The 115,343-nt window shown below is 59.0% G+C and carries 100 protein-coding genes and 1 pseudogene (2 of these 101 cut by a window edge); 57 read left to right on the top strand and 44 right to left on the bottom strand.

Going from position 1 to position 115,343, the window contains the following annotated elements; genetic code table 11:
* A protein-coding gene (locus AO388_RS15550) for an ABC transporter ATP-binding protein (protein WP_058416695.1) crosses the window boundary here: on the top strand, nucleotides 1-586 show its 3' end. Its footprint begins 1,247 nt before the window's first position; only the last 586 of its 1,833 coding nucleotides appear in the window; the start codon falls outside the window, past its left edge; it ends in the stop codon at nucleotides 584-586.
* Nucleotides 587-941: 355 nt separating this feature from the next.
* On the opposite strand, the gene AO388_RS15545 is transcribed toward AO388_RS15550, so the two are convergent.
* The 6 genes from AO388_RS15545 to fadD2 all read right to left on the bottom strand — a co-directional run bounded on the left by AO388_RS15545 (nucleotide 942) and on the right by fadD2 (nucleotide 16,636).
* Complete coding sequence (locus tag AO388_RS15545; protein ID WP_058416694.1) at nucleotides 942-2,069, bottom strand: GNAT family N-acetyltransferase; 1,128 nt, start codon at nucleotides 2,067-2,069, stop codon at nucleotides 942-944.
* Between the two features lie 39 nt (nucleotides 2,070-2,108).
* Nucleotides 2,109-7,004 (bottom strand): NEL-type E3 ubiquitin ligase domain-containing protein, encoded by a 4,896-nt coding sequence (locus tag AO388_RS15540; RefSeq protein WP_058416693.1) that lies wholly within the window; start codon nucleotides 7,002-7,004, stop codon nucleotides 2,109-2,111.
* A gap of 120 nt (nucleotides 7,005-7,124) precedes the next feature.
* Entirely contained in the window at nucleotides 7,125-8,246 is a 1,122-nt protein-coding gene (locus AO388_RS15535) for a beta-ketoacyl-ACP synthase III (RefSeq protein WP_003363473.1), read from the bottom strand.
* A gap of 240 nt (nucleotides 8,247-8,486) precedes the next feature.
* Nucleotides 8,487-12,398, bottom strand: coding sequence for an ATP-dependent RNA helicase HrpA (gene hrpA, locus AO388_RS15530; protein ID WP_058416692.1), 3,912 nt, complete (start codon nucleotides 12,396-12,398; stop codon nucleotides 8,487-8,489).
* A gap of 504 nt (nucleotides 12,399-12,902) precedes the next feature.
* Nucleotides 12,903-14,594: a long-chain-fatty-acid--CoA ligase FadD1 gene (gene fadD1, locus AO388_RS15525; RefSeq protein ID WP_003431149.1), complete on the bottom strand. Its 1,692-nt coding sequence runs from the start codon at nucleotides 14,592-14,594 to the stop codon at nucleotides 12,903-12,905.
* Nucleotides 14,595-14,947: 353 nt separating this feature from the next.
* Nucleotides 14,948-16,636 (bottom strand): long-chain-fatty-acid--CoA ligase FadD2, encoded by a 1,689-nt coding sequence (gene fadD2 / locus AO388_RS15520; RefSeq protein WP_058416691.1) that lies wholly within the window; start codon nucleotides 16,634-16,636, stop codon nucleotides 14,948-14,950.
* A gap of 368 nt (nucleotides 16,637-17,004) precedes the next feature.
* Here fadD2 and AO388_RS15515 point away from each other — a divergent pair, with 368 nt between their 5' ends.
* Nucleotides 17,005-17,475 carry a MaoC family dehydratase gene (locus AO388_RS15515; RefSeq protein ID WP_003363482.1) on the top strand — a complete coding sequence of 157 codons (471 nt, stop codon included), beginning with the start codon at nucleotides 17,005-17,007 and terminating at the stop codon, nucleotides 17,473-17,475.
* Between the two features lie 169 nt (nucleotides 17,476-17,644).
* Entirely contained in the window at nucleotides 17,645-19,219 is a 1,575-nt protein-coding gene (locus AO388_RS15510) for a pectate lyase family protein (RefSeq protein WP_058416690.1), read from the top strand.
* Nucleotides 19,220-19,437: 218 nt separating this feature from the next.
* On the opposite strand, the gene AO388_RS29375 is transcribed toward AO388_RS15510, so the two are convergent.
* Both AO388_RS29375 and AO388_RS15500 read right to left on the bottom strand, forming a co-directional pair.
* Nucleotides 19,438-19,593: a hypothetical protein gene (locus AO388_RS29375; protein WP_002554798.1), complete on the bottom strand. Its 156-nt coding sequence runs from the start codon at nucleotides 19,591-19,593 to the stop codon at nucleotides 19,438-19,440.
* A 100-nt stretch (nucleotides 19,594-19,693) separates the two neighbouring features.
* Nucleotides 19,694-20,035: a hypothetical protein gene (locus AO388_RS15500; RefSeq protein WP_003363486.1), complete on the bottom strand. Its 342-nt coding sequence runs from the start codon at nucleotides 20,033-20,035 to the stop codon at nucleotides 19,694-19,696.
* A 233-nt stretch (nucleotides 20,036-20,268) separates the two neighbouring features.
* On the opposite strand from AO388_RS15500, the gene rapA reads away from it, so the two are divergent.
* Both rapA and AO388_RS15490 read left to right on the top strand, forming a co-directional pair.
* Complete coding sequence (gene rapA, locus AO388_RS15495) at nucleotides 20,269-23,115, top strand: RNA polymerase-associated protein RapA (protein WP_003363488.1); 2,847 nt, start codon at nucleotides 20,269-20,271, stop codon at nucleotides 23,113-23,115.
* A 361-nt stretch (nucleotides 23,116-23,476) separates the two neighbouring features.
* A complete protein-coding gene (locus tag AO388_RS15490) occupies nucleotides 23,477-25,768 on the top strand; it encodes a putative bifunctional diguanylate cyclase/phosphodiesterase (protein WP_058416689.1) in 2,292 nt (763 codons plus the stop codon).
* 150 nt (nucleotides 25,769-25,918) lie between these two features.
* Here AO388_RS15490 and AO388_RS15485 read toward each other — a convergent pair whose 3' ends face one another.
* Entirely contained in the window at nucleotides 25,919-26,224 is a 306-nt protein-coding gene (locus tag AO388_RS15485) for a DUF2288 domain-containing protein (protein ID WP_003393364.1), read from the bottom strand.
* On the opposite strand from AO388_RS15485, the pseudogene AO388_RS29635 reads away from it, so the two are divergent.
* The 8 genes and pseudogenes from AO388_RS29635 to AO388_RS15450 all read left to right on the top strand — a co-directional run.
* Nucleotides 26,223-26,474: pseudogene (locus AO388_RS29635) on the top strand (hypothetical protein); the annotation flags it as partial. The gene AO388_RS15485 and the pseudogene AO388_RS29635 sit on opposite strands and share 2 nt — an antisense overlap.
* 75 nt (nucleotides 26,475-26,549) lie before the next feature.
* Nucleotides 26,550-27,674 carry a branched-chain amino acid ABC transporter substrate-binding protein gene (locus tag AO388_RS15480; RefSeq protein WP_003431160.1) on the top strand — a complete coding sequence of 375 codons (1,125 nt, stop codon included), beginning with the start codon at nucleotides 26,550-26,552 and terminating at the stop codon, nucleotides 27,672-27,674.
* 227 nt (nucleotides 27,675-27,901) lie between these two features.
* Nucleotides 27,902-28,825, top strand: coding sequence for a high-affinity branched-chain amino acid ABC transporter permease LivH (gene livH / locus AO388_RS15475; RefSeq protein WP_058416688.1), 924 nt, complete (start codon nucleotides 27,902-27,904; stop codon nucleotides 28,823-28,825).
* Nucleotides 28,822-30,087, top strand: a complete 1,266-nt coding sequence (locus tag AO388_RS15470) for a high-affinity branched-chain amino acid ABC transporter permease LivM (RefSeq protein WP_003363501.1) — start codon at nucleotides 28,822-28,824, stop codon at nucleotides 30,085-30,087. The genes livH and AO388_RS15470 overlap by 4 nt, the downstream gene beginning before the upstream one ends.
* Nucleotides 30,084-30,851, top strand: coding sequence for a high-affinity branched-chain amino acid ABC transporter ATP-binding protein LivG (gene livG, locus AO388_RS15465; protein WP_003314434.1), 768 nt, complete (start codon nucleotides 30,084-30,086; stop codon nucleotides 30,849-30,851). The genes AO388_RS15470 and livG overlap by 4 nt, the downstream gene beginning before the upstream one ends.
* Nucleotides 30,852-31,553 carry an ABC transporter ATP-binding protein gene (locus AO388_RS15460; protein WP_002554807.1) on the top strand — a complete coding sequence of 234 codons (702 nt, stop codon included), beginning with the start codon at nucleotides 30,852-30,854 and terminating at the stop codon, nucleotides 31,551-31,553.
* A 255-nt stretch (nucleotides 31,554-31,808) separates the two neighbouring features.
* Nucleotides 31,809-32,489 (top strand): COG3650 family protein, encoded by a 681-nt coding sequence (locus AO388_RS15455; RefSeq protein ID WP_003363504.1) that lies wholly within the window; start codon nucleotides 31,809-31,811, stop codon nucleotides 32,487-32,489.
* Between the two features lie 97 nt (nucleotides 32,490-32,586).
* Nucleotides 32,587-34,200, top strand: a complete 1,614-nt coding sequence (locus AO388_RS15450; RefSeq protein WP_003431164.1) for an NAD(P)/FAD-dependent oxidoreductase — start codon at nucleotides 32,587-32,589, stop codon at nucleotides 34,198-34,200.
* A 128-nt stretch (nucleotides 34,201-34,328) separates the two neighbouring features.
* Here the strand turns inward: AO388_RS15450 and AO388_RS15445 are convergent, their stop codons facing one another.
* From AO388_RS15445 to dinG, 5 genes are all read right to left on the bottom strand, one after another.
* The gene (locus AO388_RS15445; protein ID WP_003363510.1) at nucleotides 34,329-34,793 is read right to left on the bottom strand and encodes a glycine zipper 2TM domain-containing protein; all 465 of its coding nucleotides are present in this window, start codon (nucleotides 34,791-34,793) and stop codon (nucleotides 34,329-34,331) included.
* 147 nt (nucleotides 34,794-34,940) lie between these two features.
* Nucleotides 34,941-35,588 carry a pyridoxamine 5'-phosphate oxidase gene (gene pdxH / locus AO388_RS15440; RefSeq protein WP_003363512.1) on the bottom strand — a complete coding sequence of 216 codons (648 nt, stop codon included), beginning with the start codon at nucleotides 35,586-35,588 and terminating at the stop codon, nucleotides 34,941-34,943.
* A gap of 74 nt (nucleotides 35,589-35,662) precedes the next feature.
* Nucleotides 35,663-36,811, bottom strand: a complete 1,149-nt coding sequence (locus AO388_RS15435) for an OmpA family protein (protein ID WP_058416687.1) — start codon at nucleotides 36,809-36,811, stop codon at nucleotides 35,663-35,665.
* Nucleotides 36,812-36,964: 153 nt separating this feature from the next.
* Nucleotides 36,965-38,113: a serine hydrolase domain-containing protein gene (locus AO388_RS15430; RefSeq protein ID WP_054082129.1), complete on the bottom strand. Its 1,149-nt coding sequence runs from the start codon at nucleotides 38,111-38,113 to the stop codon at nucleotides 36,965-36,967.
* Between the two features lie 109 nt (nucleotides 38,114-38,222).
* Entirely contained in the window at nucleotides 38,223-40,367 is a 2,145-nt protein-coding gene (gene dinG / locus AO388_RS15425) for an ATP-dependent DNA helicase DinG (RefSeq protein WP_003402334.1), read from the bottom strand.
* A 107-nt stretch (nucleotides 40,368-40,474) separates the two neighbouring features.
* Here dinG and AO388_RS15420 point away from each other — a divergent pair, with 107 nt between their 5' ends.
* The 3 genes from AO388_RS15420 to AO388_RS15410 all read left to right on the top strand — a co-directional run bounded on the left by AO388_RS15420 (nucleotide 40,475) and on the right by AO388_RS15410 (nucleotide 43,137).
* A complete protein-coding gene (locus tag AO388_RS15420; protein ID WP_003363517.1) occupies nucleotides 40,475-40,939 on the top strand; it encodes a CopD family protein in 465 nt (154 codons plus the stop codon).
* Between the two features lie 228 nt (nucleotides 40,940-41,167).
* Nucleotides 41,168-42,079 (top strand): nucleoside-specific channel-forming protein Tsx, encoded by a 912-nt coding sequence (locus AO388_RS15415; protein ID WP_003363519.1) that lies wholly within the window; start codon nucleotides 41,168-41,170, stop codon nucleotides 42,077-42,079.
* A gap of 26 nt (nucleotides 42,080-42,105) precedes the next feature.
* A complete protein-coding gene (locus tag AO388_RS15410; protein ID WP_003431176.1) occupies nucleotides 42,106-43,137 on the top strand; it encodes a purine-nucleoside phosphorylase in 1,032 nt (343 codons plus the stop codon).
* 69 nt (nucleotides 43,138-43,206) lie between these two features.
* On the opposite strand, the gene AO388_RS15405 is transcribed toward AO388_RS15410, so the two are convergent.
* The 8 genes from AO388_RS15405 to AO388_RS15370 form a co-directional block, all read right to left on the bottom strand.
* Nucleotides 43,207-43,965 carry a hypothetical protein gene (locus AO388_RS15405; RefSeq protein WP_003363522.1) on the bottom strand — a complete coding sequence of 253 codons (759 nt, stop codon included), beginning with the start codon at nucleotides 43,963-43,965 and terminating at the stop codon, nucleotides 43,207-43,209.
* The gene (locus AO388_RS15400; RefSeq protein ID WP_058416686.1) at nucleotides 43,958-44,233 is read right to left on the bottom strand and encodes a DUF1145 domain-containing protein; all 276 of its coding nucleotides are present in this window, start codon (nucleotides 44,231-44,233) and stop codon (nucleotides 43,958-43,960) included. Before AO388_RS15400 ends, AO388_RS15405 begins: the two co-directional genes overlap by 8 nt.
* 244 nt (nucleotides 44,234-44,477) lie before the next feature.
* A complete protein-coding gene (locus tag AO388_RS15395; protein WP_003431179.1) occupies nucleotides 44,478-45,425 on the bottom strand; it encodes a DMT family transporter in 948 nt (315 codons plus the stop codon).
* 15 nt (nucleotides 45,426-45,440) lie between these two features.
* Complete coding sequence (locus tag AO388_RS15390; RefSeq protein ID WP_054082125.1) at nucleotides 45,441-46,538, bottom strand: arginine deiminase family protein; 1,098 nt, start codon at nucleotides 46,536-46,538, stop codon at nucleotides 45,441-45,443.
* Between the two features lie 15 nt (nucleotides 46,539-46,553).
* Entirely contained in the window at nucleotides 46,554-47,717 is a 1,164-nt protein-coding gene (locus AO388_RS15385; protein ID WP_003431184.1) for an ATP-grasp domain-containing protein, read from the bottom strand.
* Complete coding sequence (locus tag AO388_RS15380; protein WP_003363536.1) at nucleotides 47,714-48,925, bottom strand: ATP-grasp domain-containing protein; 1,212 nt, start codon at nucleotides 48,923-48,925, stop codon at nucleotides 47,714-47,716. The genes AO388_RS15385 and AO388_RS15380 overlap by 4 nt, the downstream gene beginning before the upstream one ends.
* A gap of 14 nt (nucleotides 48,926-48,939) precedes the next feature.
* A complete protein-coding gene (locus AO388_RS15375; RefSeq protein ID WP_063613807.1) occupies nucleotides 48,940-49,827 on the bottom strand; it encodes a 2Fe-2S iron-sulfur cluster-binding protein in 888 nt (295 codons plus the stop codon).
* Nucleotides 49,828-49,851: 24 nt separating this feature from the next.
* Nucleotides 49,852-50,529: an iron-containing redox enzyme family protein gene (locus AO388_RS15370; protein WP_003363540.1), complete on the bottom strand. Its 678-nt coding sequence runs from the start codon at nucleotides 50,527-50,529 to the stop codon at nucleotides 49,852-49,854.
* A 46-nt stretch (nucleotides 50,530-50,575) separates the two neighbouring features.
* Between AO388_RS15370 and AO388_RS15365 the strand changes: the two genes are divergently transcribed.
* From AO388_RS15365 to AO388_RS15355, 3 genes are all read left to right on the top strand, one after another.
* Nucleotides 50,576-50,842 (top strand): hypothetical protein, encoded by a 267-nt coding sequence (locus tag AO388_RS15365; RefSeq protein ID WP_058416684.1) that lies wholly within the window; start codon nucleotides 50,576-50,578, stop codon nucleotides 50,840-50,842.
* 328 nt (nucleotides 50,843-51,170) lie between these two features.
* Entirely contained in the window at nucleotides 51,171-51,668 is a 498-nt protein-coding gene (locus AO388_RS15360; RefSeq protein ID WP_003363541.1) for a DUF6231 family protein, read from the top strand.
* A 3-nt stretch (nucleotides 51,669-51,671) separates the two neighbouring features.
* Nucleotides 51,672-52,145, top strand: a complete 474-nt coding sequence (locus tag AO388_RS15355) for a YchJ family protein (RefSeq protein ID WP_003431189.1) — start codon at nucleotides 51,672-51,674, stop codon at nucleotides 52,143-52,145.
* 589 nt (nucleotides 52,146-52,734) lie between these two features.
* On the opposite strand, the gene AO388_RS15350 is transcribed toward AO388_RS15355, so the two are convergent.
* Both AO388_RS15350 and AO388_RS15345 read right to left on the bottom strand, forming a co-directional pair.
* On the bottom strand, nucleotides 52,735-55,170 hold the full coding sequence (locus tag AO388_RS15350; RefSeq protein ID WP_058416683.1) for a TonB-dependent receptor: 2,436 nt from the start codon (nucleotides 55,168-55,170) through the stop codon (nucleotides 52,735-52,737).
* Between the two features lie 111 nt (nucleotides 55,171-55,281).
* Entirely contained in the window at nucleotides 55,282-55,833 is a 552-nt protein-coding gene (locus tag AO388_RS15345; RefSeq protein WP_054082123.1) for a hypothetical protein, read from the bottom strand.
* Between the two features lie 117 nt (nucleotides 55,834-55,950).
* Here AO388_RS15345 and AO388_RS15340 point away from each other — a divergent pair, with 117 nt between their 5' ends.
* Nucleotides 55,951-56,442: an LEA type 2 family protein gene (locus AO388_RS15340; RefSeq protein WP_058397250.1), complete on the top strand. Its 492-nt coding sequence runs from the start codon at nucleotides 55,951-55,953 to the stop codon at nucleotides 56,440-56,442.
* Between the two features lie 9 nt (nucleotides 56,443-56,451).
* On the opposite strand, the gene AO388_RS15335 is transcribed toward AO388_RS15340, so the two are convergent.
* The 3 genes from AO388_RS15335 to AO388_RS15325 form a co-directional block, all read right to left on the bottom strand.
* Nucleotides 56,452-56,781, bottom strand: a complete 330-nt coding sequence (locus AO388_RS15335; RefSeq protein WP_003314406.1) for a hypothetical protein — start codon at nucleotides 56,779-56,781, stop codon at nucleotides 56,452-56,454.
* Between the two features lie 189 nt (nucleotides 56,782-56,970).
* Nucleotides 56,971-57,219 carry a DUF1654 domain-containing protein gene (locus AO388_RS15330; protein WP_003363552.1) on the bottom strand — a complete coding sequence of 83 codons (249 nt, stop codon included), beginning with the start codon at nucleotides 57,217-57,219 and terminating at the stop codon, nucleotides 56,971-56,973.
* Between the two features lie 128 nt (nucleotides 57,220-57,347).
* The gene (locus AO388_RS15325; RefSeq protein WP_003431195.1) at nucleotides 57,348-58,004 is read right to left on the bottom strand and encodes a LexA family protein; all 657 of its coding nucleotides are present in this window, start codon (nucleotides 58,002-58,004) and stop codon (nucleotides 57,348-57,350) included.
* Nucleotides 58,005-58,162: 158 nt separating this feature from the next.
* Here AO388_RS15325 and AO388_RS27565 point away from each other — a divergent pair, with 158 nt between their 5' ends.
* From AO388_RS27565 to pdeM, 11 genes are all read left to right on the top strand, one after another.
* On the top strand, nucleotides 58,163-58,363 hold the full coding sequence (locus AO388_RS27565) for an SEC-C metal-binding domain-containing protein (protein WP_003431196.1): 201 nt from the start codon (nucleotides 58,163-58,165) through the stop codon (nucleotides 58,361-58,363).
* A 245-nt stretch (nucleotides 58,364-58,608) separates the two neighbouring features.
* Entirely contained in the window at nucleotides 58,609-61,083 is a 2,475-nt protein-coding gene (locus AO388_RS15315; protein ID WP_058416682.1) for a penicillin acylase family protein, read from the top strand.
* Nucleotides 61,084-61,499: 416 nt separating this feature from the next.
* Nucleotides 61,500-62,546 (top strand): ligase-associated DNA damage response exonuclease, encoded by a 1,047-nt coding sequence (locus AO388_RS15310; protein ID WP_010436866.1) that lies wholly within the window; start codon nucleotides 61,500-61,502, stop codon nucleotides 62,544-62,546.
* A complete protein-coding gene (locus AO388_RS15305; protein WP_003363563.1) occupies nucleotides 62,543-64,246 on the top strand; it encodes an ATP-dependent DNA ligase in 1,704 nt (567 codons plus the stop codon). Before AO388_RS15310 ends, AO388_RS15305 begins: the two co-directional genes overlap by 4 nt.
* 343 nt (nucleotides 64,247-64,589) lie before the next feature.
* Nucleotides 64,590-65,372 (top strand): transporter substrate-binding domain-containing protein, encoded by a 783-nt coding sequence (locus tag AO388_RS15300; protein WP_003363566.1) that lies wholly within the window; start codon nucleotides 64,590-64,592, stop codon nucleotides 65,370-65,372.
* A gap of 77 nt (nucleotides 65,373-65,449) precedes the next feature.
* Nucleotides 65,450-66,178 (top strand): ABC transporter permease, encoded by a 729-nt coding sequence (locus AO388_RS15295; RefSeq protein WP_003363567.1) that lies wholly within the window; start codon nucleotides 65,450-65,452, stop codon nucleotides 66,176-66,178.
* Complete coding sequence (locus tag AO388_RS15290) at nucleotides 66,175-66,885, top strand: ABC transporter permease (protein ID WP_058416681.1); 711 nt, start codon at nucleotides 66,175-66,177, stop codon at nucleotides 66,883-66,885. Before AO388_RS15295 ends, AO388_RS15290 begins: the two co-directional genes overlap by 4 nt.
* A 12-nt stretch (nucleotides 66,886-66,897) precedes the next feature.
* Nucleotides 66,898-68,016, top strand: coding sequence for a succinylglutamate desuccinylase/aspartoacylase family protein (locus tag AO388_RS15285; protein ID WP_058416680.1), 1,119 nt, complete (start codon nucleotides 66,898-66,900; stop codon nucleotides 68,014-68,016).
* A gap of 9 nt (nucleotides 68,017-68,025) precedes the next feature.
* A complete protein-coding gene (locus AO388_RS15280) occupies nucleotides 68,026-68,790 on the top strand; it encodes an ABC transporter ATP-binding protein (protein WP_003431202.1) in 765 nt (254 codons plus the stop codon).
* A 242-nt stretch (nucleotides 68,791-69,032) separates the two neighbouring features.
* Entirely contained in the window at nucleotides 69,033-71,525 is a 2,493-nt protein-coding gene (locus tag AO388_RS15275; protein ID WP_058416679.1) for a ligase-associated DNA damage response DEXH box helicase, read from the top strand.
* Nucleotides 71,522-72,178, top strand: a complete 657-nt coding sequence (gene pdeM / locus AO388_RS15270) for a ligase-associated DNA damage response endonuclease PdeM (RefSeq protein ID WP_044310583.1) — start codon at nucleotides 71,522-71,524, stop codon at nucleotides 72,176-72,178. The genes AO388_RS15275 and pdeM overlap by 4 nt, the downstream gene beginning before the upstream one ends.
* A gap of 65 nt (nucleotides 72,179-72,243) precedes the next feature.
* Here pdeM and AO388_RS15265 read toward each other — a convergent pair whose 3' ends face one another.
* Together AO388_RS15265 and dcd are read right to left on the bottom strand one after the other, a co-directional pair.
* The gene (locus AO388_RS15265) at nucleotides 72,244-72,462 is read right to left on the bottom strand and encodes a hypothetical protein (protein WP_003363577.1); all 219 of its coding nucleotides are present in this window, start codon (nucleotides 72,460-72,462) and stop codon (nucleotides 72,244-72,246) included.
* Between the two features lie 113 nt (nucleotides 72,463-72,575).
* On the bottom strand, nucleotides 72,576-73,142 hold the full coding sequence (gene dcd, locus AO388_RS15260) for a dCTP deaminase (protein ID WP_002554836.1): 567 nt from the start codon (nucleotides 73,140-73,142) through the stop codon (nucleotides 72,576-72,578).
* 319 nt (nucleotides 73,143-73,461) lie between these two features.
* Between dcd and AO388_RS15255 the strand changes: the two genes are divergently transcribed.
* The gene (locus AO388_RS15255) at nucleotides 73,462-73,671 is read left to right on the top strand and encodes a cold-shock protein (protein ID WP_002554837.1); all 210 of its coding nucleotides are present in this window, start codon (nucleotides 73,462-73,464) and stop codon (nucleotides 73,669-73,671) included.
* A 148-nt stretch (nucleotides 73,672-73,819) separates the two neighbouring features.
* Here the strand turns inward: AO388_RS15255 and apbC are convergent, their stop codons facing one another.
* The gene (gene apbC / locus AO388_RS15250; RefSeq protein ID WP_003431222.1) at nucleotides 73,820-74,914 is read right to left on the bottom strand and encodes an iron-sulfur cluster carrier protein ApbC; all 1,095 of its coding nucleotides are present in this window, start codon (nucleotides 74,912-74,914) and stop codon (nucleotides 73,820-73,822) included.
* 184 nt (nucleotides 74,915-75,098) lie between these two features.
* Between apbC and metG the strand changes: the two genes are divergently transcribed.
* The 4 genes from metG to AO388_RS15230 all read left to right on the top strand — a co-directional run bounded on the left by metG (nucleotide 75,099) and on the right by AO388_RS15230 (nucleotide 79,078).
* Nucleotides 75,099-77,147, top strand: coding sequence for a methionine--tRNA ligase (metG, locus tag AO388_RS15245; protein WP_058397256.1), 2,049 nt, complete (start codon nucleotides 75,099-75,101; stop codon nucleotides 77,145-77,147).
* A gap of 131 nt (nucleotides 77,148-77,278) precedes the next feature.
* Nucleotides 77,279-78,154, top strand: coding sequence for an electron transport complex subunit RsxB (gene rsxB / locus AO388_RS15240; protein WP_003431233.1), 876 nt, complete (start codon nucleotides 77,279-77,281; stop codon nucleotides 78,152-78,154).
* On the top strand, nucleotides 78,151-78,789 hold the full coding sequence (nth, locus tag AO388_RS15235; RefSeq protein ID WP_003363585.1) for an endonuclease III: 639 nt from the start codon (nucleotides 78,151-78,153) through the stop codon (nucleotides 78,787-78,789). Before rsxB ends, nth begins: the two co-directional genes overlap by 4 nt.
* A gap of 106 nt (nucleotides 78,790-78,895) precedes the next feature.
* Nucleotides 78,896-79,078, top strand: coding sequence for a PA3496 family putative envelope integrity protein (locus tag AO388_RS15230; RefSeq protein ID WP_003363588.1), 183 nt, complete (start codon nucleotides 78,896-78,898; stop codon nucleotides 79,076-79,078).
* A gap of 155 nt (nucleotides 79,079-79,233) precedes the next feature.
* On the opposite strand, the gene AO388_RS15225 is transcribed toward AO388_RS15230, so the two are convergent.
* Complete coding sequence (locus AO388_RS15225) at nucleotides 79,234-79,860, bottom strand: response regulator transcription factor (protein ID WP_002554843.1); 627 nt, start codon at nucleotides 79,858-79,860, stop codon at nucleotides 79,234-79,236.
* 1,277 nt (nucleotides 79,861-81,137) lie between these two features.
* On the opposite strand from AO388_RS15225, the gene AO388_RS15220 reads away from it, so the two are divergent.
* Nucleotides 81,138-81,665, top strand: a complete 528-nt coding sequence (locus AO388_RS15220; protein WP_058397258.1) for a hypothetical protein — start codon at nucleotides 81,138-81,140, stop codon at nucleotides 81,663-81,665.
* Between the two features lie 355 nt (nucleotides 81,666-82,020).
* Here the strand turns inward: AO388_RS15220 and AO388_RS15215 are convergent, their stop codons facing one another.
* The gene (locus AO388_RS15215; protein WP_003363593.1) at nucleotides 82,021-83,238 is read right to left on the bottom strand and encodes an argininosuccinate synthase; all 1,218 of its coding nucleotides are present in this window, start codon (nucleotides 83,236-83,238) and stop codon (nucleotides 82,021-82,023) included.
* 120 nt (nucleotides 83,239-83,358) lie between these two features.
* On the bottom strand, nucleotides 83,359-84,261 hold the full coding sequence (locus tag AO388_RS15210) for a flagellar protein MotY (RefSeq protein WP_003363596.1): 903 nt from the start codon (nucleotides 84,259-84,261) through the stop codon (nucleotides 83,359-83,361).
* Between the two features lie 149 nt (nucleotides 84,262-84,410).
* Between AO388_RS15210 and pyrC the strand changes: the two genes are divergently transcribed.
* From pyrC to bfr, 4 genes are all read left to right on the top strand, one after another.
* Entirely contained in the window at nucleotides 84,411-85,454 is a 1,044-nt protein-coding gene (pyrC, locus tag AO388_RS15205) for a dihydroorotase (protein ID WP_054082117.1), read from the top strand.
* On the top strand, nucleotides 85,451-86,128 hold the full coding sequence (gene rnt, locus AO388_RS15200) for a ribonuclease T (protein WP_003363600.1): 678 nt from the start codon (nucleotides 85,451-85,453) through the stop codon (nucleotides 86,126-86,128). Before pyrC ends, rnt begins: the two co-directional genes overlap by 4 nt.
* A gap of 208 nt (nucleotides 86,129-86,336) precedes the next feature.
* Nucleotides 86,337-86,555, top strand: a complete 219-nt coding sequence (locus AO388_RS15195; protein WP_003350768.1) for a bacterioferritin-associated ferredoxin — start codon at nucleotides 86,337-86,339, stop codon at nucleotides 86,553-86,555.
* Between the two features lie 200 nt (nucleotides 86,556-86,755).
* Nucleotides 86,756-87,226 carry a bacterioferritin gene (gene bfr, locus AO388_RS15190; RefSeq protein WP_002554851.1) on the top strand — a complete coding sequence of 157 codons (471 nt, stop codon included), beginning with the start codon at nucleotides 86,756-86,758 and terminating at the stop codon, nucleotides 87,224-87,226.
* Between the two features lie 126 nt (nucleotides 87,227-87,352).
* On the opposite strand, the gene grxD is transcribed toward bfr, so the two are convergent.
* The 3 genes from grxD to AO388_RS15175 all read right to left on the bottom strand — a co-directional run bounded on the left by grxD (nucleotide 87,353) and on the right by AO388_RS15175 (nucleotide 90,302).
* Nucleotides 87,353-87,679: a Grx4 family monothiol glutaredoxin gene (gene grxD, locus AO388_RS15185; RefSeq protein WP_002554852.1), complete on the bottom strand. Its 327-nt coding sequence runs from the start codon at nucleotides 87,677-87,679 to the stop codon at nucleotides 87,353-87,355.
* Nucleotides 87,680-87,767: 88 nt separating this feature from the next.
* Nucleotides 87,768-89,876, bottom strand: coding sequence for a molybdopterin oxidoreductase family protein (locus AO388_RS15180; RefSeq protein WP_058416678.1), 2,109 nt, complete (start codon nucleotides 89,874-89,876; stop codon nucleotides 87,768-87,770).
* Nucleotides 89,877-90,008: 132 nt separating this feature from the next.
* Nucleotides 90,009-90,302, bottom strand: a complete 294-nt coding sequence (locus AO388_RS15175) for a hypothetical protein (protein WP_032609138.1) — start codon at nucleotides 90,300-90,302, stop codon at nucleotides 90,009-90,011.
* A 453-nt stretch (nucleotides 90,303-90,755) separates the two neighbouring features.
* Between AO388_RS15175 and argF the strand changes: the two genes are divergently transcribed.
* Nucleotides 90,756-91,676 carry an ornithine carbamoyltransferase gene (argF, locus tag AO388_RS15170; RefSeq protein ID WP_058416677.1) on the top strand — a complete coding sequence of 307 codons (921 nt, stop codon included), beginning with the start codon at nucleotides 90,756-90,758 and terminating at the stop codon, nucleotides 91,674-91,676.
* A complete protein-coding gene (locus tag AO388_RS15165) occupies nucleotides 91,673-92,746 on the top strand; it encodes an ABC transporter ATP-binding protein (RefSeq protein WP_003431242.1) in 1,074 nt (357 codons plus the stop codon). The genes argF and AO388_RS15165 overlap by 4 nt, the downstream gene beginning before the upstream one ends.
* A gap of 8 nt (nucleotides 92,747-92,754) precedes the next feature.
* On the opposite strand, the gene ybaK is transcribed toward AO388_RS15165, so the two are convergent.
* Nucleotides 92,755-93,225, bottom strand: coding sequence for a Cys-tRNA(Pro) deacylase (gene ybaK, locus AO388_RS15160; protein WP_003363610.1), 471 nt, complete (start codon nucleotides 93,223-93,225; stop codon nucleotides 92,755-92,757).
* 352 nt (nucleotides 93,226-93,577) lie between these two features.
* Between ybaK and AO388_RS15155 the strand changes: the two genes are divergently transcribed.
* The 10 genes from AO388_RS15155 to AO388_RS15110 all read left to right on the top strand — a co-directional run bounded on the left by AO388_RS15155 (nucleotide 93,578) and on the right by AO388_RS15110 (nucleotide 105,754).
* Nucleotides 93,578-94,435: an MIP/aquaporin family protein gene (locus AO388_RS15155; protein WP_003363613.1), complete on the top strand. Its 858-nt coding sequence runs from the start codon at nucleotides 93,578-93,580 to the stop codon at nucleotides 94,433-94,435.
* A 61-nt stretch (nucleotides 94,436-94,496) separates the two neighbouring features.
* Nucleotides 94,497-96,002 (top strand): glycerol kinase GlpK, encoded by a 1,506-nt coding sequence (gene glpK, locus AO388_RS15150; RefSeq protein ID WP_003363615.1) that lies wholly within the window; start codon nucleotides 94,497-94,499, stop codon nucleotides 96,000-96,002.
* Between the two features lie 99 nt (nucleotides 96,003-96,101).
* Entirely contained in the window at nucleotides 96,102-96,857 is a 756-nt protein-coding gene (locus tag AO388_RS15145) for a DeoR/GlpR family transcriptional regulator (RefSeq protein WP_003363617.1), read from the top strand.
* 520 nt (nucleotides 96,858-97,377) lie between these two features.
* Nucleotides 97,378-98,916 carry a glycerol-3-phosphate dehydrogenase gene (gene glpD / locus AO388_RS15140; RefSeq protein WP_058416676.1) on the top strand — a complete coding sequence of 513 codons (1,539 nt, stop codon included), beginning with the start codon at nucleotides 97,378-97,380 and terminating at the stop codon, nucleotides 98,914-98,916.
* Nucleotides 98,917-99,261: 345 nt separating this feature from the next.
* The gene (locus AO388_RS15135; protein WP_003363622.1) at nucleotides 99,262-100,176 is read left to right on the top strand and encodes a glutamate/aspartate ABC transporter substrate-binding protein; all 915 of its coding nucleotides are present in this window, start codon (nucleotides 99,262-99,264) and stop codon (nucleotides 100,174-100,176) included.
* A gap of 128 nt (nucleotides 100,177-100,304) precedes the next feature.
* Nucleotides 100,305-101,051 carry an amino acid ABC transporter permease gene (locus tag AO388_RS15130; protein WP_003363624.1) on the top strand — a complete coding sequence of 249 codons (747 nt, stop codon included), beginning with the start codon at nucleotides 100,305-100,307 and terminating at the stop codon, nucleotides 101,049-101,051.
* On the top strand, nucleotides 101,048-101,716 hold the full coding sequence (locus AO388_RS15125) for an amino acid ABC transporter permease (protein WP_170947361.1): 669 nt from the start codon (nucleotides 101,048-101,050) through the stop codon (nucleotides 101,714-101,716). The genes AO388_RS15130 and AO388_RS15125 overlap by 4 nt, the downstream gene beginning before the upstream one ends.
* Complete coding sequence (locus AO388_RS15120; protein ID WP_003363626.1) at nucleotides 101,713-102,447, top strand: amino acid ABC transporter ATP-binding protein; 735 nt, start codon at nucleotides 101,713-101,715, stop codon at nucleotides 102,445-102,447. The genes AO388_RS15125 and AO388_RS15120 overlap by 4 nt, the downstream gene beginning before the upstream one ends.
* Before the next feature lie 60 nt (nucleotides 102,448-102,507).
* Complete coding sequence (locus AO388_RS15115) at nucleotides 102,508-104,415, top strand: sensor histidine kinase (protein ID WP_003431254.1); 1,908 nt, start codon at nucleotides 102,508-102,510, stop codon at nucleotides 104,413-104,415.
* Between the two features lie 10 nt (nucleotides 104,416-104,425).
* Nucleotides 104,426-105,754 (top strand): sigma-54-dependent transcriptional regulator, encoded by a 1,329-nt coding sequence (locus AO388_RS15110; protein WP_003363630.1) that lies wholly within the window; start codon nucleotides 104,426-104,428, stop codon nucleotides 105,752-105,754.
* Between the two features lie 180 nt (nucleotides 105,755-105,934).
* On the opposite strand, the gene AO388_RS15105 is transcribed toward AO388_RS15110, so the two are convergent.
* The 3 genes from AO388_RS15105 to AO388_RS15095 all read right to left on the bottom strand — a co-directional run bounded on the left by AO388_RS15105 (nucleotide 105,935) and on the right by AO388_RS15095 (nucleotide 108,500).
* Entirely contained in the window at nucleotides 105,935-106,582 is a 648-nt protein-coding gene (locus tag AO388_RS15105; protein ID WP_003431257.1) for a DsbA family oxidoreductase, read from the bottom strand.
* Nucleotides 106,583-106,649: 67 nt separating this feature from the next.
* Nucleotides 106,650-107,642: an alpha/beta fold hydrolase gene (locus AO388_RS15100; RefSeq protein WP_054082112.1), complete on the bottom strand. Its 993-nt coding sequence runs from the start codon at nucleotides 107,640-107,642 to the stop codon at nucleotides 106,650-106,652.
* Between the two features lie 123 nt (nucleotides 107,643-107,765).
* Nucleotides 107,766-108,500, bottom strand: a complete 735-nt coding sequence (locus AO388_RS15095; RefSeq protein WP_003363637.1) for a 5-methyltetrahydropteroyltriglutamate--homocysteine methyltransferase — start codon at nucleotides 108,498-108,500, stop codon at nucleotides 107,766-107,768.
* Between the two features lie 106 nt (nucleotides 108,501-108,606).
* Here AO388_RS15095 and metR point away from each other — a divergent pair, with 106 nt between their 5' ends.
* On the top strand, nucleotides 108,607-109,524 hold the full coding sequence (metR, locus tag AO388_RS15090) for a transcriptional regulator MetR (RefSeq protein ID WP_002554872.1): 918 nt from the start codon (nucleotides 108,607-108,609) through the stop codon (nucleotides 109,522-109,524).
* Nucleotides 109,525-109,594: 70 nt separating this feature from the next.
* Here metR and AO388_RS15085 read toward each other — a convergent pair whose 3' ends face one another.
* The 3 genes from AO388_RS15085 to AO388_RS15075 all read right to left on the bottom strand — a co-directional run bounded on the left by AO388_RS15085 (nucleotide 109,595) and on the right by AO388_RS15075 (nucleotide 111,526).
* Entirely contained in the window at nucleotides 109,595-110,005 is a 411-nt protein-coding gene (locus tag AO388_RS15085) for an NUDIX hydrolase (protein ID WP_058416675.1), read from the bottom strand.
* A complete protein-coding gene (gene ddlA, locus AO388_RS15080) occupies nucleotides 110,002-111,093 on the bottom strand; it encodes a D-alanine--D-alanine ligase (protein WP_058416674.1) in 1,092 nt (363 codons plus the stop codon). Before ddlA ends, AO388_RS15085 begins: the two co-directional genes overlap by 4 nt.
* Nucleotides 111,094-111,244: 151 nt before the next feature.
* Nucleotides 111,245-111,526, bottom strand: a complete 282-nt coding sequence (locus AO388_RS15075; protein WP_003363645.1) for a type B 50S ribosomal protein L31 — start codon at nucleotides 111,524-111,526, stop codon at nucleotides 111,245-111,247.
* Between the two features lie 294 nt (nucleotides 111,527-111,820).
* On the opposite strand from AO388_RS15075, the gene AO388_RS15070 reads away from it, so the two are divergent.
* Nucleotides 111,821-112,951 carry an OpgC domain-containing protein gene (locus AO388_RS15070; protein WP_058416673.1) on the top strand — a complete coding sequence of 377 codons (1,131 nt, stop codon included), beginning with the start codon at nucleotides 111,821-111,823 and terminating at the stop codon, nucleotides 112,949-112,951.
* Between the two features lie 331 nt (nucleotides 112,952-113,282).
* On the opposite strand, the gene AO388_RS15065 is transcribed toward AO388_RS15070, so the two are convergent.
* Complete coding sequence (locus AO388_RS15065; protein ID WP_054082184.1) at nucleotides 113,283-114,032, bottom strand: hypothetical protein; 750 nt, start codon at nucleotides 114,030-114,032, stop codon at nucleotides 113,283-113,285.
* A gap of 403 nt (nucleotides 114,033-114,435) precedes the next feature.
* Here AO388_RS15065 and AO388_RS27545 point away from each other — a divergent pair, with 403 nt between their 5' ends.
* Together AO388_RS27545 and AO388_RS15055 are read left to right on the top strand one after the other, a co-directional pair.
* A complete protein-coding gene (locus AO388_RS27545; RefSeq protein WP_072366757.1) occupies nucleotides 114,436-115,149 on the top strand; it encodes a hypothetical protein in 714 nt (237 codons plus the stop codon).
* A 172-nt stretch (nucleotides 115,150-115,321) separates the two neighbouring features.
* Nucleotides 115,322-115,343, top strand: partial view of a biosynthetic peptidoglycan transglycosylase gene (locus AO388_RS15055; RefSeq protein ID WP_042930189.1) — the 5' portion only. The gene runs 3,098 nt beyond the window's last position; the window shows 22 of its 3,120 coding nt (coding positions 1-22); it begins with the start codon at nucleotides 115,322-115,324; its stop codon lies off the right edge, out of view.

The raw sequence follows: 115,343 nt of genomic DNA, 5'->3' as shown, positions 1-115,343 counted from the left end.
CGGGAGGATCCTTATCGACGGCCAGGATATTTCCGAAATCACCCAGGAAAGCCTGCGGGCGCAGATCGGCATGATTACCCAGGACACCTCGCTGCTGCACCGCTCGATTCGCGAGAACCTGCTGTATGGCAACCCGCACGCAACCGACGAACAGCTCTGGGAGTCGATCCGCAAGGCTCGTGCTGACGAGTTTATCCCGCTGCTGTCGGACTCCGAAGGTCGTACCGGCTTCGATGCTCATGTCGGTGAACGCGGCGTCAAGCTGTCCGGCGGTCAACGCCAGCGTATCGCGATCACTCGCGTGCTGCTCAAGGACGCACCGATCCTGATCATGGACGAAGCCACTTCGGCACTCGACTCGGAAGTCGAAGCAGCGATTCAGGAAAGCCTGGAGACGTTGATGCAGGGCAAAACGGTGATCGCCATCGCGCACCGCCTGTCGACGATTGCACGCATGGATCGCCTGGTGGTTCTGGAGAAAGGCCAGATCGCCGAAACCGGCACGCACAGCGAACTGCTGGCGCATGGCGGGCTGTATGCGCGGTTGTGGCAGCATCAAACGGGTGGGTTTGTAGGCGTGGATTGATAGGGGGAGTTTGCTGGCCTCTTCGCGAGCAAGCTCGCTCCCACAGGATCTTCAGAGGCCACAACATCTTCAGCGGCAGCGACGCAGCACTTGTGGGATCCACCTGTCGATCATGTGTACGCCGCACTTGTGGGAGCGAGCTTGCTCGCGAAGAGGCCAGTGCAGTCGCTGAATGTCTGCTGTGTAGCGACTCCACCTGTCGGTCATATGTACGCCGCACTTGTGGGAGCGAGCTTGCTCGCGAAGAGGCCGGTGCAGTCGCTGAACGTCTGCTGTGGTCATGTGTACGCCGCACCTGTGGGAGCGAGCTTGCTCGCGAAGGGGCCAGTGCAGTCGCTGAATGTCTTCTGGCCGGTTACTCCACCTGCCGATACGGCAGCGCGCTGCGCGCTTCCTCGGCATAGGCCAGTACGCCGACTCGCTCCTGCTCCAGAAACTCGCTGACCGCGTCTTTCAGGCCTGGGTGCATCAGGTAGTGCCACGAACGGGTGATCTGCGGTTCGAAGCCGCGGATCAATTTGTGTTCGCCCTGCGCGCCGGCGTCGAAGCGTTGCAGGTCGTGCGCGATGGCGTAGTCCATACCCTGATAGAAACAGGTTTCGAAATGCAGCCGGTCAAACTCGGCCAGACAGCCCCAGTAGCGCCCATAGAAACTGTCGTCGCCGATCAGGCTGAAGGCCATCGCCACCGGCCGTGAGCCCTGCAGCGCGATGACCACACGGATCGATTCAGGCATGCGCTCAGCCAGCAGGCTGAAGAACTCACGCGTCAGGTAAGGCGCCTGCCCGCGCACCTCGTAGGTATTGGAGTAGCACGCATAGACGAAGTCCCACAGCACTTCACTCATCTGCGCGCCTTCGAGCCATTCAAACTCGATGCCCTGCCCGGCCACCTGCTCACGTTCCTTGCGCATCTGTTTGCGCTTGCGCGAACTCAATGCATCAAGGAAGTCCTGAAAGTCCCGGTAGCCGCGGTTATGCCAGTGAAACTGGCAGCCAAAGCGCTCCAGCCAGCCCGGTTGCGTTTCAAGCAAGGCATCGGCCGCCGGATCGGTGAAGTTCACGTGGGCGCTCGACAACCCTTCACTCTGCAGATAGGCAGGCAGCTCGCTGAGCAACTCGATACCGCCCTGAGGCGTCGCCGACAAAATCCGCGAACCGCCGACCGGGCTGAAAGGCACGGCGATCAGCAGCTTGGGGTAATAGGCGATGCCGGCGCGACGGCAGGCGTCTGCCCAGGCGTGATCGAACACGTACTCGCCATACGAATGCCACTTTCGGTAAGCCGGCAACGCCGCCACCAACTGATCGTTTTCGTAGCGCAGCACGTGCTCGGCACGCCAGCCCGATCGTGGCCCGAGGCTGCCGCTGTCCTCCAGCGAGCTGAGAAACGCATGCCGCAGGAATGGCTGATTGCCAGGCACCAGCGCATCCCACTGGGCAGGCGCGACGGTGCCGAGGCTGTCGATTACGTGAACAGGCATGCAGGTTCCCCGATAGGCAGACAGGGTGAAGAATATCCCTTATTGAGCCGTCATGTTCACCGCCTGGGCAATCTGCCTGGAAAGAGTGATCGCGAATTCGTTGATCGCCTGCTCACGCTGACGAGAGATCAGGCCAATCTGCTCGAGGTACTGCTGATCGGATCGCTGATCAGGCGGCAACTCATCCAGGGCCACCAGGCGCTGATTGAAAGGCTGCTTGACCGGCTCGAACTCCGGGGCGTAACGAATTTCCAGATAACTCATCCAGAATTCCCGGGCAATCATCGACTGGAAAAACTCAGGGGTGGCTTCGCGATCGATGATTTCGTTGTAAGCGGCCTGCAAATCCGCTTCGCTCACCTTGGCAATAGCGCGGAACCACATGTTTCGCGGCTGGCCCGGCAGCTCAAGCCGCGCCTGCAGACCGACGCGGTAGGCCAGGCGTACTTCGGCCTCATCGACCGTTTCGCCGCTCGCCTGACGAAACGCTATATCGCGCAGGGCAATTTTCTCCACCTGGTCCAGACGGTCCAGACTGCGGGTCATCCTGAACAGCTTGCGTGGCTGCGCGGCCGCCGTCGTGGATGACATGATCGAGAATATCTGGACGCGCACTTCCATATCGCCAAACACCATTGCCAGTCCATCACCACACGTCTGCGGGTGCGCGGCAACATCGAAGAGCTGGGCACGCAGCTCGGCGTTGACCGACGCCGATTCGATCATCGACCAGACTCGCGCAATCAGCTCATCGCAGTTACTTGAGAAGTCGGCCGATTGCGTCAGATCGCTCAGCATCTGAAAAAAATCCGTGGATCCGGCACAGGCGCGCAGGTCTTGCCACAGCCTTATGCGGGTATTTACCTGCTCACGATTCAGACCTGCAAGCCACGGCGCACTGCCAGGTCCGGCCTCGACCGGATTGCGACTCTGGCTGACACCCCACCGCGGGCGCAGCCTGCCCTCCCGAAACAGCCTGATGCGTTCCAGCGTGGGTGAATTCAACGGATTGCCGCTCAGATGCAGGTGCAGGCGCGAGGAACTGAGGGAGCGCTCGATGTTATCGAGTTCATCGATGGATATTTCCGAGATGCGATTGTCACGCACATCAATCCGAATCAGCTCGGACCGCACCCAGTTCCATGCCGGCAATGTTCGAATGCCCGTGCCACGCAAAAACAGTAGGCGCAATGAGTTCAATGCGTGGATGGGGACGTCCTCGCCGAGCGAGCAAAAGTTGAGGTCCAGAATCTCCAACCGGTTCAGGTTCTGCAACGCCGCGTTGGCGGACTCTGTCCAGATCAGCGGGTTATGGCTGATGGACAGCTCTGCAAGCTGAGGCATTTGCCCTATCGAGGTCGGCAAGGATCGCAGATCATTGAAGTCCAGGCTCAGCGAACGCAGTCTGTTGAAGTTTTTCAATAATGCATTCGCTTGTGGATCGGTAAGCTGCATGGCGCGGGCTTTCAGCACCGCCACATGGTCGAAGTTAGCCGTGATATCCGGGAGTTCTCCGATACGCAAGTTATCCAGATCGAGCGCATACCCTAAAAAGTCACCCTGAAAGTTTCGGCACTGAAAGCTCAAGCGTTTCCAGCAGTCGCGAATGCGCGTCGCGGCGACCTCCCTCGGTCTGCGCAACGAAGAAAAGGGCGTTTCCGCGACCCAGTTGTCCAGGGTAACTTGAAGCGTTCGCAATTCATCGGCGAGGCTGCTCAGTCTTTGCCGGACGAAAGTCGACAACTCCCTCGCCGGTCCGGTGTGTTCGGCGCGCAGCGTGCTCAGGAAGTCGGACACTTCTGCATCGGAAAAATCCGGGTACAGACTTCTTACCGCAAGCTCCGGCGAGTGCCTGGACGCGCCAATGCCCAAGCGACGAAAGAAACCCCGCAAGCGTCCACTAAGGGGGTAGCCAATACGGCCATGAGGCAAGCGTTGCGGCCACTTGATACCCGGTTTGATCGGCTGCAATTGCAAAATGGCAGCCATGCGCTCACGCCGTTCGACTGCCGTATTGCGCAACAGACTGCGCAGTTGCTGCTCATCCGCGCCAGCAGGCAGCTGAATGTCGAGGCGTATCTGTTCGGGAAGCGCCAGCAACAACGCCCTGAAAAATTGCTGATCGACTTCACCGAGCGGCTCACCTGAAGGATCGAAGCACTGAACGCCCGCTTCGGTGCTGACCAGCAGCCGGTGCACTGAGGCCTGATCGCTGTCGAGACTGGCGATTTCGTCGCCCTCCAGCGAATCTTTCAGCAGATCGATGGAAACATCATCTCGCCAGCCTGGCACGTACTGCAGCATGCCCATCCCCGCCGCCTGGGTGTCCAGATTGTCGGTTACTGCCCGATAGAAGCCTTCGTTGGCGCGGTTTATCCGCAGTTGCTGCTGATACTCGCGGGCATGCTCGGCAAGTGTCAGAGGAATGCGTTCTTCCGTGGTCATCCGCGCTTTGTCCGCGTCGCTGGCCATGCCGATGAGTTCGAGCGCCACGCTGCTCGGCAAGTTGCCAAAGTCGCGCTGTATCAGTTGAACATGCGGGTCGTCGCTGCGACCTTTGAGCGCCTGCACGTCATCCAGCAGACGCCCCACGTGCGTCTGGGCGCAATCGGCCAGATAGCGTTTGAAGCCGCGCAGTTGAACGGCCTTGTCGGCACTGTCGCTCCCGGTCAAACGAGTGACTTCATCGGCGGGCAGACCTTCCAGCAACTGGCCGAGCACTTGACTGAGGTGCCCGGTCGGCCCTGTGACATGGGACGACAGCGTCATCTGCGATCCCACGTTCCAGGATTCCAGCAGCGCCCCTTGGGCGTCGATGAGCAACAGGCCGCGGGGCTCATGCCAGCGCGGTGACGACACCAGCAGTTTCAGCCACGGCTCAAGATGAGAAACATGGACCTCAGACACATCGGCGGCCTGAAGAGCGCCGATGCAGACGTGCAGTTGCCGTTCTGTTTCAACGCGCTGAATGGCGTCCTTCAGCAAGGCCGGAGGCTGGAGGTTCTCGACATGTATCTGGCGCAGCAACGCCTCGTGGGTGCCGGTAATGCGCAGGACTTTCTGAATGTCCTCTTCCGGGAGTGCATGACAGGGCGGGTTGAGGCGTCTGAAAGCCGTTACCTCGTCCCAACCCATAGGGTTTTCCCATTCATGGCGCCAGGCACCGGCCCCATTGTGCTTGAGCCTCGGCGCGTAAGAACGCTCATTCAGCGGATGCCTGATGCGCCAGTTGGCGCCGGAGGCATCGGACTCGACGCGATACAGCTTGCCGTCCAGTGGCAGCCAGGTCCTGCCATCGTGTTCATAAAGTCCAAGGGCGTTGCTGCTCAGGTTGTCGGGCAACGAAACCGTATGCGCATAGGCGTCAATGCTCGACTTGCCGAGACGTACGGCCCCGTCGACACGTCGCTGCACCAGGCTTTCGATGAACATCGAGGGTTGCAACCCGTTCACCGCGCCCACCACGCCGCCTACCAGCAACATCTGTGCAACGTTTTCGCCGATGTTGTAGACATGTTGCATGGCGTCTTCGACTTCATCGTGCTGCCAGTCCTCGTAAGCCACGAACGCTTCGCTGGCGAGCTGATAGAGGGCGACCACTGACATGATTTCACCCAGCACCGGCACAAAGAACCCGGCCACGTTGAGCAGGTTCATGCCATTGTTTTCAAGGCTTTCGATCAGTGAATCATGAGCCTGCTGGTCCACCTGCGCGGAAGGCACCGCGATAGCCTTTGAGTCGTCATAGGTTTTGGCCAGCAAATGGTCGTACAGCAGTTCGAATGGCGGTTTCGAAAACGGCTGTGCCTGCACGACCAGGTCGGCGTCGGGGTCCAGCTTGTGGTCCCCGGCGGGATACAGCCGTGCGTCCAGTTTGGTAAAAAATGCCGGAGCCTGGACAAGGCTGACGAAACGGCTGAAGTAGCGTCGATAGTGTTCGCTGCCCAACGCCGTCACCAGCCAGGCGTTGAAGGCCCGCAATGACTCGAACTGCTTGATCGGATGCGAGGGCTCGGAAGGCAGGTAGACCAGACAAGGACTGTCATCGGGCCTGGCGCCGTCCTGCTGTATCAGCAAGGCACCCTGTAACAGCGAGCCTGAAAACGTGTAGGTGTCGAGCAGGTGCAGTTGGCAATAGCGCACGCCCTTGCCATCCCAGCGGGGCTGGTCAACGGACTTCACCATATCCAGCAGGGTCTGGTACGCCGCTTCAGTGATATCGCCTTTCATCACGGCAATATGCGCAAGCACCTCGACGGCGGCACGCTCGCTGTCCATGAACGCGCTGGCAACCGCTTGCGCAGCCTGGCCTGGCGGCTTGAACACGCTGTCCAAGTGAGTCTGATACTGACGGCCCAGATCCAGCTCATGGCAAAAATCAGCGAACTGCTCAAGATCGATCGCCTGACGGTCCCGGTATTCCACCTTGTAGCGGCGCTGGGCGCTGTCGATCAGCCAGTAGCGCAGGCCACCTGTCCGCAGGATTGCCGAGTAGGGATTGAAGCGGCTTCTGTTGCTCGGAGCAAAGTTCTGCAGGGCCGCCTGGAGCAAGGTCTGCTCGAGCGGGGCGGGGTTCCAGGCGCTGTCGTAGCGCCAGGTCATCAGTTGAAAGGCTTCAACGTCCAGGTCGAGCTGGAAACGTTCGACAAACGCTTTCGACAGCAAGGGCGCTGCAAATTGCTGTGGCGATAACAGGCGGTCGCGCACCGGCTCCAGCGCCTGCGCGTAACGCCGTGCACTTTGCTGGCTGGCGTGCAGTGCCTGGCGCAGTGCCGTGGACGCACCCACATACCAGTCTGGCAAGTTGAGCCTGATGAATTCGGTGTTGGCGTGCTCCGCTTCGAACGGCGCCGCGTCCTGCGCTCGAGGCGTTACAGAGGCGTGCGCAATGGACGCTTCTATGGTTTCAAAGGGGTTGTAACGGAGGGTGAACATGGTCGATACCGCTAATGGCTTTGTGAATAGCCAATACGATAAAGACCCAAGGGCCTGCACATGACATAACGGGATATGACAGGTAGCGCCCGCCTCCGGAGCGCTACCCGTCGAACGCGATCAGCGCTTGCGCAGAATCACGCTGCCGATCGAATAACCGGCGCCAAACGAGCTGAGTACCGCCAGCGCGCCTTGCGGCAAGTCATCCTGATAGGTGTGAAACGCAATCACCGAACCCGCCGAGCTGGTATTGCCGTAGGTGTCGAGAATCACCGGCGCCTCTTCGACCGTAGCGTCGCGGCCCAGCAGCTTCTTGACGATCAGATGGTTCATGCTCAGGTTGGCCTGATGCAGCCAGAAGCGTTTGACGTCAGTGATGTTGATGCCGTTATCCTGCAAATGCGCAGCGACCAGCTCGGCGACCATCGGGCACACCTCGCGAAACACCTTGCGGCCTTCCTGCACGAACAGCTTGTCCGGCGCATTCTGGCCCTCGTCCGAGGTACGGTTGAGGAAACCGAAATTGTTGCGGATGTTGTTGGAGAACTGGGTCAGCAGGCGGGTGCTGACGATATCGAACTGGTAAGGCGAGGTTGCCAGGTCGGCGCGCTCGACCACCACGGCAGTGGCGCCGTCACCAAAGATGAAGTGGCTGTCACGGTCACGGAAATTAAGGTGTGCGGTGCAGATTTCCGGGCTGATCACCAGCAAGGCGCGGGCCTGACCGAGTTGCACACTGTTGCAGGCTGCCTGAATGCCAAAGGTGGCCGAGGAACAGGCCACATTCATGTCGAAGCCGTAACCGGCGACACCCAGCGCTTGTTGAATCTCGATGGAGATCGCCGGGTAGGCCCGCTGCAGGTTGGAGCAGGCAACGATTACACCGTCGATATCGGCAGCGGTTTTGCCCGCGCGTTGCAGCGCCTGTCTGGCGGCAGCTACACCCATCTCACAGAGGATCGACCATTCGTCATTGCTGCGCTCCGGCAGGTTGGGCTTCATGCGCTGCGGATCGAGGATGCCCTCCTTGTCCATGACGAAGCGGCTTTTGATACCCGAAGCCTTTTCGATGAAAGCGGCGCTGGATTCACTCAGCGCCTGCACGTCGCCACGTTCGATAGCGGCGGCGTTATCGTTGTTGAACTGTGCAACATAGGCATTGAAAGACTGCACCAGCTCTTCGTTGGAGATGCTGTTGGCCGGGGTAAACAGGCCTGTGCCGCTGATGACGACGTTGTGCACGGTCGTTCCTCTCTTATTGAGTTGCAGGTAATGACCTGCTCAGGCACGGCAATTGAAGGCCCACTGTTTTTGGGACCAACGTACCAGTGCGACTGTAAAAGCTGCCCGTAACAGGGAGCAGCATTTCATGACACGGTGAAGACAGGCGCGGAGTGTGCCACAGAGCCCGGTTTTGGCGCTATCGGGCCAATGAATATAGGCACGATAGACGCCTTTTACTGGGTGACAGGAAGCAGTGGATCAGCTCTCCACCTGACTCCACTGCTTGCTCAACCGTTTGTCCGACACCGGCATTTTGGTGCCCAGTTGCTGGGCGAACAGCGAGACGCGGTATTCCTCCATCCACCAGCGGTACAGCGCCAGCTCCGGGTCACGCTTGCCCTCTTGAGCATGCTTGTCGGCGCGTGTCTGATATTGCGTCCACAGACCTGCCAGCTCGATGCTCCATACCCTGTCCTTCTGCACCTGAGCCGGGAGTTTTTCCAGGCGCATCTCGATAGCCTTCAGGTAACGCGGCAGCTCCTTGAGCCATACCGCCGGGGTCTCGCGGACGAATCCGGGGTACACCAGCTTGCTCAGTTGCGCCTTGATATCGTTGAGCGCCACCGCTTGGGACAGGTCGATCTTGCCTTTGAAGCGCTTTTGCAGACCGTGCCACAGCTTGAGGATTTCCAGCGTCAGCTTCGCGAGCCGCTCGGCATGCTCGGTCCAGTCGGCGCGCTTGCGCTCAGCCAGTGACAGCAGGCCGGCACCGTCGCGCGGTAACTCGGTTTCACCTTCCAGCACGCAACTGTCGAGGCTGGCCAGCAGAATGTCTTCGATCAACGCATCGATGCGCCCCAGTTCGCGATGCAGCAAGGCCAGCTCGGTCTGCCCCGGCAATTTGTTGCGCAGAAACTTGGCGGGTTCGGCCAACTGCTGCAACAGTAAACGCTGCAAGGCGCGGCGATGCTGGTATTCGGCCTCGGCCTGAGTCGAGAACCGGCCTTCCTTGACCGCGCCGCCCTCTTCGACCAGCGCCGGATAGACCGTCATCGACAGCCCGGCGATGTTCTGCTGGGTTTTCTGCGCCACCGCTGCGAAGGCCTTGGCCTGCACCGGCTGCTGGCTTTTTGCGGTTTGCGGCACGGCCAGCGCGGCCTGGCTCGCCTCGGCAAAGCGCGCCGTCAGCTCGGCCAGATCACGTCCCTCACCAAGAAACTTGCCGCTGCCATCGACGATTTCCAGGTTCATCTTCAGGTGGCGTTCAAGCTGCTGTGCCGCCTCGGTCCAGGCTTCGTCGCTGACCCGTACGCCGGTCATGCGCAGCAGTTCACGACCCAGCGCCTGAGGCAACGAGCCCTCGCCGAAAGTAATGCGCTGCAACGCCGCCTTGATGAAATCCGGGACCGGCACGAAATTCTTGCGTACCGCCTTGGGCAGGTTGCGGACCAGCGCGATGCATTTGGTCTCGAGCAACCCCGGCACCAGCCACTCAAGACGCTCGGCAGGCAGCGACAGCAACAATGGCGCGGGAACGCGCAAGGTCACGCCGTCACGCGGGTGGTTGGGTTCGAAGTGGTAGCTCAGCGACAGGCTCAGGTCGCCCAGACGCAAGGTATCCGGGTATTGCGCGGCGGTGACTTCGCTGGCCTCGCGAGCCAGCACGTCCTCTTCGCGCATGATCAGCAGCTGCGGATTCTTCTGGCTTTCGGTCTTGTACCAGCTGTCGAAGGTGGCCGTCTGATGAATCTCGGCCGGGATGCGTGCTTCATAGAAGCTGTACAAGGTGTCTTCGTCAGCCAGAATATCGCGGCGTCGAGCCTTGGCTTCCAGCTCGTCGAGCTGCTCCAGCAAGCGGGTATTGGCGCTCAGGCACTTGGCCCGCGACAGGATATCGCCACGCACCAGGCCTTCACGAATGAACAGCTCGCGCGAAACCACCGGGTCGATGGGGCCGAAATGCACAGGGCGACGGCCCACCACGATCAGGCCGAACAGCGTAATCTGTTCGAACGCCACAACCTGCCCGCGCTTCTTCTCCCAGTGCGGCTCGAAATGATTTTTCTTGATCAGGTGGCCGGCCAGCGGCTCGATCCAGTCCGAGTCGATCTTGGCGACCATGCGCGCGTACAGCTTGGTGGTTTCCACCAGTTCGGCGGTCATCAGCCACTGTGGACGCTTCTTGCCCAATCCGGAGGACGGATGAATCCAGAAGCGCCGCTGCCGTGCGCCGAGGTAATCGCCCTCGTCGGTCTTTTGCCCGATCTGACTCAGCAGACCGGAAAGAATGGCCTTGTGGAATTTCGGGTAATCGGCCGGCTCCTTGTTGACCGTCAGTTGCAGGTCGCGACAGATCAGACTCAATTGCCGATGGGAATCGCGCCATTCCCGCAGGCGCAGGTAATTCAGGAAATTGCGCCGGCACCAGTTACGCAGCGGGCTGGCGGTCAGGGTCTGGCGCTGCTCTTCGAAGCCGCGCCATAGATTGACCATCCCGGCGAAGTCCGAGTCGGCGTCCTTCCATTGCGCGTGGGCCTGATCCGCGGCCTGCTGACGCTCGGGCGGGCGCTCGCGCACGTCCTGTACCGACATGGCGCTGGCGACGATCAGCACTTCCTGCAGGCTGCCCTGCTTCGCTGCTTCCAGCAGCATGCGGCCCATACGCGGGTCCACCGGCAGACGCGCCAGTTGACGGCCCAGCGGGGTCAGCTGATTCTCACGGTTGACCGCCGAGAGCTCCTGCAACAGGTTGAAACCGTCGCTGATCGCCTTGCCGTCCGGCGGTTCGATGAACGGGAAGTCGGTGATCTCGCCCAGGCGCAGGTGCAGCATCTGCAGGATGACCGCAGCCAGGTTGGTGCGCAGGATCTCGGGGTCGGTGAATTCCGGCCGACCGTTGAAATCCTCTTCGCTGTACAGACGCACGCACAGGCCGGGTTCGACCCGTCCACAACGGCCTTTGCGCTGGTTGGCGCTGGCCTGCGACACCGCCTCGATCGGCAGGCGCTGGACCTTGGCGCGATAGCTGTAGCGACTGATGCGCGCCGTACCGGTGTCGATCACATAACGGATGCCTGGCACGGTCAGCGAGGTTTCAGCAACGTTGGTGGCCAGTACGACGCGACGACCGGGGTGCGACTGAAAGATACGCTGCTGCTCGGCCGGCGAGAGGCGCGCGTAAAGCGGCAGGATCTCGGTATGCCTGAGCTGCGCCTTGCGCAGCACTTCGGCGGCATCGCGGATCTCGCGCTCGCCGGGCAGGAAAACCAGCACATCGCCTGGGCTCTTGCGCTCGCTGCGCTCGAAGGCCGCCAGTTCGTCCAGAGTGGCCAGAATCGCCTGATCGACGGTCAGGTCCTCTTCAACGCTGTTGCCGTCTTCGTCCTGCTCGCTGGTCAGCGGGCGATACCAGACGTCCACGGGGAAGGTACGCCCGGACACTTCGATCACCGGCGCATCGTTGAAATGCTCGGAAAAGCGCTGCAGGTCGATGGTCGCGGAGGTGATGATGACTTTCAGGTCCGGACGACGCGGCAGCAGGGTTTTCAGGTAACCCAGCAGGAAGTCGATGTTCAGGCTGCGTTCGTGGGCTTCGTCGACGATGATCGTGTCGTAGCGCTCAAGAAAGCGGTCATGCTGGGTTTCGGCCAGCAGAATACCGTCGGTCATCAGCTTGATCAGGGTATTGCTGTCGCTCTGATCCTCGAAACGCACCTGATAGCCGACCAGTGCGCCCAACGGTGTGCCGATCTCCTCGGCAACCCGGCTGGCCACGCTGCGAGCGGCGATACGGCGCGGCTGGGTATGACCGATCAGACCGTGCTGACCGCGACCGATTTCCAGGCAGATCTTCGGCAACTGGGTGGTCTTCCCGGAGCCGGTCTCGCCGGCAATGATCAGCACCTGGTGCTTGAGCAGCGCCTCCTTGATCTCGTCACGCTTGGCCGCGATGGGCAGGTTATCGTCATAACGAATCGCCGGCACACTTTCACGCCGCGCCGTGACCTGCGCACAGGACGCCTGCACCCGCGCAACCCACTGCGCCAGCTTCGCCTCGTCGGGCTTTTTGCGCAGGTCGTGCAACTGACGGCGCAGACGATGACGTTCGCTGATCATCGCTTGGTCGAGGTTTTTCAGAAGTTGGTCGATAGAGGGCGATTCGTCGGTCATCAGGCGCGCAGGGTCTTTTTTCAAATGGCAGGTGCGGATTGTCGCAGATTGTGGCGGGTCGTGACGAATGGCCTGAGTGTCAGGCTATCCATTGCGGTCATGGTTTGAGGCAGCAGTGCTCAATCACAATAAAGTATGAGGTACTCCATTCCTGACTCTTCGCGCCCTTTTTGCGACGCAGAGCGTCGAGACCTGCATTCCCACGCTGGAGCGTAGGGAACGATAATCGCAACTATCGTGCGGCGCTCCGCGTCGCATGCCGTTCCGGACGCTGCGCGTCCTCTTGCGACGCAGAGCGTCGAGAACTGCATTCCCACGCTGGAGCGTGCGGAACGATAATCTCAACTATCGTGCGGCGCTCCGCGTCGCATGCCGTTCCGGACACTCTGCGTCCTCTTGCGACGCAGAGCGTCGAGACCTGCATTCCCACGCTGGAGCGTAGGGAACGATAATCGCAACTATCGTGCGGCGCTCCGCGTCGCATGCCGCTCTGGACGCTCCACCCTACTTCTTCACACCCAGCTTCTTCAATTCCTCGTCACGCAGCTCGCGACGCAGGATCTTGCCGACGTTGGTGGTTGGCAGCACGTCGCGAAATTCGACGCTGCGTGGCACTTTGTAGCCGGTCAGGTTGGCGCGCATGTGCTCCATGACCTTATCCTTGGTCAGGGTCACGCCCGGTTTGGCCACCACGAAAACCTTGATGGTTTCGCCCGATTTCTCGTCCGGTACGCCGATGGCCGCGCATTGAAGCACGCCGGGAAGTGTCGCCAGTACGTCTTCCAGTTCGTTGGGGTACACGTTGAAACCGGAGATCAGGATCATGTCTTTCTTGCGATCGACGATCCGGATGTAGCCATCAGGCTGGATGATCGCGATGTCGCCGGTCTTCAGCCAGCCTTCGCTGTCGATCATTTCATCGGTCGCTTCCTGGCGCTGCCAGTAGCCCTTCATGACCTGCGGCCCCTTGATGCACAGCTCGCCGGTTTCACCGAACGCCAGCTCGTTGCCCGCATCGTCGATGACCTTGCACAGGGTCGACGGTACGGGAATGCCGATGCTGCCCATCTGCACGTCCTGAGCGGGATTGACCGTGGCCACCGGGCTGGTCTCGGTCATGCCATAGCCTTCGCAGACCTGGCAGCCCGTCACCTGCTTCCAGCGCTCGGCGGCGGCCTGCTGCAGGGCCATGCCACCGGACAAGGTGACTTTCAACGCCGAGAAATCGAGGTTGCGGAAGCCTTCGTTATTGCACAGGGCCACGAACAGCGTGTTAAGGCCGACAAAGCCGCTGAACTTCCATTTCGAAAGCTCCTTGACCATGGCCGGCAGGTCACGCGGGTTGCTGATCAGGATGTTGTGATTGCCAAGCAGCATCATCGCCATGCAATGAAAGGTGAAGGCATAGATGTGATACAGCGGCAACGGCGTGATGATGATTTCACAGCCTTCGCCCAGATTTGAAGCCATCAGCGCGCGGCATTGCAGCATGTTGGCGATCAGGTTGCGGTGCGTCAGCATTGCCCCCTTGGCCACCCCGGTGGTGCCGCCGGTGTACTGCAGCACGGCAACATCGGCGCTGCCGGGCGACACGTCGGTCACTGGCTGACCACGGCCCTTGCCAAGCACATCGTTGAATTTGATGGCCTTGGGCAAGTGATAGGCCGGGACCATCTTCTTCACGTACTTGATGACGCTATTGATCAGCAAGCGCTTGAACGGCGACAGCATGTCGGCCACTTCGGTGACAATCACCTGCCTGATCTGCGTCTTGGGTACGACCTTCTCGGCCAGATGGGCCATGTTTGCCAGACACACCAGCGCCTTGGCACCGGAGTCGTTGAACTGGTGTTCCATTTCCCGCGCGGTGTACAGCGGGTTGGTGTTGACCACGATCAGCCCGGCGCGAATCGCACCAAAGACGGCAATCGGGTACTGCAATACGTTGGGTAGCTGCACGGCGATACGGTCACCCGGCTGCAGGTCGGTATGTTGCTGAATCCAGGCGGCAAACGCGCCGGACAGCTCATACAGCTCGCCGTAGGTGATGGTCTTGCCCAGGTTGCTGAACGCCGGCTTGTCGGCGAAGCGCTGGCAGGACTGCTTCAGGACCGCCTGGACGTTAGGGTACTCGTCGGGGTTGATATCGGCAGGGATACCGGACGGGTACTTGTCCTTCCAGAAGTTATCAATCATTCAGTCGGCTCCGTAGCGATAGCGAATTCTTCACATCGCCTGAAGCGATGATTTTCTTGTGCTTGGAATTATGCAGTAGACGCTTTTTCGCTTTATGACTGATCAAAAAGCGCGCCGAGAGTAGCAGCTTTGCCAAAGGCCGACTAGAGGCAGAAGCAGGCCACACAGTCACGAATACGACCAGAAACTAACAAGCAGTCACTTTAAATTCATTTAATAAATTTTCATCATCACGTCGAAAGTACCGGAACAGAGCGGTCAATCAATATAATCGCCTGTTTCCGAAAAAAACCGACCCCGTTTACAGCGTTCTGCAAACGGGGCCAGGTACACACATGGAGACGATTAAAGGGTCAGGCGATGTCCCGAAGCTCGCGTCGCAGAATCTTGCCCACCGGAGTCATCGGCAATGAATCACGCAGAACGATCTGTCTGGGCACCTTGTAGCCGGTGAAATTCTCTTTGCAGAAGGCCTTGAGCTCTTCAATGCTCAGCTGCGGGTCTCGCGCCACCACGAACAGCTTCACGGCCTCCCCCGAGCACTCGTCCGGCACGCCGATACAGGCGCAGTTGGCGACTTTCGGATGGGCCATGACCACGTCTTCGATTTCGTTGGGGTAGACGTTGAAACCGGACACGATGATCAAGTCTTTCTTGCGGTCGACGATACTGACGAACCCGTCAGCGCCAATCACGGCAATGTCACCGGTCTTGAACCAGCCTTCGGCGTCCAGGCATTCGGCCGTGGCATCAGGCTGGTTCCAGTAGCCTTTCATGACCTGCGGCCCCTTGATACACAGCTCGCCACGCTCGCCGAAAGGCAACTCGATGCCATCGTCATCAATGACTTTCATCGCGGTGCCGGGCACGGGAATGCCCACGGTTCCCAGGCGTGCCAGGGCGCCATAGGGATTGGCGCTGGCGACAGGCGACGTCTCGGTCAGGCCGTAACCTTCGACGATCGTGCAGCCGGTGATCTGCGCCCAGCGCTCGGCCGTGGCCTTGACCAGTGCAGTGCCACCGGAGTTGGTGCTTTTCAGCGCCGAGAAATCCAGATTCTTGAATTCCGGGTGGTTCATGAGCGCCACGAACAGCGTGTTGAGGCCGATCATGGCAGTGAAACGCCACTTGCCCAGCTCCTTGATGAAGCCGCCGATATCGCGAGGGTTGGTGATCAGGATGTTGTGATTGCCGCTGATCATCATGCACATGCAGTTCGCCGTGAACGCATAGATGTGATAAAGCGGCAACGGCGCAATCATCACCTCCTTGCCCTCTTCAAACAGCGATCCGCCTTGAGGTCCTTGCTGGCGCATGCAGGCATAGACTTGCTGCATGTTGGCGACCAGATTGCCATGGGTGAGCATCGCGCCTTTGGCCAGCCCCGTGGTGCCACCAGTGTATTGCAGAACGGCAACATCCTGCAGACCTCGCGGTACGACCTGCATGCGGCTCTCGCGCCCCAGGCGCAGCGCGCGCTTGAAGCCGACGGCCTGAGGCAGATGGAATTCGGGGACCATCTTCTTGACCTTGTCGACAATGGTATTGACCAGCCAGCCCTTGGCCGCCGACTGCATGTCGCCCATTTTTACTTCGATCAGGTATTCTATGGCCGTGTCCGGCAGCACTTCCTGCACCAGCTTGCCGAACAGGTTGAGGTAAACCAGCGCTCTGGCACCAGAGTCCTTGAATTGATGGCGCATCTCGCGTGCGGTGTACAACGGGTTGGTGTTGACCACCGTCAGACCGGCGCGCATCGCACCGAATACGGCGATCGGATATTGCAGGATATTGGGCATCTGTACGGCAATGCGATCACCCGGCACCAGTTGCGTATGCTGCTGTAGATACGCGGCGAAGGCGGCGGAGTGACGCTCGAGTTCCGCGTAGGTCAGCGTCACGCCCATGTTGCTGAACGCAGGTCGGTCGGCGAATTTCCTGCAGCAGCGCTCGAACACCTCGACGACCGATTGGTAGGTTTGCAGATCCACCTCGGCGTCGACACCCGCCGGACGCTTGTCATCCCAGAAGTCAGCTTGCATTATTTTTATCCTTTTTCCCTGCATGGTTCTGGGCGGACGTTAGCAGTTAAAGTGTCTCAGGCAAATGATCGTCCGGGCCTCATCAGCAGCATGAATCTTGTCTCTGTTCAGACTGAAATCTGTCGTCGGCGATACACTGCTCACGGCAATCGGGCTGGTAAAGATACTTGCCCGATCGCTCAGTAGCCGTATTCACATGGCGTTTGCTTATTATTTGCCTTGAATGTGATCCGGGGAGCGCCAGCAAGCGTCTGAATGATCTTGTCCGCGCATTGGCGGCGACAGGTCATCAAGTGTTACAAATCAAGGCCAGGTCGGATTGCACGAACCGGCACGCTTCAATTCATTTTTATTGTCAGGACAGCCACATGACTCAAGTCACCAACACGCCTTACGAAGCTCTTGAAGTCGGTCAGACCGCCAGCTACAGCAAGACAGTGGAAGAGCGTGACATTCAACTGTTCGCCGCCATGTCCGGAGACCACAACCCGGTCCACCTGGACGCCGAATACGCCTCCAAGACCATGTTCAAGGAGCGTATTGCCCACGGCATGTTCAGCGGCGCACTGATCAGTGCGGCGGTTGCATGCGAGTTGCCTGGCCCCGGCACCATCTATATCGGTCAGCAGATGACCTTCCAGAAGCCGGTGAAACTGGGCGATACCCTGACTGTGCGCCTGGAAATCCTGGAAAAACTGCCGAAATTCCGCGTGCGCATCGCCACCCGTGTTTTCAATCAGAACGATGAGCTGGTTGTAGACGGCGAAGCCGAGATTCTCGCCCCGCGCAAGCAGCAGACCGTCGACCTGACCGTATTGCCCGAGATCACTTTCGGCTGATACCCGGAACCGGCGCGCGCACCTGCGGCCGCGCCCGGGCTCCACTGCTGACCTGAACACAAATTCATGATGCCCTCGGAACTGTTTTGGCTGCGCTTTCCACTCAGGAAACCAGCGCTACCTTATCCGGATCACGAATCGTTCATTCCTGCAGGCGGGGCAATCACCCATGAATATGATCACCCGAAATTATTATCCCGTCTCCGGGCAACCAACCCAGGGCATAAACCCGCAAGCCGATAACAGTCCGCCACCTCAGGTCACGTCCGGCAATGGCAGCAAACTGGTCGACTTCGCCCCGCCGCAGCAGGCAACAGGGTTGCAGTCGTCATTCAATGGCCTTGGCTCCAGGGCGCAAACGCCCGCTACAAACGCAGCCTCGGGTGCAACTGAAAACCCCGTCGAGTTGTTGCTGAACAAGCTGGTGGAAGCCATTCGCACCATCCTCAAGGATCTGTTTTCCAGATCACAAGGGCATCAGCAGGACGGCTCGACACCGGCACCTGCACCGTCTGAACGGGAACAGGCGCCGACCTCCCTTCAGTCTTCATCAGCCCCCTCGTCAGGGTCGCCGTCATCGTCCGGCAACACAGAAAAGCCGTTCGTGGTGAAAAACGATTATCCGACCGACAAACCGGTCTCGCTGCAAAAGAACGCCACAGCAGCGCCGTCTGATACGACGCGCACTTCGGCGTCAGCCCAAGGCAATACGCCAGCCGCCAATCAGCCTGCGCCCGCCAAAACGTTGCCAACCGCCACAGACAGATCTGAGACCACAGAAAAAGTGGCGCAACCCGCGCACCGAGCGGGCAACGGTCCTGGGGCCGACATGTCCGGAATGGTCGGCTTCGCCAAACAGGCGAATACCACCGGCGGTAATGGTGGCGAAGTCGTCACGGTCAATACCGTAGCGGACCTCAAGAAGTACATGGAGGACGACAAAGCCCGTACCGTCAAACTGGGGGCCAACCTGTCTGCCGACAGCAAGGTGACCATCAACTTTGGCGCCAACAAGACCCTGCTGGGTACCGACAAGGGCAACAGCCTGCACAACATCTACCTGGCCAGCGGCAAGACCGCCAGCAATGACATCTTCCAGAATCTGAACTTCGACCACGACAGCCGTTATCGCGAAAACGGTGACATGCAGATGTTCATCAGCAGCGGTCAGAAATACTGGATCGATCACAACACCTATTCAGGCACCAAGGATCAGAACGCCAAAGGCCTGGACAAACTGCTTTATGTCGGCGGGACGGCAGACAACGTCAGTCTGACCAACTCGAAATTCCAGAACAACGAATATGGCGTGATTCTCGGTCAGCCGGACGACTCCGCTCAAGCCAAGGCCGAGTACAAGGGTTACCCGCGCATGACCATCGCCAACAATGTGTTCAGCAACCTGGATGTTCGGGCACCCGGCCTGATGCGGCATGGCGACTTTGACGTTTACAACAACTCGATCGACAACTTCCATCTTGGCTTCACCGCGACGGGGGATGCGACCATCCTCTCGCAGGCCAACTATTTCGCAAAAGGCGTGGATGTTTCCAACAAGGCCAGCAACTCCGGCGTGCTGGATGACTATGGCGATGCGCACTTCAAGGACATCGGCAGCAATGTCAGCTTCACCCAGAAGTCACTGGTGACCGCCTGGACGCCGAGCTATCAGCGCGACATCAAGACCGCCGAAGCCGCCAGAGCCTATGACTTGGCCAATGCCGGTGCCAAAACCGTGAGCTGATAGCGCCCGGCGTTCGATGCAGGGCGTGGCATGCAGAAGAAAAAAAGGGCGACCGAAGTCGCCCCAAGTGCCTTGCGTGCTCATTGAATGCATGCAGGCGCGTGTCCGCCCACAACGCATTCGATGGAACAAGATTAAGGCAGCGAACATAACGGCGAGTTGATCCAGATCAGCTGTTACTGAACCAGACTGATCAGATCAAGGGTGTGGCGGCTGGATCAGCGTTTTTTGGGCTTTTTCTTCGGTTTTTTGCTGCTCAATGGCATCGCCTGTTCGAAGGCGTTACGCACTTCATTGAGGCGCTTGTCATTCAGATCGTGGATACGCTTGGCGCGCTCGGCACCCAGGTCGATCAATTGTGCATCGTCGCTCATGGCTTGCGGTTCTCGAACACGGGAAATCAGGGCCAATAATGCTCAATCGCAGCGGCCCTGACCAGTCCCGTGACCAGTACAGCCCTGGGCGGTGCAGCGATCAGATCTGGATATCCACCCAAAGCCCCTGGCGCGGCTCGTCGTCGATGAGCGGTACAACGGGTACGGTGTTGTCGGCGTTCAGCGAATCACCCGGGACGACCAGCCCGACGTATTCCTCGGCTTCTCCGCCGCCATGAGCCTGCTGCTGTTGCTGCTGGCGCTGTTGCTCTTCACGCAACAGCAACGCGCTGCGTTCAGTATCTTCATTGCGCAGGTCGATGGAGGTCTCGCTGGAGCTCTCCTGTACCGGCGCTACAGGTGGAATGTCCGGCATGCGCTTGGCCGGATCCAGCTGTGATGTCACAGGCACCACACTTAACGGAAGCATAGGTTGCAGCATGGTTTTATCTCCTCTTACCGGGGTTTCGGCCGTGCACGAGGCAACTTGAACCGGGCTGAAAGAGCCAGTGGTGGTTTATAAGATCTTTTTTGACCCCTCTCAGTGAAATAAGTGTCATGGAACCAAAAATTCGATAGGTTCCGGCGCTGACCATGAGTTTTTTCACGCTGCCTTTGGCCTTCGGGGCGTGTTCCGTTAACATACTCAGCTTTTTCAAGCGGGAGACAGGCAGCATGGCGCAGCAGTATCAACCGGGGCAACGCTGGATTAGTGACAGCGAAGCCGAGCTGGGTTTGGGCACCGTTCTGGCACAGGACGGCCGCTTGTTGACCGTGCTCTATCCGGCCACTGGCGAAACACGTCAGTACGCACTGCGTAATGCGCCGCTGACCCGCGTGCGCTTCTCCCCTGGCGACGTGATCACGCACTTCGAAAACTGGAAAATGACCGTTCGCGAAGTCGACGATGTCGATGGTCTGCTGGTCTACCACGGCCTGAACGCGCAGAACGAACTGGTCACGCTGCCGGAAACCCAGCTGTCGAACTTTATCCAGTTCCGCCTGGCGACCGACCGTCTGTTTGCCGGCCAGATCGACCAGTTGTCATGGTTCTCGCTGCGCTACAACACGCTCGAACACACCAGCCGCCAATTGCAGTCCTCCCTGTGGGGCCTGGGTGGCGTGCGGGCACAGCCTATCGCCCACCAGTTGCACATCGCTCGCGAAGTCGCGGACCGTATCGCGCCGCGCGTTCTGCTGGCCGACGAAGTGGGTCTGGGCAAAACCATCGAAGCCGGTCTGGTCATCCATCGCCAACTGCTATCGGGCCGCGCCAGCCGCGTGCTGATTCTGGTCCCGGAAAACCTCCAGCACCAGTGGCTGGTGGAAATGCGTCGCCGCTTCAATCTGCAGGTCGCGCTGTTCGACGCCGAGCGCTTCATGGAAAGCGATGCCGGCAACCCGTTCGAAGACACCCAGCTCGCACTGGTCGCCCTGGAATGGCTGGTCGAAGACGAAAAAGCCCAGGACGCCCTGTTTGCGGCAGGCTGGGACCTGATGGTGGTTGACGAAGCGCACCACCTGGTCTGGCACGAAGACAAGGCCAGCCGCGAATATTCGCTGGTCGAACAACTGGCCGAAGTCATTGCCGGCGTACTGCTGCTGACCGCGACGCCGGAACAACTGGGCCAGGACAGCCACTTTGCCCGTCTGCGCCTGCTGGACCCGAACCGTTTCCACGACCTCAAGGCCTTCCGCGCCGAGAGCGAGAACTATCGCCCGGTGGCTCAGGCCGTTCAGGAGCTGCTCGACAAGGGCAAGCTGTCTGCCGAGGCGCAGGAAACCATTCACGGCTTCCTGGGTGCCGAAGGCGATTCGCTGCTGGCCTCGGTGAATACCGGCGACGAAGAAGCCAAATCGCGTCTGATTCGCGAACTGCTGGACCGTCATGGCACCGGCCGCGTGCTCTTCCGCAACACCCGTGCCGCCGTGCAGGGCTTCCCGGAGCGCAAGCTGCATCAATACCCGCTGCCCTGCCCTGTCGAATACCTCGAACTGCCGGTCGGCGAGCACGCCGATCTTTACCCTGAAGTCAGCTTCCAGTCGCAGTCGGAAGTCAGCGAGGAAGAGCGCTGGTGGCGCTTTGATCCACGCGTCGACTGGCTGATCGATACCCTGAAAATGCTTAAGCGCGTCAAGGTGCTGGTCATCTGTGCCCATGCCGAAACCGCCATGGACCTGGAAGACGCGCTGCGTGTGCGTTCCGGTATCCCCGCCACGGTTTTCCACGAAGGCATGAACATCCTCGAGCGCGACCGAGCCGCGGCCTACTTTGCAGACGAAGAGTTCGGCGCCCAGGTGCTGATCTGTTCGGAAATCGGCAGCGAAGGCCGCAACTTCCAGTTCTCCCACCATCTGGTCCTGTTCGATCTGCCGTCGCACCCGGACTTGCTGGAGCAGCGTATCGGGCGTCTGGACCGGATCGGCCAGAAGCACACCATCGAGCTGCATGTCCCGTTCCTGGAAACCAGTCCGCAGGCCCGCCTGTTCCAGTGGTATCACGAAGCGCTCAATGCATTCCTCAACACTTGCCCGACCGGCAACGCCCTGCAGCATCAGTTCGGCCCGCGCCTGCTGCCGTTGCTGGAAAGCGGTGATGACGACGAGTGGCAAACCCTGATCGATGAAGCCCGCAGCGAACGCGAGCGCCTGGAAAGCGAACTGCATACCGGTCGCGACCGTTTGCTGGAACTCAATTCCGGCGGCGCAGGCGAAGGCGAAGCGCTGGTCGAAGCGATCCTCGACCAGGACGATCAGTTCAGCCTGCCGATCTACATGGAAACCCTGTTCGACGCCTTTGGCATCGACAGCGAGGACCACTCGGAAAACGCCCTGATCCTCAAGCCGAGTGAAAAGATGCTCGACGCCAGCTTCCCGCTGGGCGACGACGAAGGCGTGACCATCACCTACGACCGTAATCAGGCGCTGTCCCGCGAGGACATGCAGTTCATCACCTGGGAGCACCCGATGGTGCAAGGCGGCATGGATCTGGTGCTGTCCGGCTCGATGGGCAACACCGCCGTGGCACTGATCAAGAACAAGGCGCTCAAGCCGGGCACCGTTCTGCTCGAACTGATCTACGTCAGCGAAGTGGTTGCGCCTCGCTCGCTGCAACTGGGGCGTTATCTGCCGCCTGCTGCGCTGCGCTGCCTGCTTGACCCCAATGGCAACGATCTGGCCAGCCGTGTGTCGTTCAATACGCTCAACGATCAGCTCGAAAGCGTGCCCCGTGCCAGCGCCAACAAGTTCATCCAGGCACAACGCGACCAACTGACCCCGAGGATCAACGCGGGCGAAGAGAAAATCACGCCGAAACACGCAGAGCGCGTCGCCGAAGCTCAGCGTCGCCTGGCAGCCGACACCGAAGAAGAACTGGCCCGCCTGACGGCATTGCAAGCGGTCAACCCAACCGTGCGCGACAGTGAACTGGTGGCTCTGCGCACGCAACGTGAACAGGGTCTGGCCATGCTTGAAAAAGCGGCCCTGCGTCTGGAAGCGATCCGGGTACTGGTCGCAGGCTGAGGGCTGGTCACACACCCGCCCGTCATGCCCATGCCCCGCATGGGCATGACGCTCTTGCTCACGCTATGACGCGGAGCGTCATGAAAGGCATTCCCACGCTGGAGCGTGAGGAACGATGTGTCCCGTAACCACGCCCCTGCTCCGCGATATCCGCAACAACCCCTATCGTGCCCATGCTCCGCGTAGGCATGCCTTTCCGGACGCTCTGCGTCCTCTAAACAATAAGCACCAAACACGCCAGCCATCACTTTGATGCCAAATTGGCACCTCGTGCATTTGCAGGTTGTAAACAGCTTCTATACTCAGCTTTGAACGCCAGGCTTTCGGCCTTGGCGGCCTTGCAGTGAGATAAGGGCAAGCTATGGATTGGCTGGGTTTGAACGTATTCGCTGGCCCACCAGCGGACGTGCAATTATTGATCGACTGCAGTCACAACCTGTTTCTGGTCGCGCTGGCTTACGGCGTGGCCTGTGCTGCGTGCTTTGCCACGCTGGACATTGCGGACCGTGTCATCCAGGTCGACGCCCTTAAAAGCCGTCGCCTCTGGAAGGCGCTGGGCGCGTTATGCCTGGCCGGTGGCGTGTGGGCGATGCACTTCATCAGCATGCTGGCGTTCCAGGCGCCGCTCAAAATCACTTATGACCTTTCCATCACGCTGATTTCCCTGCTGATCGTACTGGTTACCGCACTGGTGGCCATGCGGGCGCTGACCATCCCGGAGCTGACCCTGAGACGCTGCCTGACCAGCGCGGTGGTGATGGGGATCGGCATCAGCGTCATGCATTACCTCGGCATGTCAGCCATGCGCTCTACCGCTACGCAGTACTACGAGCCGCGGATGTTCGCCCTGTCGATCCTGGTCGCGGTTCTTTCCAGCATTGCGCTGCTGACCCTGTCCCGGCACTTGCGCCAGTACCACGGCATGTTTCATCAGATGTTCCGTTATGCGGTCAGCCTTCTGCTGGGCGCAGGCCTGCTGACCATGCACCTGATGGGCATGAAGGCGCTGCGGCTGGTGATACCCGAAGGCATTGAGCTGCACGTCCCCAGCACTGAAAACAGCCAGCAACTGGGGCTTACCATCGCGGCCATCGCCCTGCTGACCATCGCCGGCAGCATCAGCGCGGCAATGGCCGACAAGAAACTGCAAGGCAAGGAGCATGATCTGCAGCGGGTCAATGCACTGCTTACCCAGCTGGATCAGGCACGCGTTTCGCTTCAGCAGGTTGCGCATTACGACCCGCTGACCAACCTGATCAACCGCCGCGGGTTCAATCAGATCTTCGCCGAGAAGCTGCAGGAGCATACCTTCAACAAAGGCATGCTTGCGGTGATGTTTCTGGACATCGACCACTTCAAGCGCATCAACGACAGCCTGGGCCATGATGCGGGTGACGAGCTGCTCAAGGTGATCGCCGAGCGTATCCGCAGTGCTACCCGTACCCAGGACGTGGTGGCGCGTTTCGGCGGCGATGAATTCTGCATCCTGCTGAGCATTCCGGACTACGAAGAGGCCCGCCATCTGGCTCATCGGGTCATGCAAAAGATGAAGGAGACCATCGCGCTGGCAGGAAGGCGCATGGTCATGACCACCAGCATCGGCATTGCCGTATTCCCGCGTGACGGTGAGACCTGCGATGAGTTGCTCAAGCACGCAGACCTTGCGCTGTACCAGTCAAAGGACAAAGGGCGCAACGGCGTCAACTTCTTCAATCCGGCCCTCAAGACCAAGGCCAGTCTGGAGCTGCAACTGGAAGAAGAACTGCGCAATGCCCTGCGCGAGGGAACGGGGCTGCAGGTGTATTACCAACCTATCGTCGACATGCGCACCGGCCACGTTGCCAAGCTCGAGGCGCTGGTGCGCTGGAATCACCCGCAGCACGGCTTGCTGGTACCCGCACGCTTCATCGGCATCGCCGAGGCCAACGGCCTGATTGCCGAACTGGATAACTGGGTGCTGCGCCGCGCCTGTCACGACTTGCGCACTCTGCATCAGGAAGGGCTGGAAAAGCTGATCATCTCCGTCAACTGCTCAGCGCTGACGCTGGGCCGCAACGAATTGGTCGAAGAGGTTGAGCGGGCGCTGGCCGATGCTGACGCAGCGCCTGGACGGCTGGAACTGGAAGTGACCGAAAATGCCCTGATGGGCAACATCAGCAACACTATCCTGATGCTCAAACACATTCGCAGCCTGGGTGTTTCCCTGTCGATCGACGACTTCGGCACCGGTTACTCGTCGCTCGCCTATCTCAAGCGGCTGCCGCTGGACACGTTGAAGATCGACCGATCGTTCATTATCGACATCCCCCAGTCCCCGCAGGACATGGAAATCGTTCAGGCAATCCTTGTCATGGCGCATACGCTGCGCTTGAAAGTCGTGACCGAAGGCGTCGAGACCCAGGATCAACTGGAGTTTCTCAGGCAGTTTGGCAGTGATTACGTACAGGGTTATCTGTTCAACAGGCCCCAGCCGCTGGAGCGCATCCTGCCTCTTGCCAGACAGATGAACCAGCGCGAGCCCACGACCCGCTGGTCTGCCCTGCCACAACAGCACAGCCAGGGGCAAGACAGCGAAACACCAGACATTCCGGATGTGTTTGCCGAACTGCCTGAAAATGACGACTTCGCCAGTCCCAGACCTGTTCGTACCTGAAGGAGCAGCGCAAGGCTCCATCGTCAAAAGAAACAGTGCAGCCCGCAGAAACCGCCACCTTAACGGTGTGGTTTTACGCTACGCGGGCTGCCGAAGAGTTACCTTCCCACTCACTCCGGAAAACCGCAAGGCACCTGACTGGTGCGCAAATCAATCCTGCGCCCTATTTTGAATCAAAACCCAAGGTGCCACTACCACAGCCCAGAGCAGCGGATCTGTCTCCACCAGCTCAAGCGCCTTGGTTTCAGACACCTTGCCAACCCGCCCCTCTGCCAGCCACGCAGACACCCTGGCTGCATCATTTTCGGCCACTGCCTCGGCGACTTCGATCAAATCCAGAGGCAACTCGACCCACAACAGGGCACCCTTGGCAAAGAATGGTTGCAATTCAGTCCAGGTGATTGAGGCCGTTTCGCCAAGCAGTTTGGCATAGAGGGTGCTAGGTTCTTGCGTCATGGGTTTCACCAAAAAGAAAATCGGCGCAATCATACCGCTGACTTTCCCACCGGCAAGCCCAGAAGCAGGCGATTTATCGCAGGGAAGTGCAGATAACCTTATGGATCTGAAGTGATTTCAGACACTCAAGCGGTTCGATTCTGTAACTTTCTTTCGATTAAGCGACACCCACAGGTTTGTCCCCAGACGCCCGGCTTTCCAAGCCAGCGAACCGCGCTCTAAACTGTTCCGGTACAGTTGGCGGCGTGGGACAACCGGTGATCGAATCGGTCCTGGAGCCTTGGCCATCAGGATTATAAAAACTACAACGCAAGAGTGGAGCATCATGACTAAGGGTACCAATAAGCTTTCAAGGCTGTTTGCCGCACTGGTTATGGCGGGGGTTGCCAGCCATTCGTTCGCAGCTGACACCATCAAGATCGGCATCGCCGGCCCCAAGACCGGCCCTGTCGCCGAATACGGCACCATGCAGTTCAATGGCGCCAAGATGGCCATCGAGCAGATCAACGCCAAAGGCGGCGTGGATGGCAAAAAGCTCGAAGCCGTCGAATACGATGATGCCTGCGATCCGAAACAGGCCGTTGCGGTCGCCAACAAAGTGGTCAACGACGGCGTTAAATACGTGGTCGGCCACCTCTGCTCCAGCTCCGCTCAGCCAGCGTCCGACGTTTACGAAGATGAAGGCATCATCATGGTGACCCCGGCTGCCACCAGCCCGGAAATCACCGCGCGCGGCTACAAACTGGTGTTCCGCACCATCGGTCTCGACAGCGCCCAGGGTCCGGCCGCTGGCAACTACATTGCCGACGTCGCCAAGCCGAAAATCGTTGCAGTCATCCACGACAAGCAGCAGTACGGTGAAGGCATCGCGACAGCCGTCAAGCAGACGCTGGAGAAAAAAGGCGTCAAGGTTGCCTTGTTCGAGGGCATTAACGCTGGCGACAAGGACTTCTCGTCGCTGATCGCCAAGCTCAAGCAGGCCAACGTCGACTTCGTCTACTACGGCGGCTACCACCCTGAGCTGGGCCAGATCCTGCGTCAGTCCAAGGAAAAAGGCCTGAACGCCAAATTCATGGGCCCTGAAGGCGTCGGCAACGAGTCGATCTCGCAAATCGCGGGCGATGCTTCGGAAGGCCTGCTGGTCACCCTGCCGAAATCCTTCGACCAGGACCCGGCCAACCAGGCGCTGACCGAAGCCTTCAAGGCCAAGAGCCAGGATCCGAGCGGCCCGTTCGTGTACCCGTCCTACTCCGCCGTGCAGGTCATTGCTGACGGCATCGCTGCCGCCAAGTCCGAAGACACCGCCAAGGTGGCCGCTGCCATCCATGCCGGTACCTTCAAGACGCCAATGGGCGAGCTGAGCTACGACGAAAAAGGTGACCTGAAGAACTTCCAGTTCGTGGTCTACGAGTGGCACTTCGGCAAACCCAAGACCGAAGCCGCCAAATAAGCTGCTTGCATCAACCCTCAAAGCCCACTGCCAGCGCAGTGGGCTTTGTTTTACGAATCCAGGCCCGTACGCACGTTTCGGCGACCCGAACGGCGTGCACGAGGCCCCCTGAAAATCTTAAAACCGTCAACAGCGGTTCCCTGGCAGCGCAACAGGCTACGCATCCACAGAATGCCACCCCGGCGCAGGTCAGAGAAATGCAGATCAGGTTTTTAGGAGCGCGGTAAATGCCCGAGTTATTCCACTACATGCAGCAGCTGGTCAATGGCCTGACCATTGGCAGTACGTATGCATTGATCGCCATCGGTTACACGATGGTGTACGGCATCATCGGAATGATCAACTTCGCCCATGGCGAGGTGTACATGATCGGTTCCTATGTAGCTTTCATGGCACTCGCCGGCTTGGCGATGCTGGGGATTCACAGCCTGCCGTTGCTGATGATTGCCGGTTTTGCCGCTGCGATCATCGTGACCAGTGCCTATGGATACAGCATCGAGCGTGTGGCCTACCGTCCGTTGCGCAACAGCAACCGTCTGATTCCACTGATTTCTGCCATCGGCATGTCGATCTTTCTGCAGAACTCGGTCCAGCTTTCCCAGGGCTCGGGCAACTTCGCCATCCCCAACCTGCTACCCGGCAGCCTCTCGTTCGGGCCCGGTGGCGCAGAGGAAGTGCTGATTTCCTACATACAGATCGTGGTGTTCCTCGTCACCCTGGTGGCCATGACCGGCCTGACCCTGTTCATTTCCCGCTCGCGAATGGGCCGCGCCTGCCGCGCCTGCGCCGAGGACATGAAGATGGCCAATCTGCTGGGCATCAACACCAACAACATCATCGCCCTGACCTTCGTGGTCGGTGCGGCACTGGCCGCTGTCGCCGCCATGCTGCTGAGCATGCAATACGGCGTGATCAACCCCAACGCCGGCTTCCTCGTCGGCCTGAAAGCCTTCACGGCTGCAGTACTGGGCGGTATCGGTTCGATCCCGGGTGCCGTGCTCGGTGGCCTGGTGCTGGGCGTCGCCGAAGCCTTCGGTGCCGACATTTTTGGTGATCAGTACAAGGACGTCGTGGCTTTCGGCCTGCTGGTCCTGGTGCTGCTGTTCCGACCGACCGGCATTCTGGGTCGTCCGGAGGTTGAGAAAGTATGAGCAAGTCCTTCAAACAGGCGCTGTTCAGCGCCGCACTGGTCTGGGCCGTGGCCTATCCGGTGTTCGGTCTGAAACTGGCCTTTTCCGGCGTCACCCTGCAAGTGCAGAACGCCAGCCCGCTGACCCTGACCATCATTGCCGTGTGTTCGGTCCTACTGTTTCTGCGCGTATTGTTTGCCGAGCAGATCAGCGGCCTGCGTCGCGGCTCCGACAAGCCGCTGATCCCGCAAAAGACCAGCGACTTCCTGACCCAGCCGAAAACCCAGCGCTGGGGCCTTGCGGCGCTCATCGTGCTTGCGTTCATCTGGCCATTTTTCGGGTCGCGCGGTGCGGTGGACATTGCCACGCTGATCCTGATCTACGTGATGCTCGGCCTCGGTCTGAACATCGTAGTCGGCCTGGCAGGTCTGCTTGACCTGGGCTATGTCGGTTTCTATGCGGTCGGCGCCTACAGCTATGCCCTGCTGTCGCACTACTATGGACTCGGTTTCTGGATCTGCCTGCCGATCGCGGGGTTGATGGCGGCGCTGTTCGGATTCCTGCTGGGCTTTCCGGTGTTGCGTCTGCGCGGCGACTATCTGGCTATCGTGACGCTGGGCTTCGGCGAGATTATCCGTATCTTCCTGCGTAACCTGACCGATATCACCGGCGGCCCGAACGGCATCAGCAACATCGAAAAGCCGACCCTCTTCGGTCTGACCTTCGAGCGCAAGGCCGCTGAGGGCATGCAGACCTTCCATGAGTTCTTCGGCCTGCCGTACAACTCGATCAACAAGGTCATCTTCCTCTACCTGATCGCCCTGCTGCTGGCACTGGCAGCGTTGTTCGTCATCAATCGCCTGCTGCGCATGCCGATCGGCCGGGCCTGGGAAGCCTTGCGCGAAGACGAAATCGCCTGCCGTGCACTGGGTTTGAACCCGACCGTGATCAAGCTCTCGGCGTTCACCCTTGGCGCTGCGTTCGCAGGTTTCGCAGGCAGCTTCTTTGCCGCGCGTCAGGGCCTGATCACCCCGGAATCGTTCACCTTCATCGAGTCGGCAATCATCCTGGCCATCGTCGTGCTGGGTGGCATGGGCTCGCAATTGGGTGTGATCCTGGCAGCCATCGTGATGATCCTGTTGCCCGAGCTGATGCGTGAGTTCAGTGACTACCGCATGCTGATGTTCGGCGCGCTGATGGTGCTGATGATGATCTGGCGCCCACAAGGCTTCCTGCCGATGCAGCGCCCCGAAATGAAATTGAAAGCGGAGCAGTCGAAATGAGCCGCCCATTACTGCAAGCCACTGGCTTGAGCATGCGTTTTGGCGGCCTGCTGGCGGTCAATGGCGTTGCCCTGACCGTCAATCAGGGGCAGGTCGTATCGATGATCGGCCCCAATGGCGCTGGCAAGACGACAGTCTTCAACTGCCTGACCGGTTTCTACCGGCCAAGCGCGGGCACGATTCTGCTGGACGGTGAGCCGATCCAGGGCCTGGCTGGCCATCAGATCGCGCGCAAGGGCGTGGTGCGTACGTTCCAAAACGTGCGCCTGTTCAAGGAAATGACTGCCGTGGAAAACCTGCTGGTTGCCCAGCACCGGCATTTGAACACCAACTTCCTGTCCGGCCTGTTCAAGACGCCCGCGTTCCGCCGCAGCGAACGTGAAGCCATGGACTACGCCGAGCACTGGCTTGAGGCGGTCAACCTCCGGGAGTTCGCCAACCGCCCTGCCGGGACGCTGGCCTACGGTCAGCAACGCCGCCTGGAAATCGCCCGCTGCATGATGACGCGCCCGCGCATTCTGATGCTCGACGAACCGGCGGCGGGTCTGAACCCCAGAGAAACCGATGATCTGAAGGCGCTGATCGGCGTGTTGCGCAGCGAGCACAACGCTACGGTCCTGTTGATCGAGCACGACATGAAACTGGTAATGAGCATTTCCGACCACATCGTGGTGATCAATCAGGGCACGCCTCTGGCCGATGGCACGCCGGAACAGATTCGTGACAATCCCGATGTGATCAAAGCCTACCTGGGGGAAGCGTAAATGCTGCAGTTCGAAAACGTTTCCACCTTCTACGGCAAGATCCAGGCGCTGCACAGCGTCAACGTGGAAGTGCGTCAGGGTGAAATTGTCACCCTGATCGGTGCCAACGGTGCCGGCAAGTCCACCCTGTTGATGACACTGTGCGGCTCACCACGCGCCCACAGCGGCAGTATTCGCTATATGGGCGAGGAACTGGTCGGGCTGGAGTCGTCGATCATCATGCGCAAGAGCATTGCCGTGGTGCCGGAAGGCCGTCGGGTGTTTGCGCGTCTGACCGTTGAAGAGAACCTGGCGATGGGCGGCTTCTTCACGGAAAAGGCTGATTATCAGGAACAGATGGACAAGGTCCTGCAGCTCTTTCCACGCCTCAAGGAACGCTTCAATCAGCGCGGCGGCACCATGTCCGGTGGCGAGCAACAGATGCTGGCCATCGGTCGAGCACTGATGAGCAAGCCCAAGCTGTTGTTGCTGGACGAGCCTTCGCTGGGTCTGGCGCCGATCATCATCCAGCAGATTTTCGAGATCGTCGAACAGCTGCGCCGCGATGGCGTGACGGTGTTTCTGGTCGAACAGAACGCCAACCAGGCCCTGAAAGTCGCCGACCGCGCCTACGTACTGGAAAACGGCCGCGTGGTCATGCAAGGCACAGGCGAAGAACTGCTGGTCGATCCGAAAGTGCGGGACGCGTATCTGGGCGGGTAAGCGCACGCCACGCCCCAATAGGCCGAAACGGTTTGCAGGAGCGAACCGGGTGACGCTTCGCTTGTTCGCGAAGGCGTTCGTTTAAACGATGTATTTTCGTCGAACAAAACGGCCCTTTCGCGAACACGTTCGCTCCTACCGTCAGCGTCAAACCTGAACGATAGTCAAAGCCACTGCTCGCGCGATAAGCATCCCGACCCTTGTGATGCACCTCCAGTCTGAGTAACGTGGCGGCACTTGTCTGGAGACCACATCATGTTCGCTGCCCGTTCCGTCCTCGTATTTGCTCTTCTACCGCTGTTTGCCGGGTGTCAGTTGCTCGGTAAACAGGCCGAGGAACCGAAGGTTTCCACGGCGGGCATGCTCCGTATGCAGGGCGACCTGACCGGAGAAAACGGCCAGCTGCTGTTCAAGCCGTGTAACGAGCAGCGTCGCTACGTGGTCAAGGATCGCGGCAACACCGGTATTCTGCAGGAAGCGGCCTCGCTGGCGGACAGCAAGGGCACGGTGTTTGCCGATCTGCGCGGCAGTTTTGCTGCGAGCAAGGCGGCCAACAGTGACGGACAGCTGGACCTGCATCAGTTGTACCGCGTCGAACGTCCCGGCCAGGCCTGTGAAGACCTCAATTTCAAACGCCTGACATTGCACGTCAATGGCAACAAGCCCGCCTGGAACGTCAATGTCAGCGGCAAGGGCATGGTTCTGGAGCGCGAGGGCGTTGCCCCACTGGCGTTGCCCTACGTGGAAGAGAAGCTGCCGGACGGCAGTTTCAGCATCAGCAGTGAAGCCAACAACCAGCGCATCGAGATCTGGGTCGCGCCACAGCGCTGCGTCGACAGCGTCGACGGCTCGGTGCAACACCTCACCGCAGAGCTGCGCATCAACGGCCAGGCCCAGCGTGGCTGCGGTTATTACGGCGGTTCGCGCGACGACTGATCGCCCAGGCTCGCCGCCAAAGGGGTTCAGCGCTTATAATCGCCGGTTCTTGTAGTGCTGTCGGGCTGAACCTGCGGCCCGAAAACTGGACCCCTTAATGTTACGAATCACCGAACTCAAGCTGCCGATCGATCATCCGGAAGAAGACCTGCGCGTTGCGCTCTTGAAGCACCTGGGTATCGACAGCGGCGAACTGCTGGACTTTACCCTCTTCAAACGCAGTTACGACGCGCGCAAAAAGTCTTCCGAGCTGTGCTTCATCTACACCATCGACTTCCAGGTCAAGGATGAAGAGGCACTGTTGCGCAAGCTGGCCAATGACCGCCACGTCGGCCCGGCACCTGATGTCAGCTACAAAGTCGTCGGTCACGCTCCCGAGGGCCTGACAGAGCGTCCGATCGTCGTGGGTTTCGGACCCTGCGGCATTTTTGCCGGGCTGCTGCTGGCGCAGATGGGCTTCAAGCCGATCATCCTCGAGCGCGGCACCGAAGTTCGCCAGCGCACCAAGGACACCTGGGCACTGTGGCGCAAAAACGTGCTCAACCCCGAATCCAACGTGCAGTTTGGCGAGGGCGGTGCCGGGACCTTTTCCGACGGCAAGCTTTACAGCCAGATCAAGGACCCGAAATTCATTGGCCGCAAGGTGCTGCACGAGTTCGTGAAGGCCGGCGCGCCGGAAGAAATCCTCTATGTCAGCAAGCCGCATATCGGCACGTTCCGCCTGACGGGCGTGGTCGAGAACATGCGCCATCAGATCGAAGCACTGGGCGGCGAAGTGCGCTTTCAGCAGCGCGTGACCGACGTGATGATCGAGGATGGCCAATTGCTGGGCGTGCAGCTCGACAGCGGCGAGCAGATCGAGTCCCGGCACGTGATTCTGGCGCTGGGCCACAGTGCCCGTGACACCTTCCGCATGCTGCACGGCCGTGGCGTGTTCATGGAAGCCAAGCCGTTCTCGGTGGGCTTCCGCATCGAACACCCGCAATCGTTGATCGACCGCGCGCGACTGGGCAAATATGCCGGTCACCCGAAGCTCGGCGCAGCCGATTACAAACTGGTGCACCACGCCAGCAACGGCCGCTCGGTCTACAGCTTCTGCATGTGCCCTGGCGGCACGGTCGTGGCAGCCACATCAGAGCCCGGCCGAGTGGTCACCAACGGCATGAGCCAATACTCACGCAACGAGCGCAATGCCAACTCGGGCATCGTGGTCGGTATCTCGCCGGAACAGGACTACCCTGGCAGCCCGCTGGCCGGTATCGAGTTGCAGGAGCGTCTGGAATCCCACGCGTATCTGCTCGGCGGCAGCAGCTACGAGGCTCCGGCGCAACTGGTCGGCGACTTCATTGCAGGCAGGGCCTCGACCGCTCTGGGCAGTGTTGAACCGTCCTACAAGCCGGGCGTGAAGCTGGTGGACCTTGCCGAGGCCCTGCCCGCCTTTGCCATTGAAGCTATTCGCGAAGCGTTGCCTGCGTTCGACAAGCAGATCAAAGGCTTCTCGCTGCACGACGCCGTGCTGACCGGCATCGAAACCCGTACCTCGGCACCGCTGCGCATTACCCGCGGGCCGGCGCTGCAAAGCCTGAACACCAAAGGCCTTTACCCGGCCGGTGAAGGCGCTGGCTATGCGGGCGGGATTCTCTCGGCTGGCGTGGACGGCATTCGGGTGGCTGAAGCGCTGGTGCGCGACATGCTGGGGATCGAGGGCTGACCCCAGGAAACAGGGCGTTCGATACATCGTCTTCGTGAGCAATGGGCATGGTATTCACGCCCATTTACGCCTGGCAATAAAAAACCCCGAGCATTGCGGCTCGGGGTTTTGCTGTGCGGTGTTGCGGATCAGTGAGTAACGCGGCTGGTGCCGTTGACGCTCATGATGCGCACACGCTCGCCGACCCGGAAAATCTCGTTTTCCTGAACCTGCTGCACGTAGGCACGCATGCTGCCGTCATCCTCACGCACGGTGATTTCGACACCTTGCGTACGGGTCAGGCCTTCCTCGGTCGCCGAACCCAGCAGGCCGCCGGCCACTGCGCCGATCACCGCTGCCACGATACTGCCGCGACCGCCACCGATAGCGCTGCCGCCCACACCACCAACGACTGCACCTGCCGCGCCGCCGATCGGGGTCTTGGTGCCCTCGATCTTGACCGGACGCAGGGATTCGATCGTTCCCATGCGAACTGTCTGTACGGTCCTGGCCTCGTCACGGGAGTAGGAATCACCGGTCAGATTCGAGGTACAGCCGCCCATCATCAGTGCCATGGCAGTGAACGAAGCAACCAGAAGAGCAGACTTGCGCATAAAAGGAATCTCCAGAGGAATCAGTGGCCATTAGACTACCCGACAAAGGCGCTGTCACGGCCCCGAGCCCGCAAATTAAATTGATTCAGGCCTCATACAGCCACGGCCCGTATAACGCTCAGACGATTGGCCAGACGAATAATTCAATCAGGGTGCAAGGCGCTCGCGTGTCCATCTGTCGTCTATCAAACGATAGTTCAAACGGTCGTGAAGTCGACTGGAGCGACCCTGCCAGAACTCGATCCGCTCGGGCAAAAGACGATAGCCACCCCAGTGCTCGGGGCAGTGTGGCTGGGTGTCTGCGAAGCGTTGTTCCGTCTGTCTGATCAGACCTTCCAGTTCGTCGCGATCGGCGATCACCCGACTTTGTGGCGAGGCCCATGCACCCAGACGGCTGCCCAGAGGGCGCACCTGGTAATAGGCGTCGGATTCTTGCGCAGAGACTTTCTCGACCCGACCCTCGATACGCACCTGGCGCTCCAGTGTCGGCCAGAAGAAGGTCATCGCGGCAAATGGACGTGCAGCGATCTGCTGGCCCTTGGCGCTTTCGTAGTTGGTGAAAAACGTAAAGCCCTGAGTGTCCAAGCCCTTGAGCAGCAGGACGCGGCAATGGGGACGTCCTTGCTCATCAACCGTCGCCAATGTCATGGCGTTAGCCTCGACCGGCGGCTGCTCGGTGTTCACCGCGTCGGCAAACCATGCATGAAAGAGTGCAAAGGGCTCGTCCGGCGATTGCGCTTCGGTCAACCCGTCGCGCGTGTAATCACGGCGCATATCGGCCAGGGTCTGGGTCATGGTCTGGTTCCTGCGAGGTCACGGATCGACCCCACGCGAAGCGTCAGTGACGATCCGCGTGGGTGCTGACAGGCTTAGTTACTGGCCTGGCTGTCATCCTTCTTGGCGGGCGTTGCGTTTTTGGCCGGGGCCTTGGCGGTGGTTTTGGTCGCTGCCGGCTTCTTGGCCGCTGCGGTGGTCTTGGCTGGCGCGGCCTTCTTGGCGGTGCTGGCTTTGGCCGGTGCAGCTTTCTTGGCGGTGTCTTTCTTCGCAGTGGCTTTCTTCGCAGGTGCGGCGGCAGGTGCCGGGGTGACTGGCTTGACGTCCTGGGTCGCGACCATGGTCGGTGCAACTGGCGGCAGTGCGTAGCGGCTCATCAGCGCGCGCATGGTGTCCTGCGGCGTCATGAGGATCTCGACCCGGCGGTTGAGCGCACGCCCCTGCAGGCTGTCGTTGGCGGCGCGCGGCATCACCGCACCCATGCCACGCTGGCTCAGGCGATTACGCTCCAGGCCACTGAGACGGAAAATCGCGGCAACCGACTGCGCACGCTCCTGGCTGATCTTCTGGTTGGCTTCGGTAGGACCCGAAGTGTCGGCATGACCGAGAATCAGCACAGCAGTTTTCTGATCGCCTTCTACCACCTTGGCCAGACGGGTGATCGGACCCAGCGTGTTGGGCAGCAGCATGGCCGGACGGTCGGGGTTGAACGAGCTGTCGACGGGCGCGGTGATTGCCAGCAGGTCTTCGCGACGCTCCAGCTGGAAAGGGCTGTCCTTGATTGCAGCGCGCAGGCGCGGCTCGTATTCGTCCAGCCAGGCCTGGGTCACTTTCGGATCAGGCATCGGCAGCGCTTTCGGCTCGTCCTTGGCGGAGTCATTGCCAAACGGCCACCACCACTTGCTGTCGGTCTCCGACTTGGCAACCATCGCCGGTGCAGCAGGCTTGTCGGCCACGGCATCAGGTTTGGCCTGCGCGTTATCGTTCGAGCCGAACGGCCAGTACCACCGCGCGCTGTTTTCAGCACCTGCCTCAGGTGCCGGCGTTGCAGCAGCCTTGGCAACCGGAGCGGGCGCCGGGCTCGGTGCCGGAGCCTTGGCAGCGGTGCCTGCGTCAGCGGAGTCGCTGCCGGAACCGAACTGCCACCAATGGCCTCCGGTTGCAGCAGAGTCGGATTGTGGGGTTTGCGCACAGCCGGTCACGGCGATGCACAGGGCGAGAACGAGGCTTTTATTAGACGACATGGGTAACCCGCAACGGTTTTGATCAGACAGAAGGACGTAACTACGCCGGTATAACATGCATAAAGATGCAGTTGGAAAAAGAAACCGTCGTACGGTTCCTGTTACAGCCATTTAACTGACAGTCGGTATGAAACAAGCACTTATGGCCGATACTTACTGCAAACACTCACGCAGAACCCCGACCAGTTTCTGAGCGCGTGGGTCCATCAGAATGTACGGCCCCAAGGTGTTGGTAACGAAGCCAAAGGCAACCTCGCCATCAGGATCGGCGAAGCCCACCGAGCCGCCCGCCCCCGGATGGCCAAAGGCCTTTGGCCCCAGGCCGTAAGTCGCGTTGGCAACGCCCGGCTGATCGAGCATGCAGCCCAGTCCCAGACGGGTCGAGGTCAGTAATGTCTTGTCCTGACCGAGGCTGTGTTCACGGGTCAGCTCATTGAGCATGTCTGCTTCAAGCAGGCTGCCATCGAGCAGACCGTTATAGAAACCGGCAAGACTGCGCGCATTGCCGTGACCGTTGGCCGCTGGCTGCTGCATGCGGCGCCACTCCGGCTTGTTGGTGCTGGTCATGATCGACGGCGGGTTGGTGAACGCCTTGGCTGTGATCGAAGCCGGTTCGCGCATCGTCGCCTGAAGCACGCGCTGGGCAGCGTCGTCACCGGCATTGCCTTTGCCACGCGCGATGTGGGCCACGCGATGAAACTGGTCATCCGCCAGGCCCACATGAAAATCCAGCCCCAGCGGGCGGGCGATACGCGCAGCAATGGATTCCCCGGGACCTCGACCATCGGCGCGGCGCAGCATCTCGCCCACCAGCCAGCCATAGGTGATCGCTGCATAACCATGCCCCTGACCCGGTGTCCACCAGGGTTCTTCGGCGGCCAGGGCGGCGGTCATGGTGTCCCACTGGTAAAGCGCTTCGGCAGGCAACGGCTCACGCAACGCGGGCAGGCCGGCCTGATGGCAGAGCAATTGGCGCAGGGTGATGGAGGCCTTGCCCGCCGCAGCGAATTCGGGCCAGAGCCTGGCCACGGGCTCGTCCAGCTTCAACTTGCCCTCTTCGACCAGTTGCAGAACCGCCACGCTGGTGAAGGTCTTGGTGCAGGAGAACAGGTTGAGAATGGTGTCGGTGTGCCAAGCCTCGGCACCGTCCTTGTCGGCAGTGCCCGCCCACAGATCGATGACGGTCTGGCCGCCGACCTGAATGCACAAGGCAGCACCGCGCTCCTGCGGGTCTTCAAAGAGCGCCGCAAAGGCTTCACGTACTGCTTCGAATTGAAGTTCGTAATGACCCTGGATCTGCAACGGCTGACTCCTGACTGGCAACATGAGCCTGGCGACAGGCTAAATGGCGCGTATTGTTTCAGCGATCGAGCGCTTTGGGAACAGATGTGAAACGCTCTTCATCTTTGGCTCAGGTTATTTCCCGGCGGAACGGTGGCAGCGCATTGAGAATCGCCTTGCCATAGCGCTGGGTGACCACGCGTCGGTCCAGCAGCGTGATGGTGCCGCGGTCCTCTTCGGTACGCAGCAAGCGGCCACAGGCCTGTACCAGACGCAACGAGGCATCCGGCACGGCGATCTCCATGAACGGGTTGCCACCACGCGCTTCGATCCACTCGGCCAGCGCTGCCTCGACCGGGTCATCCGGCACCGCGAACGGGATCTTGGCGATGACCACGTGTTCGCAGTAGGCGCCGGGCAAATCCACACCCTCGGCAAAGCTGGCCAGCCCGAACAGTACGCTGGACTCGCCGCTGTCGACGCGTGCCTTGTGCTTGTTGAGGGTTTCCTGCTTGGACAGATTGCCCTGAATGAACACCTGCTTGCGCCAGTCACGGTCCAGGCCGTCGAAGACATCCTGCATTTGCTTGCGCGACGAATACAGCACCAGCGTGCCTCGCGAACCTTCCACCAGACCCGGCAGGTCGCGAATGATCGCTGCGGTGTGGGCCACCGAGTCACGCGGGTCGGCCTTGAGGTCCGGCACGCGCAGCACACCGGCATCGGCGTGATGGAACGGGCTTGGTACCACGGCGGTCACCGCCCCCTTGGGCAGGCCGGCACGCATGCGATAGCGGTCGAATTTGCCCAGCGCGGTCAGGGTCGCCGAGGTAACCAGCGCCCCGTAGGCGATGTTCCACAAGTTGCGACGCAGCATTTCCGCCGCCAGGATCGGGCTGGCATTGACCTCGATATCGAACATTGCACCGCTGTCGGCCAGGGTCAGCCAGCGCGCCATTGGCGGGCTGTCTTCCGGATCTTCGGCGGTGAAGGCTGTCCACAATTCCCAGTTGCCATGCGCGCGGGCCAGCAGGCTGCCGAACAGCGGATACCATTCTTCGGCCTGATGGCTGGCGATGCCGATGTTGACCTCACCGTCCATGCCTTCCTTGAGCAGCTCGGTCAGGCGCGTGAACAGGTCGTCGAGGCGCGCAAAGCCCTTCTTGAGCTCGATGCCCATCTCGCGGATGTGCTCGGGAATCACGCCGCCGACAAAACGGTGACGTGGACGCTCGCGGCCCTGCATGTCTTCACCGGCGCGGAAATCCGCCAGTTGCTCGCAGGCACCGAACATGAACTGCTGATGGCCCTTGATCTCGCGGGCCAGCTCCGGCACCTGCTCGATCAGCTTGCCCAGATCGCCGGGCAGCGGATGCTGGGCCAGCAGCTTGGCGAGGTTCTTGGCGGTCTGTTCCAGCCAGTCGGCGGTCGATTTCAAACGGGTGTAATGGGCAAAGTGGCCGATGGCCTTGTCCGGCAGGTGATGACCCTCGTCGAAGACATACAAGGTGTCACGCGGGTCCGGCAGCACTGCACCGCCGCCAAGTGCCAGGTCAGCCAGTACCATGTCGTGGTTGGTGACGATCACATCGACCTTGCCCATGCCTTCCCGCGCCTTGTAGAAGGCGCACTGCTGAAAGTTGGGGCAATGCCGGTTGGTGCACTGGCTGTGATCGGTGGTCAGACGCGCCCAGTCCTGATCGGCGAGTTCCTGCGGCCAGCTGTCGCGATCGCCGTCCCACTTGTTGCCCGCCAGCTTCTGCAACATGCTGGTGAAAAGCTTCTGACTGGCCTCATCGACCTCGATCTTGAAGCCTTCTTCCTCGAACAGCTGCGCGGTCGCGTTGGTCGCGTCACTTTCCTGCAGCAATGCGTCGAGCTTGGACAGGCACATGTAACGCCCGCGCCCCTTGGCCAGGGCGAAGGTAAAATTCAGACCGCTGTTGCGCATCAGGTCCGGCAGGTCCTTGTAGACGATCTGTTCCTGCAGGGCGACGGTCGCGGTGGCGATTACCAGCCGCTTGCCTGCCGCCTTGGCAGTGGGAATCGAGGCGATGGCATAGGCCACGGTCTTGCCGGTACCCGTCCCGGCCTCGACGGCCACTACCGCAGGATCGCCCGAACGACGGCCCTCTTCATCGGTGTCAATGTCCCCCAGCACCTTGGCGACTTCAGCGATCATCAATCGCTGGCCATAGCGCGGCTTGAGGCTCTTGGCTTCGAGGAAACGCGAGTAAGCGCCCTGGATCTGGGTTTTGAGTTCGGTACTGATCATTGGCTTCGGTTCGGGGGCACGGCTAAAAAGGCTGGATAAATTTTCAGTAGTTCTGAGTGGGCGCTATCATAGCGCGCTAAATCCATCCGCGCAGAACGGAGTGTCCGATGACCGCTTTTTCTACTGTCTATACATTGCATCTGCTGGCTGCCCTGGTGTGGGTTGGCGGGATGTTTTTCGCCTGGATGGTGTTGCGCCCAGCAGTCATTGCAGCACTTGAAGGCCCTTCTCGCCTGAAAGTGTGGGTCCAGGTGTTTCCGCGCTTCTTCGCCTGGGTCTGGGCTGCGGTGGTGCTGCTGCCGATCACCGGCATCGGCATGATTCAGCTCAACTTCACCGGCTTTGAAACCGCGCCGCGTTATGTGCAGATCATGATGGGCCTGTACGTGGTCATGGTTGCGCTGTTTTTGCGTATCCAGTCATTGCAACTGCCGGAGCTGCGTCGTGCCGTGGAAGCCGAACAGTGGGCCGAGGGCGCCGCGGCATTGGGCCATATCCGCCGCCTGGTCGGCATCAATCTGATTATCGGTTTGGCCGTGGTCATGCTCGCCGCTGCTCGTCCGGGCCTTTGAGGTAAAACGGAACATCGCGGGGCACTGGCGGTGACACCGCGCACAGCTTGCGGGCGTTTTCCTGCCCGATCGGTCATCTTCTGCGCCTGATATCCAAGGCATTCAACATCTTGAAACAGTTTGGCATGGGCTGTGCAAACGTTTGCGATCAGCAGTACGCGCCCACGAAAAGGAGCTTCAATGCTACAGCCGCCGTTCACTCAACCCGCAACGCCCTCAAGATTTCTCATGCCTCTGCTGTTCGCCGCCGCTGCGGCGCTGCCATGCACCAGCGCGCTGGCACAGCCCGCCGCTACCGAAGACTCGGCGCAGGGCGAAGCACTCAGCCCGCCTGCCTCGCCCAAGGAAGGTAAAGGCGCGTATTTTTCAGACTGGTTCAACCAGGACCTGACGCTGATCGGCAGCAAGGACATCAGCTTCGGCCCCAAGCCTAACGATGACATCTACCTGGAGTACGAATACTTCGGCCGCAAAGGGCCGTTCGAGCTGTATGGCTATGTCGACGTACCGAAGATTCTCGGCATCGGCAATGATAATGACAAAGGCGTCTGGGACCATGGCTCGCCGCTGTTCATGGAGCACGAGCCACGCGTCTCGATCGACTACCTCGCCGGGCGCAGTCTGGCCATCGGTCCGTTCAAGGAATGGTACGTCGCCTTCGACTGGATCTATGACCACGGCAGCAATACGGCGAACCGGGCCAACACCCTGTACAGCGGCCTGGGCACTGACATCGATACCCACTCGCGGGTCAATCTGTCGGCCAACTTCTATGGCCGCTACCAGTGGGAGAACTACGGTGCCAGCAACGAATATTCGTGGGACGGCTATCGCGCCCAGCTCAAATACATCGTACCGATCAGCACGTTCGACAACGGCGCCTCACTGACCTACATCGGCTTCACCAACTTCGATTTCGGCTCGGACCTCAAAAACGATCCGGCACGCACCGGCAACTCCACGGTCGCCACCAATGTGCTGCTTTACGCCTTCACGCACCTGCGCTTCACCCTGGTTGGCCGCTACTTCCACAACGGCGGCAACTGGCAGGACGGCAGCGAGCTGAACTTCGGCGATGGCAACTTCCGCGCGCGCTCCGACGGCTGGGGCTATTACGCAGGCGTGGGTTACCAGTTCTGAACCTTATTATGACGACAGGAGTTTTCATGAAACACACTACTCGCAATACCCTCTGCGCCACGCTGGCACTGCTTAGCCCGGCTGTCTGGGCGGCTACCGCACCGGTGGCACCGGTTACGCCCAAGGTCATGCTGGTCGCCATGTTTGCGCCCGAAGCACAGAACTGGATCGACCGGCTGCATCTGACCAAGGAGATCCAGGTGCCCGGCCTTGCCGCCGAGTACCCGGCCATCCGCTGCAATGATCAGGACGTCTGCCTGCTGGTCACCGGCATGGGTCAGACCAATGCCGCAACATCGACTCTGGCCCTGGCCCTGTCGCCGCAATTCGACCTGCGCAAGACTTACTTCATCGTCGCGGGCATTGCCGGCATCAACCCGCACCACGGCACACTCGGCACCACGGCCTGGGCGCATTATCTGGTGGAATTCGGCACGCAGTGGGAAATCGACTCCCGCGATGTGCCCAAGGAATGGCCGACCGGTTATCTGGGCATCAACACCAAGGGTCCGAACGAGAAGCCGCCACTGGATTACAAGACCGAAGTCTTCGAGCTCAACCCCAAGCTGCAGGCCAAGGCGTTTGCCCTGTCGCACAAAGTGACCCTCAGCGAGAGCAAGGAATCAGCAGCCTGGCGCGTCAAATACCCTTATGCGCCTGCCAACCAGCCGCCGCAGGTCACGCAGTGCGACACGCTGGCAGGCAATACCTGGTTTTCCGGGACGCGTCTGAGCGAGCGTGCGGAAGTCTGGACCAAGCTGCTGACCGACGGCAAAGGCGTGTATTGCACCACCCAGCAGGAGGATAACTCCACCTACGAGGCTCTGTTGCGAGCGAGCAAGGCCGGCAAGGTCGATGTCAATCGCCTGGCTGTCGTGCGCGCGGGTTCCGACTTCGATCGTCCGTATCCGGGTTACAGCGAGGTGGACAACCTGCTCAAGTACGCCGATCAGGGTGCCTTCGTCCCGGCGCTGGAAAACCTCTACCGCACCGGCAACCCGCTGGTGCAGGCGATTGTCGGCGACTGGAAGAATTGGGAGAAAGGCGTACCGCAATAATGTGATGTGAAGCGGGTCGCGACTGTCCGGATCATGGCCTTGCACCTGATCCGGACAGGCTCTCGCAGATTACAGACGTTGCAGGATCAACGCGCCTGCCGGTCCCGGAGCACCTGGCAGACCGGGCTCACCCTGTCTGCCAGCCTTGCCGCCTTCAGCGCGGTAGACGATACAGCCTTTGGACGCACCGCCCTTGCCTGCCTTGCCGCCTTCGCCCCCCTTGCCCGCCGCGCCACCCGCGACATTCACCTTGATGCGCTCGGCCGGATAGCTCTGTGGCAGTTCAAGGCGCACCTGTGCGCCCGCAGCGCCATCGTGACCATTACCGCCGCTGTCGCCGTTATAACCACGCCCGGCCTGGCCCCAGGTACAGCCCGGGTCTTCGCCCGTGCCGCCGTCCAGCCCGGCATAGCCTGGGCTGCCTGCGCCACCACGGGCGTCAATCGACAGTTCTTCGGCATTCAGGCTCTGCAGGCGCAGGGTCAGGTTGCGCCCTGGCCGTGCCGGTTTCTCGAAAGTACCCGGCGCGCCCCGCGCGGTGATCTGGCTGCCGGTGCCGAACTCACCGTGCAGCACGACCATATTGAACGCCTGCACACCAGGGACGATGGCGATTCGCGCTTCGTGCCCCAGCACCAGCTCGCCAATCTTCACATCATCGATCCCGGCCGGGATCAGCAGAGTGCCGTAGTCGGCCACTTCAAGGCGCTCGACCTGCAGAACGCTGCTGTTGCCAGGCAGACGCATCAGCGAGTGTGGCGCAACGATGATTGCCTGGGCCATGGCCAGAGGGCTGAACAGTGCCGCCAGCAGAACGAGCTTACGCATGAGTGTGCCCCCTGACCGAACGGCCGATGGATTGAACGTGAAAGATGCCGAAAAGAATGATTTTGCCCCGGTCGCGCCACAGATGCCGGCGACCGCGCAGGCTGCCGTTGAACAGAATCAGCTCCAGCAAATGAGTCAACAACAGCACCGCGCCTGCCATGTCGATCATCACGCCAAACGGGCTGGGCGCCTCAATCGCCGCGTTGACCAGCACCACCAGCCAGAAGCCCAGCATCAATATCTTTCCCAGCCCCCAAAACACCTTCATTGCCTGCCCACCCCTTGTCATGATCCATTACGAAATTGCAGTCTTCGCATGCTTTTCGTCGCCGCACAGTAGACGTGCTGTACGCCGAATATGCCAGCGGTGTGTTGAAAAAGATCCGCAATGATCTCGACGCAAGACAATGTTTGTGTTCGGCAATACTGCAATCAAGGATAGCGGACACCAAAAAGCCCTGTCACAAAGGATGCAGGGCTTTTTGCAGGACCTCTGATGTGTATCGAGCCTGTCAGGCCTCGCTGGGAGTCTTGGCCTGGACGACTGGACGTACCACCGGTACCGGGCGCTTGTACCACCAGACACCTGCCAATACTGCAGCAACGCCAACCCATTGCACGAACGTGAGCTGCTCATCGAAAAAGAAGAAACCGATCAAAATCGCCACCACCGGACGGGCCAGTGCAGAAACAGAGGCCAGTACCACATCGACGTGCCTGAGTGCATATGCCATCAGGCCATGGCCCAGAAGCTGGCTGATCAGCGCGAGCAACGCAATGACCACCCAGCCGTACACGGTGTCCGGCAGAACCTTCGGACTGGTGAGCAAAGCGATGGGCAGTAACAGCACTGCACAGGTAAAGCTGTTCCAGATAATAATCTTGCGAGACGTGAAGCAGTCGCGCAACGACTTGATCATGATCAGGTAGATCGCATAGAAAAGCGCCGAGTTGAGGGCCAGCAGGTCGCCGGTCACGCTCTGACTGGAAAATGCCACGCTGGCACTGCCGTCAAACACCAGCAGACACGCCCCGCCGATACTCAGGGCCAGCGCCAACACTTGATAGACGCCGATTTTTTCCTTCATGAACAGATAGGACAGCAGCGCCACGAACACCGGGGACAGGTTCATCAGGACCGACGTGTTGGCCATGCTGGTCAGCTTGACCGCCCAGTGATTGGACAGCAGATCCACACACGACACCACGCCCGACAGCACCAGCAACCAGAGCATCGCCCGCCGGCTGCGCGCCGTACCGATGGTCCCGGTCTCAGTGTTTTTACCTGCTGGCCAGGCAGCCAGTGCAGAGGCCATACCGCCCGCCATGAACATTCGCAGCATCAGGGTAGACGTGGCATCCACTTCACTGAGTTTGACGAACGCAATGGCGGAGGCCACACCGATGGTACTTATGATCAGTGCCAGAACGGGCAGAAACGCCTTATTACCCACCTTCATGACGGTCCCTCGAAGTTATAGGAGTTGAGTGGCGCAATGAATGCCGCCGAACTGCTTTTGATGCTCTGTACAGGCGATCAGATGAACATGACAGTCATGCTCAGCCAACTGATCAAGCAGGCGCACCGGTGCGTTCTGATCGATCCAGACATGGTTGCCCAATGACAATGCATTTGCGCACCATGCAGCCATCATTTCTTCGTCCAGCGGTATCAGCCCGATACCCGCGACCTGTGCTGCCTGGCGAAGCGTCAGGTCCTTGTCAGTCAGTTGCCAGCCCGATGACACGCGCCGATAAACGTTGACCAGGGATCGGTCGGCTGCGTCCGCTCTTTTCGCGTCGACCAGCAGGGCGTTGCGCAGCAGGCAGGCGTAGTGATCCAGGTGAAACTGTTCCGGATTGCGCCATACGTCCTGCACCGCCAGCACAACTTCACCCTTGAGCAGGTTTGAAGCCAGCAAGAACTCCAGCACCGGGAGCTCGGTACGAAAGCCGGTGTTGATCACGGATACGCGTTCATTTTCCAGATAGTCGCCGCCCTCGAGCACCTGATCGAGTTCGACGGGAACGTGACCATGAGCAGCGACCACCTGCTTCACCACATCCACCTCACGCGCCCTGTCCTGACGCTTCAGACGCCCGAAAACCGGCTGTCCACCTACGTTCATGAAGTGGTCACGCGGAAACAGAAGTCCGTACAGCGGTTGAATCCGGTAGCTCTCGTAGGTAGCGTCCGGACTGATCCGGCCCAACTCGTCATCGTCATGCAGCCGCAGCTCAGGCTGGTTGATGATGATTTCGGCCAACTCCTGCCGACTGCAGCGGAACAATTGCTGGTGAGCAAGCTGCTGGCGCCCGTGTTCGACGTTGTCGGCAAAGCGCAATGCATGCCTTGCCAACCGCCGCATATCCTCGATGGCGACATGCGGACCGTCCTCGCTGAACAGCGCATCGGACAGGAAGACGGTCGGGAAACCCGCTGCATTGAACGAACTGGCCATAGCCATGACATCGGCATCTGCCTGCCGAAGCGAATACGGCTGCTGCGATTCCATGAATACCGACATGGAAACAGGCTGCACGACAGAGGGAAGCTGCAGGAGCACTTTCATCCAGGGTTCCAGAAATCAGGTTGCGCGAATCGACGTCTGCAAAATACTCATGCACTGCACAATGGCCTGCTCTATCGCAGCCTGGCTGTCGGCGGCGAAGTGCAGTCTGGCGGGGATATCCTCGTAGCTGAACGCACTTGAATCGCCCTGAGACTGCACGCTGCTGTAGGTCAGCAGCGGATGGGAGAGCTCCATCTGCGGATCGAAGGTGAACCCGCCGGGGAACGGATTGGGCATCATCAGAAAACCGGTGATTCGGGTGTCTAGCGGAGCGATAGCCACTTCGAGCGCGGCGCGGGTCCAGAGCTCATACAGGTCGATCCCCTCGCTGCGCAACGCGACAAACGGAATCTCGCCGCCACCGACGCGACCGCCGATCTCCAGAAACACCAGCTCGCCACGACGCTCGATGATTTCCAGGTGAATGGCCTGGTTGTGCAGGTTGAGACGCAGGCAGACTTCTTCGGTGAACGCGCGAACCCGCGCGATGAATGCCCGGTCATCGACTGTGACCGAGCCGAGCGGCAGGCCGTTGCGAAAGTCCAGGCAGGTGTTCAGGTACTTGGACACCTTGAAGTACGGCATGCTGTCGGCCGCCAGTATCGCGTCGACATGATAAATATCGCCTTCTATATATTCTTCGACTTCGTAGCCATTGAAATCCGGCAGGTCGGGTATGTCTTCCAGGCGTTCGATCTTCACCACGCCGTCCGAGGCGGCGCCCACCTGGGGTTTCAGGATGACCGGAAAGCCGTGCTCGCGACAGAAGGCTTCGACGCCGCTGCGCGACGCTACATTCCGGTACTGAGGATAACGAACCGAAGAACCGGTCAAGGCTTCCTTCATGCTCGCCTTGTTACGGCACAGCAGGTTATCGGCGACCTTGGCACCGGGTATGTTGAATTCGGTACGCACCAGCGCAGCGGCATCCAGATCGTATTCCGAAAAGGCGATCACGAAATCGACGGGCTGACGACGATGAATGGCCCGCGCTTCCTGAAGTATCAGATCGGCGTCCAGTACGCTGACTTCGACCACATTGGCGCTGACCTGCGGATCAATCAGTCGCGAGTGCCCTGCCAGTGATATGTAGGAGACATCGACCTGCGAGTGATCGATGTAGTTGCGATAGTCCGAAAGCTCGTCGTCATAGCGGTTGATGATCAGGACATGCTTCATACGATTCCAACCTCTGTGTGTACCCGCCCGACGAGGCTTCTTACAAGCGCCTCGTCGGCGCCGCCGAACATGACGTAGCCAATTCTTGAGGTCCAGTCCTGATCGGAGCCCAGAGCATCCCCGGACCGGTAATACACCTGATGCGAGAGGTAATACGGACTGTCGAAAATGTCGGAGAGCCCCTGCAGTTCGGTAAATTCGCTCTTGTCGCCTCGGGGGATGAAGGCGATGGCACTGACGCCGTTCGCACATGGCACGGCGCGACTGTCGATGTCCAGGTACTCACACAGCGTCTCTTTGGCCAGGTCAATGCCGCTGGCACGCCTGATCAACTCGACGATATTGTCGCCTGGAAGGCGGGCCGCCAGTTCAACCGCCACCGGCTGGCCTTGTGGCGTTACACGCAGCTCCAGATGGAACGGCCCGACGTTGAGCTTTATGGCCTCAAGCACCGCCAGCGAGTATTCGGTCAGCACCTTGCGAAACCCTTCGTCATAGCCCTGGCCCACAATGTGACCGACTTCGACGAAGTACGGCTCCGAGCCGAGCAGTTTTTCCGTGATGGACGCAAGGGTGACGCTGCCATCGCTGCGCACGATGCCTTCGACACTGTATTCCGTGCCGGGAATGTACGCTTCGACAATCAGCCGGCCACTGGCAGTAAAGCCGATGTCGTCGGGCAATGATTGACGGAATGTCTCCACCGCTTCGACCAACTCTTCATGGCTGTAGAGCTTGCGCACACCGATGCTGCCCGCCATATCGATCGGCTTGACCACAGCCGGAAAGCTGAAACCCTCCGGCACCGATACCGGGGCGTGGGCATCCAGAAGGAAAAAGCCGATAGTGCTCAGCCCCGCGTCAGTCAGCCGACTGCGGAAATTGAATTTGTTGCGCACTTTCTGTACTGCACTGTCGTGCAGATGCGTTGTGCCTGACGCAGCCCCCAGGCGCGCGGCCATGGGCACGGCGTACTCCACACCGGGAAGAACGGCGCGGATGTTTCCCAACTCATTGATTTTCTCTAGCTGTGCATCGAAATCACCGGTGTCGATTTTGATGACCTGACGCACCTTGGCCCGCAACTCAGCGTTGAGCTCCTGCTCGCCACCGTCACAGGAAAACACATAGACATCGACGCCCAGTTGCTGCGCCGCATTGATATAGTTAATGCCGGATGAAACAGGATCAATGACAACGATGGACATGGCTCAGTCTCCGACTATCCAAAACTTTCAAGTTCACACAAGGGAAGGTTCTTTAACTTGCCGATCACCCCATCCGACCCGACGCCGATGGTGAGCGTGTCGTGCATCAAGTGTTCGCCAATGGCGAAGTCAGGGTGGGTCCATTCGGAAAATGGAAAGTTGGTGACCTGAACGTCGCAGTCAACCGTCTTGCGAAAGACCTCTATACACCCCGCGTGATAATCGCTTAGGCCTGCACGATTGACGGCGTAAATGGCAACTTCACTAATACTGTACTTCGCCACCAGTTCCTGCGCACGGCTCAGTGCCGCCCCCATTCCACTTCCACCGCTCACGACATTCAAACGACTCAGGGACTGTTCATAGACCGGCAAGGCAGGACTTGCAATTGAATACTCCAACGGTTCGCCAATTGGCCACTGCACCAATAAGCCCGAGAACAGGCCACCCTCACGCAACTTCACATGGCAGGTCAGGCTGTCGTAATCCTTGCCACCCAAGGTGACCACGGAATAACTTCGTACCGCTGAACCCTCGGGGTATTTCAAGCTGATGACCGACTTGGCGTTATAAAAAACCTTTTTGACCTCAAGCACGACTTCCATGATTTGCCCGGACAGAATCCGTTTGCTTTTCAGCCTGGCCTTATGAAAAGTGCTGATCGCAACGCGGATATCAATATCCGTTTCAGCACGACTGACGCATGGCAAAAAGGCTTCATTCAAGGCAACGACTTTTCCCTGTTCCAGAACGCGACCCGAAACAAGTGTGCACTTGCACACTCTGCACACCCCTTTGAGACACCCCCTTACCAACGCTTCATGAGGAAGGGCATCGGTAAGGGGGTGCTGACTCTCGGCGGTGTAAGTCTGGTCTCCAATACGAACACTGTAGATTGCCATTACACCGACCTTGAGTAAGGTGTATTAAAGCGTTGCTGCACGCAGGGCCTGGAAGTACTCACCGACCATCGGCACGAATGCCTTGATATGAACGACAGCCTTTTGCAGATCCTTCTCGTCCTTGATAACCGACGCCAGCATGTTGTTCATCATGCCGCTGTGGTCCTCGGCTTCGTCGAAAGCCACGTGCGAAGCCGCTCCGCTGACCGCTGGCTGGCCCATGCTGGCGCTGGCCTTCTGAGTGATGAACGAGCTGTACTTGTCGCCGTAGTATTCGAGGAACCAGTCCCAGGTGATCGAGGACAATGGCCCGAACTTGCTGACGCAGAAGTTCAGGTAACCCATGAGTTTCCAGGTTTCCGGAAAGGCGAACTGCGCCTGAATATCGGAAGGGGAATAGCCGTACGTAGCGAGGTCCTGACCGAACATTTCGTCGTGGCCGAACTCATCATACAAATAGTAGGACAATTGTTTGGCCGCGGAAATGTTATCGACCGCCGCAACCTGTACAGCCCGTGCGTCCAGTTCGTTGTTCATGTGAATGCGGATCACGCACTCCAGGATATGACGCTTGTAATAAGACTCATTGAACCAGTCGCCTTTATGGAACTCGCCCATGACAGTGTCTTTTTTGAATTCTGCTTCCAGGCAGGCGTCAACGGTGCTTTCAAGCGTCTTTAGCATCTCAGCGGTGGATATCATCGTTTGCTTCTCTCCATGTTAATCATTAATGGCTTAATGACATTTAATGTTCAGCGCCATGCTGAACCGTGTTATCCGTATCACAACAAAACAAATGACCGACGGCCTGAACCGAGAGCAAAAGCTGATCGAGTGGTCAAACAGCGATTGCGTAAAACAAAAAATGACGTCAAACAGGCGCCCTGCCTGTTGCCAGATGCGGCAGTTGAACAACCAGCGCTTTTTTAATAGCTGCACCGGCACGCACCCGAATGACCCGGGCAATATCATTGCTTTGCGTATTCAACGCGCACAGAAAAGCGGTTCATCATAATGAACGCCGCACGCCTAATAGCCCGTGGTCAGAATATTCTGCATGCCCGCCGGACACACAGTAAGTGCCACGCCTTTATCAAGGCATCGCAGAAAATACAATTGAGTTACATTGGGGGTGTTTAGGCGTCGCGTCCATGCAGTCACTCTTGGGATCCAATTTGTGCCGGGGATCCTAATACCTCTTAAAACAGCTTGCAAGTAACTTTATAATCTAAGTATCTGCCAAATGGCTTAATGAACCAGTCGCTGCACCTGAAGGCCCGTGAACGACGCTTTCCAGACCTCGCCGGGCAGGCTAGTCTTGTCAGCCAACCAGAGGACTTTCAATGACCGTCGGCTACTCGAACCGTACGCCCCAACAAGCGCTGGCTGCCTTGCTCGATCGCTATGCGCCGCAGCGCCTGCTGTTGATCGGCGCTCAGGCGTTCCCGGCGTTGCAGGCCTTTCAGGAGGCCCATCCGCAGACCGAGGTCGCGCTGGCCGAACCCGGTGCGCTGCCTGCCCATCTGGCTGCGCAACGTTTCGATCTGGCGCTGGTGGTCGATTGCCTTGAGCACATCCCCAAGCGTACCGGCCTGGAACTGTTGGGTGGCATCCGCAACCTCAACGCCAGCCGCATCGCGGTGCTCGCCGATTTGCAGGCCTGCGGCTGGCAGGAGACGGATTTTTTCTCGCTGGCGCTGCAGTCCAGCGAACGCTTCGCCCGCAACGAGCAGGTACTGAACCTGTTTACGTACGACTTGCGTGAGTACAAACAGGTGCCCGACTGGCTGAACGCGAAGTACTGGGCCAACCCGGAGAATTTTGGGAAGTATTGGTGGTGACCTATGAGTAGTGCCATTTGCCCTTGCGGCAGCGGCGATCTGTTGCTGGCCTGCTGCGGTCGCTATCACGCAGGTCAGCCTGCACCCGGCGCGGAAAAGCTGATGCGCTCGCGTTATAGCGCCTATGTGTTGGGGCTGACCGACTATCTGGTACAGACCACTTTGCCGGTGCAGCAAGACGGGCTGGACCGTGAGGCTATCGCGCAGTGGAGTGCGCAGAGCACTTGGCTGGGGCTGGAGGTGGAAAGCTCGGAGGTGTTCGGCGGTAAGCCGGAGCATGCGTTCGTGACCTTTACCGCTCGCTGGCATGACGGCAATGGTGAGCACAGTCATAAGGAGCGTTCGTCGTTCGTGCAGAATCAGGGGCGCTGGTATTTTATCGACTCTACCGTGCCGTTGAGGGCTGGGCGTAATGATGCGTGTCCGTGTGGCAGTGAGCAGAAGTTCAAGAAGTGCTGCTCGGCTTATGTGGACTGAGTTGCGTCTCTTTGCTTGAGCGTCGAGAACTCTGCGGTTGACCATCGTTCCCACGCTCCGCGTGGGAATGCAGTTCGTGACGCTCTACGTCACACAGCGGTTCGGTGATGTCAGGTGGATTGAGGTTCGGCTCAGGTCACCTTTTCGCCCCCTGACTATCGTTCCTCACGCTTCGCGTGGGAATGCAGTTCGTGACGCTCAGCGTCACACAGCGGTTCTGTGATGTCAGGTGGATTGAGGTTCGCCTCAGGTCACCTTTTCGCCCCCTGACTATCGTTCCTCACGCTCCGCGTGGGAATGCAGTTCGTGACGCTCTGCGTCACACAGCGGTTCGGTGATGTCAGGTGGATTGAGGTTCGGCTCAGGTCACCTTTTCGCCCCCTGACTATCGTTCCTCACGCTTCGCGTGGGAATGCAGTTCGTGACGCTCAGCGTCACACAGCGGTTCTGTGATGTCAGGTGGATTGAGGTTCGCCTCAGGTCACCTTTTCGCCCCCTGACTATCGTTCCTCACGCTCCGCGTGGGAATGCAGTTCGTGACGCTCTGCGTCACACAGCGGTCTGCCTTATCAGGTGGATTGGGCTCACCTTAAAACTCCAATTGCGCCGAGAACGCGACGGTGCGTGGGTCGCCCAGGTAGCTGCTGTTGAGCCAGTATTCCTTGTTGGTCAGGTTGCTGACGTTGACGCGCAGGGTCAGGTCGTTTTCTGAGAGGCGCAGACGGTAGCGGGCTCCGGCGTCGAAGGTGGTGAAGGACGGCAGGTCGTTTTCGTTGCTTTGATCGGTGTATTGTTTGCCGGTGTAGAACGCCCCACCAGTCATGGCCAAGCCTGGTACCGGGTTGATGTCGTACTCGGCATAGACCTTGGCCAGTTGTTTGGCGACGTTGGTCGGCACGTTGCCTTCATCCGCGGCGACGCCGGTTTTCTTGATTTTCGGGTCCAGTAAGGTGAAGCCGCCAACCACAGTCAGTTCCGGAATCACCTTGCCGGTGACGCTGAATTCCAGGCCGTTGTTTTCCTGACGCCCGTCAACCACGTAAATGTTGCCACCCGTGGTGTAGCCGTTGGGCTTTTCGATGTTGAACAGCGCCAGGGTCAGCAGGGTTTCGCCCAGCGTCGCCTTGGCACCAATTTCGTATTGCTCGCTGATTTCAGGCGCAAACGCCTGGCCGGCATTGAGCGTACCGCTAGGCGCGACGCCACCCGATTGCAGGCCTTCTATATACGTCGCATAGGTGGTCAGCCACGGCAGTGGTTTATAGACCAGTGAGATGTTTGGCGAGGTCTTGCTTTCATTGTATTTCGTCTCGGTTTCCGCCGAGCCGAACGCCTTGGCATAAACGAACTCGTTGGCGTAGGTTTTGATCTGCGTGTTGGTCACACCCAGGATCGTTGACCATTGTTCGTTGAAGGTGATGACGTCACCGATCAGGACATTGTTGCTTTCCGAACTGTTGGCCAGGCGCTGGTCGCCATGCCCGATCGAGTACGACGGTTTACCGACCTGAGGCGTCTGGTCCAGCGGTATTGTGCCCACCGGCGAGGTGTATTGCGGGCCTGGCTGATCGGGCGTGTACGGGATGTGATCCTCGTACTGTTTCTGGCGCGAGGTATTGCCCTGATAGCCCACGGTGACCTTGTGACCGATGAAACCGGTATCGAACGCCGCATCGAGAAACAACGAGCCGGTCTTTTCTTCGGTTTCAATCGGGGCGAAGGCATACAGCGGCTGCGAGTAAAGGCCCGCGCTGTAGACCGTCGGCCCGGTATAGGTGTTCTCCGAGTTGTACTGCTGGGCAGCGAAGGCTGCGCGCAAGGTGAACGTATCGTTCAAGCGCCATTTGGCGCGAACACCGGCCTTGTCGGACTCATAATCGGAAAACGACCACCTCTGGCTGTAGAGCTTGTCGTTGTCCAGTGATGCCGCGCTGGGACGCAGGGACTGGTCACCGAAATACCAGTAGCTGGTCAGGCCGCGAATCTCGGTCTTCTTGTGCGAGGCGTCGAACTGCACCAGCAGATCGTCGGACACGTTCCAGTCCAGCGCCAGGGAAATCATCTCGCGACGCCGCTTGTTCAGATCGACGGCCGTTTCGCCATCCTGGGTCAGCACATTGAGGCGATAGGCGAATTTGCCCTCGCTGTCGATCGGCCCGCCGAAGTCACCGTGCAGGTAGTAATTCTCACCCCCGGCATTGCCCAGGGTGACGCTGTTGTAGCGTTGATAGGTCGGGCGCTTGAGCACGTAATTGACCAGCCCGCCCGGCGAGGCCGGACCATACAGAAAGCCGGTCAGCCCGGTGATGACTTCCAGCTGTTCCATCTCTTCCATGTAGTTGCTGCCGTCGGCACCGTTGGTGAAACGCAGGCCATCATTGGCGATGTTCAGGCTGCCCGCGCTGCTGAAACCGCGAATGTTGACGGCACTGGCGTAGCCGGCGCTGGTCGGCGAGTACATCTGGGTGAACGGGTTGTGCTTGATGACATCGTCCAGCGAGGTGGCCTGGATGTTTTTCAGCAATGCCTGAGGCGTGACGCTGATGGAATAAGGCGTGTCCTGCAGCCTCATGCCACCCAGCGCGCCGACGCTGCTGACGGTCTCGCTGCGATAACCCGCTGCTTCCGAACCTTCGAGGGGCGTGCTATTGGCGTTGATGTTGACGTCCGACAGATTCAAGGCGTTCTGTTCCATGACCATCAGCGTGTAGGTGCCGGCGCTGCTCTGCACCAGTTGCAGACCGCTGCCACGCAGGGCCTCGCGCAAGGCCGTCGCCGCATCGAAATTGCCTTTCACCGCCGAGCTGGTTTTGCCGGCGACCAACGCCGGGTCAAGACTCAGTGCCAGACCACCCTGGCTGGAGATCCGATTCAGCGTGGTCGCCATCGGGCCTGCGGGCAGATCATAGGCAACCACGCTGGCCTGCTGCGCCGCCATCGACAGCGGGCTGGTCAGAGGCGTGCACAGGGCGATCGCCACGGCCAACAGACTGGGACGCAGAAGGGTGTCTAACGAACGGGACATCGGGCAACTCCTGATGGAATACTTCTCAATGCCTGTTAGCCGGACGAACGCTCGAAAGTAACAGGGCTGATTGAAAATAATTCCGTTTCAGGATTCAGCGGGCTCGCAGCATCACTCCGGGATGATCTTCAGATGCGACGTATCGGGCGCCTCCTGCGACTCGGGCTTTTCCACCTGTCCCATGTCGCTGCCCACCGGGGCCAGGCTCAAACGCGAGAGATCCAGCAGCGGCGCAACAGGCTGAGGCTTGCCGGGCAGCAACTCGACGCCCGCTTCTGCAACCGAGTAGTCCGGCGCATCGACGTCCACAAAAGCCGCCATGTAAGCGTCGCGCGGTTTGATCTGCAAACGCCCCGGACTGACCGAGGTCTTGCGCAACCAGGTCGGTGCGTCGGGCGGCGGCGCCAGTTCGACTTCTTCCATGGGCGGTGGCGTATTCATTTCCAGCACACGCACCAGAGCACCTGCGCGCTCCAGGGTGGCGCGGTATTTTTCTGCGGTTGCGGCGTCGAGATTGTTTTTCAGAACCAGTCGGCGCCCCGAGAACAGGAGGTCCAGACGTTCAGCATCCGCATTGAACAGCTTGCCAAGGTTAGCCCTTACCTTCTCGGGTTGTGCTCCGGCGACGAGTTCAGCGCTGAAGACAATTTCGTAGAGATTCATGGAAGAAGACACCGATATGCACGTCAGTAAAAGTATGGCGTAGCGTGATACAGCGCAATAAGCGCGTTGCCGTTGAACGTCGAGTTGGTAGACTCAGGCGTCAAAGGGAGCACATCCATGTTTTTTCAGGCGCACATTACAAGAATCATAAGCCTTGCGTTGATCCTGTTCGGGCTCGGCGGATGCTCACTCCTGAGTTTTGACCGCACTCAGGAACCGGAAGTGCATTTGCTGAAGGTCCAGGTGGTCAAGGCAAGGCTGACACAGCAGGATTTCAAGCTGTACTTCGAAGTTGAAAACCCCAACGAAGACAGCTTGCTGGTGCGTGGCCTGAAGTACAAGATCACCCTCAATGACGTGGTCCTCGTCGATGACGCGTTCAGCGACTGGTTTGTCGTCGACGGTAATAGCCGCAAAACCTTTGTGGTGCCGATTCGCACCAACCTCTGGCGCTACGCACGGTACATCGCTCAACTGCTGAAAAAGCCTGATGAGCCGATCCATTATCGGCTGGACGGCAAGCTCAAGACCGGCATCGTATTCAGGCACAACGTCCGCATCGGCACATCAGGCGATGTGCTGCCGCACGACCTGATCCAGCGCCGATGATCATTCCGGCTATCCGCCCAGCTTGCCCTTGATCAGTTCCAGAAGAAACTTCCAGATGTCCGCGGCCCACAATGCCCGATTGACGGCACTGATCAGCGCACCGCCGAACGATCCCAGCAGAAACCCCACGCCCGTGGTGTTGCGCGGGTCTGCCACGCCAAGGTAATCACTGGCAATGCCGGTGAGAAACACAGCACAAGCCACACCGGTCACCAGAAAAACCAGCCAGGCACGCCAGTCAAGCAGACCTGCCTTATGCCACCAGCCAGAAATGATCGCACCCACCAGACCGGCTACCAGCCATTCGCCTCGGTCTGCCAAACCATTCAAGATATCCATCGCTTCTGACTCCGTTCAAGAAATACAGCCGTTCACGAACACAGAAAAATTCAGACACTGGGGGACCTGCCGGGAATTGCTGCGGCGTCGGGACCGTTCAAAAATCAAAAAATTAAGCATGCTTAAAAAAACAGGCAAACATATGCCATCAACCCACCGCGCTACCGGGCGAGCATCAGAGGCTTGAGGTCAATTATCGATGTAGCGCTGCCAGCCGATCCTTATCGAACCGTCTGGCTGACGGTCAATCTCGATGCCTTCGGTCTCTTCGATTTCCTGCAGCACCACGTTCCAGCTGTCCAAGGGCTCATCATCACGACGGACGACGATGACCCACTGGGTCTTTTGAACATTCGGCGCGGAGACCAGCCGTTGAATGCGCTTGCCGATCTGTTCGTAGGAAGACCTGCCTGTCGATCCATTATTACTGCCAGCCATGATAGCCTCCGAGGCATAACTGTATATAAATACAGTATTCCAGCTGCATGAACCTCGCAAGCATTTCGTAGGACGTGTCCTGCCGAGCATCTTGGACAAAAATGCCCGCACGCCCTGCCACGCAGGGCTTACAGCCTGCCGGTCATCCTCACGGCCACGCCGATAATGCGACAGTCGGCACCGCACTCGATCATTTTGTACGCCGGGTTCAAGGGCTTCAGGTAGCGTGTGCCACCATCCTCGACCAACTTCTTGAACGTCGCCTCGTTGCTGGCGGGCAGCTTGGCGATGACCAGCCTGCCAGGCTGCACGTCGGCCTCCGTGTCCACCAGAATCAGCATCCCTTCCGGCACGCTGACGCCGGTGGGTGCGGTCATCGAATCGCCCTTGACCTCCAGCCAGAACGCCGGCCCCTTGGAGTCGTAGTCGGAGATTTCATAGCGGTCGGAAAAACCGTCGGGGTAAGGCTGAACCGCCTCTTCCCACGAGCCTGCCGAGACCCAGCTGATCACCGGATAACGGAAGGACATTTTCGGCTGATCGATCAGCGCAACGTTGGCGTCGAAGGCAGGCGCCTTTTCCGGCCCCTCGCCAATCGCCAGCCACTCGGCACGAAAGCCCGTGGCACGAGCCAGTGCGTAAAGGTTTTCCGGCCTCAGGCTCTTGCTTTCTCCGCTGATCCACTGGGTGACGGCAGAGTTGGCCACGCCGCAAAGGGCGGCAATCTCACCTTTCTTCAGGCCACTGGCGGCGATTGCCCTGGCGATGCGTTCCTGTCGGGTCATGGAGTCGGCTCTGCACATGGAATAAAGAACGCTGAAAAACGCTCGACTAAAACTAAGCATACTTAAAAATCGATGCTATGCGAATCCTGATATGGCGATACTGCTTTGCCATGATTTGCGGGATAATGCGCGCCAGTTTTAATTGCGGAGTAAAACCGATGAACCAGCAAGCCCATGTGCATGGCCCCGATTGCGACCATGATCACGATCACCACGACCACCAGCACGGCCATGTACACGGTCCGAACTGCGGTCACGCCCATCAGGAGCCAGTGCGCAATACCCTCAAGGATGTCGGTCGTAACGATCCCTGCCCATGCGGCAGCGACAAGAAATTCAAGAAATGCCACGGCGCGTAAGGCGCGGAGCATTCTGACGACGGCCTGCATTGCAGGCCGTTTTCATTTGAGTGTGCTGCCTGCCTTCAGTTAGGGACCTAAGGCATGTAGCCACTGGCTGCCATGTAGCGCAGAGCGTTGCGAACTAAAGGCGTCTGGTCAGCCTCTGCAAAATCCTGAAATAAACTAGTCCGTGCCGCTTGCGTGCGGCTTGCCTGCTCTCTAACGTAGCGGCTTTTGTACGTTACCCCTCCAGGAGCTTGCCCATGGCCTCGCCAGCCCTTCGTCATTTTCTACCCCGATTCGGCGCTGCCGCCGCTGCGGCGAGCTTCCTGAGCCTTGCCGGCTGCCAGTTGGGCGGCGGCGATCCCGAGACCGTGCTGCCTGTTTCCGGGACGTTCCCGCTCAAAGGGCTGGCGCAGAACGTTTCGGTGCGCCGCAACACGATGGGTATGCCGCTGATAGAAAGCAGCAGCTACCACGATGCGCTGTTCACGCTCGGCTACGTCCATGCCGGTGATCGAATCGGTCAGATGCTCGGCATGCGCCTGCTGGCGCAGGGCCGTTTGTCGGAAATGGCCGGCGCCGATGCGCTGGACGTCGACCGCCTGATGCGCTCGGTCAACCTCAAGCAGAATGCCAGCGACCTGTACAACGCCGCATCGCCACGCTTGAAACGCTTCTTCGATGTCTATGCGCGCGGCGTGAACGCCTACCTGTTCCGTTATCGCGACAAGCTGCCTGCCGATATCGCCAGTTCGGGCTATAAGCCGGAATACTGGAAGCCGGAAGACTCGGCGCTGATCTTCAGCCTGCTCAACTTCAGCCTGTCGGTCAACCTGCAGGAAGAGCTGTCGGCGCTGGTTCTGGCGCAGAAAGTCAGCGCGGACAAGCTCGCCTGGCTACTGCCGACCTACCCTGACGAAGAATTGCCATTTGCCGAAGCCGACAAGCTCAAGGGCCTGAACCTGAACAATCAGGTCACCGGCCTGAGCGATCTGAACAGGATCGCCCTGCAGCTCTCGGACCTGAACATGCTCGGCGTCGCGGCCTCCAGCAACTGGGCCATCGCGCCACAACGCAGCCGAAACGGCAAGAGCCTGCTGGCCAGTGACATGCAGCTGCCTGCCGGGCTCAATTCTGCCTGGAGCTTCGTGCAGATCCGCGCACCGAAATATCAGGTGTCCGGTGTCACCATCGCCGGTATGCCGCTGGTGCTCAGCGGTTTCAACGGCAAACTGGCGTGGAGTATGAGCAACGTCAAGGGCGACAACCAGGACCTGTTTCTGGAGAAGATCAAGCGCGAAGGCAACCGTGTCTCCTATATGGCTGACGGCAAATGGCTGCCAGCGGCGGCTCATCAGGAAACCTTTCTGGTCAAGGGCGGCAGCCCGCTGCGTGAAACCGTGTACGAAACCCGCCACGGCGCGCTGCTCAACGCCTCTGCAACCCCGCCCGGCAACGGTTTGAGCCTGGCGCTGCAGGTTCCGAACTTCAAGGACGACAAGAGCCTGGATGCGTTCTTCGACCTGTCCCGTGCGCCTAACGTCGAGAAAGCCTTCGATACCAGCCGCGAGATTCGGGCGATCACCCTGAACATGATCTTTGCCGACGCCTCGAACATTGGCTGGCAGGTCACCGGCCGCTTCCCGAACCGCCGTGAAGGCCAGGGCCTGCTGCCTTCGCCGGGTTGGGATGGCAAGTACGATTGGGACGGCTTCGCCGACTCGATGCTCCACCCCTATGATCAGGACCCGCGCCAGGGCTGGCTTGCAGCGGCCAACCAGCGCACGATTCCGAAAGGCTACGGCATGCAGCTCTCCAACTCGTGGGGCTACCCGGAGCGCGCCGAGCGGATTGCCGAACTCGCCAACGGCGGCAAGCAGGACCTGCGCAGCACCATCGCCATGCAATACGACCAGACCACGACGTTCGCCGCCAAGCTCAAGACCATGTTCCAGGCGCCGGGCATGAGCAAGCCGCTCAAGCAGGCCATTGATGCTCTGCCCGAAGCTGAGCGCAACAAGGCCCGCGAAGCGCTCACGCGCCTGATGGCGTTCGATGGCAAGCTCAGTGCGACTTCGGCTGATGCGGCGCTGTACGAGCTGTTTCTGCAGGAAAGCGCCAAGCAGATTTTCCTAGATGAGTTGGGCCCGGAAACCAGCCCTGCCTGGCAGGCACTGGTGGCCAACGCCAGTTCATCCTACTCGCCACAGGCCGACCACTTGCTGGGTCGCGATGACAGTCCGTTTTGGGATGACGTCAAAACCGCGCAGAAGGAAGATAAACCGGCCATCCTTGCGCGCAGTCTGGCGGCCGCCATCACCAGCGGCGACAGCCTGTTGGGCAGCGATCACAAGGCCTGGCAATGGGGCAAACTGCACCGCGACAACTGGGCCTCGATCAGCCCGCTGGCCAAACAATTGGGTGGCGGCGAGTTCAACCGTGGCGCCACACCGGCGGGGGGTGATCACACGACGCTGAACGTGTCCGGCTTCGAGTGGGGCAAGGGCTTCGACGCCCGCATGGCACCCGGTCTGCGCATGATTGTCGACTTCAGCCTGGTCGAACCGATGACCGGCCTGATCAGTACCGGCCAATCCGGCAACCCGGCCAGCCCGTATTACGCCAACAGCATCGAGCCGTGGCAGAAAGGCCAGTACCAGTCGATTCCGGTGCAACAACAAAACTACGAAAAGGGCTACGGCAAACAGCGCCTGACGCTGACGCCGGGCAAGTAAGTGCCGAAAGGGAGCATGGGCACGAGGGTGTTCTCCAGGACACCTATCGTTCCCACGCTCCAGCGTGGTAATGCCTTTCGTGACGTTCCGCGTCACACAGCGGTTCTGTGGTGTCAGGTGGATTTAGGCTCGACTCAAGTCACCTTTTCGCCCCTCGGCGAGTTACTTTGATGAGGCCAAAGTAACCAACGCCTTTCGCTCCGGTTTCCGGCCCGACTTCGTCGGGTTCCTTCGCCCTGTCACTTACGTCGCACTCGGCGTCGTCTGTGCCATCGCGACAAAAAAGCGCTTTTATGCACGATAGTGTTCTTTTGGACATTTATCGCACCTCACGCTCCGCAGCCCTCACGCAAACTCCCCGAACTTCCAGATCCTTACCGGCTCATAGCTAACAAGCCCATCCATACGGTTGCCCCATGGATCTTGTCGTTGCACGCCCCGAAGGTTTGTACTGCCCACCCGGTGATTTCTACATCGATCCATGGCGTCCTGTCGAACGGGCAGTCATCACTCACGCGCATGGCGACCACGCCCGTACCGGCAACGAGCATTACCTGTCGGCGGCCAGTGGCGAGGGCATTCTGCGTTCGCGCCTCGGGCAGGACATTAATCTGCAGACCCTGGAATACGGCGAAACCATCACCCATCACGGCGTGAAACTGAGCCTGCATCCGGCCGGGCATGTGTTGGGGTCGGCGCAAGTGCGACTGGAGTACCAAGGCGAGGTCTGGGTTGCTTCCGGCGATTACAAAGTCGAGCCGGACGGCACGTGTGCGGCCTTCGAACCGGTGCGCTGTCATACCTTTATCACCGAATCGACCTTCGGCCTGCCGATCTATCGCTGGGCACCGCAGGCGCAGATCTTCGAAGGCATCAACCAGTGGTGGCGTGCCAATGCAGCCCAGGGCAAGGCCAGCGTGTTGTTCGCCTATTCGTTCGGCAAGGCCCAGCGCATTCTGCATGGCATCGACGCGCAGATCGGGCCGATTCTGGTCCACGGCGCCGTTGAACCGCTGAACCGTGTGTATCGCGAGGGCGGCATCTACATCCCCGAAACCCAATACGCCGGCGATTTCAAAAAGACCGATCCCGCACTGCGCCAGGCGTTGATTCTCGCCCCGCCTTCGGCAGGCGGCAGCAGCTGGATGAAGCGCTTTGGGGAATACAGCGATGCGTTTGCCAGCGGCTGGATGATGCTGCGCGGTACACGACGCCGGCGCGGTGTGGATCGTGGTTTTGTGCTGTCCGATCACGCCGATTGGCCGGGCCTGTTATGGGCTGTCGAACAGACCGGCGCCGAACGCGTCATGGTGACCCACGGTTCGGTCGGCATACTGGTGCGCTACCTGCGTGAACTGGGCCTGGATGCGCAAGGCTTCAGCACCGAATACGGCGATGAAGAAGACAGCAACCCGGCAACCAGCGAACCCGAGGCGGCAGGCACGGGTGAGGCTCAGTCATGAAAGCTTTCGCTGAACTCTACGCACAACTGGACGCGACTACGTCAAGCAACGCCAAACTTGCCGCCATGCGCGACTACTTCGAAAAGGCGGCTGCAGAGGACGCCGCCTGGGCGGTGTACTTTCTGTCAGGCGGACGTCCACGGCAACTGGTGCCTACTCGTGTGCTGCGCGAGCAGGCAATGACCCTGGCAAATCTGCCGGAATGGCTGTTCGAAGAAAGCTATCAGGCGGTCGGCGACCTGGCGGAAACCCTGTCGCTGTTACTGCCCCAGGCCGACCACAGTAATGACGAAGGCCTGGCCACCTGGATGGAAGACAAGCTGTTGCCATTGCGCGGCCTGCCGCCTGAAGAACTCGCCGAGCGGTTGCCGCTGTTCTGGTCGCAGCTGGACCGCAGCAGCCTGATGGTCTGTATCAAGCTGATCACCGGCAGCTTCCGCGTCGGCGTGTCCAAGCTGCTGGTCACCCGTGCGCTGGCAGCGCTGGCAGACATCGACAGCAAGCGTGTCGCACAACGACTGGTGGGCTACACCGACCTGTCGCACCGGCCCAGCGCCGAACGCTATTTGAAGCTGATCGCGCCTGAATCCGAAGATGAGCACGCCCAACGCGGCGGCCAGCCCTACCCGTTTTTTCTCGCCCACTCCCTGCAACAGCCCGCCGATCAGTTCGAGGAGTTGCTTGGTCCGGCGCAGAACTGGCAGGTGGAATGGAAGTGGGACGGTATTCGCGCGCAACTGGTCAAGCGTGACGGACGCTTGTGGATCTGGTCGCGCGGCGAGGAGCTGGTGACCGACCGTTTTCCAGAGTTGCACAGCCTGGTGCAGTGCCTGCCGGACGGCACGGTGATCGATGGCGAAATCGTGGTCTGGAAAGCCCCCGATGCGAACCCCGATGCCGATGCGGAGTTTGCCTTGAACAGCGATTCGCCTGCGGCTGCGCCCTCGGTTCAACCGTTCGCCCTGCTGCAACAGCGCATAGGCCGAAAGACGCTCGGCAAAAAGATTCTTGCCGACGTTCCGGTCGTGGTGCTCGCCTATGACCTGCTGGAGTGGCAAGGCGATGACTGGCGCAGTCGCCCGCAACATGAGCGCCGTGCGCAACTGGAAGCGCTGATCGAAACCTGCCAGAGCGAGGTGCTGATGCCCTCCCCGGTGCTCAGCGGGAAGGATTGGCTCGATCTGGCCACCCAGCGCGAGGCCTCTCGCAGCCTGGGCGTCGAGGGCATGATGCTCAAGGCTCGCGACTCGTTGTATGGGGTCGGTCGCACCAAGGACATGGGGGTGTGGTGGAAATGGAAAATCGATCCGTTCAGTGTCGACGCCGTGCTGATTTACGCGCAACGCGGTCACGGACGACGCGCCAGCCTGTACAGCGACTACACCTTTGCAGTGTGGGACGGCCCGCCCGACGCCAGTGAACGCACCCTGGTGCCGTTCGCCAAGGCCTACTCGGGGCTGACCGATGAAGAAATGCGCAAGGTCGACGCCATCGTTCGCAAGACGACGGTGGAGAAATTCGGGCCGGTCAGCAGCGTCACCCCGACGCTGGTATTCGAGCTCGGCTTTGAAGGTATCGCGCTGTCGAAGCGCCACAAGAGCGGCATCGCGGTGCGTTTTCCGCGCATGCTGCGCTGGCGGCAGGACAAGCCGGTCGCCGAAGCCGACAGTCTGGCGACGCTGCAGGACCTGCTGAACTAGAGCACCAAAAAGGCGCACGACAAATACCGTGCACCTTTTTGAAACACCGACGAACGAATCATCCCGTCTCAACGCAGGAAACTTCCCGATTCGTTACCAATCTTCCGCTCTTTCTTACCTGAAAAAGCATCTTGTGTCGGACCGGGCGATGAACACCAGCCCTGTAAGCGCGCATGGGCGGCCTATTGCCAGCCGTTTATATGAAATAGCGACAACCCCTTATATTTCAAACGCACGTTCGTTCCTCTGGTTCGGAAATTGCTAACCAATGCCTGTCTGGCACTTGCCGGTAGCACGCTTCGCGTATTCCCAACGCCCCATTTAAGGTTTTAAGGACTGAACAATGAAAAAAGCATGGCTGACTCTTTCTGCACTGGCTCTGTGCATCGCCGCCGGTAACACCATGGCCAAGGAATACAAGGAACTGCGCTTCGGCGTCGATCCATCTTACGCACCGTTCGAGTCCAAAGCGGCCGACGGCAGCCTGGTCGGTTTCGATATCGATCTGGGCAACGCGATCTGCAAAGAGCTGAAAGTCACCTGCAAATGGGTCGAAAGCGACTTCGACGGCATGATCCCTGGCCTCAAGGCACGCAAATTCGACGGCGTCATTTCCTCGATGACCGTGACCCCGGCTCGCGAAAAAGTCATCGACTTCTCCAACGAACTGTTCTCCGGCCCGACCTCGCTGGTGTTCAAGAAAGGTGCAGGCCTGACCGCCGACCCGGCCAGCCTGAAAGGCAAGACCGTGGGCTATGAGCAAGGCACCATCCAGGAAGCCTACGCCAAGGCCGTACTGGACAAGGCTGGTGTATCCACCAAGGCCTATGCCAACCAGGACCAGGTTTACGCCGACCTGACTTCGGGCCGTCTGGACGCTTCTATCCAGGACATGCTCCAGGCCGAACTGGGCTTCCTCAAATCGCCAGCCGGTGCCGACTACGAAGTCAGCAAGCCTGTCGACAGCGAACTGCTGCCAGCCAAAACCGCCATCGGCATTGCCAAGGGCAACAAGGAACTAAAAGCGCTGCTGGATAAAGGCATCAAGGCGATGCACGACGACGGCACCTACGCTGAAATCCAGAAAAAACACTTTGGCGACCTGAATCTCTATAGCGGTAAATAACACCCCGACGCCCATCGATTTCGGCGATGATTCGTCGCCCGATCGGTGGGCGTTTTTGTTGGTAACAAGGCCTATCCATGCTCGATGCACTCATGCAAAACCTGGGACTCTCGGCATTCAGCCTGAAGGGCTTTGGCCCGCTGTTGCTGGAAGGCACCTGGATGACCGTCAAACTGGCTGTGCTGTCGCTTGCTCTGAGCATTCTGCTCGGACTGATCGGGGCCAGCGCCAAACTGTCGAGCTCCGCGCTGCTGCGCGTGCCGGCGCAAATTTACACGACACTGATCCGTGGTGTTCCGGACCTGGTGTTGATGCTGCTGATTTTCTACAGCCTGCAAACCTGGCTCACCATGCTGACCGACGCGATGGAATGGGAATACATCGAGATCAACCCGTTCGGCGCAGGCGTCATCACCCTGGGCTTCATCTATGGTGCGTATTTCACCGAGACGTTTCGCGGCGCGATTCTGTCCGTGCCTCGCGGTCAGGTGGAAGCAGCGACAGCCTATGGACTGAAACGCGGCCAGCGCTTTCGTTACGTCGTATTCCCGCAGATGATGCGTTATGCGCTGCCGGGCATCGGCAACAACTGGCAGGTGCTGCTCAAGGCGACTGCGCTGGTGTCGATCATCGGCCTGGCCGATCTGGTCAAGGCGTCACAGGACGCGGGCAAGAGCACCTATCAGCTGTTCTACTTTCTGGTGCTGGCGGCATTGATCTACCTGCTGATCACCAGCGCCTCGAACTTCGCCCTGCGTTGGGCTGAGCGGTATTACGCCGCAGGCAGCCGGGAGGCACAGCGATGATCGAATTGCTGCAGGAATACTGGAAGCCCTTCCTTTATACAGATGGCGTCAACGTCACCGGCCTGGCGATGACCATGTGGCTGCTCAGCGCCTCCATCGCCATCGGCTTCTGCGTGTCGGTCCCGCTGTCGATTGCGCGGGTGTCGAAAAACCGCTGGGTGCGCTGGCCGGTGCAGTTCTACACCTACCTGTTTCGCGGCACGCCCCTCTATATACAGTTGCTGATCTGCTACACCGGCATTTACAGCATTGCTGCGGTGCGTGAACAGCCGATGCTTGATGCGTTCTTTCGCGATGCGATGAACTGCACGATCCTGGCCTTCACTCTGAACACCTGCGCCTACACCACGGAGATCTTTGCCGGGGCGATCCGCAGCATGGCCCACGGCGAAGTCGAAGCGGCCAAGGCCTACGGCCTGACCGGCTGGAAGCTTTACGCTTACGTGATCATGCCGTCGGTGCTGCGCCGTTCGCTGCCGTATTACAGCAACGAAGTGATCCTGATGCTGCACTCGACCACCGTGGCCTTTACCGCCACGGTGCCGGACATCCTGAAAGTAGCGCGGGACGCCAACTCTGCCACTTTCATGACCTTCCAGTCCTTCGGTATCGCCGCCGTCATGTACCTGACCGTGACGTTCATTCTGGTCGGGCTGTTCCGCCTTGCCGAACGCCGCTGGCTGGCCTTTCTCGGCCCGGCCCATTAATCAGGACTGAACATGCGCCACCACACCCATGACTTGCTGTCGCCAGTGCCCGGCACTGGCCGGCAGATCCACAGCTTCCATTACGGTCCGCAAAACGGCACCGGCAAAGTCTATGTCCAGGCGTCGCTGCATGCCGATGAGCTGCCGGGAATGCTGGTGGCCTGGTACCTGAAGCAGCGTCTGGCTGAACTGGAAAATGCCGGGCGCCTGCTGGGCGAAATCGTTGTGGTGCCCGTCGCCAACCCGATCGGTCTGGAACAGGTGCTGATGGACACCCCGCTGGGCCGCTACGAGCTGGAAAGCGGCCAGAATTTCAATCGCTGGTTCAGCGATCTCGGCACTCAGGTCGGTGATGACATTGCAGCCCGACTGACTGCCGACGCAGAGCACAACCGCGCACTGGTCAGGGACAGCCTGCTGGCGGCGCTGAATGCCTTGTCGGCGACCACCCAGTTGCAATCGCTGCGCCTGACCCTGCAGCGCCTGGCCTGCGACGCCGACATCGTGCTGGACCTGCATTGTGATTTCGAGTCGGTCGAGCACCTGTACACCACGCCCGAGGCCTGGCCAAAAGTCGAACCGCTATCACGCTACCTGGGCGCGCAAGCCAGCCTGCTGGCAACCGACTCAGGCGGGCAGTCGTTCGATGAGTGCTTTACGCTGGTCTGGTGGCAACTGCAGCAACGCTTTGGCGAGCGTTTTCCGATTCCCATGGGCAGCTTTTCAGTGACCCTGGAGCTGCGCGGACAAGGCGATGTGAACCATGCGTTGGCCAGCCGCGACTGTCAGGCGATCATCCATTACCTGATCGACGCCGGCATCATCGACGGCGATCTGCAGCCGCTGCCCGAACTGCTCTACCCCGCTACGCCACTGGCAGCGGTCGAACCGGTGGCTACGCCGGTCGGCGGCCTGCTGGTGTTCTGTGCGATGCCAGGCGAACACGTCGAGGCCGGCCAGCTGATTGCCGAAGTCATCGACCCGATCAGCGACACCATGACCTGCATCCATGCCCTCAACGCAGGCCTGCTGTATGCGCGTTCGCTGCGCCGCATGGCGACTGCCGGCATGGTCATTGCGCACATCGCCGGCACCCAGGCCTATCGCAGCGGCTATCTACTTTCTCCTTGAGGACCTGTCATGCAAAAACTGACCATCGATGGCCTGCACAAAAGCTATGGCGACAATCACGTGCTCAAAGGCGTATCGCTCAAGGCCAGCAGCGGTGACGTCATCTGCCTGATCGGGGCCAGCGGCTCCGGCAAGAGCACCTTTTTGCGCTGTATCAATTTTCTCGAACAACCCAGTGACGGGGCGATGAGCCTGGATGGCAAGCAAGTGCGCATGGTCAGCGACAAGGACGGCATGCGCGTTGCCGACCCCGATGAGCTGCAGCGTATCCGCACGCGGCTGGCGATGGTGTTTCAGCACTTCAACCTGTGGGCGCACATGACCGTGCTGGAAAACATCACCATGGCGCCGCGCCGGGTCCTGGGCGTGCCCAAGGCCGAAGCCGAGGCGCGCGCGCGCAAATACCTGGAAAAGGTCGGTCTGCCGGAGCGTGTTGCCGATCAGTACCCCGCGTTTCTTTCCGGTGGTCAGCAGCAGCGCGTGGCCATTGCCCGTGCGCTGGCGATGGAGCCGGAAATCATGCTCTTCGACGAACCTACCTCCGCGCTGGACCCGGAGCTGGTCGGTGAGGTGCTGAAAGTCATTCAAGGCCTGGCTGAAGAAGGCCGGACGATGATTCTGGTGACCCACGAAATGGGTTTCGCACGCAAGGTGGCGAGCCAGGTGGTGTTCCTGCACCAGGGCCAGATCGAAGAGTCCGGCCACCCGGACGAAGTACTCAACAATCCGAAAAGCGAGCGTTTGCAGCAGTTCTTGAGCGGCAATCTGAAGTAGCACCGATTGCTGCGTACACACGTCTGCCCCCCCCCTCAAATCTCATTCCCACGCTCCAGCGTGGGAATGCATTTCATTGCGCTGCGCGTCATAAACAGGACGCAGAGCGTCCAGAACGGCATGTCGACGCGGAGCATCGGCACGATGGGTAATCCAGGAGCGATCAGCCACATAACCATTTAAAACTATTACCCTTTCTCTGCTGTCTCTGACTTAACGCCACTCAGAGCACACTCAAACGGATGAGCAGACCCACCGATTTCGCTCGACGATGGTTTCTCGCCCGGGGCTGGAAGCCCTTTGCGTTTCAGAAGGAAGTTTGGGCAGCGGTAAAAAACGGCGAGTCCGGATTGCTGCATGCCAGCACCGGCTCGGGTAAGACCTACGCCGTGTGGTTCGCTGCGCTCAACCGCTTCGCCAAAGCCAATACGCTCACCGCTGACAACAAACCCCGCAAACGCAAACCGCCCGCTGAACCGCTGAGTGTCCTGTGGATCACGCCCATGCGCGCCTTGGCCGCCGATACCGCCAGAGCCCTTGAGGCCCCGTTGGCTGAACTGGATATCCCGTGGTCGGTCGGCTTGCGCACCGGCGATACCAGCGGCAGCGAACGGGCCCGGCAGAGCCGGCGGCTGCCCTCTGCCCTGATCACCACCCCTGAAAGCCTGACGCTGCTGCTGACCCGTGCCGACGCTCAGGTCGCCCTGTCGACACTGAAGATGGTGGTGGTGGACGAATGGCACGAGTTGATCGGCAACAAGCGCGGCGTGCAGTTGCAACTGGCCCTGGCGCGCCTGAGGCGCTGGAATCCGCAACTGATCGTGTGGGGCATTTCCGCGACGCTGGGTAATCAGCAACATGCGCAGCAGGTGCTGATCGGCGACGGCGGCGTGACCGTGCAAGGCAAGATCGTCAAGGACTTACAGGTCGATACGCTGTTGCCGCCGTCCATCGAACGCTTTCCGTGGGCCGGGCATATGGGCTTGCGCATGTTGCCGCAGGTCGTCGCCGAGGTGGAAAGCAGCGCGAGCTGTCTGGTGTTCACCAACACTCGGGCACAATCGGAAATCTGGTATCAGGCGCTGCTGGAAGCCCGCCCCGACTGGGCCGGGTTGATTGCCCTGCATCACGGGTCGCTGGCGCGAGAGGTCCGAGACTGGGTCGAGCGCGCGTTGAAAGAAGGCGCACTCAAGGCTGTGGTGTGCACCTCCAGTCTGGACCTGGGCGTGGACTTTCTACCGGTGGAGCGCGTGTTGCAAATCGGCTCACCCAAAGGTGTCGCGCGCCTGATGCAGCGCGCCGGGCGCTCAGGCCACGCGCCGGGTCGCCCCTCACGCGTGACGCTGGTGCCGACCCACAGCCTGGAGTTGGTCGAAGCCGCTGCCGCTCACGACGCCGTCGAAGCACGGATGATCGAACCCCGCGAATCGCCGCTCCAGCCGTTGGACGTGCTGGTCCAACACCTGGTCAGCATCGCTCTGGGCGGTGGTTTCCTGCCTGATGAGCTGCTCGCCGAGGTACGCAGCGCCTGGGCTTACCGGGACCTCAGCGACGAGCAATGGCAATGGGCGCTGGCGTTTGTCCGCAACGGCGGCCACTCACTGACCGCCTACCCTGATTATCGCCGTGCCGAACCTGACGAGGACGGCGTCTGGCGCGTCCCCGATGCGCGTCTTGCCAGACGTCACCGCATGAGCGTGGGGACCATCGTCAGTGAGGCCACCGTCAACCTGAAATACTGGAAAAAAGGTGGCGGCGGTGGCTCGCTGGGCAGCGTCGAAGAAGGCTTCATCGCCAGACTCAAACCCGGTGACGGCTTTCTGTTCGGCGGACGCTTGCTGGAGCTGGTTCGAGTGGAAAACATGACGGCCTACGTCAAGCGCGCGACCGGCAAAAAAGCCGCCGTGCCACGCTGGAATGGCGGTCGAATGCCGCTGTCCAGCGAACTGGCGGATGCCGTGGTGGAGAAGTTCGATGCCGCTGCGCGGGGCGAATTCAACAGCCCGGAAATGCGCGCTATCAAACCCCTGCTGGAAGTGCAGCAGCACTGGTCAGGGCTGCCGCGACGCGACACATTGCTGGCCGAAACACTCAAATCCCGCGAAGGCTGGCACCTGTTCCTCTACCCGTTCGCCGGCCGACACGTGCACCTGGGACTGGGTAGCCTGCTGGCCTGGCGCCTGAGCCGGCATCGGCCGCTGACCTTTTCCATTGCCGTCAACGACTACGGGCTGGAGTTGCTCAGTGCCAGCGAGATCGACTGGGCGCAAGCGTTGCAGGCTGACCTGTTCAGCGAAACGGATCTGTTAGCCGATATTATCGCCAGCCTGAACGCTGGCGAGCTGGCCCTGCGGCGCTTTCGGGAAATCGCGCGTATATCCGGTCTGGTGTTTTCCGGCTACCCTGGCGCGGCCAAGAGCAATCGTCAGCTTCAGGCATCCAGCGGACTGTTCTTCGAGGTGTTCAAGCAGTACGACGCGGACAACATGCTGCTGACCCAGGCCGAACAGGAAGTCCTGCGTCAGGAGCTGGACCTGCAGCGGCTGGAACTGACGTTGCGCCAGATCAACAGCCGCACGCTGGACCTGCACGCAACAAAGCGCGCGACCCCGCTGGCCTTTCCATTGCTGGTCGAACGCTTTCGCGAAAGCCTCAGTTCGGAGAAACTTGCCGACCGCATCGCGCGAATGGTCCGCGACCTGGAGAAAGCCGCCGGCCCGGAGACTGAACAATGAACCCGTATCTGGCTGTCACGCTGGCAGGAGAAGAGCTGTGGTTGCTGGCCGACAAGGCCATCTACTACCCCGCCGAACGATCCTTGCTGATTGCCGATGCGCACTTTGGCAAGGCGGCCGCCTATCGCAAGCTCGGCCAGCCGGTGCCGCACGGCACTACACAGGAGAATCTGCGCCGCCTGGACAGCCTTTTGAAGGCCTATCCCTGCGATCATCTGATTTTTCTGGGCGATTTCCTGCACGCGCCGGAATCTCACGCGGTCGGCACGCTGGCGGCGCTGGAACAATGGCGGGCAGAACGCTCGACGCTGCGCATCACACTGATCCGCGGCAACCATGACAAACGGGCTGGCGATCCACCCGCTTATCTGGGCATCGATGTGGTCCCCGAGCCCTTGGCACTCGGGCCATTTGCACTGCAGCACGAGCCCGATCCGCACCCTGACCTGCACGTACTGGCCGGGCACGTTCATCCGGTGTATCGGCTACACGGGCGCGGCCGGCAAAGCTTGCGGCTGGCGTGTTTTTACCTGGGCCGGCAAGTCAGTCTGCTGCCAGCCTTCGGCGAATTCACCGGTGGTTTTCAGATTCGTCCCGCGCAGGACAGCACGGTCTATGTGACCGGCGGTGATGCGGTGTGGCGAGTGGCATAACGTAGCCGGTCGCCCTATAAAAAACTGCCCACTGCTCGCGAGAGCAGCAGGCAGTCTTGTAATAGTCAGGCCACAGGTGCAGGTGGCGGCTCGTCCGGAACAGTAGGCCCGCCTGGCTCGGTAGGCTGAAACGGAGTGTCGGGGCCTGGATCGCCCGGGATCCCGCCACCGACCATGTTCAGCTCCGGGCTGAGATCGGAATGAGCCATCAATGACCAGGCGAGCAGCCCGATCTCGTTAAGCGGAGATTGAACCTGTTCAGAGATTTTGAAAGTAGTCTTCATAGGGCACTCCAGATCAAAGGCCTTCGCACGTAATGAATGATGCGAAAGCATGTGAGCAGATAGAGTGCGGAATAGAGTATTAATTCAATTCCACTAGTCACCTGAAGCGCAAATCAGGTGCGTGGCAGGGTGACGCCACGCTGGCCCTGGTACTTGCCACCACGATCCTTGTAGGACACTTCACACTCCTCATCGGACTCCAGGAACAGCATCTGCGCCACGCCTTCGTTGGCGTAGATCTTGGCCGGCAGTGTCGTGGTGTTGGAAAACTCCAGCGTTACATGCCCTTCCCACTCTGGCTCGAGCGGCGTGACATTGACGATGATGCCGCAGCGCGCGTAGGTGCTCTTGCCCAGGCAGATCGTCAGAACGTTACGCGGAATACGGAAATATTCCACCGTGCGCGCCAGCGCAAACGAGTTGGGAGGGATGATGCACACGTCGCTCTTGATATCGACGAAGCTTTTTTCATCGAAGTTTTTCGGATCGACCGTGGCCGAATTGATGTTGGTGAACACCTTGAATTCGTCGGCGCAACGCACGTCGTAGCCGTAACTGGACACCCCGAAAGAGATCACCCGATCGGCGCCTTCGCCACGTACCTGGCGCTCTACGAAGGGCTCGATCATCCCGTGTTCCTGCGCCATGCGGCGAATCCACTTGTCCGATTTGATGCTCATGGCGGTGTCCTGAATAGCGAGGTGAAAAAGATATCCGGCATCTTACCGGGCTGAGGCCGACGGTTCAAAGGCAACAGATCGCGAGTTTGCGTGACTGGCCGGGCTGTTTCGCCGTGAATGGAAATAATCATCAACAGACCATTGGCACGTTCGGAAAAAAGGGTTAAGGTGGCGTCACTGTGTTGCTTGTGTCACTGAGAATCTCTACACGATGTTGAATTTCGATCCAACCATCTCCATGAATTTTCCAGCTCTTTGCACTCAGTCTCGGCCAGGGCTCTTCCTACGCCGCAGTTAACTTTGTCCAAGGAGATATACTATGTCCAATCGCCAAACTGGTACCGTTAAGTGGTTCAACGATGAAAAAGGCTTCGGCTTCATCACTCCACAATCCGGTGACGACCTGTTCGTGCACTTCAAAGCTATCCAATCCGACGGCTTCAAAAGCCTGAAAGAAGGCCAACAGGTTTCTTTCATCGCTACCCGCGGTCAGAAAGGCATGCAAGCTGAAGAAGTTCAAGTTATCTAACTTGTACTGATTCGCTTAAAAACCCCGCCCTTAAAAGCGGGGTTTTTTATTGCCCGTCTTTTGACCTCTCGCCGGCTGAGCACCTGCTGTACAGCTGACCGGGACGAGAGAAGCAAAGCACCTCCCCCGCCCGATCATCGCTATCCAATCAGTCGTCGCTTACCGAAATGGTCGGCATGGCTGGACTTGCAGCTTCCTGCAACACGATCCGTGCACCGACATGACGTGCCAGCTCTTGATACACCATCGCAATCTGACTCTCCGGCTCAGCAATCGCCGTAGGCTTGCCGCCATCTGCCTGCTCGCGAATCAGCATCGACAGCGGCAGTGACGCCAGCAGCTCGACATCGTACTGCGTCGCCAGCTTCTCGCCGCCACCCTCACCGAACAGATGCTCAGCATGGCCGCAGTTGGAGCAGATGTGCACCGCCATGTTTTCCACAACGCCCAGTACCGGAATGTTGACCTTGCGGAACATCTCGACACCCTTTTTCGCATCCAGCAGGGCCAGATCCTGTGGCGTGGTAACAATCACGGCACCCGCCACCGGGACTTTCTGCGCGAGCGTCAACTGGATATCACCAGTGCCGGGCGGCATGTCGATAACCAGATAATCCAGATCATTCCAGGCAGTCTGCGTGACCAGTTGCAGCAACGCCCCCGACACCATCGGTCCGCGCCAGACCATCGGCGTGTTGTCGTCGGTCAGAAAGGCCATCGACATCACCTCGATGCCATGCGCCTCGACCGGCACGAACCACTTCTGGTCCTTGATCTTCGGCCGCGTGCCTTCGGGAATACCGAACATCACCCCTTGGCTAGGCCCATAGATATCGGCATCGAGGATACCGACGCGTGCGCCCTCGCGAGACAGTGCCAAGGCCAGGTTGGCGGCGGTCGTGGACTTGCCGACACCGCCCTTGCCGGACGCGACGGCAACAATGTTTTTCACATTGGCAAGCCCCGGGATCTGGCTCTGGGCCTTGTGCGCGCTGATCACGCTGCTGATGGCGACCGTGGCCGAACTGACGCCTTCCAGGTTCTCGATGGCAGTTTTCAACACTTGCGCCCAGCCGTTCCTGAACAGGTCGGCGGCATAGCCCAATTCGAGTTGCACGCTGACCTGTGCCCCCTGAATATCGATGGACCGGACGCAACCGGCAGTGACCGGATCCTGATTCATATAGGGGTCGGTGTACTGGCGAAGAATCGTCTCCACCGCTGCGCGATTGACTGCGCTCATGGCTTACTCCGTAAAAAGACTGACTGGAACAGCCGACTATCGTACCTGTTCTGCCAACAGCCCACATGATTTCACTGAACCGCGGCCCACCTTTCAGGAGCATTCCCACAACCGCACGGGTGAAAAAAATCGTTCAGACCTTTATAGTGGCCGGTCTCCGTTTCACTTCAAGTAGCCGAGCCCCATGTCCGAGCCACGCAAGATTCTCGTTACCAGCGCCCTGCCCTATGCCAATGGTTCCATCCACCTTGGCCACATGCTCGAGTACATCCAGACCGACATGTGGGTGCGTTTTCAGAAGCACCGCGGCAATCAATGCATTTATGTCTGCGCGGACGACGCCCATGGCTCGGCGATCATGCTGCGCGCCGAAAAGGAAGGCATCACGCCAGAGCAACTGATCGCCAACGTCAAGGCCGAACACAGCGCCGACTTTGCCGACTTCCTGGTGGATTTCGATAATTTCCACTCGACGCACTCGGACGAGAACCGCGAGCTGTCGAGCATGATCTACAAGCGGCTGCGCGATGCGGGTCATATCGCGACGCGCTCGGTTACCCAGTACTTCGACCCGGAAAAGAAAATGTTCCTGGCCGACCGTTTCATCAAGGGCACCTGCCCGAAATGTGCGGCCGAAGACCAGTACGGCGACAACTGTGAAAAGTGCGGCGCCACCTACGCCCCGACGGACCTGAAAGACCCCAAGTCGGCGATTTCCGGTGCCACGCCGGTGCTCAAGGACTCGAAGCACTTCTTCTTCGACCTGCCTGCGTTCGACGCCATGCTCAAGAGCTGGACACGCAGCGGCACCCTGCAGGACGCCGTCGCCAACAAGATCGCCGAATGGCTGGACAGTGGCCTGCAGCAGTGGGACATCTCCCGCGATGCGCCCTATTTCGGCTTTGAAATTCCCGACGAGCCAGGCAAATACTTCTACGTGTGGCTCGATGCGCCGATCGGTTACATGGCCAGCTTCAAGAACCTGTGTGCGCGTCGTCCGGACCTGGACTTTGATGCGTACTGGGGAAAGGGCGCGACCACCGAGCTCTATCACTTCATCGGCAAGGACATCGTCAATTTCCACGCGCTGTTCTGGCCAGCCATGCTGGAAGGTGCGGCCTTGCGCACGCCGACCGGCATCAACGTACACGGCTACCTGACCGTCAATGGTCAGAAGATGTCGAAATCGCGCGGCACCTTTATCAAGGCACGCACCTACCTCGACCACCTGCCGCCCGAGTACCTGCGCTATTACTACGCGTCGAAGCTGGGCCGTGGCGTCGACGACCTCGACCTGAACCTCGAAGACTTCGTGCAGAAGGTCAACTCCGACCTGATCGGCAAGGTCGTCAACATTGCCAGCCGTTGCGCCGGGTTCATTCACAAGGGCAACGCCGGCGTGATGGTCGAAGCCAATGCGGCGCCCGAACTGACCGACGCGTTTCTGGCGGCTGCACCCAGCATTGCCGACGCTTACGAAGCCCGCGACTTCGCCCGCGCCATGCGCGAGACCATGGCCCTGGCGGACCGCGCCAATGCCTACATCGCGGAAAAAGCGCCATGGGCGCTGGCCAAGCAGGAAGGCAAACAGGATGAAGTCCAGGCCGTATGCGCGCTGGGCATCAACCTGTTCCGCCAGCTGGTGATTTTCCTCAAGCCGGTGCTGCCGAATCTGGCCGCCGATGCGGAAAAATTCCTCAATGTCGAACCACTGACCTGGGCAGACCACAAGACCTTGCTGGCCAATCATCAGCTCAACCCGTTCTCGGCACTGATGACCCGTATCGACCCGGTCAAGGTCGAGGCCATGGCCACTGCCTCCAAGGAAGACCTGACCGCTACCGACTCGTCGGCGGACACCGCACCTGCCGGTAATGGCGAACTCACCAAAGACCCACTGTCGGCGGAAATCGACTTTGACGCTTTTGCCGCCATCGATCTGCGTGTTGCACTGATTCTCAAGGCCGAACACGTGGAGGGTGCCGACAAGTTGCTGCGCCTGACCCTGGACATCGGCGACGAGCAGCGCAATGTCTTTTCCGGCATCAAGAGCGCCTACCCGAACCCGTCCGAACTCGAAGGCCGTCTGACCATGATGATCGCCAACCTCAAGCCGCGAAAAATGCGCTTCGGCATTTCGCAGGGCATGGTGATGGCGGCAGGCCCCGGCGGTGAGGAGATCTATCTGCTCAGCCCCGACAGTGGCGCCAAGCCAGGCCAGCGCATCAAGTAAAAAACGACGCAGGGCCCGGTATCCTGCCATCAGGCGGATACCGGGCCTTTACGCATTCGCAAGCTCCCTGATCTGTCCGATAATGCTGCTCTCTCGATAGACAGAACACCTGTTGGTCACCTGGCAAGACCATGACTGAATTGATTCGCCTGCTTCCCGACGTGGACCTCATCCGCAGTATCGACGCCCTTCTGCCGCAGACTCAGTGCGGCAAGTGCGGCCATCCCGGCTGCAAGCCCTACGCCGAAGGCATCGCTGGCGGTGAAGCCATCAACAAATGCCCACCGGGCGGCGACGAAACGATAGTCCAGCTGGCCGAACTGCTGTCTGTTCCGGTCCTGACACTGGATATGCAACGCGGCACTGCACCTGCGCAGGTTGCCTTCATTCGCGAAGCAGAGTGCATCGGTTGTACCAAATGCATTCAGGCCTGCCCCGTGGATGCCATTCTTGGCGCATCCAAGCTGATGCACACCGTGATTATCGACGAATGCACAGGTTGTGACCTGTGCGTTGCGCCGTGCCCGGTGGATTGCATTGAAATGCATCCGCTGCCACTGGCCACGGTCACGCCCATCGTGGGTGGTCTGGCCCCTACCGCCGAGCTGCAGGAGGCGCGGCAGCGCAAGCGTAGCCATGCCCGGATGCGTTTCGAAGCACGAAATGCGCGCCTGCACCGTGAACAGCAAAAGCGGCTGGCAGAGCGCCTTGCGCGGTCACAGCGCATTGAATCCGCTCGTAGTGTGCTGCCTCAATCCGCCGTCGCTCTCGCCCGCAACGACAAGCCTGCCGGACCGGATGAAGCGGTGAAAAAAGCCCGAATTGCGCTGGCCATGAGCCGCGCGCAGCTCAACAAGTCACTCAAGGCGTTTGGTCACCCTCCCATTGCGGAGCAGGCTGCCAGGCTTGTGGAATTGCAGCGCGAATACGAAGCTGCCGAGCAAACACTTGCAGCACTTCTGCCACCCCCCGCACAGGCTGATTCCGAGGAAAAGCTCCGCTCATGAATGCCGCAAAACGCCAGGAAATCTTTCGCAGGCTGCATGAGGACAATCCGGACCCGAAAACCGAATTGGCCTACACCACGCCTTTTGAACTGTTAATAGCCGTCATCCTTTCCGCCCAGGCCACCGACGTAAGCGTCAACAAGGCGACTGCCAGGCTTTACCCGGTCGCCAATACGCCACAGGCCATCTACGAACTGGGTGTAGAAGGGCTTTCCGAATACATCAAGACAATCGGCCTCTACAACAGCAAAGCCAAAAACGTGATTGAAACCTGCCGCATGCTGGTGGAGCTGCACAACGGCGAGGTACCGCAAACCCGAGAAGCACTCGAGGCGCTGCCGGGCGTCGGGCGCAAAACCGCTAACGTGGTGCTCAACACCGCTTTCCGCCAGATCGCGATGGCGGTAGACACGCATATCTTTCGCGTCAGCAACCGCACAGGCATCGCGCCAGGGAAAAATGTGGTGGAAGTGGAAAGGCAACTGATGAAATTTGTGCCGAAAAACTACCTGCTCGACGCCCATCACTGGTTGATTCTGCACGGGCGCTACGTTTGCCAGGCCCGTAAACCGCGGTGCGGCAGTTGCCGTATAGAGGATCTATGCGATTACAAGGCAAAAACGTCCGACGATTGAGCCAGACAGCTCATTGCTGCCTTGTCGATTGAAAAAATCTTTTTTACCCACCTGTGGATTGTCGATATAAGAAGCGCCAGAGAGCCCAAGCCCTGGAGTCGACTTCATGAGCACTGATAACGAACAATTGGACGTAGACGACGACCTTGTCTCCGTCGACACGGACGACACAGAACCAGTGACTGTCGAGCCGGCGAAGACCAACCTGAGCAAACGACGCACCATCGACAACCTGCTTGAAGAACGGCGTTTGCAGAAGCAGTTGGCTGATTATGACTTCGATTTCTAGACAGCCCTGAAACCTCGCACTGACTTGCTCGATCAAGGCATTTGAAGCCTCTCGCAGAAGAGGCTTCAATACGTGATCACTACGAAAGATGAAGGCTCGACAGCCGACCTGCACAACCGGGCATCAGCCACAGCTCCTTTTAGACAATTCCTTACTCAGACAAGCCCGTTACGCTGCGCAAGCTCGATCAGATCGACCAGCGAATGCGCGTTGAGCTTGAGTAATAAACGCGTTTTGTAGGTACTGACGGTCTTGTTGCTCAAAAACATGCCATCTGCAATTTCCTTGTTGGTCTTGCCTCGGGCCAACTGCTGCAGAACCATCATCTCCCTGCCGGAAAGCCGGTCGACCATATCCGACTCACTCGCGTTGCCCATACTGGAGCGAACAGTGTGCAACGCCTGGTTGGGAAAGTAGCTGTACCCTGACAGTACCGCCTTGATGGCACTGAGAAGCTCGGTCAGATCCTGCTGCTTGCAGACATAGCCGGCGGCCCCGGCCTGCATGCAGCGCATGGAGAAGTGGCCCGGCGCCTGGGAGGTGAGGATCAGAACCTTGAATGGCAACGTCATGGCTGACAGTCGGGCGATTACCTCCAGCCCGTCGAGCTTGGGGATACCGATATCGAGAATGACGATATCCGGGAGGTGCTCACGCGCCAGTTGCAGCGCATCCACACCGTTGTCAGTCTCCGCGATGACCTCATAGCCATGACGCTCCATCAGCATGCGTACAGCAAGGCGAATGACGGGATGATCATCCACGATCAGCACTTTATTCATGGGCAGTCCATTTTTCGCTATTCGAATTTTCAGAGCCAGCACAATAACTTAGTCGTTTACTGCTTTGCATGGCGCTCACCCTTGTGGACTGACAGCCAAAGACCATTCCTACAATTACAGCAGAAACTTCCTACAATACTTGGCAGGAACGTACATTTTTTATTAATTCTCACAAAGCCTTCCTTTTCGGAACCTGGTGAATTTTGTTGCTGATCACTGCAGCACAAGCATCGCAGCATCAGTAGATAAATGCGTACAGCAGACGATCGCCGAACTCTTACATTCAAAATGCGGCCCTGTTGCACCTGTTAACAGTATCGCCAGAGCATTCCTGCATCAGCGTCACAAATCGACCCGACACATGGCTTATCGCCAGCAATTTAAAACCAATTCCCTTTAGCTGAATCATTTAAAAAACAGGTCGTTCCCTGCGTTCCCGATTGAGCACATCTGCTGTTAAAGCCTATTGCTAACGATCTGCGGCGTGGAAGGCGACATCTGCCCATAACGCCCCTTAGCAGGGTGACTGAAAAGTTTCTGCATGCGGATGCCCTAACCTGCACACCTATGATCGAAGACCATTGGACACACCCCACACACTAAATACGTAAATAAGGTTTAAAAATTACACATTATTTACAAAATTTCGTACAAATATTTATTTAAGGAGAATCCTCACAAAACAGCAAGAAAAATCCTACAAACAAATACATAGCATCAACGTGCCATACCTCTATGAACTGCTCATTGACATGCCTCTACTCAACAAGCTCCATTCTCTTACTGTCGCAAAATCTTACATACACCCTGGCATAACCCTACATCATTCAAGACCATAAGTAGCTCTTTCGACACGTAGCAAATACCATTTTTCATTTCAAAGCCAGACGTATTCTTTCGAATAGGAAACGGACTACACGATTAGCAGACGTGACATTACAACTCGTAAGACATTATAAAAACCGCTCGGTCAATTCTTATAACTTGCCATTTTTCCCTTGCAAAATTTATTACCACTCGTTACTTTTTTAACAGCAACTTTATTACTTACTGCCCTTGAACACGCGCCACTATAAGAAACCCTGTTGCTGCGCACTGTACTTGCGCACGTGCCTATGCGATGTGTTTAAGCAGGCTCCATGTATCGCGCGGTCGGATTAATTCCGGCACTGGGTATATCACCAATCCGGCATCGCTGCCTTCTGAAAACTCTCGGGGCGCCTGTCAACTCTTTTGAATGGGCCCTGTGTATAACCATGTTCAAAAAGGGATGTACCATGAACACTAAATACGCTCGTACGCGGCCACCCACCTCCACCCCCACCGCCTCTGATCTCATCACCGCAGTGGAAGCCTTTGTTGCCAGCGGTGGCGTCATAGCCGTCATACCCGAAGGAGAGGCCGCAGGATTAGCCGCCCCCTCATCCACTCGTACACAACCTGCCGTAGAACACGGACTTGAACACGCGGGCAAAGTGCAGCAACTGAAATACCTGGCGGCCAAGGGTGCCGGTTTTACCGCGTTACAGTATTCATTGCGAATGAGTAAAAGGGATGTGCGCCGCCTGGCGACAGAAAATGGCGTGACCGTTAACCTCAGCCAGCCCTTGCTTACCCCCCGCAGGGAGGCCCTTGATGACGTTACGGACATCGATGACGTCGTTGCAGGTCACGCCATGCATTACTCGGCATTGGGCTACACCGCGTCCGAGATTGCCGGGATACTCGATCTGAGCCTTCGCCAGGTACTCGGCATCGGCAAGGCGTACCGGTTTGAGTTCAGCCAGCGACGGGAGAGCGACTGACGCTGAATAACGAGGCAAAAAAGAGACAGCGTGCGATACCTTTCAGGGAGCCGATGGAAAACTCTGTTATCCCCTGCCCTGAACGTCTACAACTGTTGTAGGAAAACACTAAAACAAATAAGCACTTTTTCGACGCTAACGGTAAGAAGATATTCAACGACTGAATACCCGTGACACATGATATTTCTGCAGTCGGCTACACGCTGCTATCTTGCATAGTACATGTACCCTGTATATCAACCACCGGTTTCACTGGCTCAACGTCTTTTTACATGACGTCCGGAAGGAATGCCAATTTCGATAGTATTTGAAGTGCAGCCCTGTATGGGCTGCACGTGTCGAACAACTTGCGGTATCAGAACAGCTTGCGGCCCTTGTTGGCTGCAATCCGCATGCGCAGTGCGTTGAGCTTGATGAAGCCCGCTGCATCGGCCTGATCGTAGGCGCCTGCGTCATCTTCAAACGTGGCAATGTTGGCGTCGAACAGCGAATCATCCGACTTGCGACCGGTGACGATCACATTGCCCTTGTACAATTTCAGACGCACAACGCCGTTCACGTGAACCTGAGACGCGTCGATCATCTGCTGCAGCATCAGACGCTCAGGGCTCCACCAGTAGCCTGTGTAGATCAGGCTGGCGTATTTGGCCATGAGCTCGTCCTTGAGGTGGGCGACTTCGCGGTCCAGGGTAATGGATTCGATGGCGCGGTGAGCACGCAGCATGATGGTGCCACCAGGTGTCTCGTAGCAGCCGCGGGACTTCATGCCCACATAACGGTTTTCAACGATATCCAGACGGCCGATACCGTTTTCGCCACCGATGCGGTTCAGGGTCGCCAGCACAGTGGCCGGGGTCATTTCGACGCCATCCAGCGCAACGATGTCACCATTGCGATAGGTCAGCTCAAGGTAGGTCGCAACGTTTGGCGCGTCCTCAGGGGACTTGGTCCAGCGCCACATGTCTTCTTCGTGCTCGGTCCAGGTGTCTTCCAGCACGCCGCCTTCATAAGAAATGTGCAGCAGGTTGGCATCCATGGAGTACGGGGATTTCTTCTTGCCGTGACGCTCGATGGGAATGTTGTGCTTCTCGGCGTAGTCCATCAGTTTTTCACGCGACAGCAGATCCCATTCGCGCCATGGAGCAATGACCTTCACGCCTGGCTTGAGCGCGTAGGCACCCAGCTCGAAACGCACCTGATCGTTACCCTTGCCGGTCGCGCCGTGGGAAATGGCGTCAGCGCCGGTTTCGTTGGCGATCTCGATCAGACGCTTGGCGATCAACGGACGGGCGATGGAGGTACCCAGCAGGTACTCGCCTTCATAGACGGTGTTGGCACGGAACATCGGGAAGACGAAATCACGCACGAACTCTTCGCGCAGGTCATCGATGTAGATTTCTTTCACGCCCATGGCCTGCGCCTTGGCGCGTGCCGGCTCGACTTCTTCACCCTGACCCAGGTCAGCGGTAAAGGTCACCACTTCGCAGTTGTACGTATCTTGCAGCCACTTGAGGATTACCGAAGTATCCAGGCCACCGGAATACGCGAGAACTACCTTGTTTACGTCCGCCATGCCATCACTCCACCGGGTTGTACGGAAAACCGCTGATTCTACCGTTCAAACCGGCAAATTTACAGGGGCGCGACAGCTTGTGACGACAAGGCGACGTCTGGCAGGAGCCTTTTACAGGTCTTAAGAAGTGTGTGCTGCGCTGGCAGACGCAACCGGCACCGGGCGCTCATCGGGCGCGACGCGCTCAAGGTGCACGTTCACCCGACGGTTGCGCGCACGATTGGCTTCATTGGTGTTGGGCGCCAGCGGGTAGCGCTCGCCATGAAAGCGCAGGGTGATTTGCTGCTCGGGTATGCCTTGAGCCTTGAAATAATCCATGACCGCCAGCGCGCGACGGCGGGACAGGTCACGGTTGGTGAGGCGATTGCCACTGTTATCCGAATGGCCGTCCAGTTCGATACGATTCACGGTCGGGTCGGCCTTCAAATAAGCCACCATGTTGTCCAGACGCGCTTTGGCACGCGCATCCAGCTCGATACCGCCGCCCGGGAAACCCACTTCGGCCTGTTTGATCTGATCGAAGTTCATCGGCAACAGCTTGGCAGTGCATGCCTGGTAATCGCTGAATGCCTTGCTGAACTTGACCGGCAGCAGACGCACTTCCATCTGGCCGCCGTCTCGCGTGTAGTGGCGAATGAGCGGACTGCGACCGTCCATCAGACCGCTGATCAGACGTCCGGCCTGGGCTTGGGAGGTATTGAAGGGAATGTCGCCATTGCTGACGCGCACCGATCCCAGGTTGATATCGCCGCGACCCGGTTGCCACGGTGCCGCAGCGGCCAGCAATGTCGCGGAGCCGTTACCGAGCATGTTGTACGAAGCCTTGAGGCGAAACGTCGCCTGCTCGCCCGCGCGGCGCACGAACTCACCGGCACCGAAGTCGGTGATCGGTTGAGTCAGACGGCACTCGAACTGATCGCCTTCGACCTTCCACTCGATGCTCTCCAGACGCGTCTGGAAACTGATAGCCATCGCCGGGAGGCTGGCAAACAGGCTGAGCAGGGCTAAATATCGCTGGCGCACGGGAGGCTCCACTGGAAATGAACGCGAAACAGAAAATTACCGACTGACAAGGGAGCTATCGGTAACTTCATGCAAAACTTGATAGCGGATGCCTGAGAGAGTCTTTTCCGGTAGCATTCCCAGCGAGTTTGACCCGCCTGGAATCCCCAATGTCTGACCGCCTGACCCTCCTGCGTCCCGACGACTGGCATATTCACCTCCGTGACGGAGCTGTCTTGCCTCATACCGTTGCTGACGTAGCGCGAACTTTTGGCCGCGCAATCATCATGCCCAACCTCGTGCCTCCGGTGCGCAATGCGCAGCAAGCCGATGCCTATCGCCAGCGCATTCTGGCTGCACGCCCGGCCAGCAGCCGCTTCGAGCCGTTGATGGTGCTGTACCTCACCGACCAGACCACGCCCGACGACATCCGCACCGCCAAGGCCAGTGGTTTCGTGTATGCGGCCAAGCTGTATCCGGCTGGCGCGACCACCAACTCCGATTCCGGTGTCACCAGTATCGACAAGATCTTTCCTGCTCTCGAAGCCATGGCCGAAGTCGGCATGCTGCTGCTGGTGCACGGGGAAGTGACACGTGGCGAAATCGACGTGTTCGATCGCGAGAAGGTCTTCATCGATGAGCACCTGCGTCGTGTAGTCGAGCGCTTCCCGACCCTCAAAGTGGTGTTCGAACACATCACCACCGGTGAAGCGGTGCAGTTCGTCAATGAGGCTTCAGCCAATGTCGCGGCGACCATCACCGCGCATCACCTGCTGTACAACCGCAACCACATGCTGGTCGGCGGGATTCGTCCGCACTTTTATTGCCTGCCGATCCTCAAGCGCAATACGCATCAGACGGCCCTGCTCGACGCGGCCACCAGCGGCAGCGGCAAGTTCTTCCTGGGCACCGACTCGGCGCCGCACGCCCAGCATGCCAAGGAAAACGCCTGCGGTTGCGCCGGGTGCTACACCGCCTACGCAGCCATCGAGTTGTATGCCGAAGCTTTCGGGCAGCGTAACGCTCTGGACAAGCTGGAAGGCTTCGCCAGCCTCCACGGTCCGGCGTTCTACGGCTTGCCCGCCAATCAGGACACCATCACGCTGGTGCGTGACGAGTGGACCGCCCCTGCCAGCCTGCCGTTTGGCGAGTTGACTGTTATCCCGCTGCGCGCTGGTGAAAAGCTGCGCTGGCGTCTGGAGGAACACGCGTGAGTGAAGATCATTTTGACGACGAACACGAAGGCCACGGCGGTGGCGGCGGTTCCCGTCACCCGATGGCGGCGCGCTTTCGCGGCTACCTGCCCGTGGTCGTCGACGTAGAAACCGGCGGTTTCAATTCAGCCACCGATGCCTTGCTGGAAATCGCTGCGGTGACGATCGGCATGGATGAAAAAGGCTTCGTGTTCCCGGAACACACCTATTTCTTCCGCGTAGAACCGTTCGAGGGTGCCAACATCGAAGCGGCGGCGCTGGAATTCACCGGCATCAAGCTCGATCACCCGCTGCGCATGGCTGTCAGCGAAGAAACCGCGATGAACGACATCTTCCGCGGCGTGCGCAAGGCCCTCAAGGCCAATGGCTGTAAACGTGCGGTGCTGGTAGGCCACAACGCCAGCTTCGACCTCGGCTTCGTCAATGCCGCGGTTGCGCGGATGGACATGAAGCGCAACCCGTTTCACCCGTTCTCCAGCTTCGACACCGCCACCCTCGCCGGCCTGGCCTATGGTCAGACTGTGCTGGCAAAGGCCTGTCAGGCTGCCGGCATCGACTTCGACGGACGCGAGGCGCACTCGGCCCGTTACGACACCGAGAAGACGGCCGAGCTGTTCTGCGGCATCGTCAATCGCTGGAAAGAAATGGGCGGCTGGGAAGATTTCGACGACTGAGGTCGTCACGTCTGTGAATGGACCGGCCTTGTGCCGGTTTTTTCATGTCCGGAACTCGACCATCCCGAGGCCGACCGGTAATGCGATTCCTGCGAAAACAACCGCTCATCGCTCGACCTGAATACAACCCAAAACAGTTTTGACAAGCATTCTCATTAACATTAAGCTCCTCGGCACCAAGCAATAAACCAGCGACGGTCCATAGCTTATGTATGTTTGCCTCTGCCAAGGTGTCACCGACGGTCAAATCCGGGATGCAATTCTGGAAGGCTGCTGCAGTTATCGTGAAGTCCGTGAAACACTGGGCGTTGCGAGTAAATGTGGAAAATGCGCCTGCCTGGCAAAGGAAGTGGTGCGTGATACGCTGACCGAGCTGCAAACCAGCCATGCCTTGCTGGCCTATCCGGCAAAATTTTCAGCTGCTTGAATCCCCTCTTTTAAAGAACCGGACACCGCGTCCGGTTTTTTTATGCCTGTAATTCAAGCGCTTAGCGTCAAGATGCGGAACTCAAACATTCTTATTCCTATTTAATTTCACTTATTATTCAACAACTTAGGTTTGACAGGCGTTTAAGCTCAGCTCACACTCGGCACTTATATACACAAGCCACCGGCAGGACCTCGAACATGAAAGGCGACATTACCGTCATCCAGCATCTCAACAAGATCCTCGGGAACGAGCTGGTCGCTATCAATCAGTATTTCCTGCATGCGCGCATGTACGAAGACTGGGGTCTGAAAAAGCTGGGTGGCCACGAATATAAAGAGTCCATCCATGCGATGAAGTACGCTGACAAGCTGATCAAGCGCACGCTGTTTCTGGAAGGGCTGCCAAACCTGCAGGACCTGGGCAAGATCCTCATCGGTGAGCACACCAAGGAAATGCTGGAGTGCGACCTGAAGATCGAGCAAAAAGGTCTGGCCGATCTGAAAGCCGCGATCGCTCACTTCGAGACCGTCGGTGACTTCGGCAGCCGTGAGCTGCTGGAAGACATCCTTGAGCCCAAGGAAGAGCAAATCGACTGGCTGGAGACTCAGCTGGGTCTGATCGTAAAAGTCGGTATCGAGAACTACCTGCAGTCGCAGATGGGTGACTGATTCCCCCATAGCGCCGCAATGAAAAAGCCCGCCTCAATCGAGAGCGGGCTTTTTCTTGTGCGTAAAACCAGGCTGGAACGTACGAAGCGATAATCGCGACTATCGTGCGACGCTCTGCGCGAGGCTTTACTCGGCCTTGGCGGCGGATGCTTCCTTGACCAGCGTCTGCAACGAACCGTCAGCCATCATCTCGGTAATGATGTCGCTACCACCGACCAGCTCACCGGCAACCCACAGTTGCGGGAAAGTCGGCCAGTTGGCGTACTTTGGCAGGTTGGCGCGGATTTCAGGGTTTTGCAGAATGTCGACATAGGCAAACTTTTCGCCACACGCCATCAATGCCTGGGAAGCCTTGGCCGAAAAGCCGCATTGCGGAGCGTTCGGAGCGCCTTTCATGTAAAGCAGAATGGTGTTGTTGGCAATCTGCTCTTTGATCGTTTCGATGATATCCATGGAGCACCTCGGCTGAAATATCCGACTCAGTTGTCGGCACGGTGGCGCATTGTAACGAAATCCCGAGCATGACGCTCTGTCTTGAGGCTTAACACGCCACGACCTGCACCGGTACGCCGTTCAACGCCGCGTTGCCGGACAGCACGTCGAGTTGCCGTTCGTCGGTCAGGTCATTGGCACTGACGCCAGGCAGGCTCTGCGCGATCGCCATCTTTACTCCCGCACGTGAATGCCCCCAACCGTGCGGCAGGCTGACCACCCCGGGCATCATGTCCAGACTGCCCAGCACCTGAACCTCGATCATCCCGACCCGGGAGCTGACGCGAACCTGCTGGCCGTCGCTCAGACCACGGCACGCGAGATCGTCAGGATGCATCAACAGCTGATGCCGGGGTTTGCCCTTCACCAGCCGATGGTAGTTGTGCATCCAGGAATTGTTACTGCGCACATGCCGGCGGCCAATCAGCAGCAACTCGTCGGTCTGGGGAGCAGGCTCGGCAGCAAAGCGCGCCAGGTCGGCCATGATCACCTCAGGCGCGGCCTGAATGCGCCCATTGGCGGTCTTCAAGCGCTCTGCAAGATTGGCCTTCAACGCCCCCAGATCAAGACCGTGCGGATGATTGTCCAGGGTTTCCAGTGACAGCTTATGGGGTGATGCATCGCCATAGAGACCTGCACGCAGCCCGCGATCGATCATCTGCGCAGGCGGCAACGTGGGTTTCAGCGCTCGCTCGGCCTTGGCAGCAAAAGCGCTGGCCAGCCCGACGAAGATCTCCCAGTCGTGCAGCGCACCTTCGGGCTTGTCAAAAATGGCCCGATTGAAGCGCGTGACGTTACGCACGGCCAGGGTGTTGAAGGTGGTGTCGTAGTGATCATTCTCCAGCGTCGAGGTGGACGGCAGAATCAAGTCGGCGTGGCGAGTGGTCTCGTTGATGTAAAGATCGATGCTGAGCATGAACTCAAGCCCTTCGAGCGCCTGCTCCAGCTGACGGCCGTTGGGCGTCGACAGAACCGGGTTACCCGCAACGGTCACCAACGCGCGAACCTGCCCTTCCCCCTCCACGAGCATTTCCTCGGCCAGCGCCGAAACCGGCAACTCGCCGCCATACTCCGGCAGGCCGGACACCCTGCTTTGCCACAGATTGAAATGACCACCGGATGTCGAGCTGACGAGGTCGACGGCGGGCTCTGTGCACAGCGCGCCACCCACGCGGTCCAGGTTGCCAGTCACCAGATTGATCAGTTGTGCCAGCCAATGGCATAGCGTACCGAAGGTCTGAGTCGACACGCCCATTCGCCCATAACACACCGCCTTGTCAGCGGCCGCGAAGTCCCGCGCCAGTTGCCGGATCTGTTCGGCAGCAATACCGCAGCGCGGGCTCATGGCCTCTGCGGTGAAACCGGCAATGGCGTGGCGAACCTGCTCCAGGCCGTCGACAGGCAAATGGCTCTCGCGGGTCAGCCCCTCCTCGAACAGCGTATTGAGCAGCCCGAACAGCAACGCCGCATCACCGCTCGGACGTACGAACAGATGCTGGTCAGCGATGGCAGCCGTCTCACTGCGGCGAGGGTCAATGACCACCAGTTTGCCGCCGCGCTGCTGGATCGCTTTCAGACGCTTTTCAACGTCCGGTACCGTCATGATGCTGCCATTGGACGCCAACGGATTACCGCCGAGAATCAGCATGAAGTCGGTGTGATCGATATCCGGAATCGGCAACAGCATGCCGTGGCCGTACATCAGGAAACTGGTGAGGTGGTGCGGCAACTGATCAACCGACGTCGCCGAAAAACGATTGCGGGTCTTGAGCAGACCGAGAAAGTAATTGCTGTGGGTCATCAACCCGTAGTTATGCACGCTGGGGTTGCCCTGATAGACCGCTACCGCGTTCTGCCCATGGCGCTGCTGAATGGCGTAAAACCGCTCCGCGACCAGATCGAACGCATGCTGCCAGGCAATCGGCTGCCACTGATCACCGCTGCGCAGCATCGGCTGGCGCAAACGATCAGGGTCGTTCTGGATGTCCTGCAGCGCAACCGCCTTGGGGCAGATATGACCGCGGCTGAACGTGTCCAGCGGGTCGCCCTTGATCGAGGCAATGCGCGGCGCAGAATCCGCCTCCACGACGGTCTCGATCACAAGACCGCAAATGGCCTCGCACAGGTGGCAGGCTCGGTAGTGTTCAGTCCGGGTCATCACAGCCTCAGATCTTGTCATGGCAATCCGGTTGATTGCCGAACACTCACTATGCTGCCTTGCCATGCCCCGCGCCACTGATGTTCGGCCCGTGAATCGAGGGGCATCAGGCGCGCGGATGAGGTGGCCGAATCAACCGCCGATAGGCGTGACGACCTTGCGCTGTTGCTGCATTTCGGCCACGGTTTCGATCTGTTCCTGCGCCAGGTGGACGCCGGTCAGATCGCCGATCAGGCGCCAGTGCTCGTCGAGTCCCGAGCTGATGGTCGCCATGCGATCAATCATGCGCCGCCCCGCCGTACGCGTGACTTCGTCCTCGCTGCGCAGCAGTTCGAAAGACATTGAGGTCATCGAGGCTGTCAGATGGGTAAGCGTGCGGGCGGTGAGCCCGAGCAACTCCGTTAATTGATGCTCTTTTGAGTCCATTCCCCCACCCCTCGATCAGTAATGTATCGGCAACGATTTATAACCCACGTCCGGGATTAAAGAAACGGTCCTTGTTTCAAGCCCGTGAAGCGCATCCCATTAGGCAACGCCCGCGCAAACATGGACTGTTACAGGATTGGTACTAATTGCCAAGCGCTATTTGAGCAGTGTACAAATGCTGCCTTCTGAAAAAGTGCAGATGGCTGCCAACCTTCTCAGCGTAGCCAGTTTTTGCCCCGTCAATACAGAATAACGGCGTCCCTTCTATCCGGGACGCCAGCAGTGTCCATGTTTCAGAAAAACGCATGCTATTGGTAAGACGCGACATTTTTTTATACCATCGCGCCTTTCTTATTCGTCGCCCCGTGCGGCTTCCGCCGCAGGTCTCGCCCGTTTTATCGATAAAAACCGGCTTTGATAACCTGCGGTCTGTTGCAGAAAAGGTAGTTAATCATGAACGCCAGGCACTTTCTCTCGATGATGGATTACACCCCGGAAGAACTCTCGGGCTTGATCCGTCGTGGCGTAGAGCTTAAAGACCTGCGAAATCGCGGTGTACTTTTTGAACCGCTGAAGAACCGGGTATTGGGGATGATTTTCGAGAAATCATCGACACGTACCCGTCTTTCTTTTGAAGCAGGGATGATTCAGCTCGGTGGCCAGGCCATCTTTTTGTCCCATCGAGACACCCAATTGGGCCGCGGCGAGCCGATTGCCGACAGCGCGAAAGTGATGTCGCGCATGCTGGATGCGGTCATGATCCGTACTTATGCGCACAGCAATCTGACCGAATTCGCCGCCAATTCCCGTGTGCCGGTCATCAACGGCCTGTCCGATGACCTGCACCCGTGCCAGTTGCTCGCCGACATGCAGACCTTCCTGGAGCATCGCGGCTCGATCCAGGGCAAGACCGTTGCCTGGATCGGCGATGGCAACAACATGTGCAACAGCTATATAGAAGCGGCGATTCAATTCGACTTCCAGTTGCGTGTGGCCTGCCCTGCCGGCTACGAGCCAAACGCCGAGTTCCTGGCACTGGCTGGCGAGCGCGTCACCGTGGTCCGCGATCCGAAAGCCGCAGTTGCCGGCGCACATCTGGTCAGCACCGATGTGTGGACCTCCATGGGCCAGGAAGAGGAAACCGCGCGGCGCAAAAAGCTGTTCGCGCCGTTTCAGGTCACGCGTGCCCTGCTCGACCTGGCTGACAAGGATGTGCTGTTCATGCACTGCCTGCCTGCCCATCGCGGCGAAGAAATCAGTGTCGACCTGCTGGATGATTCACGCTCGGTCGCCTGGGATCAGGCAGAAAATCGCTTGCACGCGCAGAAAGCGCTGCTGGAGTTTCTCGTCGCGCCGGCCTGCAAACCCGCATGAACCCGTTGCTGCTGAACCTGCGCAACCTCGCTTGCGGCTATCAGAACCAGCGCGTGGTGCAGGATCTGAACCTGCACCTCAACGCGGGTGACATAGGCTGCCTGCTCGGCTCGTCGGGCTGCGGCAAGACCACGACACTGCGCGCCATTGCCGGCTTCGAACCGATCCATGCGGGTGAGATCACTCTGGCGGGCGAAGTGATCTCCCGTCCGGGCTGGACCCTGCCGCCGGAGAAACGCCGTATCGGCATGGTGTTTCAGGATTACGCGCTGTTCCCGCACTTGAGTGTCGCCGAAAACATCGCATTCGGCATTCGCAACCACCCGCGCCTGGATAAAGTGATCGCCGAGTTGCTTGAACTGGTCAACCTCGGCGCGCTGGGCAAGCGCTATCCACACGAGCTGTCCGGTGGCCAGCAACAGCGAGTGGCGCTGGCCAGAGCACTGGCGCCCGAGCCGCAACTCCTGCTGCTCGATGAACCCTTCTCCAACCTGGACGGCGAGTTGCGCCGGCGCCTGAGCCATGAGGTGCGCGATATCCTCAAGGCGCGGGGCACCAGCGCGATTCTGGTGACTCATGACCAGGAAGAGGCTTTTGCCGTGAGCGATCACGTAGGCGTATTCAAGGAGGGGCGCCTGGAGCAGTGGGACACACCTTACAATCTCTACCACGAACCGCGCACGCCGTTCGTTGCCAGCTTCATCGGCCAGGGCTATTTCATTCGCGGGCAGATGATGAATCCGGAATCGGTGCATACCGAACTGGGCATTCTGCGCGGCAACCGGGCATACCCGGGCGTAAGCGGTGCCGCCGTGGATGTCTTGCTACGCCCTGACGACATCGTCTACGCGCCGCACAGCGACCTGAAAGCACGGGTCATCGGTCGAACCTTTCAAGGCGCCTCGACGCTGTATCGCCTGCAACTGTCGACCGGCAGTCAGCTGGAAGCCATTTTCCCCAGCCACGCCGATCACGGCCAGGGTGAGGAAGTCGGCATTCGTGTGGCAGCAGACCATCTGGTGCTGTTCCCGGCACCCGGCAGCGTGGCTGTGCATACGCTCAACCACTGAGACGCAGATCATTCCCTGCCGATCGGGGCAAATCTGGCCTGGGTATATTCAGCCAGTACCGCTGGTGAAAGCTCGACCTCAAGTCCCCTCCTCCCGGCACTGACGTAAATGCTGTCAAAGCGCTGCGCAGTTTCGTCGATAAAGGTGCGCAGACGCTTCTTCTGGCCCAAAGGGCTGATGCCACCCAACAGGTAACCCGTCGAGCGTTGCGCCGCCGCAGGGTCGGCCATTTCGGTTTTTTTTGCCCCGGCAGCCTGCGCCAAAGCCTTTAGATCAAGTGTTCCGACGACCGGCACGACGGCGACCAGCAATTCGCCTTTTTCGGTACTGGCGAGCAGCGTCTTGAACACCTGTGCAGGCTCCAGACCCAGCTTTTCCGCCGCCTCCAGCCCATATGAAGGCGCTTTCGGATCATGTTCATAACTGTGAATGCGATGTTCGGCGCGATGTTTTTTCAGCAAATCCAGTGCGGGTGTCATGCAGCGCTCCAAAAGGTTCCGAATGCCCATCACTTTAAGCGAAGTAAAGTGAACATGCCTTGATTCACGCCACCTGCGACACTGATGGCCTTTTGGCAACAGCCTGAATTCCCCGGTGTAAAGCGGTCTTGCCGGGTCCTCGCGGGGTCCTGGCGATTTACTGACCGTTCGGTTCCGACCTTTGACAGCGTTGTTTCTTGTCTATATTTTTTCGTTTACGAATATTATCGAAAGCGGTTTTTCGGTATAACTCGCACCGGCGATCAGAAATGGGGTTTTTTCTGAGACGCACGAATAACGAGCACCCACGCCTGTCTCAGGGTGCCGAGACAAAAACAAAAATGAGGTATCCATGTCCATCGCACTAAAACAACCGACGCTCACCGGGCAATGTGTGGCTGAATTTCTTGGCACCGCCCTGATGATTTTTTTCGGCACAGGATGCGTTGCAGCGCTCAAGGTCGCGGGAGCCACTTTCGGTCTTTGGGAAATCTGCATCATCTGGGGCATGGCTGTCAGCATGGGGATCTACCTCAGCGCCGGCATTTCAGGTGCCCACCTCAACCCGGCCGTCAGCATCGCGCTGAGTCTGTTCGCCGGTTTTGAAAAACGTAAATTGCCCTTTTATATCTCGGCGCAAATCGCAGGCGCGTTCTGCGGAGCGGGTCTGGTGTACCTGATGTACATCAGCCTTTTTTTCGACTTCGAACATGCTCACCACATCATTCGCGGCAGCGAGCAGAGTCTTGAACTGGCGTCGGTATTCTCGACATACCCAAACCCGGCCATTTCGGTCGGTCAGGCCTTTCTGGTCGAAGTGGTCATCACCACCATTCTGATGGGTGTGATCATGGCTCTGGGCGATGACAGCAATGGTTTGCCGCGCGGCCCGCTGGCGCCCTTGCTGATCGGCCTGCTGGTAGCCGTGATAGGCAGCTCGATGGGCCCACTGACCGGTTTTGCCATGAACCCGGCGCGCGACTTCGGTCCGAAGCTGATGACGTTCTTCGCTGGCTGGGGTGAAATGGCCTTCACCGGCGGTCGTGACATTCCTTACTTCCTGGTTCCGATTTTTGCGCCCATTCTGGGTGCCTGCCTTGGTGCTGCTGGCTACCGCGCGCTGATTGCGCGTCATCTGCCCAGCGCCGCTCCTGTTGAAAATGAAAAAGAGGCTCCTGTGGTTCGCGGCAAAGTTCAGGCTTCATCTTGAGCACCCCTCAATTTGAATCTCACTCAACTGAATCCCACCCAATAAATGCAAGGCAATCGACATGACTGACACACAGAACAAGAACTACATCATTGCTCTTGACCAGGGCACCACCAGCTCGCGCGCCATCATCTTCGACCGCGACGCCAACGTGGTGAGCACTGCCCAAAGCGAATTCGTCCAGCATTACCCGCAGGCAGGCTGGGTCGAACACGACCCGATGGAAATCTTCGCCACCCAGACGGCCTGCATGACCAAGGCGCTGGCGCAGGCCGATCTGCACCACAACCAGATCGCCGCCATCGGTATCACCAACCAGCGTGAAACCACGGTCATCTGGGAGCGCGACACCGGCCGCCCGATCTACAACGCAATCGTCTGGCAGTGCCGCCGCAGCACCGAGATCTGCCAGCAGCTCAAGCGCGACGGTCTTGAGGAGTACATCAAGGACACCACAGGTCTGGTGATTGACCCGTACTTCTCCGGCTCCAAGGTCAAGTGGATTCTGGACAACGTCGAAGGCAGCCGCGAGCGCGCCCGCAAAGGCGAGCTGATGTTCGGCACCATCGATACCTGGCTGATCTGGAAATTCACCGGCGGCAAGGTTCACGTCACCGACTACACCAACGCCTCGCGGACCATGCTGTTCAATATCCATACGCTGGAATGGGATCAGCGCATGCTCGACGTGCTGGACATCCCGCGCGAGATACTGCCAGAGGTCAAAGCCTCCTCCGAGGTCTACGGTCACAGCAAAAGCGGCATCCCGATTGCCGGTATCGCAGGCGACCAACAGGCGGCGTTGTTCGGCCAGATGTGTGTCGAACCCGGCCAGGCCAAGAATACCTACGGCACCGGCTGCTTCCTGCTGATGAACACCGGCAAGAAAGCCGTGAAGTCGGCGCACGGCATGCTGACCACCATCGGCTGCGGCCCGCGTGGTGAAGTGGCCTATGCACTGGAAGGCGCGGTCTTCAACGGTGGCTCGACCGTGCAGTGGCTGCGCGACGAACTCAAGCTCATCAACGACGCGCTGGACACCGAATACTTCGCTGGCAAGGTCAAGGACAGCAACGGCGTGTACCTGGTGCCGGCGTTCACGGGCCTGGGCGCACCTTACTGGGACCCGTACGCACGAGGCGCATTGTTCGGCCTGACCCGCGGTGTGAAAGTCGATCACATAATCCGTGCAGCGCTGGAATCCATCGCCTATCAAACCCGCGACGTGCTCGATGCCATGCAACAGGACTCCGGCGAACGCCTCAAGTCGCTGCGCGTGGACGGCGGTGCCGTGGCCAACAACTTCCTGATGCAGTTCCAGGCAGACATCCTCGGCACCCACGTCGAGCGTCCGCAGATGCGTGAAACCACGGCACTGGGTGCAGCCTTCCTGGCTGGTCTGGCGATTGGCTTCTGGAGCAGCCTGGACGAGTTGCGTAACAAGGCGGTGATCGAGCGTGTGTTCGAGCCATCATGTGAAGAGGCGCATCGCGAAAAACTTTACGCAGGCTGGCAGAAAGCAGTCGCGCGTACTCGTGACTGGGAACCGCACGAAAACGAAGAGTGACAGCGCTGTTGTAAGGAGGGGAGCAGGATTCCGGCTGACAGGTTGCACTTTCCTGCGGCATGATGGGCGCCATTTGTAGAGGGCGTCCAAGGAAAAACAATGAACCTGCCTCCCCGCCAACAACAGATCCTCGAACTGGTCCGTGACCGTGGTTATGTCAGCATCGAGGAGATGGCGACGCTGTTCGTCGTGACCCCACAAACCATTCGCCGTGATATCAATCAATTGGCGGAAATGAACCTGTTGCGCCGCTACCACGGCGGCGCGGCCTACGACTCCAGCATCGAAAATACTGCCTACGCCATGCGTGCGGACCAGATGCGTGACGAAAAACAACGGATCGCCGAGGCCATCGCCGCGCAGATCCCGGACAACGCCTCGTTGTTCATCAATATCGGTACCACCACCGAATCCATCGCCCGTGCGTTGCTCAACCACAACAACCTGAAGATCATCACCAATAACCTGCATGTGGCGTCGATCCTCAGCACCAAGGATGATTTCGAGGTGTTGATAGCAGGCGGCAATGTGCGACGTGACGGTGGCGTGGTGGGCCAGGGCAGCATCGACTTCATCACCCAGTTCAAAGTGGACTTCGCCCTGGTGGGCATCAGCGGCATCGACGAAGACGGCAGCCTGCTGGATTTCGATTATCAGGAAGTACGGGTGTCCCAAGCGATCATCGCCAACGCACGCAAAGTGCTGCTGGCGGCTGACTCCAGCAAGTTCGGACGCAACGCCATGGTCCGCCTGGGGCCGATCACCCTCATCGATTGCCTGGTCACCGACCAGCCACCCGTGCCCGCACTGCAGCAGTTGCTGAATCAGCACAAGATTCGTCTGGAAGTGGTGTGATTGTCAGGCGCGAGCAGTGCTCGCGCGGCGGTCCGCATTGCTCATGAAGACGGTGCGTCGAGCGCCCTATTTTCTGGAGTCTGTACCGGCCTCTTCCCTGACAAGCTCGCTCCTACAAGACTTGTGTATGTATGGCGCGGCACGTATCTGTGACGCAGAGCGTCACCCAAGGCAGTCCCATGCCGGAGCGTGAGGAACGATAGGTGTCTTGAAGAACACTATCGTGCCCATGCTCCGCATGGGTATGCCGTTCCGGACGCTCTGCGTCCTCCCCGGTTCAAGCGATGCAGCGCAGACCGTTGATCCAGAGCAATTCAGTGCAGGCGGTGCACCGATCCTCCCGGTAACAATTCCCGCCCTACAATGTTCATATTTGTTCTTTTCCTGACACCATCATCAGTATTTTCAATCGATACGTGCTGGCAAGGGTCATTTTATTGAGCTATGATTTTCGGAAATGAACATTAATGTTCAGATTCGCCTTTCGAGCATTGCTCACGAATTGTCCAGGAGGCCACCAATGCCCCACACCAACGTGCCAAACCCGCCCCTCTCAGAGGTCTACGACATTGCCGTTATTGGCGGTGGCATCAACGGTGTCGGTATCGCAGCGGATGCCTCCGGTCGCGGCCTCTCGGTTTTTCTCTGCGAAAAGGACGACCTGGCCAGCCATACGTCTTCGGCCAGCAGCAAGCTGATTCATGGTGGCCTGCGCTATCTGGAGCACTACGAATTCCGCCTGGTGCGTGAAGCACTGGCAGAACGTGAAGTGCTCCTTGCCAAAGCGCCGCACATCGTAAAGCCAATGCGCTTCGTGCTGCCTCACCGCCCACACCTGCGTCCGGCCTGGATGATTCGTGCCGGGATGTTTCTTTATGACAACCTTGGCAAGCGCGAAAAACTCCCCGCATCGCGGACCATTCATTTCGGTGCGGACAGCCCGCTCAACTCGAGCATCACCCGCGGTTTCGAATATTCCGACTGCTGGGTCGACGACGCGCGCCTGGTAGTGCTCAACGCCATGTCCGCTCGTGAAAACGGTGCGCACATTCATACTCAGACCCGCTGTGTCAGCGCCCGCCGTATCAAGGGCATGTGGCATCTGCACCTTGAGCGCAGCGACGGCAGCCTGTTCTCGATCCACGCCAAGGCGTTGGTCAATGCGGCAGGCCCGTGGGTAGCCAAGTTCATCCGTGAAGACCTCAAGCTCGATTCGGCTTACGGCATCCGCCTGATTCAAGGCAGCCACCTGATCGTGCCGAAACTGTACGAGGGTGAGCACGCGTTCATTCTGCAGAACGAAGACAAGCGCATCGTGTTCACGATTCCGTACCTGGAGCACTTCACCATCGTCGGCACCACTGACCGTGAGTATCAGGGCGATCCGAACAAGGTGGACATCACCGAAGGCGAGATGGATTACGTGCTGAAAGTGGCCAACGACCACTTCAAGAAACAGTTGAGTCGCGCAGATGTGCTCCACACATTCTCTGGCGTGCGCCCGCTGTGCAACGACGAGTCCGATAATCCGTCTGCTATTACTCGTGATTACACGCTTTCGTTGTCAGGCGGCGTGGACGAGGCGCCAATTCTGTCGGTGTTCGGCGGCAAGCTGACCACCTACCGCAAACTGGCAGAATCGGCGATGGCGCAGTTGGCACCGTTCTTCAAACAGATGAAACCGAGCTGGACGGCCAACGCTGCCCTGCCTGGCGGCGAAGACATGACCACCGCCGAAGCGCTGGCGACAGAAATGACCCGCCGCTTCAGCTGGCTGCCCGCGCCTATCGCCAAGCGCTGGTCGATCACTTACGGCAGCCGCAGCTGGCGCTTGCTGGAGGGCGCGCAAAGTCTGGAAGACCTTGGTCAGCATTTGGGTGCAGGCCTGTATACCCGCGAGGTCGATTACCTGTGCGATCAGGAATGGGCCACCAGCATCGAAGACATCCTGTGGCGCCGCACCAAGCTGGGCCTGTTCATGACGCCTGAGGAACAGGCCGCCGTGAGCAGCTACCTGGAAACCATCGTGCGCAACAAAGCCTCTTTCGAAGCCGCCTGATAATCCGCTTGCAACCTGTTCACCCATCGTGCGGTGAACAGGTTTCCCTCCTTACTGCCCTCCTCCCGCCCCCCTTTCCATTCGGTTTTCCGAACAATCGCCCCCGCTTTATTCGGCTTCCCGGACGCATTTGTCCGTAGCATCAGAGCCGATCTAAAAAAACCCTTTTGAATTCAGCGTGTTGAATTCTAAAAACGGTCTGGCACGACTCATGCTCTACATTCTGAACCGAGGGTTTCGACAAGAGCGTGTGTCTGGATGTGGACGCCGTTGAAGCATTCGCCAACAAGCGGGCCGACTCTGATTGCGGCCCCATCAATAAAAAATGACATCAAGGACTCACCCATGCGCATCGTTCCCCACCTGTTGGGCGCAGCCATCGCTGCCGCTCTGATCAGCACGCCGGTTTTCGCCGCCGAACTCACTGGCACTCTGAAGAAGATCAAGGAATCCGGCACCATTACGCTGGGCCATCGTGACGCCTCCATCCCGTTTTCCTACATCGCTGATGCCTCTGGCGTGCCGATGGGCTACTCCCACGACATCCAGCTGAAAATCGTCGAAGCCATCAAAAAAGACCTGGACATGCCTGACCTCAAGGTCAAGTACAACCTGGTGACTTCGCAGACCCGTATCCCGCTGGTTCAGAACGGCACCGTCGATGTGGAATGTGGCTCGACAACCAACAATGTCGAGCGCCAGCAGCAAGTCGATTTCTCCATCGGCATCTTCGAAGTCGGCACGCGCCTGCTGTCGAAAAAGGATTCCAGCTATAAGGATTTCGACGACCTGAAAGGCAAGAACGTCGTCACCACGGCGGGCACCACGTCCGAGCGCATCCTCAAGGCGATGAACGCTGACAAGCAGATGGGCATGAACGTGATCTCCGCCAAAGACCACGGTGAATCCTTCCAGATGCTCGAGTCCGGCCGTGCAGTCGCCTTCATGATGGACGACGCGCTGCTGGCAGGCGAAATGGCCAAGGCCAAGAAGCCGGACGACTGGGCAGTGACCGGTACAGCGCAATCCTACGAGATCTACGGCTGCATGGTCCGCAAGGGCGATGCCCCGTTCAAGAAGGCCGTGGATGACGCCATTGTCGCTACCTACAAGTCGGGCGACATCAACGCCATCTACAGCAAGTGGTTCATGTCCCCTGTCCCTCCGAAAGGTCTGAACCTGAATTTCCCGATGAGCGACAAGCTCAAGGAACTGATTCAGAACCCGACCGATAAGCCAGCTGACGACAAGAAAGCCTGAGAGACCGGTTCAGCCAGTCTGAACTGACGGCATCCCGGGCGGGCAGCGCTCGTCCGGGATCGCCTCGTCATTCTCGACAGACGACAGTGCGTGCATTTCGATAGCAATAAAAAGAGGGGGAGACCCTGATGAATTACAACTGGGACTGGGGCGTATTCTTCAAGTCCACCGGCGTCGGCAGCGAGACCTATCTGGACTGGTTCATCTCCGGCCTGGGCTGGACCATCGCGATCGCTGTCATTGCCTGGATCATTGCCCTGATACTGGGTTCGGTGCTGGGCGTCATGCGCACCGTGCCAAACCGTCTGGTGTCAGGTATCGCCACGGTATACGTGGAAATCTTCCGTAATGTGCCACTGCTGGTGCAGCTGTTCATCTGGTACTTCCTGGTGCCCGACCTGCTGCCGGAAAACCTGCAGGAGTGGTACAAGCAGGACCTGAACCCGACCACCTCCGCGTTCCTCAGCGTAGTGGTCTGCCTTGGCCTGTTCACCGCTGCCCGGGTCTGCGAACAGGTGCGTACCGGCATTGAAGCACTGCCGAAGGGCCAGGAATCGGCCGCACGCGCCATGGGCTTCAAGCTGCCACAGATCTACTGGAACGTGCTGTTGCCGCAGGCTTACCGGATCATCATTCCGCCGCTCACCTCCGAATTCCTGAACGTGTTCAAGAACTCTTCGGTCGCGTCGCTGATCGGCCTGATGGAGCTGCTTGCGCAGACCAAGCAGACCGCCGAATTCTCCGCCAACCTGTTCGAGGCCTTCACCCTCGCGACCCTCATCTACTTCACGCTGAACATGAGCCTGATGCTGCTGATGCGTGTGATCGAGAAGAAAGTCGCCGTACCGGGACTCATCTCACTGGGGGGCAAATAATGGACTTCACTGGAATCGTTCCGGCCATTCCCGGCCTGTGGAACGGCATGGTCATGACCCTCAAGCTGATGGCAATGGGTGTCGTCGGCGGCCTGGTACTTGGCACGCTGCTGGCGTTGATGCGCCTGTCATCGAACAAGCTGCTGGCCAATGTGGCCGGTGCCTACGTGAACTACTTTCGTTCGATCCCGCTGCTGCTGGTGATCACCTGGTTCTACCTGGCCGTGCCGTTCGTGCTGCGCTGGATTACCGGTGAAGACACGCCCATCGGTGCGTTCGCCTCCTGCGTCGTGGCCTTCATGATGTTCGAAGCCGCGTACTTCTGCGAAATCGTCCGTGCCGGCGTGCAGTCGATCTCCAAGGGGCAAATGGGCGCTGCTCAGGCGCTGGGCATGAATTACTCGCAGATGATGCGACTGATCATCCTGCCCCAGGCCTTTCGCAAAATGACCCCGCTGCTGCTGCAACAGAGCATCATTCTGTTTCAGGACACCTCTCTGGTGTACACCGTCGGCCTCGTCGATTTTCTCAACGCATCGCGCTCCAGTGGCGACATCATCGGGCGCGCCAACGAGTTCCTGATCATTGCCGGTCTGGTGTATTTCACGATCAGCTTTGCCGCCTCGCTGCTGGTGAAGCGCCTGCAAAAAAGGTTTGCCGTATGATTTCCATCAAAAACGTCAACAAGTGGTATGGGGACTTCCAGGTACTGACCGATTGCAGCACCGAGGTCAGCAAGGGCGAAGTGGTTGTAGTGTGCGGCCCGTCCGGCTCCGGCAAATCGACCCTGATCAAATGTGTCAACGCGCTGGAACCGTTCCAGAAAGGCGATATCGTTGTCGACGGCACATCGATCTCCGATTCGAAGACCAACCTGCCGAAACTGCGCTCGCGGGTCGGCATGGTGTTTCAGCACTTCGAACTGTTTCCGCACCTGAGCATTGTCGAAAACCTGACCATCGCGCAGATCAAGGTGCTGGGCCGCAGCAAGGCCGAAGCCACCGAGAAGGGACTGAAGCTGCTGGAGCGCGTCGGCCTTTCCGAGCATGCGCACAAGCACCCCGGCCAGCTTTCCGGCGGGCAACAACAGCGTGTCGCCATCGCGCGCGCGCTGGCGATGGACCCGGTGGTCATGCTGTTCGACGAACCCACGTCCGCGCTCGACCCGGAAATGGTCAATGAAGTGCTCGATGTGATGGTGCAACTGGCCCAGGAAGGCATGACCATGATGTGCGTGACCCACGAAATGGGCTTCGCACGCAAAGTCGCCAACCGGGTGATTTTCATGGACAAGGGACAGATTGTCGAAGACTGTGCAAAGGAAGAATTTTTCGGTGACGTCAGCGCACGCTCGGAGCGTGCCCAACAATTCCTCGCCAAGATTCTGCAGCACTAGGCAGTACTTTAACGGCTGCCCGCTCATCCGCGGGCAGCTGTTCGGTCCAGGACGACTGTGATGAAATGCGACCCCACTCTTTATCGCGCCGCCCCGCCATCACTCGCCGTGAAACCCCGTCTGATCCGCCAACTGTTCCTACCGCCGCTGATCCTCATGCTAATGATCGGGCTGGGCTATATCGCCTATCTGGTCAGTGAACACAGCGCCATCAAGGGACTGCGCGAAACCGGCGAACGCCAACTGGAGCTGCACGCCCGCACGGTCGAGAGCGAAATCAGCAAATACACCTACCTGCCCAGCGTGCTGGAACTGGAATCCAGCGTGTCGCAGTTGCTGAACGAACCGGGACCCGAGCTTCAGCAGCAGGTCAACCGCTACCTCGAAGGGCTGAATCGACGCAGCCGCAGCCGTGCCATTTACGTAATGGACACCACCGGACGTGTGCTGGCCACCAGCAACTGGCGTGACGCCGACAGTTATCAGGGCGAAGACCTGTCTTTCCGTGCCTACTTTCAGGATGCCGTGCGCGGCCTGCCCGGGCGCTTTTACGGCATCGGCACCACCACCGGTGAGTCGGGCTATTACCTGGCGCATGGGCTGGAAGACAAAGGCCGCATCATCGGCGTTGCGGTGATCAAGGTACGCCTCGAAGCACTTGAAGAACGCTGGCAGCGGGCGCGCCTGGAGGCATTCGTCAGCGACGAAAATGGCATCATCATCCTCTCCAGCGACCCGGCTCGGCGTCTGAAATCAGTACGTCCGCTCACTGCCGAGATCAAGGAGCGCCTGGCTCGCAGCCTGCAATATTACTGGTGGCCGCTCAACGAACTGGTGCCACTGGAACGGGAAACCTTGTCTGAAGGCGTCGAAACACTGGTTTTCCCCGCCAACATCAGTGTCGACCGCGAACACAAAAAGGTCAGTTATCTGGCCCAGAGCCGCCCGCTGAATGACACCGCCTGGCACCTGACACTGCTTACTCCGCTGGAGGATCTGCGCCGTGAAGCGGCCAACCAGGGCATGCTGGTCGCCGTGGCCTGCGCGCTGGTGACCTTTCTGCTGATTGCCTGGAACGAGCGGCGCAAAGTGATCTCGACCCGGCTTGCTGCCAGGGAAGCGCTGCAGGCGGCCAACAACGAACTGGAACGCAAGATCACCGAGCGCACCGAACACCTGCGGGCCAGCAACGAACGCCTCAAGGCGCAGATTCGTGAACGAAGGCAGGCCGAAGACACTTTGCGCAAGGCGCAGGACGAGCTGGTACAGGCCGGCAAGCTGGCAGCCATCGGCCAGATGTCGACCAGCATCGCGCATGAGCTGAACCAGCCTCTGGCCGCACTGCGCACCTTGTCCGGCAACACCGTGCGCTTTCTGGAACGAGGTGCGCTGGATACCGCCAGTACCAACCTGCGTACCATCAATGACCTGGTCGACCGCATGGGCCGCATCACCGCCAGCCTGCGCGCATTCGCCAGACGCGGCGACGATCAGGGCCAGGCGCAACTGAGCAAGGCTGTCGATGCGGCGGCGCAGTTACTGAGCGTGCGTCTGGAGCAGTCCGGCCTGATAGTGCATCGAGACTTCGTCGACGCCACCCTGACCATCGACCAGACCCGCCTGGAACAGATTCTGGTCAACCTGATCGGCAACGCACTGGATGCCATGTTCGACCTGCCGCAACCGGAGTTATGGCTCAGCGGATCGGTTGTCGAAGGCCGATACCGTCTGCGGGTACGTGATAACGGGCGCGGCGTCGACGCCGAGGCGCGCAAGCATCTGTTTGAACCTTTCTTCACCACCAAACCGGGCGAACAAGGCCTGGGGCTGGGCCTGACGCTGTCGGCGAGCCTTGCCGCCGCAGCCGGAGGCAGCCTGAGCGCAGAGCATCCGCAGGACGGCGGTACGACGTTTGTCCTGAGCCTGCCGTTTATCCCCGATGCCCGCCACCCGGACAGCCCGACATGAGACGACACCCATGAGCATAAACAGCGACCTGACTGTCCTGATCGTTGAAGACGATCCGCATGTATTGCTCGGCTGCCAGCAGGCCCTGGCGCTGGAGGACATCGCCAGCGAAGGCGTTGCCAGCGCTGAAGAGGCGCTAAAGCGCATCGGTGACAACTTCGCCGGTATCGTCATCAGCGACATTCGCTTGCCGGGCATCGACGGCCTGGCGTTGCTGAGCCGTCTCAAGGCACGTGACAGCAGCCTGCCGGTGGTGCTGATCACCGGCCATGGCGATATCACCATGGCCGTCAACGCTATGCGCGATGGCGCTTACGATTTCATGGAGAAACCCTTTTCTCCAGAACGTCTGGTGGACGTCACCCGACGCGCACTGGAACAACGCGGCCTGGCCCGTGAAGTGTGGGCGTTGCGCAAGCAACTCGCCGAGCGCGATTCGCTGGAAGGCCGGATCATCGGCCGCTCCCCGGCCATGCAAAACCTGCGTGCGTTGATTGCCAACGTCGCCGACACCTCGGCCAACGTACTGATCGAAGGCGAAACCGGCACGGGCAAGGAACTGGTCGCGCGCTGCCTGCACGATTTCAGTCGGCGCAAGGACAGCCAGTTCGTGGCGCTCAACTGTGGCGGGCTGGCGGAAAGCCTGTTCGAGTCGGAAATCTTCGGCCATGAAGCCAACGCGTTCACCGGCGCGGGCAAACGGCGCATCGGCAAGATCGAACACGCGCACAACGGCACGCTGTTTCTCGATGAAGTGGAAAGCATGCCGGTCAATCTGCAGATCAAGCTGTTGCGCGTCCTGCAGGAGCGAACCCTCGAGCGGCTGGGTTCCAACCAGAGCGTTGCCGTGGATTGCCGGGTCATAGCGGCAACCAAATCCGACTTGAATGCCTTGGGCAAGACCAATCAGTTCCGCAGCGACCTGTATTACCGCCTGAACGTCGTCACGCTTGAACTGCCGCCCTTGCGTGAGCGCCGCGAAGACATTCTGCAACTGTTCGAACACTTCCTGCAGTTGTCGTCGTTACGCTTCGACCGCGAACCGCCCGTGCTGGATCAACAGACCAGTTCGAACCTGATGAGCCACGACTGGCCGGGCAATGTACGCGAACTGCGCAACGTGGCTGAACGCTTTGCCCTTGGCCTGCCAGCGTTCAAGCAGTCAGGCACGGTCAGTGAAAACCAGAGCCTGGGATTTGCCGAAGCGGTCGAAGCCTTCGAGCGCTCGTTGCTCGGCGACGCCTTGCAACGCAGCGGCGGCAACCTCAGCCAGGCCAGTCAGGAACTGGGCATGGCCAAGACCACACTGTTTGACAAGGTCAAGAAATACGGGCTTTGAGCACTGCGCCCGATCCTGAACGTGCGGCGTAGCGCAGATCTGTGACGCAGAGCGTGACCCACTGCATTCCAACGCTGGAGCGTGCGGAACGATAGGCGTCCTCAAGACACCTGTCGTGCCCATTCTCCGCGTGGGCATGCCTTCCGGACGCGCTGCGTCCGATCCCGCACGGGCAGTACGTTACTGCGATTCACCGATAATCTGGCGGATTGCGCTGACGAATACCTCGACCGGCTGACCGCCAGAGACGGCGTACTGGTCGTTGAAGACCATGGTCGGCACGGAGGTGATACCGCGAGACGTCCAGAGCTGCTCGGCCTCGCGAACCTCGGAGGTGTACTCGTCACTGTCCAGGATGGCCTGAGCACGCAGACGGTCCAGGCCGACATTCTGCGCCACATCCGCGAGAGTCTGGTGATCGGACGGGTCTTTCAGGTCACTGAAATAGGCCTCGAACAACGCCTGCTTCAACGCGTGCTGCTTGCCTTGCTGTTCGGCCCAGTGCAACAGTCGATGGGCATCGAACGTGTTGTAGATACGCCGCTCGCCGCTGGCAAAAGTGAAGCCGAGTTCAGCACCGCGTTCACGGATGGTCTGGTGCATACCGTCGATCTGTTCCGGCGTGGAGCCGTACTTTTCGGCGATGTGCTCTTTGATGTCCTGCCCTTCGGCAGGCATGTTCGGGTTCAGCTCGAAAGGCTGGAAGTGAATGTGCGCTTGCACCTCATCCCCCAGTGCCTCCAGTGCCTGATCCAGCGCGCGCAGACCAATGACGCACCAGGGGCAGGAAACATCGGAGATGAAGTCGATCTTCAGTGCAGTTGTCATGTCGGCCCTTTTCGGTAAGCAAAGGCCACACGATACACCTCTGCCCATGCCTGACAACCAGGCAGACTTACAACTGAGCCAGGTTGCGACCGTCTTCATGCTGGGCTTTCAGGTACGGCAGCACTGCACCAAGCAACGGCGCCTTGAAGGCCTCCTGAAAACGGTGTGCCAGACCCGGAATCAGGCGCAGTTGGCTGCCCTGAATGTGCGCGGCCACATGCACGCCATGCATGACCGGCAACAGCGGGTCAGCCGTACCATGAACCACCAGTACCGGCAGACGCAGACGGTTCAGCAGTTCCACGCGGCTGGGCTCGGCCAGAATCGCCATGATCTGGCGTTTCACGCCCTCGGGATTGAACGCCCGGTCATAGGAAACGGCCGCCTGATGCAGCAGTTGCTGGCGATCATCCTTGACCTGCGGGCTGCCCAGCGCTGCAAGCAAATCGGCCTGCTGCTCGATCGCCACTTCCCGATTGGGCGCGCCGCGCCGCGCCAGCAGTTGCATCAACGCGGCACTGGGCATGGGCAGACCCTGCGCACCGGAACTGGTCATGATCAGTGTCAGGCTTTCGACCCGCGACGGCGCCAGATCAGCCAGATGCTGAGCGATCATGCCGCCCATGCTCGCGCCCAACACGTGAAACTGACGAATCTGCAATGCATCCATCAACCCCAGCGCATCGTCGGCCATATCAGTCAACGAATAGGGTGCCGAGACAGGCAAGCCAAGTTTATAACGCAGCACTTCGAACGTCAGATTGGCATCCGCTGGCTGCTGTACCCAAGAAGACAGACCCACATCGCGATTGTCGTAGCGAATGACCCGATAGCCCTGCTGACACAACGCGACCACGACCTCGTCCGGCCAGTGAATCAACTGCCCGCCCAGCCCCATCACCAACAGCAAGGCAGGGTCGGACTCGCTACCAATACTCTGGTAGGCAATCCGCACTTCCTTGAGGTCAGCCATCTGTACAGGAACATCGGTATCACAACGATCGGCCGCAAAAGACGGCAAGCCGCACAGAAGCGCGGCCAGAAAAATTAAAACCCGCATGAAAAACACCAAAAAACAGATCCCCAGTAGGCCGCGAGTCTGATGATGTTTTCCCAAGCGCGCTGCCACACTTGCGTGACAGTTTGATGAATGGCGCTGAGCGGTCGTTAATCGAGTGTTGCGTTACGCAGCGACCTGGTCCGCCACCATCAGGTTTTCCCCAAAACGGGCGCGCGCTTCGAGGAGCGATTCCTGATGCCAGTTCGAATGCGTATCGCACTCGCCCAGGGACAGAACCTTGTAAACCGGCAGACGATCAAACACCGGGGCCAGCAGCTCCGGTTCGGTCACGCTGTCCAGATGCAACCCTGCAACCGGCAGCAAGGCCGCGACACCCAGGTTGGGCCGCAGGTCACCGTGATAGAGGCCAATAAGCTTCTTCAACGGCGAATACTGAAGAATGTGATAGGCACGTTCGAAGGCGTTGCTCCATGCCAGCGGCAGGTCGAGCGCCAGGATCGGTTCGTCGATCTGAATCCACTCGACACCGCGCGCCGCCAGACGCCCGAAGATCTCGCCATACACCGGCAGCAGATGCTCCAGCAGGTCGAGGCGATCCACTTCGTCACCCTGAACGTCACTTAGCCAGAGCAGTGTCAGCGGACCGATCAACGCAGGTTTGCGGCCTTGCTCGCACGCTTCGGCGACGCTCGCCAGCAGCGGTGCCCAAGCGGGCTGAAAACGCTGGTCGCGTTTCAGGTGTGGCACCTGCTGCGGGTAACGCGCCATCAGCCAGTTGCGCAGTTCGGCATCAGTTGTCGCAACACCCTGATCCTGTTTCCAGAAAGCCTGCAGAGCGTGCTGCAATTCACGGTCTGCGCCAATGTGAAAATAGTCAGGGTGTTGAGTCAGGGCCACGATGCGTCCTCCATAAAAGATGGGCCTATTGTCGACAGCTGACACAACATGAGACAAACTCATTTTTTTCGTGTTGATCACAAATACTGCTCATGGAGCACTGAACGTGCTTGAAATACGCCACCTCAAAACCCTGCATGCACTGCGCGAGGCCGACAGCCTTGTGGAAGCAGCCGAGCGCCTGCATTTGACGCAGTCGGCGCTGTCCCATCAGTTCAAGGAGCTGGAAGAGCGCATGGGCATGCCGCTGTTCGTGCGCAAGACCAAACCGGTGCGCTTTACCAGCGCCGGTTTGCGCCTGCTGCAACTGGCCGACTCCATGCTGCCGCAACTGCGCAGTGCCGAGCGCGACATCGCTCGACTGGCGGGTGGCACGGCGGGACGGCTGCACATGGCAATCGAGTGCCACAGTTGTTTTCAGTGGCTGATGCCGACCATCGACCAGTTCCGCGATGCCTGGCCCGAGGTGGAACTGGACCTGTCTTCCGGCTTCTCGTTCGCACCCTTGCCTGCCCTGGCGCGTGGCGATCTGGACCTGGTGGTGACCTCCGACCCGCTGGAATTGCCCGGCATCACCTATGTGCCGCTATTCACCTATGAAGCGATGCTGGCGGTGGCCAATCAACACGCGCTGGCGGGCCGGCCGTACATTGTTCCAGAAGACCTGCTCAGCGAAACGCTGATCACCTACCCGGTGGAGCGCGACCGACTGGACATCTTCACCCGTTTTCTGGAGCCCGCCGATATCGAGCCTGCACAGGTACGAACCTCGGAATTGACGGTGATGATGATGCAACTGGTCGCCAGCGGACGCGGGGTCTGTGGGATGCCGCACTGGGCGCTGCATGAATACAGCTCACGCGGCTATGTGAAGGCCAAGCGGCTGGGCGAGAAAGGACTGTTCGCGACGCTCTACGCCGGTATCCGCGCCGACATGCTCGACGCACCGTACATGCGTGACTTCCTGCTGACAGCCAAGGACACCTCGTTTTCGACGCTCGACGGGGTGAGTGTGGTTCGCTGACACCTGATTCGCTGAAATAGGGTTCGCTGACAGTGCCGTCCTGCACCGCGATGCAGGACGACTGCGCCGTTCAGCTGCGTGCAGCCTGCCGCTGAAGATACAGCGGCAGGATCAGATCGCGGGTCAACGGAGCCAGTTGCAAACCCGCATGACTGTCCGCGTCAACCCACAGCACTTCTTCGATCTCGGCGGCAGGCACTGCCTGGGCGTCGGTCCTGACCTCATACAACTGACAGTTGACCTCGAAACCGGGCTCATTGGCGGCGGGTGCCGTGAACTCACCGAGAAACACTGCCTGCGCCGGATCGACGATCAGCCCGAGCTCTTCTTCGAGTTCTCTGGCCAGCGCCTGCGGTGCCGGTTCACCGGGCTCGATCTTGCCGCCCGGCTGCATGAAGGCCCGGGTACCGCGCTTGCGCACCAGCAGGGTCCGGCCGTCTGCGCCGATCAGCAGCGCCGCCGCGATGCGGATGATCTTCATGCGAAGATCTCCGTTTTCAGCAGCCGCGCCTGATCAGCCCGTTCCAGCGCCAGAACGATCAGGCGATGGATCAGCTCGGCATACGACAGACCGCTGGCCTGCCAGAGCTTGGGGTACATGCTGATCGAGGTGAAGCCCGGCAGCGTGTTGACCTCGTTGATGATGATGTCGCGTCCTTCGGTGACGAAAAAATCGACCCGCGAGAGCCCTGCGCAGCCCAGCACCTTGTAAGCCTGCAACGCGACGTCACGCACCTGATCACTCAGACCGGCGGGCAGCTCGGCGGGGATAGCGATGCGCGCCTGATCGCCGTTCAGGTACTTGGTGTCGTAGGCATAGAATTCATCGTTGGCAATCACTTCGCCACAGACGCTGACCTGCGCATCGAAGTTACCCAATACGGCGCACTCCACTTCCCGGCCGACGATGCCCTGCTCGATCAGCAGCTTATGATCGAACTCGAAACCCAGCGCCAGTGCCGCCGCAAAACCAGCCTCGTCAGACACCTTGCTGACGCCCACCGATGAACCCTGGTTGGCCGGCTTGACGAACATCGGCAGCCCCAATTGGTCGGCAACTTCCGTGAAAGAAAGGCTCTCTCCACGCGACAGGACCCTGAACGGCGCGACGGCTATGCCCGCATCGCGCAGCAGACGCTTGGTCACATCCTTGTCCATGCAGGCCGCAGAGGACAGCACATCGGCGCCGACAAAGGGCACAGCCAGCATGCGCAGCACACCCTGCAACGCACCGTCTTCGCCAAACGCGCCGTGGATCAGCGGGAATACCACATCAATGGCAGCCAGTGGCTGACCTGACTCGACGTCGACAAACTGCCCGCCGATGCTGCCCGGCAGCAAGGACAATGGCTTGCCTGATGCGCTCAGTTTGATCCGTGCAGGATCAGTGGCATTGAGCAGGTAATCGGCTTCGTCGAAATGCAGCCAGCGGCCCAGCTTGTCGACGCCGATCAGGGTCAGCGCATAGCGTTCACGATCAATCGCATTGATCACGTTGCGTGCCGACTGCAACGAAACCTCATGCTCGCTGGATTGCCCACCGAAAACGATGGCGACTGACTTTTTCAAAGCGGTTACTCCTGTTTTTCAGGCCGCGAAGATAAAAGCAATGTCGGCTGTTAGTCCAGTAGATGATTGGTCGCAGGCCTGAAATTCAGACAAAAAAATCCCGGTCGTGGGCAATCCATACGAAATGCCCACGACCGGGGGGTCAGACCGCTCATTGAGCGGCTGCGGTTTCTTTCTTGCCGGTCGAACCAAAGGTGGCGAAACGCTTGTTGAAACCCGCGATCCGGCCTTCGGTGGTGGTCTTGCGCTGCTGCCCGGTGTACATCGGGTGCGAGGCGCTGGAAACGTCGAGTGCAACGTAAGGATAGGTAGTGCCGTCGGTGTGCTGTTGCGTGCGGTCTGTGTCTACGGTGGAGCCGATCAGAAAGTAAACGTCGGCAGCGGTATCGTGGAACAGCACGGTGCGGTATTGAGGATGGATATCGGGTTTCATCGTGATCTCTCCAGTGAGTTGACTGCAATAGTTATACAGTAACATAACGGAAGATGAGAATGATTGCTGTTGATTGGCATCATTGGTGAGGTTGATCGAACACGCACACGGTGCAGCGGTCGGCGTGAAGCCACCGGAACGCCTGAGCCAGAGACATTCTGTAATAGCGCGCCTTTGCAATTGCCCTCGATTAGCGGCACCCTGCCGCGCCGCCGAACGTCACTGGTCGCCGGCCTGGAACCTGAGCCTCTGTGGCCTATCTTTACTCATCAGCACTTTCAAGAGTCCACCGTTATGACTAACGGACGCGATCATCGAATCGACTTCTTTCGCGGCCTGGCGCTGATCTTCATCTTCTGGGATCACGTGCCGGATAATCCCCTGGCGCAACTGACCGTACGCAACTTCGGCTTCAGCGACGCAGCGGAAATCTTCGTTTTCCTCGCCGGGTACGCCTCGATCCTGGCCTACGGGCGGATCGCTCGACGTGACGGCATGCTGGTGGCTGGTGTGCGAATCCTGCGCCGCACCTGGGTGCTGTATGTGGTGCATATCTTTCTGCTGACCCTGCTGATGGGCATCGTCTTCGTCGCCAACAATCATGTGGAGACGCGCGACATGGTCCAGCAGATGGGCCTTGAATACTTCGTCGGCAACCCGCAACAGGCATTGGCTGATGAACTGCTGCTGCGCTTCAAGCCGAACCTGACCGACCCGTTGCCGCTGTATATCGTGCTGTTGCTGACCTTGCCGCTGACCTTGCCAGTGATGCTGCGTAAACTCGAAGTGGCCGTCGGCCTGTCGATTACGCTGTACCTGATGGTGCCGTTATTCGGCTGGAACCTGCGCGCCTACGAAGGCGGCGGTGTCTGGTACTTCAACCCGGTCGCCTGGCAGCTGCTGTTCGTGCTCGGCGGTGCGTGCGCGTTGCGCAGCGAAACAGCCATAACAGTTAAGCACCCTCCGTTACGCCAACAACCCTTGTTCATGGTGGCCGCCGCCTACGTGGTGATTGCCGGAATGTTGACCTTCAGTGAAAAATGGCCCGGCCTGCACAGCGCGCTAGTCTCGACCCTGCACCTCGACGCCTTGTACCCCATCAGCAAAACCGACCTGGCACCCGCGCGCCTGCTGCACTTCCTTGCACTGGTCTACGTCGTCGCCCGACTGCTGCCAACCTCAAACACCTGGCTCGAAAACTGGCCCGCCCGCCAGACTTGCCGCATGGGCCGCTATTCGCTGGAAGTCTTCTGTCTGGGCGTATTGCTGGCGCCACTGGCAGACATGGCCAATGCACTGGCAGGCGATACATGGCCCATGCAAGTGACGACCGCGATTGTCGGCCTGGGGTTAATGATGCTGATGGCCAATGGGCTGGAGTTGAATAAGCGGCTGGGGAAATCGCCCCGCCTGTTAACTACTTGAGAACAACGTCACATTTGCACGCCCTCTCGGAAATGTCCTACTGGTTTATCAGGCCAAGTTTTTCAGGAACTGGCCGCTATTCGGTATGAGATCAACAAGATACCCACACCGAATTCATAAAATATTTGTCGGCTAATATAAATCTGGACATCAGTAATTCTCATGACATGATCGGCTACAGCAAATTCATGAATAGTATCGTACAAAAGGCATGACGAATGGATACAGCGAGTCTGAAGCAATGCTGAAAAACCAGATTCCTCGTCTATTTCCCTGGCAGTATGAGACATCAGCCTGGCGAGACAAATGATTCGCCAGGCTGAGTTAGGCGTTAACCGCGAGGAGCAACAGTTCGCACAACGGTTTGTGTGCAGATGTGTCCCATGTAAAAAATATGAGGGGTCGCCGTGATGGGCCCTAAAGAGAAATTACTTACGAAGTAGCGAGCCACTCTATAGTTACTTCTCCAAGTGTTGAACCCCCTTTGCGTGTGGACAAAATCTTGGGCCTCCGTACCTCCATAGCAACGTCCGAACTCAATGCGCTCAGAGGCGAACCCATCAGCACCGCTAACCAGAATATGCCTGATCGAGGCGTCTTTTTCACCAAAGCTCAGATCCAAAATAGCCATACCGCCTTCCAATGGCGTACCTTTAGTATCGCTAAACCTCACCTCAAGCAGAGCTTCTTTATAAATCTGCGTTGCCAACCAACCAGGGTTAGTATATCCACTTGGAATTCTTATCACTCCCGGTTCGTCGAGCAGCTCATAGCTTTTTAGAACAGGATAGGACCCAAATCTGACAGTGTATGGAAGCCTGCCACCTACCAGTGAGTTTCTTGGCGTGACCCTGATGATCACTTCAGCCCCAGGAGCCAGATCTTTAAAAACCTTGGTCTCAAGTGTCTGAGCAACCCATTCACCATTTTCGTAATACTCGGTCTTCCACTCGTTAGTTACCGGATCACCGACAGGTGTATAGAGCAATACATCTTGCCCACGGTGCGAGACAAAGCCGTAGTAGTGGACGGGGTGTTTATCTGTCAACACATCTGCCACCGAGTGTAGTTTATCCAGCATGACGGTAAATCTTGGCTCGGAAATTTCTTGCACAGCTTCAGCCGCAACGGCCTCGTTGGTTTCATTACTTGATGCACCGACCGGGTCCTCGGCACCTTTATTGGCATGAGCGTCGGAGGCCGATGCCATTATCACGAAAATGGACAACAAGCAAAAACCAACACATTTTCTTCCATAAGTATTCATAGGTATTCTCGCAGATTATGCAGAGGCAGGTTGCCACTGACAAAATTAACGCAATAGAAAGTTAGGCACCTGGTCAACCCTCACATTAAAATCAAGGAAACTTCCTACAAAAAATAATCACCACTGCAGTCTAGGAAAAATCCTACACACTTATCAGGCAAAGTTTTGCGAAGGTCTGCCGCTAGCTAGTTATCATTGACACCAAAGAGCGCTTAGCATGCATATCAACCCTTTAGCTTCTGCATCACAAAATCAACAGCGCACTCTCTCGGGCTCAAGTTCCCTCACCTCACCTGCTGCTCCGCCAATCAACATTCCTCAGGCGCGTGATAACGTGCGTGATCCGAACGCTGAGTTCTATACCACCGAGGAAACACCCTGGTTATCCGACTACAAAACGTCGGCGGCAGGACGGGTTATGCTGGAAAGTATGTCTGAAGAGATATCGAACCTACTCCGAAGTACATACCTGGGTGACTTAACTAAAGATTTTGACAAGACCCTATGCCGTATGTACGACAATTTTCACGATTTCAAGCAGCAGCTTTTTTACCTTAATACGGAGCTGTCAAATAAGCACTTCGGCTTCACGCTGGGTTTTAATCAGGAAATCCAAGTGACCGACCCAGACGATGTGCTCACCCCGGCAGAGTTCGCGTACCTGACCGAGAAGCTGAACGAACGTCAACAACTGAAGGAGGATCTGCGTGCGCACGCAAAAATTGTGATGACGTTACTCGATCACTACACGGAGAAATTCGGCAACCAGCACACACTCAACCTTGAGAATTACAGCAAGGTTATCGACTACGGGCAGGTCTTCAGCCGCAACCACATTGGCAACTTCATGGACACGATCATTTACCAGATCGAGCGCAATGCGCCGAAGCGTGAAGAAGAGCGCAAACCGTTGGTTGATCTTCACGTCTGATCAAGCCAGCGCCACTGCAGTTCATGTGTGGCTGCAGTGGGATTAGTTCATGACGCTCATCCCCGCTGCGCGCCATCCTCCCTCGAAAACCACCAGACAATTCCCTCCCACAATCCCATCCAGCGTCTAAGCTTGGGTCAGGTGCTTTGACAGGATGACCGGACAATCGACTATGGGCGCATTTCGGCATTCCG

It is taken from the genome of Pseudomonas sp. ICMP 10191 (genome assembly GCF_001467335.1).
Taxonomy (GTDB): domain Bacteria; phylum Pseudomonadota; class Gammaproteobacteria; order Pseudomonadales; family Pseudomonadaceae; genus Aquipseudomonas; species Aquipseudomonas cerasi.
This window is presented reverse-complemented; position numbering and strand designations above follow the sequence as displayed.

What these genes read in the sequence shown, in the direction of transcription:
- AO388_RS15075 (WP_003363645.1), bottom strand. Translation starts at nt 111,526, where the DNA reads ATGAAACCCGATATCCATCCTCAATACCGCACCGTGCTGTTCCACGAT.
- pyrC (WP_054082117.1), top strand. Translation starts at nt 84,411, where the DNA reads ATGTCTGACCGCCTGACCCTCCTGCGTCCCGACGACTGGCATATTCAC.
- AO388_RS15070 (WP_058416673.1), top strand. Translation starts at nt 111,821, where the DNA reads ATGACTAACGGACGCGATCATCGAATCGACTTCTTTCGCGGCCTGGCG.
- apbC (WP_003431222.1), bottom strand. Translation starts at nt 74,914, where the DNA reads ATGAGCGCAGTCAATCGCGCAGCGGTGGAGACGATTCTTCGCCAGTAC.
- pdeM (WP_044310583.1), top strand. Translation starts at nt 71,522, where the DNA reads ATGAACCCGTATCTGGCTGTCACGCTGGCAGGAGAAGAGCTGTGGTTG.
- AO388_RS15445 (WP_003363510.1), bottom strand. Translation starts at nt 34,793, where the DNA reads ATGCGCAAGTCTGCTCTTCTGGTTGCTTCGTTCACTGCCATGGCACTG.
- AO388_RS15215 (WP_003363593.1), bottom strand. Translation starts at nt 83,238, where the DNA reads ATGGCGGACGTAAACAAGGTAGTTCTCGCGTATTCCGGTGGCCTGGAT.
- AO388_RS15310 (WP_010436866.1), top strand. Translation starts at nt 61,500, where the DNA reads ATGGATCTTGTCGTTGCACGCCCCGAAGGTTTGTACTGCCCACCCGGT.
- AO388_RS15335 (WP_003314406.1), bottom strand. Translation starts at nt 56,781, where the DNA reads ATGGATATCTTGAATGGTTTGGCAGACCGAGGCGAATGGCTGGTAGCC.
- AO388_RS15135 (WP_003363622.1), top strand. Translation starts at nt 99,262, where the DNA reads ATGCGCATCGTTCCCCACCTGTTGGGCGCAGCCATCGCTGCCGCTCTG.
- fadD2 (WP_058416691.1), bottom strand. Translation starts at nt 16,636, where the DNA reads ATGCAAGCTGACTTCTGGGATGACAAGCGTCCGGCGGGTGTCGACGCC.
- AO388_RS15110 (WP_003363630.1), top strand. Translation starts at nt 104,426, where the DNA reads ATGAGCATAAACAGCGACCTGACTGTCCTGATCGTTGAAGACGATCCG.
- AO388_RS15100 (WP_054082112.1), bottom strand. Translation starts at nt 107,642, where the DNA reads ATGCGGGTTTTAATTTTTCTGGCCGCGCTTCTGTGCGGCTTGCCGTCT.
- AO388_RS15120 (WP_003363626.1), top strand. Translation starts at nt 101,713, where the DNA reads ATGATTTCCATCAAAAACGTCAACAAGTGGTATGGGGACTTCCAGGTA.
- AO388_RS15180 (WP_058416678.1), bottom strand. Translation starts at nt 89,876, where the DNA reads ATGACCCGGACTGAACACTACCGAGCCTGCCACCTGTGCGAGGCCATT.
- AO388_RS15255 (WP_002554837.1), top strand. Translation starts at nt 73,462, where the DNA reads ATGTCCAATCGCCAAACTGGTACCGTTAAGTGGTTCAACGATGAAAAA.
- AO388_RS15315 (WP_058416682.1), top strand. Translation starts at nt 58,609, where the DNA reads ATGGCCTCGCCAGCCCTTCGTCATTTTCTACCCCGATTCGGCGCTGCC.
- AO388_RS15380 (WP_003363536.1), bottom strand. Translation starts at nt 48,925, where the DNA reads ATGTCCATCGTTGTCATTGATCCTGTTTCATCCGGCATTAACTATATC.
- nth (WP_003363585.1), top strand. Translation starts at nt 78,151, where the DNA reads ATGAATGCCGCAAAACGCCAGGAAATCTTTCGCAGGCTGCATGAGGAC.
- AO388_RS29375 (WP_002554798.1), bottom strand. Translation starts at nt 19,593, where the DNA reads ATGAGCGACGATGCACAATTGATCGACCTGGGTGCCGAGCGCGCCAAG.
- hrpA (WP_058416692.1), bottom strand. Translation starts at nt 12,398, where the DNA reads ATGACCGACGAATCGCCCTCTATCGACCAACTTCTGAAAAACCTCGAC.
- AO388_RS15510 (WP_058416690.1), top strand. Translation starts at nt 17,645, where the DNA reads ATGAATATGATCACCCGAAATTATTATCCCGTCTCCGGGCAACCAACC.
- AO388_RS15275 (WP_058416679.1), top strand. Translation starts at nt 69,033, where the DNA reads ATGAGCAGACCCACCGATTTCGCTCGACGATGGTTTCTCGCCCGGGGC.
- AO388_RS15420 (WP_003363517.1), top strand. Translation starts at nt 40,475, where the DNA reads ATGACCGCTTTTTCTACTGTCTATACATTGCATCTGCTGGCTGCCCTG.
- AO388_RS15455 (WP_003363504.1), top strand. Translation starts at nt 31,809, where the DNA reads ATGTTCGCTGCCCGTTCCGTCCTCGTATTTGCTCTTCTACCGCTGTTT.
- AO388_RS15375 (WP_063613807.1), bottom strand. Translation starts at nt 49,827, where the DNA reads ATGGCAATCTACAGTGTTCGTATTGGAGACCAGACTTACACCGCCGAG.
- AO388_RS15340 (WP_058397250.1), top strand. Translation starts at nt 55,951, where the DNA reads ATGTTTTTTCAGGCGCACATTACAAGAATCATAAGCCTTGCGTTGATC.
- AO388_RS15105 (WP_003431257.1), bottom strand. Translation starts at nt 106,582, where the DNA reads ATGACAACTGCACTGAAGATCGACTTCATCTCCGATGTTTCCTGCCCC.
- dinG (WP_003402334.1), bottom strand. Translation starts at nt 40,367, where the DNA reads ATGATCAGTACCGAACTCAAAACCCAGATCCAGGGCGCTTACTCGCGT.
- dcd (WP_002554836.1), bottom strand. Translation starts at nt 73,142, where the DNA reads ATGAGCATCAAATCGGACAAGTGGATTCGCCGCATGGCGCAGGAACAC.
- ybaK (WP_003363610.1), bottom strand. Translation starts at nt 93,225, where the DNA reads ATGACACCCGCACTGGATTTGCTGAAAAAACATCGCGCCGAACATCGC.
- AO388_RS15115 (WP_003431254.1), top strand. Translation starts at nt 102,508, where the DNA reads ATGAAATGCGACCCCACTCTTTATCGCGCCGCCCCGCCATCACTCGCC.
- AO388_RS15305 (WP_003363563.1), top strand. Translation starts at nt 62,543, where the DNA reads ATGAAAGCTTTCGCTGAACTCTACGCACAACTGGACGCGACTACGTCA.
- AO388_RS15405 (WP_003363522.1), bottom strand. Translation starts at nt 43,965, where the DNA reads ATGCGTAAGCTCGTTCTGCTGGCGGCACTGTTCAGCCCTCTGGCCATG.
- glpD (WP_058416676.1), top strand. Translation starts at nt 97,378, where the DNA reads ATGCCCCACACCAACGTGCCAAACCCGCCCCTCTCAGAGGTCTACGAC.
- AO388_RS15330 (WP_003363552.1), bottom strand. Translation starts at nt 57,219, where the DNA reads ATGGCTGGCAGTAATAATGGATCGACAGGCAGGTCTTCCTACGAACAG.
- AO388_RS15540 (WP_058416693.1), bottom strand. Translation starts at nt 7,004, where the DNA reads ATGTTCACCCTCCGTTACAACCCCTTTGAAACCATAGAAGCGTCCATT.
- grxD (WP_002554852.1), bottom strand. Translation starts at nt 87,679, where the DNA reads ATGGATATCATCGAAACGATCAAAGAGCAGATTGCCAACAACACCATT.
- AO388_RS15065 (WP_054082184.1), bottom strand. Translation starts at nt 114,032, where the DNA reads ATGCTGGATAAACTACACTCGGTGGCAGATGTGTTGACAGATAAACAC.
- AO388_RS15195 (WP_003350768.1), top strand. Translation starts at nt 86,337, where the DNA reads ATGTATGTTTGCCTCTGCCAAGGTGTCACCGACGGTCAAATCCGGGAT.
- AO388_RS15350 (WP_058416683.1), bottom strand. Translation starts at nt 55,170, where the DNA reads ATGTCCCGTTCGTTAGACACCCTTCTGCGTCCCAGTCTGTTGGCCGTG.
- AO388_RS15285 (WP_058416680.1), top strand. Translation starts at nt 66,898, where the DNA reads ATGCGCCACCACACCCATGACTTGCTGTCGCCAGTGCCCGGCACTGGC.
- AO388_RS15500 (WP_003363486.1), bottom strand. Translation starts at nt 20,035, where the DNA reads ATGCTGCAACCTATGCTTCCGTTAAGTGTGGTGCCTGTGACATCACAG.
- AO388_RS15400 (WP_058416686.1), bottom strand. Translation starts at nt 44,233, where the DNA reads ATGAAGGTGTTTTGGGGGCTGGGAAAGATATTGATGCTGGGCTTCTGG.
- AO388_RS15390 (WP_054082125.1), bottom strand. Translation starts at nt 46,538, where the DNA reads ATGAAAGTGCTCCTGCAGCTTCCCTCTGTCGTGCAGCCTGTTTCCATG.
- AO388_RS15325 (WP_003431195.1), bottom strand. Translation starts at nt 58,004, where the DNA reads ATGACCCGACAGGAACGCATCGCCAGGGCAATCGCCGCCAGTGGCCTG.
- AO388_RS15355 (WP_003431189.1), top strand. Translation starts at nt 51,672, where the DNA reads ATGAGTAGTGCCATTTGCCCTTGCGGCAGCGGCGATCTGTTGCTGGCC.
- livH (WP_058416688.1), top strand. Translation starts at nt 27,902, where the DNA reads ATGCCCGAGTTATTCCACTACATGCAGCAGCTGGTCAATGGCCTGACC.
- AO388_RS15435 (WP_058416687.1), bottom strand. Translation starts at nt 36,811, where the DNA reads ATGTCGTCTAATAAAAGCCTCGTTCTCGCCCTGTGCATCGCCGTGACC.
- AO388_RS15230 (WP_003363588.1), top strand. Translation starts at nt 78,896, where the DNA reads ATGAGCACTGATAACGAACAATTGGACGTAGACGACGACCTTGTCTCC.
- metG (WP_058397256.1), top strand. Translation starts at nt 75,099, where the DNA reads ATGTCCGAGCCACGCAAGATTCTCGTTACCAGCGCCCTGCCCTATGCC.
- rapA (WP_003363488.1), top strand. Translation starts at nt 20,269, where the DNA reads ATGGCGCAGCAGTATCAACCGGGGCAACGCTGGATTAGTGACAGCGAA.
- rsxB (WP_003431233.1), top strand. Translation starts at nt 77,279, where the DNA reads ATGACTGAATTGATTCGCCTGCTTCCCGACGTGGACCTCATCCGCAGT.
- AO388_RS15265 (WP_003363577.1), bottom strand. Translation starts at nt 72,462, where the DNA reads ATGAAGACTACTTTCAAAATCTCTGAACAGGTTCAATCTCCGCTTAAC.
- fadD1 (WP_003431149.1), bottom strand. Translation starts at nt 14,594, where the DNA reads ATGATTGATAACTTCTGGAAGGACAAGTACCCGTCCGGTATCCCTGCC.
- AO388_RS15490 (WP_058416689.1), top strand. Translation starts at nt 23,477, where the DNA reads ATGGATTGGCTGGGTTTGAACGTATTCGCTGGCCCACCAGCGGACGTG.
- AO388_RS15295 (WP_003363567.1), top strand. Translation starts at nt 65,450, where the DNA reads ATGCTCGATGCACTCATGCAAAACCTGGGACTCTCGGCATTCAGCCTG.
- AO388_RS15220 (WP_058397258.1), top strand. Translation starts at nt 81,138, where the DNA reads ATGAACACTAAATACGCTCGTACGCGGCCACCCACCTCCACCCCCACC.
- AO388_RS15545 (WP_058416694.1), bottom strand. Translation starts at nt 2,069, where the DNA reads ATGCCTGTTCACGTAATCGACAGCCTCGGCACCGTCGCGCCTGCCCAG.
- AO388_RS27565 (WP_003431196.1), top strand. Translation starts at nt 58,163, where the DNA reads ATGAACCAGCAAGCCCATGTGCATGGCCCCGATTGCGACCATGATCAC.
- bfr (WP_002554851.1), top strand. Translation starts at nt 86,756, where the DNA reads ATGAAAGGCGACATTACCGTCATCCAGCATCTCAACAAGATCCTCGGG.
- livG (WP_003314434.1), top strand. Translation starts at nt 30,084, where the DNA reads ATGAGCCGCCCATTACTGCAAGCCACTGGCTTGAGCATGCGTTTTGGC.
- AO388_RS15415 (WP_003363519.1), top strand. Translation starts at nt 41,168, where the DNA reads ATGCCTCTGCTGTTCGCCGCCGCTGCGGCGCTGCCATGCACCAGCGCG.
- AO388_RS15130 (WP_003363624.1), top strand. Translation starts at nt 100,305, where the DNA reads ATGAATTACAACTGGGACTGGGGCGTATTCTTCAAGTCCACCGGCGTC.
- AO388_RS15370 (WP_003363540.1), bottom strand. Translation starts at nt 50,529, where the DNA reads ATGATATCCACCGCTGAGATGCTAAAGACGCTTGAAAGCACCGTTGAC.
- AO388_RS15410 (WP_003431176.1), top strand. Translation starts at nt 42,106, where the DNA reads ATGAAACACACTACTCGCAATACCCTCTGCGCCACGCTGGCACTGCTT.
- pdxH (WP_003363512.1), bottom strand. Translation starts at nt 35,588, where the DNA reads ATGACCCAGACCCTGGCCGATATGCGCCGTGATTACACGCGCGACGGG.
- argF (WP_058416677.1), top strand. Translation starts at nt 90,756, where the DNA reads ATGAACGCCAGGCACTTTCTCTCGATGATGGATTACACCCCGGAAGAA.
- glpK (WP_003363615.1), top strand. Translation starts at nt 94,497, where the DNA reads ATGACTGACACACAGAACAAGAACTACATCATTGCTCTTGACCAGGGC.
- AO388_RS15450 (WP_003431164.1), top strand. Translation starts at nt 32,587, where the DNA reads ATGTTACGAATCACCGAACTCAAGCTGCCGATCGATCATCCGGAAGAA.
- AO388_RS15515 (WP_003363482.1), top strand. Translation starts at nt 17,005, where the DNA reads ATGACTCAAGTCACCAACACGCCTTACGAAGCTCTTGAAGTCGGTCAG.
- AO388_RS27545 (WP_072366757.1), top strand. Translation starts at nt 114,436, where the DNA reads ATGCATATCAACCCTTTAGCTTCTGCATCACAAAATCAACAGCGCACT.
- AO388_RS15225 (WP_002554843.1), bottom strand. Translation starts at nt 79,860, where the DNA reads ATGAATAAAGTGCTGATCGTGGATGATCATCCCGTCATTCGCCTTGCT.
- AO388_RS15460 (WP_002554807.1), top strand. Translation starts at nt 30,852, where the DNA reads ATGCTGCAGTTCGAAAACGTTTCCACCTTCTACGGCAAGATCCAGGCG.
- AO388_RS15290 (WP_058416681.1), top strand. Translation starts at nt 66,175, where the DNA reads ATGATCGAATTGCTGCAGGAATACTGGAAGCCCTTCCTTTATACAGAT.
- AO388_RS15360 (WP_003363541.1), top strand. Translation starts at nt 51,171, where the DNA reads ATGACCGTCGGCTACTCGAACCGTACGCCCCAACAAGCGCTGGCTGCC.
- AO388_RS15485 (WP_003393364.1), bottom strand. Translation starts at nt 26,224, where the DNA reads ATGACGCAAGAACCTAGCACCCTCTATGCCAAACTGCTTGGCGAAACG.
- AO388_RS15385 (WP_003431184.1), bottom strand. Translation starts at nt 47,717, where the DNA reads ATGAAGCATGTCCTGATCATCAACCGCTATGACGACGAGCTTTCGGAC.
- AO388_RS15145 (WP_003363617.1), top strand. Translation starts at nt 96,102, where the DNA reads ATGAACCTGCCTCCCCGCCAACAACAGATCCTCGAACTGGTCCGTGAC.
- AO388_RS15165 (WP_003431242.1), top strand. Translation starts at nt 91,673, where the DNA reads ATGAACCCGTTGCTGCTGAACCTGCGCAACCTCGCTTGCGGCTATCAG.
- AO388_RS15395 (WP_003431179.1), bottom strand. Translation starts at nt 45,425, where the DNA reads ATGAAGGTGGGTAATAAGGCGTTTCTGCCCGTTCTGGCACTGATCATA.
- AO388_RS15280 (WP_003431202.1), top strand. Translation starts at nt 68,026, where the DNA reads ATGCAAAAACTGACCATCGATGGCCTGCACAAAAGCTATGGCGACAAT.
- AO388_RS15480 (WP_003431160.1), top strand. Translation starts at nt 26,550, where the DNA reads ATGACTAAGGGTACCAATAAGCTTTCAAGGCTGTTTGCCGCACTGGTT.
- AO388_RS15085 (WP_058416675.1), bottom strand. Translation starts at nt 110,005, where the DNA reads ATGAAGATCATCCGCATCGCGGCGGCGCTGCTGATCGGCGCAGACGGC.
- AO388_RS15155 (WP_003363613.1), top strand. Translation starts at nt 93,578, where the DNA reads ATGTCCATCGCACTAAAACAACCGACGCTCACCGGGCAATGTGTGGCT.
- AO388_RS15345 (WP_054082123.1), bottom strand. Translation starts at nt 55,833, where the DNA reads ATGAATCTCTACGAAATTGTCTTCAGCGCTGAACTCGTCGCCGGAGCA.
- AO388_RS15365 (WP_058416684.1), top strand. Translation starts at nt 50,576, where the DNA reads ATGTTCAGCGCCATGCTGAACCGTGTTATCCGTATCACAACAAAACAA.
- AO388_RS15175 (WP_032609138.1), bottom strand. Translation starts at nt 90,302, where the DNA reads ATGGACTCAAAAGAGCATCAATTAACGGAGTTGCTCGGGCTCACCGCC.
- AO388_RS15470 (WP_003363501.1), top strand. Translation starts at nt 28,822, where the DNA reads ATGAGCAAGTCCTTCAAACAGGCGCTGTTCAGCGCCGCACTGGTCTGG.
- AO388_RS15300 (WP_003363566.1), top strand. Translation starts at nt 64,590, where the DNA reads ATGAAAAAAGCATGGCTGACTCTTTCTGCACTGGCTCTGTGCATCGCC.